The 115343-nt window shown below is 34.4% G+C and carries 65 protein-coding genes and 1 CRISPR repeat array (1 of these 66 only partly in view); of the genes, 31 read left to right on the forward strand and 34 right to left on the reverse strand.

Annotated features, from left to right (window positions below):
• Nucleotides 1-120: 120 nt before the first annotated feature.
• From gap to K8B81_RS07485, 3 genes are all read right to left on the reverse strand, one after another.
• Nucleotides 121-1125: a type I glyceraldehyde-3-phosphate dehydrogenase gene (gene gap / locus K8B81_RS07475; RefSeq protein WP_078226710.1), complete on the reverse strand. Its 1005-nt coding sequence runs from the start codon at nt 1123-1125 to the stop codon at nt 121-123.
• 72 nt (nt 1126-1197) lie between these two features.
• Entirely contained in the window at nt 1198-2184 is a 987-nt protein-coding gene (pfkA, locus tag K8B81_RS07480; RefSeq protein ID WP_223680476.1) for a 6-phosphofructokinase, read from the reverse strand.
• A 248-nt stretch (nt 2185-2432) separates the two neighbouring features.
• Complete coding sequence (locus tag K8B81_RS07485) at nt 2433-6929, reverse strand: translocation/assembly module TamB domain-containing protein (RefSeq protein WP_223680478.1); 4497 nt, start codon at nt 6927-6929, stop codon at nt 2433-2435.
• 191 nt (nt 6930-7120) lie between these two features.
• Between K8B81_RS07485 and tsaD the strand changes: the two genes are divergently transcribed.
• From tsaD to K8B81_RS07525, 8 genes are all read left to right on the forward strand, one after another.
• Nucleotides 7121-8143, forward strand: a complete 1023-nt coding sequence (gene tsaD, locus K8B81_RS07490; RefSeq protein WP_223680480.1) for a tRNA (adenosine(37)-N6)-threonylcarbamoyltransferase complex transferase subunit TsaD — start codon at nt 7121-7123, stop codon at nt 8141-8143.
• A gap of 2 nt (nt 8144-8145) precedes the next feature.
• Nucleotides 8146-8859 (forward strand): 16S rRNA (uracil(1498)-N(3))-methyltransferase, encoded by a 714-nt coding sequence (locus K8B81_RS07495; RefSeq protein ID WP_223680482.1) that lies wholly within the window; start codon nt 8146-8148, stop codon nt 8857-8859.
• 17 nt (nt 8860-8876) lie between these two features.
• Complete coding sequence (locus tag K8B81_RS07500; protein WP_223680484.1) at nt 8877-9515, forward strand: DUF4159 domain-containing protein; 639 nt, start codon at nt 8877-8879, stop codon at nt 9513-9515.
• Between the two features lie 10 nt (nt 9516-9525).
• Nucleotides 9526-10020 (forward strand): TrmH family RNA methyltransferase, encoded by a 495-nt coding sequence (locus K8B81_RS07505; RefSeq protein ID WP_223680486.1) that lies wholly within the window; start codon nt 9526-9528, stop codon nt 10018-10020.
• Nucleotides 10021-10176: 156 nt separating this feature from the next.
• Nucleotides 10177-11136, forward strand: a complete 960-nt coding sequence (locus K8B81_RS07510; protein ID WP_223680488.1) for a zinc metalloprotease — start codon at nt 10177-10179, stop codon at nt 11134-11136.
• 107 nt (nt 11137-11243) lie between these two features.
• Nucleotides 11244-12335: an AI-2E family transporter gene (locus tag K8B81_RS07515; protein ID WP_223680490.1), complete on the forward strand. Its 1092-nt coding sequence runs from the start codon at nt 11244-11246 to the stop codon at nt 12333-12335.
• A 2-nt stretch (nt 12336-12337) separates the two neighbouring features.
• Complete coding sequence (locus tag K8B81_RS07520; protein ID WP_223680493.1) at nt 12338-13516, forward strand: class I SAM-dependent methyltransferase; 1179 nt, start codon at nt 12338-12340, stop codon at nt 13514-13516.
• A gap of 3 nt (nt 13517-13519) precedes the next feature.
• Nucleotides 13520-14083, forward strand: a complete 564-nt coding sequence (locus K8B81_RS07525) for a hypothetical protein (RefSeq protein ID WP_223680495.1) — start codon at nt 13520-13522, stop codon at nt 14081-14083.
• On the opposite strand, the gene K8B81_RS07530 is transcribed toward K8B81_RS07525, so the two are convergent.
• The 9 genes from K8B81_RS07530 to K8B81_RS07570 form a co-directional block, all read right to left on the reverse strand.
• The gene (locus tag K8B81_RS07530; RefSeq protein WP_223680497.1) at nt 14084-14746 is read right to left on the reverse strand and encodes a M15 family metallopeptidase; all 663 of its coding nucleotides are present in this window, start codon (nt 14744-14746) and stop codon (nt 14084-14086) included.
• 46 nt (nt 14747-14792) lie between these two features.
• Nucleotides 14793-15896, reverse strand: coding sequence for a fatty acid desaturase family protein (locus K8B81_RS07535; protein ID WP_223680499.1), 1104 nt, complete (start codon nt 15894-15896; stop codon nt 14793-14795).
• Nucleotides 15897-16103: 207 nt separating this feature from the next.
• Complete coding sequence (locus K8B81_RS07540; protein ID WP_223680502.1) at nt 16104-18287, reverse strand: TonB-dependent receptor family protein; 2184 nt, start codon at nt 18285-18287, stop codon at nt 16104-16106.
• 63 nt (nt 18288-18350) lie between these two features.
• Nucleotides 18351-19514: an alpha/beta hydrolase-fold protein gene (locus K8B81_RS07545; protein ID WP_223680504.1), complete on the reverse strand. Its 1164-nt coding sequence runs from the start codon at nt 19512-19514 to the stop codon at nt 18351-18353.
• A 190-nt stretch (nt 19515-19704) separates the two neighbouring features.
• Nucleotides 19705-20826 (reverse strand): alpha/beta hydrolase-fold protein, encoded by a 1122-nt coding sequence (locus tag K8B81_RS07550; protein ID WP_223680506.1) that lies wholly within the window; start codon nt 20824-20826, stop codon nt 19705-19707.
• Between the two features lie 25 nt (nt 20827-20851).
• Nucleotides 20852-22144 (reverse strand): glycosyl hydrolase family 8, encoded by a 1293-nt coding sequence (locus K8B81_RS07555; RefSeq protein WP_223680509.1) that lies wholly within the window; start codon nt 22142-22144, stop codon nt 20852-20854.
• A 111-nt stretch (nt 22145-22255) separates the two neighbouring features.
• Complete coding sequence (locus K8B81_RS07560) at nt 22256-23215, reverse strand: glycoside hydrolase family 43 protein (RefSeq protein ID WP_223680511.1); 960 nt, start codon at nt 23213-23215, stop codon at nt 22256-22258.
• A 54-nt stretch (nt 23216-23269) separates the two neighbouring features.
• A complete protein-coding gene (locus K8B81_RS07565; protein WP_223680513.1) occupies nt 23270-25864 on the reverse strand; it encodes a glycoside hydrolase family 31 protein in 2595 nt (864 codons plus the stop codon).
• A 623-nt stretch (nt 25865-26487) separates the two neighbouring features.
• On the reverse strand, nt 26488-28602 hold the full coding sequence (locus K8B81_RS07570) for a thioredoxin domain-containing protein (protein ID WP_223680515.1): 2115 nt from the start codon (nt 28600-28602) through the stop codon (nt 26488-26490).
• A gap of 282 nt (nt 28603-28884) precedes the next feature.
• Here K8B81_RS07570 and K8B81_RS07575 point away from each other — a divergent pair, with 282 nt between their 5' ends.
• From K8B81_RS07575 to K8B81_RS07650, 16 genes are all read left to right on the forward strand, one after another.
• Complete coding sequence (locus tag K8B81_RS07575; RefSeq protein WP_223680517.1) at nt 28885-30351, forward strand: MFS transporter; 1467 nt, start codon at nt 28885-28887, stop codon at nt 30349-30351.
• A gap of 181 nt (nt 30352-30532) precedes the next feature.
• On the forward strand, nt 30533-34669 hold the full coding sequence (locus K8B81_RS07580; protein WP_223680520.1) for a hybrid sensor histidine kinase/response regulator transcription factor: 4137 nt from the start codon (nt 30533-30535) through the stop codon (nt 34667-34669).
• A 622-nt stretch (nt 34670-35291) separates the two neighbouring features.
• Nucleotides 35292-38342 carry a SusC/RagA family TonB-linked outer membrane protein gene (locus tag K8B81_RS07585; protein ID WP_223680627.1) on the forward strand — a complete coding sequence of 1017 codons (3051 nt, stop codon included), beginning with the start codon at nt 35292-35294 and terminating at the stop codon, nt 38340-38342.
• Between the two features lie 10 nt (nt 38343-38352).
• The gene (locus tag K8B81_RS07590; protein ID WP_223680522.1) at nt 38353-39840 is read left to right on the forward strand and encodes a RagB/SusD family nutrient uptake outer membrane protein; all 1488 of its coding nucleotides are present in this window, start codon (nt 38353-38355) and stop codon (nt 39838-39840) included.
• Nucleotides 39841-40089: 249 nt separating this feature from the next.
• Nucleotides 40090-40632, forward strand: coding sequence for a hypothetical protein (locus tag K8B81_RS07595; RefSeq protein ID WP_223680524.1), 543 nt, complete (start codon nt 40090-40092; stop codon nt 40630-40632).
• A 169-nt stretch (nt 40633-40801) separates the two neighbouring features.
• The gene (locus K8B81_RS07600) at nt 40802-42277 is read left to right on the forward strand and encodes a vanadium-dependent haloperoxidase (protein WP_223680526.1); all 1476 of its coding nucleotides are present in this window, start codon (nt 40802-40804) and stop codon (nt 42275-42277) included.
• Nucleotides 42278-42301: 24 nt separating this feature from the next.
• On the forward strand, nt 42302-44512 hold the full coding sequence (locus tag K8B81_RS07605; protein WP_223680528.1) for an FG-GAP-like repeat-containing protein: 2211 nt from the start codon (nt 42302-42304) through the stop codon (nt 44510-44512).
• Nucleotides 44513-44567: 55 nt separating this feature from the next.
• Entirely contained in the window at nt 44568-47864 is a 3297-nt protein-coding gene (locus K8B81_RS07610; RefSeq protein ID WP_223680530.1) for a VCBS repeat-containing protein, read from the forward strand.
• 479 nt (nt 47865-48343) lie between these two features.
• Nucleotides 48344-49549 carry a hypothetical protein gene (locus K8B81_RS07615; protein WP_223680532.1) on the forward strand — a complete coding sequence of 402 codons (1206 nt, stop codon included), beginning with the start codon at nt 48344-48346 and terminating at the stop codon, nt 49547-49549.
• A gap of 9 nt (nt 49550-49558) precedes the next feature.
• The gene (locus K8B81_RS07620) at nt 49559-50098 is read left to right on the forward strand and encodes a hypothetical protein (protein WP_223680534.1); all 540 of its coding nucleotides are present in this window, start codon (nt 49559-49561) and stop codon (nt 50096-50098) included.
• Nucleotides 50099-50161: 63 nt separating this feature from the next.
• Nucleotides 50162-53311, forward strand: a complete 3150-nt coding sequence (locus K8B81_RS07625; RefSeq protein ID WP_223680536.1) for a SusC/RagA family TonB-linked outer membrane protein — start codon at nt 50162-50164, stop codon at nt 53309-53311.
• A 15-nt stretch (nt 53312-53326) separates the two neighbouring features.
• A complete protein-coding gene (locus K8B81_RS07630) occupies nt 53327-54775 on the forward strand; it encodes a RagB/SusD family nutrient uptake outer membrane protein (RefSeq protein WP_223680538.1) in 1449 nt (482 codons plus the stop codon).
• A 44-nt stretch (nt 54776-54819) separates the two neighbouring features.
• Complete coding sequence (locus tag K8B81_RS07635; RefSeq protein ID WP_223680540.1) at nt 54820-55725, forward strand: hypothetical protein; 906 nt, start codon at nt 54820-54822, stop codon at nt 55723-55725.
• A gap of 1 nt (nt 55726) precedes the next feature.
• Complete coding sequence (locus K8B81_RS07640; RefSeq protein ID WP_223680542.1) at nt 55727-56215, forward strand: hypothetical protein; 489 nt, start codon at nt 55727-55729, stop codon at nt 56213-56215.
• A gap of 6 nt (nt 56216-56221) precedes the next feature.
• The gene (locus K8B81_RS07645; RefSeq protein WP_223680544.1) at nt 56222-57280 is read left to right on the forward strand and encodes a phosphatase PAP2 family protein; all 1059 of its coding nucleotides are present in this window, start codon (nt 56222-56224) and stop codon (nt 57278-57280) included.
• A 344-nt stretch (nt 57281-57624) separates the two neighbouring features.
• A complete protein-coding gene (locus tag K8B81_RS07650; RefSeq protein WP_223680546.1) occupies nt 57625-59787 on the forward strand; it encodes a beta-glucosidase in 2163 nt (720 codons plus the stop codon).
• A gap of 284 nt (nt 59788-60071) precedes the next feature.
• Here K8B81_RS07650 and K8B81_RS07655 read toward each other — a convergent pair whose 3' ends face one another.
• The 10 genes from K8B81_RS07655 to K8B81_RS07700 all read right to left on the reverse strand — a co-directional run bounded on the left by K8B81_RS07655 (nt 60072) and on the right by K8B81_RS07700 (nt 80385).
• Entirely contained in the window at nt 60072-62783 is a 2712-nt protein-coding gene (locus K8B81_RS07655; protein ID WP_223680548.1) for a T9SS type A sorting domain-containing protein, read from the reverse strand.
• 51 nt (nt 62784-62834) lie between these two features.
• Entirely contained in the window at nt 62835-65360 is a 2526-nt protein-coding gene (locus K8B81_RS07660) for a glycosyl hydrolase 115 family protein (protein ID WP_223680550.1), read from the reverse strand.
• Between the two features lie 37 nt (nt 65361-65397).
• Complete coding sequence (locus K8B81_RS07665; protein WP_223680552.1) at nt 65398-68106, reverse strand: alpha/beta hydrolase-fold protein; 2709 nt, start codon at nt 68104-68106, stop codon at nt 65398-65400.
• Between the two features lie 31 nt (nt 68107-68137).
• Nucleotides 68138-69364: an SGNH/GDSL hydrolase family protein gene (locus K8B81_RS07670; RefSeq protein WP_223680554.1), complete on the reverse strand. Its 1227-nt coding sequence runs from the start codon at nt 69362-69364 to the stop codon at nt 68138-68140.
• Nucleotides 69365-69596: 232 nt separating this feature from the next.
• Complete coding sequence (locus K8B81_RS07675; protein WP_223680556.1) at nt 69597-71543, reverse strand: RagB/SusD family nutrient uptake outer membrane protein; 1947 nt, start codon at nt 71541-71543, stop codon at nt 69597-69599.
• Between the two features lie 12 nt (nt 71544-71555).
• Nucleotides 71556-74648: a SusC/RagA family TonB-linked outer membrane protein gene (locus K8B81_RS07680; RefSeq protein WP_223680558.1), complete on the reverse strand. Its 3093-nt coding sequence runs from the start codon at nt 74646-74648 to the stop codon at nt 71556-71558.
• 576 nt (nt 74649-75224) lie between these two features.
• Nucleotides 75225-75656 carry a glycoside hydrolase family protein gene (locus tag K8B81_RS07685; RefSeq protein WP_223680560.1) on the reverse strand — a complete coding sequence of 144 codons (432 nt, stop codon included), beginning with the start codon at nt 75654-75656 and terminating at the stop codon, nt 75225-75227.
• Between the two features lie 17 nt (nt 75657-75673).
• Nucleotides 75674-76792 (reverse strand): endo-1,4-beta-xylanase, encoded by a 1119-nt coding sequence (locus K8B81_RS07690; RefSeq protein ID WP_223680562.1) that lies wholly within the window; start codon nt 76790-76792, stop codon nt 75674-75676.
• Nucleotides 76793-76904: 112 nt separating this feature from the next.
• Nucleotides 76905-79070 (reverse strand): alpha-glucuronidase family glycosyl hydrolase, encoded by a 2166-nt coding sequence (locus K8B81_RS07695; RefSeq protein ID WP_223680563.1) that lies wholly within the window; start codon nt 79068-79070, stop codon nt 76905-76907.
• Nucleotides 79071-79353: 283 nt separating this feature from the next.
• Complete coding sequence (locus K8B81_RS07700; protein ID WP_223680565.1) at nt 79354-80385, reverse strand: LacI family DNA-binding transcriptional regulator; 1032 nt, start codon at nt 80383-80385, stop codon at nt 79354-79356.
• A 246-nt stretch (nt 80386-80631) separates the two neighbouring features.
• Here K8B81_RS07700 and K8B81_RS07705 point away from each other — a divergent pair, with 246 nt between their 5' ends.
• The 5 genes from K8B81_RS07705 (at nt 80632) to K8B81_RS07725 (ending at nt 89864) form a co-directional block, all read left to right on the forward strand.
• Nucleotides 80632-83253 carry a glycoside hydrolase family 3 protein gene (locus tag K8B81_RS07705; RefSeq protein WP_223680567.1) on the forward strand — a complete coding sequence of 874 codons (2622 nt, stop codon included), beginning with the start codon at nt 80632-80634 and terminating at the stop codon, nt 83251-83253.
• 50 nt (nt 83254-83303) lie between these two features.
• Nucleotides 83304-85349 carry a transketolase family protein gene (locus tag K8B81_RS07710; RefSeq protein ID WP_223680569.1) on the forward strand — a complete coding sequence of 682 codons (2046 nt, stop codon included), beginning with the start codon at nt 83304-83306 and terminating at the stop codon, nt 85347-85349.
• Nucleotides 85350-85619: 270 nt separating this feature from the next.
• The gene (locus K8B81_RS07715) at nt 85620-86195 is read left to right on the forward strand and encodes a hypothetical protein (RefSeq protein ID WP_223680571.1); all 576 of its coding nucleotides are present in this window, start codon (nt 85620-85622) and stop codon (nt 86193-86195) included.
• A 3-nt stretch (nt 86196-86198) separates the two neighbouring features.
• Nucleotides 86199-88316, forward strand: coding sequence for a cation:proton antiporter (locus tag K8B81_RS07720; RefSeq protein WP_223680573.1), 2118 nt, complete (start codon nt 86199-86201; stop codon nt 88314-88316).
• Between the two features lie 96 nt (nt 88317-88412).
• Nucleotides 88413-89864: an FAD-dependent oxidoreductase gene (locus tag K8B81_RS07725; protein ID WP_223680575.1), complete on the forward strand. Its 1452-nt coding sequence runs from the start codon at nt 88413-88415 to the stop codon at nt 89862-89864.
• A gap of 52 nt (nt 89865-89916) precedes the next feature.
• Here K8B81_RS07725 and K8B81_RS07730 read toward each other — a convergent pair whose 3' ends face one another.
• Nucleotides 89917-93174, reverse strand: coding sequence for a PAS domain-containing sensor histidine kinase (locus K8B81_RS07730; protein WP_223680577.1), 3258 nt, complete (start codon nt 93172-93174; stop codon nt 89917-89919).
• A gap of 273 nt (nt 93175-93447) precedes the next feature.
• On the opposite strand from K8B81_RS07730, the gene cas1 reads away from it, so the two are divergent.
• Nucleotides 93448-94362 (forward strand): type II CRISPR-associated endonuclease Cas1, encoded by a 915-nt coding sequence (cas1, locus tag K8B81_RS07735; protein WP_025572662.1) that lies wholly within the window; start codon nt 93448-93450, stop codon nt 94360-94362.
• Nucleotides 94338-94667 (forward strand): CRISPR-associated endonuclease Cas2, encoded by a 330-nt coding sequence (gene cas2, locus K8B81_RS07740; protein ID WP_029762953.1) that lies wholly within the window; start codon nt 94338-94340, stop codon nt 94665-94667. Before cas1 ends, cas2 begins: the two co-directional genes overlap by 25 nt.
• Here cas2 and K8B81_RS07745 read toward each other — a convergent pair.
• The 11 genes from K8B81_RS07745 to K8B81_RS07795 form a co-directional block, all read right to left on the reverse strand.
• Nucleotides 94645-95238: a transposase gene (locus K8B81_RS07745; protein ID WP_223680579.1), complete on the reverse strand. Its 594-nt coding sequence runs from the start codon at nt 95236-95238 to the stop codon at nt 94645-94647. The genes cas2 and K8B81_RS07745 overlap by 23 nt on opposite strands.
• Before the next feature lie 227 nt (nt 95239-95465).
• Nucleotides 95466-97017: a CRISPR direct-repeat array (repeat unit 36 nt; unit sequence AATATCGTGTTTTCTAATCTTTAATCAAACCACAAC).
• Nucleotides 97018-97109: 92 nt separating this feature from the next.
• Nucleotides 97110-97388 carry a type II toxin-antitoxin system RelE/ParE family toxin gene (locus K8B81_RS07750; RefSeq protein ID WP_223680581.1) on the reverse strand — a complete coding sequence of 93 codons (279 nt, stop codon included), beginning with the start codon at nt 97386-97388 and terminating at the stop codon, nt 97110-97112.
• Entirely contained in the window at nt 97381-97623 is a 243-nt protein-coding gene (locus K8B81_RS07755) for a ribbon-helix-helix domain-containing protein (RefSeq protein WP_223680583.1), read from the reverse strand. The genes K8B81_RS07750 and K8B81_RS07755 overlap by 8 nt, the downstream gene beginning before the upstream one ends.
• Before the next feature lie 49 nt (nt 97624-97672).
• Entirely contained in the window at nt 97673-101056 is a 3384-nt protein-coding gene (gene cas9 / locus K8B81_RS07760; RefSeq protein ID WP_223680586.1) for a type II CRISPR RNA-guided endonuclease Cas9, read from the reverse strand.
• Between the two features lie 237 nt (nt 101057-101293).
• Nucleotides 101294-102271 (reverse strand): M20/M25/M40 family metallo-hydrolase, encoded by a 978-nt coding sequence (locus tag K8B81_RS07765; RefSeq protein WP_223680588.1) that lies wholly within the window; start codon nt 102269-102271, stop codon nt 101294-101296.
• A 63-nt stretch (nt 102272-102334) separates the two neighbouring features.
• Entirely contained in the window at nt 102335-103429 is a 1095-nt protein-coding gene (locus tag K8B81_RS07770) for a sialidase family protein (RefSeq protein ID WP_223680590.1), read from the reverse strand.
• 7 nt (nt 103430-103436) lie between these two features.
• Nucleotides 103437-105122: a PNGase F N-terminal domain-containing protein gene (locus K8B81_RS07775; protein WP_223680592.1), complete on the reverse strand. Its 1686-nt coding sequence runs from the start codon at nt 105120-105122 to the stop codon at nt 103437-103439.
• Between the two features lie 138 nt (nt 105123-105260).
• A complete protein-coding gene (locus tag K8B81_RS07780; RefSeq protein WP_223680595.1) occupies nt 105261-106850 on the reverse strand; it encodes a SusD/RagB family nutrient-binding outer membrane lipoprotein in 1590 nt (529 codons plus the stop codon).
• A 30-nt stretch (nt 106851-106880) separates the two neighbouring features.
• Nucleotides 106881-110210: a SusC/RagA family TonB-linked outer membrane protein gene (locus K8B81_RS07785; RefSeq protein ID WP_223680597.1), complete on the reverse strand. Its 3330-nt coding sequence runs from the start codon at nt 110208-110210 to the stop codon at nt 106881-106883.
• A gap of 256 nt (nt 110211-110466) precedes the next feature.
• Complete coding sequence (locus K8B81_RS07790) at nt 110467-113112, reverse strand: glycoside hydrolase family 3 N-terminal domain-containing protein (protein ID WP_223680599.1); 2646 nt, start codon at nt 113110-113112, stop codon at nt 110467-110469.
• A gap of 29 nt (nt 113113-113141) precedes the next feature.
• Nucleotides 113142-115343, reverse strand: the 3' portion of a protein-coding gene (locus K8B81_RS07795) for a GH92 family glycosyl hydrolase (protein WP_223680601.1). The gene runs 42 nt beyond the window's last position; the window shows 2202 of its 2244 coding nt (coding positions 43-2244); its start codon lies beyond the right edge, outside the window; it ends in the stop codon at nt 113142-113144.

The following is a 115343-nucleotide window of genomic DNA, read 5'->3' on the forward strand; positions in this document are numbered from 1 at the left end:
GTTTAGTTTTTTAGTTTAGTTTCTTCAATTAAAAGTGTGTTTTTCACATTAATTAAAGACCTTACAAAATAAGAAATCCCGTTATTTAAAAATAACGGGATTTTCTCACTTCATAAAATATTATTTTAAACCTGCGATATGCACAGATAAATCAATTAATTTACTAGAATATCCGTACTCATTATCGTACCATGATACTAATTTGAAAAAAGTTGAATTTAAACCAATTCCTGCAGTAGCATCGATAATAGAAGTTCTTTTGTCAGAAATAAAATCCTGAGAAACAACAGCATCTTCAGTATATCCTAAGATACCTTTCAATTCATTTTCAGAAGCTTTTTTCAAAACTGCCATAATTTCTTCATAAGAAGTTTCTTTAGCAACTTTTACCGTTAAATCTACTGTAGAAACGTCAGCAGTAGGTACACGGAAAGCCATACCAGTTAATTTTCCGTTTAATTCCGGAATAACTTTTCCAACCGCTTTAGCAGCACCTGTTGAAGAAGGAATGATATTGATTGCAGCAGCACGTCCACCTCTCCAGTCTTTTCTAGAAGGTCCGTCAGCAGTCATTTGAGTTGAAGTTGTAGCGTGAACAGTAGTCATTAAAGCTTCAACGATTCCGAAGTTATCGTGAATAACTTTAGCTAAAGGCGCTAAACAGTTTGTAGTACAAGAAGCATTAGAAACAACTAAATCAGAAGCTTTTGCCGTTTCGTGGTTAACTCCCATTACAAACATTGGAGCATCTGCAGAAGGAGCAGAAATAATTACTTTTTTAGCACCACCTTTAATGTGCTCATTTGCAGTTTCGATAGTCGTGAAGATACCAGTACATTCTGCTACTACATCAACATCAACTTCGTTCCATTTTAAGTCAGCTGGATTTCTTTCTGCAGTAATACGGATATTTCTTCCGTTTACGTACAATTTTCCTTCTTTAACTTCTACAGTTCCGTCGAAACGACCGTGAACTGAATCATATTTTAATAAATAAGCTAAGTGATCTACGTCTAACAAGTCATTGATTGCAACAACTTCTACATTATCTCTATTAAAAGACTCTCTAAAAACGATTCTTCCAATACGTCCAAATCCGTTTATTCCTAATTTTACTTTTGACATTTTACTCGATTTTGTTTTGTTTTTATTTAACTGATTTAAAGTTTAATTTCTCACTATAAACTTCGTTTCTTTTTATGTTGACATGATATCAGATACTCTTAATAACTCCATATCAATTTCAGATTTTCCTTTAATTGCCTGTTCAAGTGGTGTTAAAGTCACTTTATCTTGCTGTAGTCCCACCATATAATTTGATTTACCATCTAATAGTGATTCTACTGCTTTTACTCCTAAACGGCTTGCAAGAACACGATCAAAACATGATGGAGAACCACCGCGCTGCATGTGCCCAAGAACTGAAACACGTACATCATATTCTGGTAAATTAGCTTCTACGTAATCTTTTAATTCAAATACGTTTTTACCAATTTTATCACCTTCGGCAATAACTACGATACTTGATGATTTTCCTGAAGCTTTACTTTTTTGTAGAGAGTCTAAAAGCCTGTCAAGCCCTAAATCTTCTTCAGGAATAAGAATTTCCTCTGCTCCTGCACCAATACCGGCATTAAGAGCAATATGACCTGCATCCCTACCCATAACTTCTACAAAAAACAGACGGTTATGTGAACTGGCGGTATCCCTAATTTTATCTATACAATCTACAACGGTATTTAAAGCAGTATCATAACCTAAAGTATGACTTGTCCCAAAAATGTCATTATCAATTGTACCTGGAATTCCCATTACAGGAAAACCATATTCAGAATTAAAAATTAACCCTCCGGTGAAGCTTCCGTCTCCTCCAATAACAACCAAAGCATCCACTCCGGCTTTTACTAGATTATCGTGTGCTTTTTTTCTACCCTCAGGTGTTCTGAATTCAAGTGAGCGCGCCGATTTTAAAATCGTGCCTCCTTTGTTTACAATGTTATTTACACTTCGGGGTCCCATTTCTTTGAAGTCTCCTTCAATCATTCCCTGATACCCTCTATAAATTCCTAAACATTCTATATTATGATAAGCGCACGTTCGAACTACTGATCGAATAGCGGCATTCATTCCTGGTGAATCTCCTCCTGAAGTAAGAACACCTACTTTTTTTATTGTTTTTGGCATTATTTAAGTATTAAAGTGTAAAATTAGCAAACATTGATCACTTTTCAGTTGATGATTATAATAAATTAGTAAAAAAACTTAATTCAAACGTTTTCGGTTAATAAGTTTTTCTATACTTAAAAATTCATTTAAAATAATAAAAGTGCCATTTTTTAATTAAAAATGCAAAATTAACAATCCGCAAATGAAGTGTTATAAAAATCCATTTTATGCTAATTATAAACAAATCTATAAAATTTAAATTCTGTTTAATAATCATTATCCGGAATTAATCCTTCATTGTTATTCTTTTGCTCTTGTTTTTCATCCTTTTTTTCAGGCTTCCTTTTGTCCTTTTCCACTTCTTTTTTAGCGTTTGTAAAATTGATGTAATCAGGGTTCAGATTAGAATCCTGTATATCATTTGAACCTTTACTTGTTTTTCCTAATTTATTCTTCTTGAAGATCTTATTAACTAACTCGCTGAAAGTATCAAAATCTACTTCATAACTAATACCTACCCCCTGCGTGTAGCCAATACCCTGACCTACGTAGCTAAGGTCATTTTCCTTATTGAACAAACGCAAATTAGCTGTACCGTCTTCATTAATACGATATTGTACTTCAATATCTCCTACTATTGCCGATTCATTTATACCTCCTACAGGCACACCAACTTTTCCATTAATAGTAATGCGTTCATTAATTTGTGATGATACTGTTGCTACTACCTGACCATCAGCTTCCTGTCCTATACGCCTGTCCGCAGAAACATAATTAAAGCCAACATTAATTTTATCATTGTCTGATTTAATTATATCCCCTAATAAACTGGAAGCAGTTTCAGCAAATGTTCCTGATAAATCTCCCTGGCTAAAACCATCCGTGCTCATAAAAGAACCCGTTGATAATAAATATAAAGCCTGGGTCTGACGAATGTCTTTATCATCCAGTTTATATTGTATTTCTGACTTTAAAACACTACTTACAGAAGGAAACTGAATATCAAAATTAGGTTCCGGACTGGCTAAATCGCCTCTTAAACCAATAACTACTTCAACAGGAACCTTTTTATTAAATGAAGAGTTTTCCAATAATACTGCAGGATTAGCTATTGTTCTGTATACAGCTTCTAAATTTAATTGTGCTCTCATAGGGTTTCCTTCCCAAATAATTGAACCACCTTTTCTAACGGCAAATTTTTTATCAATTAATCCGCCGTATTTAAAATTATAAGTTCCTTCATAAGCCTGAAAATCCCCCCACATATTAAACTTACCGAGCGTATTAATTTTAAACAGTAAGGATCCATATCCTTTCCCTTTCATCCCATGTCCGGAATCCCTGTCTAAAATCACTTCAATTTCCGCATCTGGTGTAATATCAAAATCAAATTCTAATTCGAGACCATTATAGTTTTTTGTCTTTTCGACAATACCATTTGCTAAATTATACTTTTCCTTAGCTGTTATAAAATGTATAAAACTTTTTTCTCCAACACTTTGAACATTGCTGATTGGAATTTTTATCTCAGTTCCTTTCTCAGATTTTGCATCTACTTTAATAAACAATGCCTCAGTTGGCCCTTTTATACTTGCAGTACCATTTATAAAAGCTGTTCCAAAATAGGCAGCATCATCACTATCTTTTGTGTCTAATGCCAGTAGTCGCTTTGAAGTTATAGTTAAATCTAATTTCCAGTCTCCAAAATTCTTATGCTCTATACTTCCGTTTAACAGACCTTTTGTGCCAAATTTGGTGTCTGTCAGCTGATTATTCCTAAACAGGAACTTTTCATCAGTTAAATCTACTACAGTTCTATTGTTTAATTCATAATCTGTATTAAGATAAGTAACTGTCATCCCTGCTTTTTCAACATAAAGTCTTCCATTAATTTCAGGCTTTTTCAGATTCCCTGCAATTGCAGCATTTCCGGATACTGTACCTCGTATATTAGACAAAACATCTCCCCCAATTGTACTCAAAGCAGCCAGATTAAATTTATCAAGCTTTAACTTTAAATCTAATAACGTTTCTTTGTTTTGAATGGAAAAATTCCCTTCAGCTTTGAAGGATTCGGCAAAATTATTCTGGATAGAAGAATTTATAGTGAATTTTTTAAATGTTTCATCTCCCGAGATATCAAACTTTAAAGTCCCTAAATCGATCTTATTCAAATTTAGATTATCAATTTCAATGCTAGCAGTAGGCTGATAAATATTTTTATTTTGCTTAAAATTTATATTTCCGTTTAATTTACCGTTAACAACAAATTTTTTATTTAAAGGAGTAATTTTATTGATATCTACATCTTCAAAATTCAGAACAAGGTCTTTATAATCTGTTCCTTTTATAACTCCGTTTAAATCTATTTTTTGATTTTCATGCGACAATATAATGTTGTCAATGTTGAAATTTTTAAATTTTTTATCAAAAACTACCTGATTATCATCTTCCTCATCTTCATTCAAATACCATAAATAGTCCTTAAATTTCATTTCTGACTTATGAATCCCAACTACGTTGTTTTTATTTTTATCTATTGTATGATAAAGATTCAGATTAAAATAATCCTCACCTTTGCTTCCACCTTTAAATTCAGAACGAACAAACAAAGTATCTTTTGATGTTACATTAATTAAATTAAAATCGCGAACCTTATAATAAGGAGTTTTAATACTATCCAGTTCGATAAAGGCATTATAGAGCGGATTCTTATTATCAATATTAATGCGAATATTATCGAATGTATTTTTTGAAGCTGTAATTTTTTGTGAATTGAACCTGAACTTAAATTCTTGTTTATCAGAATCGATTTTACCGCGCATTACAGTACTCGAATCAATTTCAATATCCGGGTACAACATTTCAACCACTTTATTGTACACATGGAAATTAAAACGCAGAAACTGCCCTTTTTTAACTTTGTAAGGTTTATAATTCGTGTAAAGACTTCCGACAGAATTCATAACCAGTTTATCTAACTGGTCAAATTGAAATTTACCTACAATTTTTCCATTTACAACATCATTTGAATTAACAGTTATAGTACGCAAATTGTCTGAATCGAAACTTGAATTTACCGTTATTTCATCAAAAGCATATGTTGATTTTGGATTTTGGTAAACAGCATCTTTTATAAAAATATTTCCATGTAAACTTTGCAGAGAATTCCCACTAACCTGTACAATTGCATCACCAGTAAAACTGGAAATGGAATCATTAACGAATTTCAGTTTTCTCAAATCTGAATTTTCGATATTAATATGAAAATCATATTTATTTTCCCGTTTGCTCAAATCAACCAAACCATCAAATGTCAGGTTTAAATTAGGATCGTTAATAGAAATCTGACCTTTATAATATGGTAGTTTAAAATTGCCATTTACAACAATATTATTGTAAGTGTACTTATTATAATCCAGTTTTGCGATATCCCCTTTTACAATTGTATTTAAATATTTCTTAGAAAACCCTATACCATCAACATTTAGGTTTAGAGTCGTTTTACCTATATCTTTCCTTTGCAATAAGGTTCCGAGGTCAAAATCATTAAGAACAATATTTCCTGAGTAAGAAGCTTTATCTATAAAATCAATATTATTCATATGCAGGTCGATTTCTCCATTACCGAGATCGCTGGCCATTTTGAATTTTGATTCTAAATCTGTGGTTGATACTCTTATAGCTCCAACTATATTAACTTTTCCAATTCTTTTTAATTCTTTAGGAAGTTTTTTTCCTAAAACATCTGGAAGCAAAACGACCAAATTATCATAGCTGGTAATGAGTTTATCAAATTTACCATCCATCGAAAATTTTTGGGATTTGCTTCCTAAAAGATTTTTAAAATTGATATTTCCAATAATTCTTGTCCCGTTCGTATCACTTAATCTTAGCTTTTTTAAATTAAGGTTATTCAGTGGCCCCTGTATTTTAGTTTTTACTTTAAAATGCTGATTTTTACCTAATCCCCCGTAAAAATAACGAATATCATTTGAAGCCAATGAAGCTGAGTCTAACACTACATCAAACCTAACTTTATCAGTAAATTCTAAGAAATCTTTTACCTGATAATTTAAAATAGCTTTACCATGAATAGTCGATCTTTTGGTAGTAATGGCTAAATTTTCAAGCTTTATTTGTTTTTTGCTGTAACTGAATTTTGAACTTAAATTTGAAACATAAAGACCTCTGTGGTCCAGAAAAGAAAATCTGTGGATATTTGTATTTATTTCAGATCCATATATTTTAAATTCACTGATATAAGTATTCAGGTTTTTAAAATCTATAATCTTTGGAGTCTTTTTGTTTTCGTCAACTGCAGAAAATGAACCTTGCGATATGTAAGCATTTTTTGCTGTTAAAAGAAAATGTTTGCTTGATTTTGTAGGTTTTCCTGATTCAAATAATCGTATAAAAACATTAATATTATTTTCATCTTCGTTTTTATATGTTTTCAGGTTAAAAATTAATCCTGTCAAACGAACATCGCCAAAAATTAAATCACCATCAATTAGTCTGGTTACGCTTAACACATCTGTGGTAATAATATCCGAGTAGATTAACGTTTTTTTGTGATGGTCTAAAATTAGTACTTTTTTAAGTTTAACGCCTCCAAAAGCATTAATTGCCACCTTTTCGATACTGATATTCGTTTTAAAATCAGTATTAAGCGTATCCGCAATGTAATGGGCAATTTTTGTTTGCACAAATGGCAAAGACAAAGTAATAGCAATTACCAAAACGAGTAAAACTAACCCCATAAGGGTTCTGGATATTATTTTCTTTACTTTTTTAATAGCTGCTTTTATTTTTAGTTTTCTTTAAATTTATTTTTGAACAGACAAACAACGGCTGTTTTGATAAAAATTCTTTAATTTTGGCTCCTCCTTTTACGATTAAACAAAGTTAAAAATTTGATTTGTCAAATATAATTCAAAATTTGTGCCTTTATATGCAAAATTCAGAGGTTTTTATTCTTGCCATCGAAAGTTCCTGCGATGATACTGCTGCCGCGGTTTTACATAACGACAAAGTACTCTCAAATGTTGTGGCAAATCAGTTAATTCACAATCAATATGGGGGTGTTGTTCCTGAACTGGCTTCGAGGGCACATCAACAAAATATTGTACCTGTAATTGATGCCGCATTACGCAAAGCTAATATACAAAAAGAACAATTAACAGGTATTGCTTTTACACAAGGTCCGGGTTTAATGGGTTCTTTATTGGTTGGAAGCTCTTTTAGCAAGTCATTGTCGCTGGCTTTAAAAATCCCATTGATTGCTGTAAATCACATGCATGCTCATATTTTAGCGCATTTTATTGATGAAGAAGGATTCGACAAACCGGAGTTTCCATTTTTAGCGCTAACCATTAGTGGAGGACATACCCAAATTGTAAAAGTGAATGGCTTTTTTGATATGGAAATCATTGGTGAAACTACGGATGATGCTGTTGGGGAAGCTTTTGATAAAAGTGCCAAAATTCTTGGACTTCCTTATCCTGGCGGTCCTTTGATTGATAAATATGCCAAAGAAGGCAACCCAAAAGCTTTTCAGTTTACAAAACCAAAAGTTCCCGGTTTAGATTTTAGTTTCTCTGGTCTAAAAACAGCCATTCTATATTTTATCCAGAAGAATAAGCAGGAAAATCCAACTTTTATTGAAGAAAACCTAAATGATATTTGTGCCTCCATTCAATATACAATTATTGAAATTTTGATGGATAAATTAAAATTAGCGGTAAAAGAAACCGGGATTAAACAAATTGCTATCGGCGGAGGTGTTTCTGCCAATTCAGGAATCAGAACCCGTTTGAAAGAAAGTGAAGGCAAATATGGCTGGAAAACGTTTATTCCTAAATTTGAATATACTACAGATAATGCTGCAATGATAGGAATTGTAGGGTATCAAAAATATTTATCAGGCCGTTTTGAAACCTCAGCTGTTGTTTCTAAAGCACGAATTCAATTTTAATTATGCAGTTATTTTACAATCCGAATATAGACGAGGCAACTGAAACTTTTTCTTTCGACAAAGAAGAAAGCCGTCATATCATTAAAGTTTTACGAAAAAAAGATTCAGATATCCTTCACGTTACAAATGGCTTGGGATTATTGTTTGAAACCGAAATTACGCTTGCATCAGATAACAAATGCATTGTAGAAGTTCGCTCCATACAAAAATCACCTCAACCAAAATTTTATTTACATCTTGCGGTGGCACCAACCAAAATGAATGACCGATTTGAATGGTTTTTAGAAAAAGCAACTGAAATAGGAATTCAGGAAATCACACCAATTATCTGCGATCGATCTGAAAGAAAGGTTATTAATAAGGAACGATTTGAGAAAATCATTCTTTCAGCAATGAAACAATCCAATGAAACTTTTTTGCCAAAATTAAACGAAGCAATTTCTTTTAAAGAATTCATCAAACAAAAAAAAGATGGATTACAGTTCATCGCACATTGTGAGGAAACAGATAAAAAGTCGCTGAAGCAATCATTAAAGCAAAACGAAAACATAACACTTTTGATTGGTCCCGAGGGCGATTTTTCTGAAAAAGAAATTACCTTGGCGATTGAAAACAAGTTCCAGCCTGTTACTTTAGGAAATACCCGTTTACGCACTGAAACCGCTGCAGTTGTCGCATGCCATAGTGTTGTGTTTTTCAATGAAAACTCAAATTAACCGACTTTAAAATTGATATGAAAAAAATATTGTTTCTGTTTTTATTGGCTTCTATTTCTTCTTTTGCACAAGAAATTGCCTTATTAAAATATAGCGGTGGCGGAGACTGGTACGCAAATCCTACTTCACTGCCAAACTTAATTCGGTTTTGTAATTCCACTATTCAAACCCAGATAAAAGCAAAACCTTCAACAGTTGAGCCAGGAAATCCAGACTTACTCTCTTACCCTTTTGTACACATGACGGGGCATGGAAATGTTGTTTTTAGTGATGCTGATATAACAAATCTTAGAAACTACCTAAACGGAGGCGGTTTCCTGCATATTGATGATAATTACGGGATGGATCAATATATTAGAAAAGAAATAAAAAAAATATTTCCAAATAATAGTTTAGTTGAGATTCCGGCTAATCATGCTATTTTTCAAAAACCTTTTCCTTTTCCGAACGGGCTGCCAAAAATTCATGAACACGATGCTAAAAGACCTCAGGCTTTTGGGATTTTTGTAGAAAACAAGCTGGTTTTACTATATACCTACGAATGTGATCTTGGTGACGGCTGGGAAGATCCGGAAGTAAATAATGATCCGGCCGAAGTACGCCAGAAGGCATTAAAAATGGGTGCCAATATCATCAATTATATTTTCACCAATTAATCTATACACAGTGCAGCTTACCCACGAAGAAAATCAATTTGAAAGTAAAACATTTCCCATAACCCTGGTTTGCGATCACATCTACTTTCAGCAAAACATTGGTTCTCTTTTTAGAATTAGTGAAGCTTTTGGTATTGAAAAAATCATTTTTTTAGGAAAAGATATTCCGTTAAATCCCAGAAAAATAAATAAAACTTCAAGAAGTACTCATCTTAATGTTTCTCATACTGTTATTGAAGAAACAGATGAATTAATTCATTATCTACTTGAAAATCAATTTGAAATCATTGCTTTAGAAATTACTCATAACAGCAAGCCTTTAAAAGAAATCATAATTCCTGATGATAAAAAAATAGCACTCTTGATAGGAAGTGAAATTGATGGAATTTCTAGCAATCTCTTAAAAATTTCAAATCAAATTGTCCATATTACGATGTTTGGAAAAAACAGCAGCATGAATGTTGTTCAGGCAACAAGCATAGCTTTGTACGAATTAACTTCTTAAAATAATATTTAACACTTTTATAAGAACTAGACTACATAAGGGTTTGTAAGATTCTGATCAACAAATTGTTATAAAAATTTTGACAATTACATTTTTTGTTATAAAATTGTGTAAGAATTTAACTAATTAAACATTTTATAACAAAACCCCTTTATTATGAAAAAAATTCTTTTTTCCGCCGTTACAGCTCTTATGCTGTTTTCTTGTCAAAATGATAAGACAGAATCTTCAGATCCTGATTTAAATGTAGCTTCAAGACGTGGTTGTGCATCCCAAGAAGTTTTAGAAGAACAATTAAAAGCGAACCCGGCATTAGCTCTTAAAATGAATGAGATCGAAGCTTTTACAGCTAAACATTCCTTGGATAAATTTACAGGTCGATTAGTAAACGGTAAAATCGAAATTCCTGTAGTAGTAAATGTATTATACAGAACTACTGCACAGAACATTTCTGATGCACAGATTCAATCGCAAATTGATGTCCTGAACAAAGACTTTAATGCGCTAAATTCAGATTATAATAATGTCCCGGCACTCTTTTCGGGTGTAAAAGCGAATATCGGGATTACATTTGTTTTAGATCAGGTCATTAGAAAATCTACAACAAAAACTTCCTGGGGTACAAATGACGCCATGAAAAAAACTGCACAGGGCGGTCTAGCACCAACGTCACCTACAACCAAGCTTAATTTATGGTCATGTGTGATTGGTAATGATATTTTGGGATACGCACAATTTCCGGGAGGACCATCATCAACAGACGGAGTCGTAATTGATTACCGCTATTTTGGTTTATCTGGTGCAGCTAATGCTCCATTTAATTTAGGAAGAACAGGTACTCACGAAGTAGGTCACTGGATGAATTTACGTCACATTTGGGGAGATGCAACTTGCGGAAGCGATTTAGTAGCTGACACACCAACCCATAATGAAGAAAATTATGGTGTACCGGCTTATCCTCATTATAGCACATGTGCCGGAAATCCTGTAGAAATGACAATGAATTACATGGATTACACCAATGATAATGCTATGTATATGTTTACAAATGGACAGAAAACCCGAATATCAGCCATATTTACAACGGGAGGAGCAAGAGCTTCATTTGCCCAATAATTATTGGCAAAAACAACACTTAAAGCGGGATTAATAATCCCGCTTTTTTGATTTAAGGACTAAATTTTAAAAATGGTTTTACTACATTTATAGTCTAAATATTAAACATGGTAACATCAAAAACTATTTCGAACGGTATTTTAAGAGCCTTAGCCACAATCTTAATAATTGGTCTTGTTTTATACTTTTTATACGAAATACAAACCGTAATTGTCTACTTATGCATTTCTTTACTATTGTGTTTAATTGCAAATCCTTTAGTTTTATTTTTAAAAAATAAACTGAAGTTTAGTAATTCGATGGCGGCAACAACAACTATCGTCTTTTTTATATTTCTGATTGTGGGTTTTATACTTCTGTTTGTTCCTTTAATTATTTCACAGGCAAATAATTTGGCGCTATTAGATACAGCTCAACTTCAAACAAAATTCATAGAAACTGAGAAACATCTTGAAGATTACTTTAATATTCAGCATATTGACTTAAATAAAATTATAAAAGACTCTAAACTTACTTCGGTATTAGATTTTAGTTATTTTACCGGATTTATCAATTCAATTATTAATTTCATGGCCGATATGGGAATGGGATTGGTTTCTGTTTTCTTTATCACTTTCTTTTTTATTAAAGATCAGGATATTTTTAAAAATCAGGCCAGAAGAGTAATTCCTGATTCAAATGAAGATAAAATTCTGAATTCAATCACAAAAATAAACCACTTATTAACACGCTATTTTATTGGTTTGCTGTTACAATTAATTGTGGTATTTGTCCTGTATTTAATTGTATTGCTAATATTTGGAAATGAAAACGCTTTTGTCATTGCTTTTTTATGCGCAATTCTAAACATAATTCCATATTTAGGGCCAATTATCGGGACAACATTGGCGGGGATTTTAACGATGATCAGTATGATTGGTCAGGATTTTCAATCTGAAATAGTACCAAAAACAATCTATGTAATTATAGGCTTTTTGATAGTACAAGCGATTGACAATAATATTAGTCAGCCCATAATTTCATCAAAAAGCGTAAATTCGCACCCGTTAGAAATATTCTTGATAATCCTGATCAGCGGAATCACATTTGGAATTGTGGGTATGATAATCGCAGTTCCGGCATTTACAATGATTAAAGTAATTTTAAAAGAATTTTTTCCTGACAATAAAATTGTGTCCGTATTAACCGAAAGAATTTAGCTTTGAATACTTCTATTTTGCATCCAGATATACAGAAATTTATAATTCAAAATACTGGAGCAGATGTAACAAAATTGGCGCTGCAGAAAAATCCGTTTCTACAAGTGGATTGGATTTTAATTTTAAATCAAATTGAAGCGCGAACAAAAGCCAAAGAAAAACTTCCGACTTGGTTTGTGGAAGAAAATATAATTTATCCAAGCAAAATCTCAATTGAACAAACTTCTTCAGAAAAAACAGCTGCTCACAAATCTTCTTTGATTTCCGGAGAATCTTTAATTGATTTAACCGGTGGTTTTGGAGTAGATGACTATTATTTTTCTAAGAAGTTCAAAACAATAGCACACTGTGAAATAAATAAAGAGTTATCGTCAATTGTAAAACATAATTTTGAGCAGCTAAAAGTTGGGAACTGCACTTTTTATGAAGATGACTCAATGAATATTTTAAGTAATTTTAATCAAAAATGGGACTGGATTTATATTGATCCATCCCGTAGAAATGATGCTAAAGGCAAAGTTTTCATGCTGAAAGACTGCTTGCCAAATGTTTCGGAATCGTTAGATTTTTACTTCGAAAAAACAGATTCAATTTTAATTAAAACTGCACCATTATTAGATATTTCTGCAGGGTTATCTGAATTAAAATTTGTAAAGAATATCCATATCATAGCTTTGGAAAACGAAGTAAAAGAATTGCTTTTTGAAATACACCATCACTATTCTGGTGACATTACTATAAAAACAGCTAATCTTTTAAAGGATAAAACTGAAACTTTCGAATTTGTTATGGGTGAATTTGAGTATCCATCCTACCATTTACCTCAAAAGTTTCTGTATGAGCCTAATTCAGCCATTATGAAGTCAGGAGGATTTGATGAAGTTAGCAATTCATTCAAAATAAATAAACTCCACAAAAATTCCCATTTATATACTTCAGATGAATTAATTGATTTTCCGGGACGAACTTTTGAGATCGAGAAAGTAATTTCATATAGCAAAAATGATATGAAAACAACACTTTTAAATCAACAGGCAAATGTTACAACACGTAATTTTCCTGACACAGTAGAAAACATTCGAAAAAAATGGAAAATAAAAAATGGAGGGAATTTGTATTGTTTTTTTACAACTGATAAAAATAATAGTAAAATAGTTTTAATTTGCAGAAAAATAACTTAAAAAATGAAATATTTAATTACACTAGCTTTTTTTCTGTTAACTTATAGCACATTTGCCCAAAAACCTTGTGAATACAGTACAAACGTAACAGATTCAATTGGTACTTATAAAGTTACAAATGAATATCTGGTAAGTGAAAAAAACTTTGGAAACACTTTTGATTATATCTTTTTTTCTTTGGCGCAAACTGACGGTTTGCCAACATTAAACTTACAATTGATCCAAAAAAGCAAGGATTTTATAAAAGCCAATTGTTTTGATAAAAACTCAAAAGTATTTTTACAATTACAGAATGGTAAAGTTGTTACCTTACTACATGTCAATCAGGAAAACTGCGGAACCCTACTTCATGATAAAGATTTTAATAACCGGATCAATACCGGTATTTTTATGTTTATGAAAGATAATTATGAAGAACTGAAGAAATCGCCTGTAACCATTATGCGAATTAAATATTTAACGGCAACCGAAGATTATATCATAAGGGGTGAAATTACATCAGAGATGAACGGAAAAACATACAAGCCTGCTACTTATTTTATGGAAAATATCAGATGTGTGGAATAATTATTCGCAATCCCATTTTTGATTAGAAACCTTATCTTTTAAACCTGTTTTTAAATTATAATGCCACCATTCTGAATCAAAAGAATTAAAGCCGTTTTTAATCATTACTTTTTTAAGGAATTTTCTATTCGATAATACTTCTTTAGAAAGTTTAGTATAATTATGACTTGCCTGAATCCCAAAAAAATCAAAGGGAGTTCCCATATCAACTTCTTTACCTTTAGAATCAACCAAAGAAATATCAACGGCTCCTCCTCTGTTATGGATGGAGCCTTTTTTTGGATCTGCCACATACTCCGGATTTGAAACTATCTGCCACATTTTGTTCTGAATAGATAATGGTCTGTAGCAGTCATAAAGTTTAATTTTATAGCCTTTCTTTATAAAATCCTTGTTGGCTTCTATCAGAGCCTGAACAGTCTTTAAACGCAAAAAACATTCGGCACAATCATACACTTTTGCTTTTAAAAAATTATCCTCAGTAGCATATTTCATATCGTAGATAAAATCTTTACTGTAATCCTTTAAATTGACGAAAGTAGTATCAGTCAGAGAGACATCTTCATATACCTCATTCTGAGCGCTTGAAGAAATTATCCAAAAAAAAGAAACTAAAAAAAACAAAAAGTTTGAATATGAAATTACCTGTACTGTTGACTTCATTGTAAAAATTCACTGTGTTTAGGTAAATATAAACAAAACATTTTTTTTATATCTCTCCTGCCATCATAATATTTTCTTTTATTCCTTTATTCTTAAGCATTCGGAAATGGGACCTTACAGCATGATAAAATGGATAAGAAGTATAAGGAAGATTATATTCTTTAGCATATCGCTTTATTATAGGGGTTATATAAGGATAGTAAGTATGTCCAACACCAGGAAAAAGATGATGTGCCACATGATGCGTAAAACCTCCATACAAAAAGTTAGCTAATTTGCTGTTGGTACTAAAATCTTTAGTCACGATCATCTGATGCAAAGCCCAGGTAGCAGAAAGATTCCCCTCAACATCTGCAACAGGAAACTGTGCATCTTCATCAACATGAGTCGAAACGAGTGCCACAACACCAAGAGCACTTCCGCACATATGCATTGCAATCCATGCAAGTAAAACCATGTACCAGGGTTGATCTAACAAAAACATCGGAAGGAAAAGCAAATAAAAAAGATTAACCAATTTTGCTGCAAATAACAAGTAAACCTCTGTTACTGGAATTTTATCTACTACTTTTTTTACGTAATTATCTTTTTTACCAAAAAAATCTTTAAAGTCCCTTATATAAATCCAATTGAGACTGTACAATGGATAAATAAGCCACATATAGATATACTGATATTTATGATAATTAAATAAAGGGCTGTTAGGAAATATTCTGATGATATCACTTTGCCTTATATCAACATCCCAATCAGGAATGTTGGGATAAGCATGATGAAGATTAATATGACGGCGGGTCCAAAGCCAGTGATTACTTCCAAAAAGCTCCAAAACATACATAAACCACTGATTATGTTTTTGCTTTTTAAACAATGCTCCGTGTGCAGCATCGTGAAATGCATTGATGAACAGTACAATCATCGTAATTCCACATAAAATGTAAAATAAAAATAATAAAAGAGTACTGTTCCCAAAGCAGAGAATGCAGGCATAAAATAAAAAGAAGGCAATAATAAGTCCCAGAGACTTTATAATATTCAAGAGGTATAAGGATGAATTCTGCAAAACAGTTTCATTAACTTCTTTTCTAATCTTTTTAAAAAAATCATCAGTATCAGATTTTAGATAAACCGGGCGTTTTAACTTTTCCATAATGATTATCGACCTAAATTCTTATATCAAATTTAATAAAAAAAAAGCTAAAATACACACAAACAACACTTTAAATAAATAAAATTTACCTGAAAATTAATTTACTTTAAAGAAGAGATGAAAACTGGTAAAGGCATTTCTGTACAGATAAAACAACAAATGGACTTAGAGTCAGTTCGCAATGATGTAGGCCATTTTGGGGGTTTGTCATATTTTTATCGATAGAGTTCCGGAAAAAGTTCTTCCCTCTGATGGCCATATACCCGACCCAGGATAAAATTGTGGTCGCTTGGTAAAATAGTGTTCATCTAAGACATTGTTAATGTTAAATTGAAACTTTATTTTTTCTGTAATTCGGACTGCAAAATTTAAATCAAGCAGCTGATATGCTGGTACTAATCCCACTGCGCCACTTGCAGACGGGACACTAGTATTAAGTGCATCCGCAAAACTCTCAGAAGTATAACTGTATAATACCGATAAACTAACTAAATCATAATTCACAGTAATCCCGTTTCTTGAAATCCATTTAGGAACACTTTCAACCTTGTTCCCTCTAATGCTTACATTACTATTGCCTGATCGTATTGTAGCATCCTGATAGCGCGCATCCATGAAAGAAGTAGATGTAAAAAGCGATAAACTGGTTTTCTTACCTAAAGAAAAGTCTCCTTCTAAAAAGAATTCAATCCCTTTAGTTCGTGAGTCACCAATGTTGGTCCTGAAAATAATCAGATTGTCATCTTTATCAGTTTGAGCAAGCATTCCCATACGGTTGTTATATGGCACGCAGAATGCCGTAACATCCCATTTAAGAAATTTATATTTTCCCCTAAAACCAAATTCTGTATTATATCCATAAGCATCTTTTAAGTTTTTGTCACTTACTTCATAAACAGATTGTGGAATGATGTCTTTGAAAATAACAGGGCGGTAAGCTTGTGACCACCCTGCATAAATATTGATATCGTCTGTTATGTCATATTGTGTAATTACACCAAACAAAGGAAAGCTATGCCGTATTTTATTAGGCAGTTCCGTGTCTGAATAATCATTAATAATACCAGTCATATTGGTTTCACCGTTTTCTATTCTAACTCCTGTGTTTAAGGAGAATCGTTTGGTAAATAGCCATCGATTCTCTGCAAAAAATGCAATATTGCTCGTTTTAAAATGCAGGTCTCTGCCCCAGCCTGGTGATACAAGGGATAAATCAAAATCAGTTCCAGTTGTTCCTTTGCCTTGCTGCTGTCGGTGCAAATCATTATTCATATATCGTAATCCAGCCGCAATTGAATTGGTTTGATTTAGAAATTTATAAGACTGGAGAACCCTCAACTCTGTTGTATAACTATTAAAATGGTCAATATCAACTTGTCTGTTATTATATTCAAGGGTAGCAGGCACAATCTCGTCAGGAATGTTGGCGGGTTTATCAAACATCACACTATTTCTTTCTCCCAGAACAGCCGAAGTTGTGAATCGCAGTTTTGTTGAAGAAGCGATGTTCCAATCAGCTGTTAAAGAAGGAACGTGAATATTTGGCTGATAATAATTCCTTGAGCGTGTTGACATTTTTGGATTGTCCTTAAACATGTTATCAGTCAACGGTCCCGGTATGTGCGTAATATAATTTGAATGTGTCCATTCTAATTTAAGACTTAGCTCTTTTGTAGCGTCATAAAAAAGAGATACGCCCTGAGCATCAAAACCCGAATCACTGTTTTCCCTATAACCTGTTATCCATTTACCATTTATCCATGCGGAGTACCTAAACTTGCCTATTTTACCAGATATACTGTTGTATGTGCTTATCAAACCGTATGATCCCAATGTATTTATCGTTTCAAAAGTATTTTTTTTTATCGTGTCCGGCTGTTTGCTTACATAGTTAATCATACCACCAAACTGTGCACCATATTGAAGCGACCCTGTCCCTCTGACTAATTCAATACGTTCTATCCCTTCCATAGGAATATTGTAATGACTGGCCGGATAGCCGTACATATCAGAGTTAGTAATAATCCCATCTTTACGTATATTGAATTCCCAACTCCGATGAGGGTCAAGTCCGCGGGTAGAAATGTTTAACTGATTACCTGTCCCGTCCATATCATAAACAAATACTCCGGGAATTTTCGCAAAAATCTGTCGGCCATATTTTTCCGTTATGGCAGCATTTTTTTGTGTCATATCAATCACTTCCGTTTTTTTTCCCGAAAAAATATAAGTTCCTTCTATAGGTTCGAGTCGCTGAATATCTTGTGCTGTTTTATTAGCTTCAATTGTCACAGGAGCAAGATGGTGAGTTTTTACTGTGTCATTTGCTGTTTGTCCAAACGCAACAGTTACATTAACCAAAATTCCCGTGATGAATAAAAAACTCTTCATAATTATAATCCTGATTTTTTCAGTAACACAAAACTAAAATTGCGTAATTATTTGATATAAATTTTACCTAAACAATTTTGAAGCAAACTGGTATAAACATCTTCGCCATGTAAGCCATTCATGAGCTGTTTCAGGAGATTCATAATATACATATTTAATTTTTTGCTGATCTAACATCGCTCGGAATGCGCCAACAGATTTTGGGAAAGGAACAGGTTCTTTAGTACCTAAGCCTAACCAAAAAAGTTTTATTTTTTTATTGAGAGCATCGCCGTCTTTATATTTTCCTTCTAAAAATGTAGAAACATCAATTGCATCTGTATTGGGGTAATTTGACGTACCGCTAAATCCGCCGTATTGAGAAAAAGTATCCAGATGGTTCATCATAATTCTCATCGTTTGATTTGCACCCATAGAAAGTCCGGCAATTGCCCTGTTCTCGCGATTTGAGATAGTTCGAAACTTTGCATCAATCATTGGAATTACTTCAGTGATGAATACCTCTTCAAAAACAGATGCTGATTGCTCTTTTTTGTCTCCCTGATTATTTTGTGGTTTATAAGCATATCCGTTATCCATTACAATAATCATAGGAGTTGCTTGCTTTGCAGCAATCAGATTGTCTAAAATCAAATTTGCTTTGCCCTGGGAAGACCAGCCTGTTTCATCCTCAAAACTTCCGTGTTGTAGGTAAAGAACCGGATAACGTGTTTTAATGTTTTCATTATAACCAGGTGGTGTATAGATAAAACAACGTCTAAATGAATTTGTTAGTTTTGAGAAGTAAATATTTTCACTAACAAGACCATGAGCTACATTTTTAAGCGAAAAAAAATCCTGATCTTTAGCAGGAATCTCTATTCCGCTTCCTAATCGGCCGGCACCATAGAAATATAAAGTTCCCGGATCCGGAACAGAAGCCCCATCTATATTTAGCTGATAATAATGAAATCCTTCATCCTGCGGATTAGAATCCCCTGTCCATACCCCATTGGCATCTTTTACCAGATCATACTTAACACCGCCCAGATCAAGCTGGACTTTATTGGCATTTGGCGCAGCAATACTGGCACGAACCCTACCCTGAGAATTAACCTGAGGGAATTTCTTTTCAGGCTGATTGACTGATGATGGCTTAAAATCTTCCGTTATTTTTGTTTCCTGCCCCGAAACTAATTGAAAATATAGGCAGAAAATTAAAAGGACTATAAAAAGATTATTTTTCATTTTTAGTTTTTTAAAGTTTAATTTATTTTTTACAGACAAATCAGTAAAGCTAAAAAGTATTGCCACTTTCGATAAAATTCTTTTTTGAATTAAAAAGAATAGTGCTGATGAAATATTAGCTATTCTCTAAATAATTCATCAGCAAATTTGTATTTACTCAGATCAATAGATTCATCCAATTAAAAATCTATTATTTAAATAAAAGTGGAGCTAATTCTTTAAAGCTTCGGCGCCAGGTCTGAAATTCATGTCCTGTGTTATCAGAAATGTAGGAAACAGCATTAAAACCTGCACTTTTAAGACTTGATACTGCACTTTTAACACCATCAGGACGTTCTTTACTTCCACAACTTAAAAAGATAAGTTTTACTTTTGATTTATCCTTAATATCTTCTGGTTTATAAGTTCCTCCACTAAGAAGTGCATAATGAGAGAAAACTTCAGGTTTATTAAGTGTTATACTTTTTGTTTCCATGCCTCCCATTGATAAGCCTGCCATTGCACGATTCGCATGATTGGCAACTGTACGAAAATTGGAATCAACATACGGAATTAATTCATCTACAAGAACCGTTTGAAAAGGTTCTATTTTGAAACTTGACAAACTACCAAATTTCACTTCATTCGTCATTCCGTAAGTCATTACAATGATAAAGGGTTTAATTTTTCCTTCTGCAATCAAATTATCCATGATTAAATTTACACGTCCCTGATTGCTCCACGCGGTTTCATCTTCTCCCCAGCCATGCTGCAAATACAAAACCGGATATTGTTTAGCTTTGTCTTTATGGTAACCAGGTGGTGTATAAACAAATGCCCTGCGGGATGTATTAGTGCTTTTTGAAGGGAAAAGGATTTGCTGTACATTTCCGTGCGGAACATCTTTTAGTGCATAAAAATCCTGATCATGTGCCGGAATTTCAATACCGCTTTCCCAACGGGTAGAGCCATAAAAATTGAGTGCACCCGGATCGTTAAAAACACCTCCATCGACAGTTACATGATAATAATGAAAACCTTCATCCATGATATTGGCTGTGGTGCCTCTCCAATAGCCATCTTCACTTTTTGTGAGAGCAGTTCCTCCTTTTGCACCACCTAAACCAAGACTTACAACAACAGATTTAGCTTCAGGAGCCAAAATTTGAAAACGCGCATAACCCTGAGAATTAACCTGAGGATATTCCTGGCCTGGCTGATTAAGGGTTGAAGGTTTAAAATCCTCAGCAATGGAAGCCTGACTTGTTTGCGAAAAACCTGCAAAACCTGATAAAATAAATGCGTATAGCATTACGACTGCATATTGTTTCATATTTTTATTTTTTTAGATTAAAAATTTATTTAACTGTCGGAGGTATGATTTGGTACTTCCCGCTAAGGTGCATTAAGCTGAAGAGATACATTAACCCATCATAATAGGGATCAAAATAACCATCTTCATAAGGTTCAAGCTTGGCCTTCCAAAGCGCGTGAACAAAATCAATGCTTTTTTTATCTGGATTAACTAATGATGCTGTTGCTGAAGTCCCTACTAATCCTATTGAGTGTCTGAGTTTTTTGACTGGTCCGGCCTGCAGAATAAAATCTGGTGTGGAACCATCAAGATTGTATTGATCTACAAATGTTTCTATCCCTTTAGACCTAAGGAAGTTTTGAAATTTCACAGCATATTCTTCCTGCCATTTTTTATCTTTTCCGTACCAGGTATAATCCATCGCAATATTCATAGGAACACGCCAGGAATCATAACGAAATCCTGCTGGCATCCATGGTGTAGGATGTGGTTCTCCGCTAAACTCTGTATAATCTGAATTTAGACCTGTTACGGGATGACATGCCTTATGCAGAAAATTACGGGAAACTTCAGCACATTCTTTGTAAAACTCTTCATGTCCGTCTTTGGCATACAAAGCCCATATTTCATAGAATGCCGGAACATGATAGGATGGGTCTGTCCATTCGTATCCTCGCCCTTCTGGCACAAATGATATTTGTTTGTGTTCTGTATTAATGATATTATGGATATTACCAGTACCATCTTTTTTCCACATGGCATCTAATATTCTTCGTGCTTCATTGTAATAATGAATCCCGGTATCATTTCCCCACTTGTTCGAAGCAAAAAGCAAACTGGTTACGTAATACAATTCTCCGTCTGATGCAGAGCCAGGTGAATTTTGTTTTTTAGTTTCAGGATTTACACTCCATGCAAAATAGCCTTCTCTTGGTCCATCCTGATGCTGCATGTATTTTACTGACCATCTCCAGAGACGATCAAAAACCTTTTTTTTATCGAGCTGAACTGCAACCATCATTCCGTATGACATTCCTTCAGTACGTGCATCTTTATTTTTTACATCAGAAACATATCCTAAAGAATCACCTTCTTCAAAATAAACCTTATTTGGTCCTTCAAAAACATCATAATAAGCTTTGGCTACTTTTTTATCTATTTCGTCCTGGCTATACCCTGCTTCTTTAAACAGATTGCGATAATGCGGAATTTCAGCCTTTGATTTTTCTGCTTTCTTTTTATTCTGGCAAATCGCTAAAACCGGCACAAACAATCCGAAAATAAGTATTAAAATAAGGATTTTAGCATGCGAGTCTCTTTTAAATTTTGTATTCATTTTATATTTTTTATTTTAATTTTAATCTGGAATGAACTTCAAGTTCAAAGTTTTTCATTCAAATAGAAATGAGAATGATTATTTTCGTTAAATTAAATAATAAGTATTATTTTATTTTATTTTATCTACCCCTTTGGTAGTCTGTATTATTTTTTGAATAGTTCCATCTGGATTATAATACATGTAGTCTACACAAACAGAACGCCTGTAACTTCCTCCAGTAGGTAAACTTCCATTATGATAAAAAAAGTATGATTTGCCTTTGTAATCTATAATTCCAGGGTGTGTTGTAAAACTATTGGTTACATTTTCTTGTATTAAACCCTGATGTTTCCAAGGTCCGGTTGGACTATCTGATGTACAATATTCTATTGTTTCTGCCTTTTCTCCTTTACTGGCATATACTAAATAATACATTTTTTTTCTTTTGTATATCCAGGGTCCTTCTATAAAGTTTTTTGGTTTTAAATAGTTAATTTGACCATCAATCTCAATCATATTTTCTTTAAGCTTCACCCATTTACAGCTTGCATTTCCCCAATACATATAGGCCTGTCCATCGTCATCAATCATTACTGTAGGATCGATATCATCCCAGGAATGTTTCATGTCTGTTGTCATTTCATTAATTACAAGGGCTTTGCCTATCGCATCTTTAAAAGGTCCGGTAGGCTTATCTGAAACTGCAACACCTATAGCTGCTCCGCCTCCACTCACATCATCTTTTTTATGAAATGTGGAAACAAACCAATAAAATTTACCATTTCTTTCAATGCACTGAGCTGCATACGCATCCCCTGTAGCCCATGAAAAAGTACCTGGCGAAAGTGGTGCGCCATGATCTTTCCATGTTGCCATATCAGTGGTGGAAAACACATGCCAGTCGGCCATTTTATAATTAGTATCGGCTTCGGTTGCTACATCGTGTCCTGTGTATAAATACAAAGTACCTTTGTGGACAATAGGTGAAGGATCAGCAGTAAAAATATGCTTAATGATAGGGTTCTGTGCTGTTATTTCAAATGTTGAAATACAACAAAACACCAATAAAATCCTGATATTTAATTTCATGGTCATAGTTTTTTTGGTTATAAATAATTATATGGTTTTCTTATTTTAGTTTAATTACATTTTTATCAAAATTTCCTTGCCGGTATATTTTACTTTTTTAGGAATATCACTCTTTTGTTTTGCAGATATCCATACAATATTCATTGTATATGTTTTCGTCTCGCCATTATAACTACCAATTTGTTTTCCTATAGTTAAACTTTGATTCTTTTCATTCCAAGTGATTGGAATTTCGATATATTTTCCTTTTTCATAATTGTAGTTATCTCCTTCATCATTATAAAAAGTAAAACTTGCATCCTTACCTGCATAGATTCGAATTTCGAGTTCATCCTGTTTAGCTTTTGTATTCTGAATTACATTTCCGATAGGCACAATCGAGCCTTCTTTTACAAAAACTGGTATTTTGTCTAATGTTACGGGAAATTGAATTGTTTGTCCCCCTTCGAATCTTTTGCCGGTCCAGAAATCGTACCATCCGTTTTGTTTTGGTAAATAAACATTCCATTTCGTTACTTCAGGAGCCGTGACCGGTGCGATTAACAATGATTTTCCAAACATATACTGATATGCCTGACTTACAGCAGCTGCATCATAATTAAAATCCATTATTAATGGTCTCATTAAAGTTGAGTTATACTTAGATATTTGCCAGGCTTCAGAATAGATATAGGGCATTAGCTGATATCTAAGATTCAGCATAGAACGCATGTTATTTTCTACCTTTTCTCCATATTTCCAAGGTTCAGTTTCTGTTTGATAACCATGCATACGGAATATTGGATTAAAAACTGCCCATTGAAACCAGCGAATCAGGATTTCATGATACTTTTCATCTTTATACTGTCCTGATCCCGGACGGAAAAATCCACCGATATCGGTAGTCCAATAAGGCATGCCTGTTACATTGTAATTTAAACCCGCAACAATTTGACGTTTGTAAGCATCCCAGTCCCATCCTATATCGCCTGACCAATTAATTGTTCCATATCGCTGCTGTCCTAAAAATGCTGAACGTGTTAGAATCGTTACCCTTTTTTCAGGATTTGTTTTTTTTTGACCTTCATAAACAGCTTTGCTAACAAATAATGGATAGGTCAGCCTATAAAAATCGCCTAATCCAAAATAAGTTTGCTTGCCTCTTAACGCATCATTTTCGGGCTCAGTGGCATCCATCCACCACGAGTCAACACCAAGCGTAAATAAATTTTTGTTAAGTACGTTCCAATGTGTTTTTTGCGTTTCCGGATTATAAATGTCAATCCATGGACTATTGGGAATAAATAAGTTTTTTGACACATATTCTTTACCAATTTCCGATTCTTTATTTAAATTCTCCCAAACAGAAATAGAAAAGTGAGCATTTAAATCATGAATTTCTTTTATAAATTTTTCAGGCTCCGGATAATGTGTTTCATCAAATTTAGGAACACCCCAGCCATACTTTCCCCAATATTGCCAGTCTTGTACAATTACATCTACAGGCAGGTTACGTTTTCTGAATTCTCTGATTGTTGAAACCAAATGTTCTCCCGAGGTATATCGTTCGCGACACTGCCAAAATCCAAATGCCCATTTAGGCAGCATTGGTACATTTCCCGTAAGGTTACGATAATTCGCTATGATTTCGTCTGTATTCTTTCCTGCAAAAACAATATAATCTAGCGATTTGGCATTGGGCGAATTGAAAACAGTTTCATCATTAGTTAGTTTTAAACTAAGAGATGGCGTATTGCTAGATTTGCAAACCACTTTTACAGTGTGCTCACCTGCTTTTAATTCGACTAATTTACTCACTGCTGGCGGCAGCCATAAATTAGATTGATTGATCACATCTATGCCGTCAATCAAAACTAAATGGCGGCTATCCATATCTCCAAGATCCAGCATTAGCGAATATTTGCCTTCTTTAGCGATCGAAAAAGTTCCGGAATAAACGGATTGCTGTTGTGAAACTTTTTGTGTGCCTGAAGTTGTAGTTACTTCAACTTCACGTTTTTCACCTTCATTTATTGTATTTCTAATTAAGTCGATATTTTGATTGGTTGGATTAAAATAAGTCAGGCCATACTGATGCCACAATAAACCATATCCCTTATTGGATACCAAAAACGGAATAGCAATCTGTGTATTGACCTGAATTAACTTTCTGGTTACATCTTTCAGATTGTAAAAACCATCCTGAAACTGTCCTAATCCAAATAAATATTCATCTTTAGGAGATTCAAAACCCTGTTCGGCTATAAAACAGGATTCGCCCATAATAATAGTGGGTTTTAATATTCGTGAATTTGCTTTTTCAGTTAAAAAAACTTTGCCTGATGCATCACTATATTTAATGACTCCTGTTTTTTTATTAAACCAAACAGACATTCCTTTTGTACTAAGCTGTAAATTTTCTAAAGACTCTTTTAATTTAAAATTAGGAATGTTTGATTTGTTTATCAGAACGAAATCTTGCTCTTCTTTTAACTTTCCTATTTCATATTGTATTCGGATTGATTTTTCGGTAAGAGGAATTATGTTTAGCACACCGTCAGATAATTCAATAGCCAATTTATCTTTACTTAGAATATGCTTTTTATATTGTTGTGCACTAATTGAAGTGAATAAAAAGCCTAAAATTAAAATGTAAACTGTTTTTTGCATTTTTATTTTATATATTAATTTATCATTTATTCGATTGGTATTAATGAAACTAAAGAACCCCACCTAAGAAGTAATGAGTTTTGTATCATTCCATACAATTGAAAACTCCTGGCTTCGTTTGGTAATTCATTTATAATTTTGGAATAAAAAAGCCGAAAGGGATTTGAACTTCCGGCTTTAATTTAAAAAACTAACACTAACTAACATTAGTTATAAACTATCTATACAACTAGGAATATAACCAAATATTAAACTTTTAAATCCTGCTCAAAATAATTTTACTTATTTCTCGCAATCAATTATATTAATTAGAGACTACTAATAAAAGATGTATTCTCTTTAAACTACATGCAAATTCTTATCAATGACACACAAATTTCCTTTATCATGCTATTCTGAGCAACTTAAAAAAAATAATCTCTGTAGAGTAAAAAATAAATCACCGTAGACAATAAGTGTATTTATTACAAATATATAAAAATATTTAATAAAACAATCGGTTGTTTTTTATTTTTATTGTTAATTTTAAATAAATAAAACAGGTAAAAAACATTGTGTGTATTTATATAGTTAAAAAAACACAATATTCATTATCAACATTGTTCATTATAGATACTAAATCCTTATAAACTATTTTTTATTTTAGAAACAGCTGTACTGACCTCTTTTTCGGGTTTTTTGCAAGCTTTATTTACACAAACGTAGATATAGGTTTCATTATTTACAAAACGATCCTTTAAAATTGGGAGAGTACTTTCTTTTGTTGAGCCAGCTATAAGAATGTTAGGCAAATAGTAACTTTGAAGTTGAATTGTTTTAGCAATTGCCTCTTTTCCAGAAATGGCAACTTCAAAATAATTATCAGTATAATTCAGCATTAAATTTAACCAGTTATAATATTCTCCTGGTGACTGCAATACATCATCTTTTATATTATTTAGCATTCTTTCAGCTGTTTTGGCATATACATCATTAGAATAATAAAGCCCCAGGCGAAATAGATTATTTGCAAAAATTGAATTTGATCCTGGAATCACATTGTCAGCAATTTCCATCTTCCTGGCAATTAGATTTGCCGAACTGCCAGATGTAAAATAAAACATATTTGATTTTTCATCCCAAAAGTGTTTCATCGCATAATCTGTTAATTGCCTGGCTTTGCGTAACCATTGTTCATCTAATGTAATCTGATAAATTGCAATAAATGCATCTGCAACTGTGGCATAATCTTCAGAAAAACCAGCGATAGTACTTTTTCCCTCTTTATAACTGTGATTTAAACTTCCATCTTTTTTAAGCTGGTTATTTACAATAAAACTGGCGTTTTTTAATGCGATTTGCTTGTAGTGCGGATTTTTGAATGCACGATAAGCACTAACATAACCTTTTATCATTAAAGCATTCCAGGAAGTAAGGGTTTTATTGTCTAAATGAGGCCGGGATCTTTTGTTTCTGGCTGTTAATACTATTTGCTTCCAGTTTTTTACTTTGGCTTCCAGTTCTTTCAGATTCAATTTATTGCTTATCGCAAAATCTTTATCTGATTGATTTTTAAACAAAACATATTGCTGATTTTCCCATAATCCGTTTTCATTAATATTAAAATATTTTTGAAAAAGAGCATAATCCGATTTTAATAAAGACTGTAACTCCTCTTTGGTCCAGATATAATACGCCCCTTCTTCTAATTTTCCTTCCTTATTTTTACTGTCTGCATCTAAAGAAGAATAAAAAGCGCCGTTAGAAGCCATAAGCTCCCTCTCTACAAAATCCAGTGTTTCATGAACTGCTTTTTTATATGACTCCTTTTTGGTAACCAGATATGCATCAGAGTATAAACTTACTAACTGTGCATTATCATACAGCATTTTTTCAAAATGAGGAATATGCCATTTTGTATCTACTGAATATCTTGAAAAGCCTCCACCAATCGCATCATAAATTCCTCCGTCAGCCATTTTGGTAAGTGTCGTTTCTACATATTTTTGAATCGATTTATCAGTATTCTGAATACTGTACCGAAGCAAAAAATTTAATGTACCCGGCATTGGAAATTTCGTTTCACCAACTAATCCTCCCTCTTTATAATCCAAATCCTTCTGCCATGATTTTACAGTTGTAAAAACATCTAATTTTTTAAAATTGGCTTCATCGTTATTGACTTTAATTAATTGTAATTCCTTAATTCCCTTTACTAATTTATCTGCGTATTCAATAGTTTTTTGGGGATTGTTTCTATATAAATCAGAGATTTCAGTCAGCGCTTTAGTCCACTCCTCTTTTGTAAAATAGGTACCTCCAAAAATAGGACGACCATCAGGAAGTGCAATACAGTTTAATGGCCAACCACCTTTTCCTGTCATCAATTGTACTGCATTCATGTAGATTTGGTCAATATCAGGACGCTCCTCCCTGTCTACTTTTATACTGATAAAATTATCGTTCATTAATTTCGCTACAGCTTCGTTTTCAAAACTCTCTTCTTCCATCACATGACACCAATGACATGCCGAATAACCTACAGAAATAATAATGAGTTTGTTTTCTTTCTTTGCTTTTTCAAGGGTTTCATTATTCCATGCTTTCCAATCTACCGGATTATGTGCATGCTGTAAAAGATACGGACTCGTTTCATCAACCAGGTCATTGGTATATTTATGATTTTCCTGATTATTCTGTTTGTTATTACAGCTTATAATAAGACATGAAATGATTAATAAAAGGGATAAAAAACGCATATAAATTGAATAAAACAAGTGATTAATTATATGAAAATGAGGGTATGTTTTTAACTAAGAAGCTAAAATAACAATTTATATTTAATAGATTCAATGTTATCAAATTATGCTTCAAATATGCTATTAAACGCTTCAAAATTGACAATCATATTTCAACTTTCAAGCTATTTTTACCGATTCGTTTTCATCAAAAATGAATAAAAAACATGTTCATTCTGATAAAATTTATTTAAATAATATTTTTCAAATTGGTATAGATCCCAATAAAAAACAGCATCTTATATGAATAACACATCACAAAAACTTTCAGTAATAGAAAAAATAGGTTATGGTTTAGGTGATTTTGCAGCAAATTTAATTTTTCAGACATTATTGACCTTTCTGGCTTTCTTTTACACAGATGTTTATAAAATTCCAGCCGGTACAGCAAGTGTTATTATTTTTATTGGTGGTTTTATAGGTGCTTTTTTCAATATCATTATGGGAATTATTGCTGACCGTACTAAAACGAAATGGGGGAAATTCAGGCCCTGGATATTATGGACTGCATTCCCTTTTGGCATTGCTTCAGTCCTGTCTTTTCTAACTCCTGATTTTGGGCTCAGAGGCAAAATAGCCTATACATTCCTTACTTACTTTTTTTTAGTGTTAATTTATGCCGCAAACAATTTACCGTATGTTGCTTTAAGCGGTGTGTTGACAGGCGATATGAAAGAAAGAAACAGTCTCTCTTCCTATCGTTTTGTAGCTGTAATGATCGCTCAATTTATAATTCAGTCGCTTTTATTACCACTGGTTTTAATTCTTGGGCACGGTGATAAAGCTGTTGGTTTTAAAAATACAATGCTATTATTTGCTATTGTGGGGGTAATTTGTTTACTGATTACTTTCTTCACCACGAAAGAAAGAATCGTTCCTAAAAAAAATCAGGAATCTTCTGTTAAGCAGGATTTTATAGATTTATCTAAAAACGGTCCCTGGATTGTTATGGTATTAGTTACTATTTTGGTTTTTATAACCTTGTCCTTAAAGGGCGGAATGTATGTTTTTTACTTTAAATATTATTTAGATCCTGCTGCACAAACTCTTTTTTTAAAGGATATTGGCTTTACTTCATTTATTGGTTCGGTGAATAACTTGCTAACTGGAATTGGATTAACAGATCTTCAGTGGCCAAAAGATGTTCCTACTACTGCCTTTAGTCTTTTTAATGCTGGTGGAATTCTTTTTATGATTTTTGGAATTATGTTTTCAAAATCCCTTGCAAATGCATTTGGAAAAAGAAATATTTACATCACCTTCATATTTTTATCAGCTATAAGCTTATTGCTTTTTAATTTTTACAGCAAAACAGCTATTACAATGGTTTTTGTTACGCAATTAATACATGGATTTATTTATGGCATAACCATTCCGTTATTATGGGCAATGATCGCTGATGTAGCGGATTATAGCGAATGGAAAAATAACCGAAGAGCAACAGCAACAATTTTTTCGGCAATGATTTTCGGATTAAAGATAGGAATAAGTATTGGAGGTGCTTTGGGAGCCGCTTTTTTATCCAAATATGGTTATGTAGCAGAAGAAGTTCATCAGGTATCAGCAGCGCTTGAAGGAATTAAATTATCAATAAGTATCTATCCTGGTTTTATATTTATTATAAGTGCTGTTTTATTATGCTTTTATGTAATTGATAAAGACATGGAAATTGAAATTGAAAATGATTTAAGAGAAAGAAGAGAGAAGTAATATGGTTTTGGATAACATAAAAAATTCAGGTTATTTAGACTGATTCTTATTCATTATGATAAAAAACACACCTAAAAATATCTTTAAAATAGTACTAAAATTGAATCCTAAAAAAAACAAATAGTTGGTTTTCAATTAAAATAGTATATATTTAATTCTAATTTCATTAATCATAATATAAATGCTTCCACAAAAATGTTTTAGAATCTGTGTCATCTTATTCTTTACAATTCATTGTTTGTTTTCTCAAAATACATTTGAAAACTACCAGTTTAGACTCGTAAGTAAAGAAACTTCCAAGAGCGGCATTTACACCATTGCACAGGATCAGTCTGGAGTTATCTGGATTGGCACAAACGGAGCTGGTCTATACAAATTCGATGGGGTTAACTATGTAGCTTACGAGCAAAACTCTAAAATAACCAATTCTATTAATAGCAATTTAATTTATGTTGTTTACGTAGATAAACACAACCGATTGTGGGCAGGTACAGACGAAGGTTTATGCCTGTATAACAGAAATTTGAATACTTTTGAAAATATTGAAATTCAAAAGAAAACCAGAAACAAAACGGTAATTTCTGTTAAAAGTATTGTAGAAGATAATAATGGAAATCTTTTTTTGGGAACATTTAATGGCGGCCTATTAAAACTAAATACAAATACCCGAAAAATTACTTCAATAAAACTGGACATCCCAAATTCAGAAAATTGCCTTATTAATTGTCTTGCAAAAGATAAAAATGGTACAATCTATTTAGGAACTAATTTTGGTCTGAAAGTAGTTGATCCAATAAGAAATAAAATCAAAAAAGTTAAAATCAACTATGCCGATCAACTGCTTAAAGGGACTTTAGTATCGATGTGCATTGACAGTAAACAAAATTTATGGATTGGTAATGGTTATAAAGGGCTGGTAAAAGTAGACTTAAATCAGAAGACCAAACAAGCTATATTGTATCCCATAACCACGAAAAGAATTATGTCTATACTGGCAACAGACCCTAAAACTATTTTGTGTGCCACAGAAAACGATGGGCTAATTATTGTAGATGATAAGGGCGATATCCAGAAAAAATATGTCAACAGCAAATTCAATAGCCGCAGTTTAAGCTCAAACTCAGTCTGGTCATTATTTTTGGATAAAGAAAAAAGAATTTGGCTGGGTTATTACAACAAAGGCCTTGGCGTTTTTGATAAGATAAACAGCAAAGTAAATATTATAGAAAGTCTCCCGGGAAATCCTCAATCATTACAAACCAGTTGTGTGACCGGTATCGCAAAGGATAGTGAAGGCCAGTTATGGATTTCTATGGAAGGCGGCGGTGTTGATGTTTATAATCCGAAAACTAAACTTTTTAGACATATTACAAAATCTGATACCAGCCTGTATTCCGGATTAACCAATGACAATATCACAAATGTATTTATAGATAAAAATCAGGACATTTGGTTATCAAGCTGGAATGAGGGCATTTTTGTTTTAAAGAAAGGCAGCCGAAATTTTATTAATTACAATACAAAAAATACTCCTGGTTTGACTTCAGACAATATTATGAGTATTGCTCAGGATTCCAGAGGTGTTATCTGGATAGGTACTTTTGCGAAAGGGCTCCATTATTATACGCCATCAGATGGCAAATTTCACCATTGTGACTCTAAACCATTTTACACAAATGGGCTGACTAATTTAGATATCAGAAAAGTGATTGCTGATTCTGACAATGCTGTTTGGGTGGGTTCAACAACAGGTCTCTACAAAGTTAATACGGATGATTTTGTCACTTTTTCAGTAACTTCTTTTCGGAATAAAATGTCTGAAAAGCTTAAAAATCATAAAAGTACACATACCATCAACACCTTATATCAAGCCAGCAACAAAGAAATCTGGATTGGTACTGATGGTGCCGGACTATTTAGCTACAATAAAAAAACAGATGTATTAAAATGGTATATTAATTTCAAGGGGCTACATGAAAAATCTATTTCATCCATTTCTGAATCGAATGACGGATCTATTTGGATAAGTGGGAAAAAAGGAATTACCAAACTTGATTTAAAAAACAAAATTTCACTCAATTATTCTACATATGATGGATTGCTTGGAAACGACTTTAATAATAATTCTGTACTAAAAGATAAAAATGGACTGCTTTATTTTGGAAGCTACGAAGGCGTAAATTACTTTGACCCTGAAAGTTTAGTCAGAAGCAAAAAACAGCTTCCAATTTACCTGACTGATTTAAAACTTTTTAACAAGTCAGTAGCGCCACTCGAAAAAAATTCACCTCTGATTAAAGTATTATCAGAAACAAAAAAAATAATCCTTAAGCATGATCAGTCTGTATTTACAATTGATTTCATTGCAATTAATTATTCTTTTCCTGCCAGAAATGAATTTGCTTATTATTTAGAAGGATTTGAAGATTCATGGAATTATGTTGGCAGTAAACGTTCTGCCACTTACACTAACTTAGCACCGGGCAATTATGTTTTTAAGGTTAAAGCATCAGAAAAAAATGGAGTTTGGAATACCAAACCATTAGAATTAAAAATCGAAATTTTACCACCATGGTGGAAAACATCTTTTGCTTACCTTTTTTATTCCTTATTATTATTCGCTGCAGTCCATTTTGCAAATCAATACTATCAAAATCGTTTTAAACAAAAACAAATGATAGAGTTTGAACAGAAAAAAGCGATTCAAATTGAAAAATTAAATAATAAAAAATTACAATTCTTTACCAATATATCACATGAGTTCAGGACTCCGCTTACTTTAATTTTAAATCCATTAGGAGATATAATAAAAAATAACAGTACAGAATTACCTGAAGGAGTGGTCAGTAAATTGAAAACTATTCAGAAAAGTTCAGACAGGCTTTCCAGATTAATTAATGAGTTAATGGATTTCAACCAATTGCAGTTTAACCAAATGACCATTAAACTACAGTTTATTGAGGTTATAAGTTTTACAAAAGAAATCGTCAGTTACTTTGATGAAGAAGCATCCAGCAGGGGTATTCATCTGCAGTTTGAGTCAAACAAAACATCTTTAAAAGACTGGATAGACCCTAAAATGTTCGAGAAAATTATTTTTAATGTAGTCTCAAATGCTTTTAAAGTTACTCCCGATAATGGAAAAATAAAGGTAAAAATAGTGGTGAATGAGAAATTTATAAATTTTCCGATGATCAATTCCACCGACGCTTATCCTTCATTTGAAATTATTGTGGAAGATAACGGCGCGGGACTTGACAAAAAAGATATTAAGAAAATATTTGACCGTTTTTATCAGGTCAACAACTTAAACAAGGCTTATTATGGAAGTACCGGAATAGGATTAGAAGTTGTACGCGGATTTGTAGAACTACATAAAGGAATAATTGAAGTCGAAAGTGAATTGGGAGTTGGCACAACTTTCAAGCTAATATTTCCTGTTGGAAAAGATTTTTTTAATGAGAACGAAATATCATTAGAGGAATATAAAAAAGAAAAAAGAATAAGCTATACACCAGTAATTGAAAAAACAGAGGAGGAACTACAAGATGATCAGGAAAAACAAGATCGAATTTACACGATTTTGATTGTTGAAGACAATGTAGAACTTCGAAATTATTTAAAAAACGAACTCAAAAAAGAATATAAAGTTTTAGTCGCTGAAAATGGTCAGGTTGGTTTGGACTTAGCTTTGCAAAAATTGCCCGACTTAATTTTAACAGATGTAATTATGCCTGTAATGAGCGGCTTGGAATTATGCAAAAATATTAAGTCCAATTTAAAAATCAGTCATATTCCATTAATGATGCTATCTGCTAAAGCCTTGATTAAAGACAAATTAGAAGGTATTGATTCTGGCGCAGATATGTACCTGAGTAAACCCTTTGACATGGACATTTTGAGGTCAAGTCTGGTACAGTTAATCAACAGCAGGCAGATTATGTTTAACAAATTCTACAATGGAATTACGCCAAAAGCAAAAGAAAAAACAACCACCTTAGATAATGAATTTATAAAAAATACCCTGAATTACATTAATGAAAACATTAGTGAACCCGAGCTAAGCGTTGAAGTTTTGGCTTCGAAAGTATTTTTGAGCAGAAGTCAGTTGTATCGAAAAATTAAAACGCTAACGGGTGTATCCGTAAATGAATTTATACGAAACGTTCGTTTAGAAAAAGCAAAAGAACTAATAGAACTGGGCAATGATAATATAACTGAGATTAGTTACAAGGTTGGCTTTAGTTCTCCTTCCTATTTCACAAAATGCTATAAAGAAAAATACGGATATCTACCAACACATAATAACAAACAATAAAAATTAAAACATTTAAAAAGTGGCTGTCTCAAAAGGACAGCTTTTTTGTGTAGAGTATTCTATTATCTAATTTTTTTAACTAAATCATTCTAGTCATTCCTACCTAATATAAATTCATTCTTTTTCTAATTTTTCTCTTACATTTTAATTTTTCAGCATTATCAAATACAAAAAAAATATCTTTTATTTTTTCTGATACTAAAAAAATAATATAAAAATATTAATAATTTCTAAGTTACATTTCTTTACCTGAAACTATCTCTAAATGTTGATTTTACTGGTTTTGTACATCTTATGCTACAAATTTGATAGTTTTTGCATCATTTGTGATATGTGAAATTTATGTTAACGTGATATTTTTGGGTTTAACAATTATCAAATAACTAAAAATAATTACTAACAATTAAAAACAAACTTAAAGCATGAAATGAAAACCAATTATTTATTGAATACCATTTTAAATAAAAAATCGAACAATAAAAATATGATTTGAAAATATAAATTGAGAAAACATATTATTTACTATTTCTAAAATTTTAAAGAACAGAAAATAGAATTCAATAGAATAACAAATTTTACAACCGAACAATTATTTAACTAAACAAAAAACCAATTAACTATGATGTTAAAATTGAAATTTGCAATAATCGCATTGCTTATAGTTAGCACTCAGAATGTGATGGCACAAACTAAAACGATAAAAGGTGTCGTTACGGATCCTTCCGGGGTTCCATTGCCTGGTGCCAGTATTAATGTACAAGGATCCAAAAATAGTGCATCAACTGATTTTGATGGTAACTACGCATTACAAGGAGTTAGTGCGACAGACAAAATAACATTTTCCTACGTTGGATTAACTTCTCAAACAGTGACTGTTGGAGAGCAGACTATTATTAATATCAAATTAGCAGAAGCTGCACAAACCTTAAATGAAGTTGTTGTGGCCTATGGTACTCAAAAGAGAACTAAAGTTACCGGAGCTGTTTCAACGGTTAACTCAAAAGATATTGTGGCAGTACCCATTACTAATGCTGAGTCTGCTTTGCAAGGTAGAGCAGCCGGTGTTACTGTCGTAAATGGTGCTCCAGGTTCAAGCCCAACTGTTAACATTCGTGGTATTGCAACAATGAATAATGATTCTCCTTTATATGTAGTTGATGGAGTTTTAGTGGGTAACTTATCAGGATTAAATCCAAGTGATATTGAATCCATGTCTGTACTAAAAGATGCTTCTACTACTGCTTTATATGGTTCAAAAGCTTTTAATGGAGTAATTATGGTAACTACTAAAAAAGGGAAAAAAGGTCCAGGTCAGCTGAATTTTAGTTCGTATGTAGGTTTTCAAGCAGTTACCAAGCGATATGATGTTCTAAATACGCAACAATATCTTAAGTATGCTAAAGAAGCTTTTAATCAGGATCTAGCGGCAAGGGCTGCTCAATTTGGTAATGTAAATACAAATTGGCAGGACGAAATTTTTCAGACCGGTCTGATGCAGGATTACAATTTGAGTTTTTCAAATGGAACAGAAAATTCTACAAGCCGTTATTCTGCAGGATATTTAAAGCAAGAAGGATCTATTATTGGAACAGGATTTGAACGTTATTCATTCAGGTCAAATAACACCCAAAACATTGGTAAATTAACTATAGGAAGCAGTATTGGGGTGTCTTTTAACAAAACAAATCCAGAACGTGCTTCAGGAGGTAGAACATTATTAGAGCATGCAATCAAAATGGCTCCCTATATCCCTGTATACAATGCTAATAATACAGGTGGATATGAGGGTGTAATTAAAGATATCGACGGAACAAATGATGCAGAAAACCCTGTACGTGTTGCAAATAACGGATATCAGGAAATCATTGGAACTTCTATAATAGGAAACATATTTGCAGAATTAGAAATTTACAAAGGCCTGAAGTTCAGATCTCAAGTTTCTTTAGATTATTATCAAAATAGAGATCATACGTTTATACCAGGTTTTTATGAAGGTACAAATTTTCAAAACTATTCTTCAACTGCAGAAATTAATACTCAAGGTCAAACCATAGTTTTTGATAATAGTTTAACTTATAAAACTACTATTGCAGAGAAACATAATTTTGAAGTATTAGGTGTTATAACTAAAATTGAGAGTAAGAATCGCAATGTTACAGCTGGCAGCCGTAATTATATTTCTAACGACATTGACCAATTGAGCATTACCGATCCAACTTTAACATCGGCTAATTATGAAACTAATAACTTAGGATATGTTGCTCGTATCAACTATGACTATAATGAAAAGTATTTATTTGCTGTTTCTGGACGACGAGATGGTTCTTCTCGTTTTGGAGCCAATAAGCGCTTCGGTAATTTTTATTCTGTAGCTGTAGGTTGGAATATAGCAAAAGAAAGTTTTATGGCAGAATCTATTTTTAGTACTTTAAAGCTTAGAGGAACTGTTGGTACGACGGGTAATGATAAAATTGAAGATTACAGATATGCCTCAGCACTAAATACAAATTACACATACCCAATTGCTGGATCTGCTGCTTTAGGAACAACTGCAGGTGCTGCTCCTAATCCAAATTTACAATGGGAATCCAAAAACGACAGAAATATAGGTTTGGATTTTGGTTTATTTGATGAAAAATTTACGGGATCAGTCGAATATTTCAACAACAAAAGTAGTGATATTCTTTTTGCCGTACCATTAGCTACTTCTCTTGGTGCTCAAGGCGGAACTCAAATACAAAATATTGCCGATGTAAAAGTATCAGGTTTTGAAGTTTCATTAGGTTACAATGACAGACAAGGTGATTTTACCTGGTCAGCAATAGCAAATCTTGGGACTAGTAAAAATGAAGTAACGGCTTTAGCTCCGGGAGTTACAAGTGTTTTAGGCGGCCCTGTACCTCGCGCTGGTTTAGAGAATTTTTCAAGATTGGAAGTAGGTAAACCATTATTCTATTTTTATGGGTATCAAACTAATGGAATTTATCAAAACCAGGCAGAAGTAACTGCTGCTCTTGGTAGCACTCAGACTGCTGTACAACCGGGTGACATTCGATTTGTTGATCGTAATGGTGATAAAGTAATTAACTCAAGTGATAAAACAGATATTGGAAATCCGTATCCAGACTTCACATACGGTTTGAATCTTACTGCTGCTTATAAAAATTTTGATTTCAACTGTTTCATATCAGGAGTTCACGGAAATGATATTTTTAATGCAAATAAATTTGACTTAGAGAGTATGGATCGTCTGTTTGGAGCAAGTACTGATGTTTTAAATAGATCAATTATTACCGGCGGTACTGTTAATAGTAGTGGAGGTCCCGGAGCCCTTACAGGTGGAGTAGTATCAAATCCATCAGCAACACTTCCAAAAGCTGTGGGTGTAAGTCAAAATGCAGGGTCATCAAGTACGAGATATATTGAAGATGGTTCATATACACGATTAAAAAACGTAACTATAGGATATACATTCTCCGGAGATGCATTTAGTAAGTATTTTTCAAAAATACGATTTTATGTAAGTGGACAAAATTTGGTTACTATTACGAATTATTCTGGTTTAGATCCTGAAATAACACGTACTGATGGCAATGCAAATTCTGCCGGGATAGATTTAGGAAGATATCCACAACCTAAATCAGTAATTTTTGGCTTTGATGTTTCATTTTAATATTAAAATAATGAGAAAAATAAAATATACAGTTGTAGTATTATCTGCAATTTTTGCAATAAATTCATGCGACACTAAAGATTTGGAATTATCTAATCCAAATGCACTACTACCTGAAACTTTCTTTAAAACAGAAGGCCAGATACAGTCTTCTGTAAATGCAGCATATGCTAATTTACAAACGAGAGGACTTTACGCAAGACATATCTTCTTTGCTTTAGACCTTATGTCCGGAGAAAATCAAGGAAATGGTGGACTGGAAGGTAATAAAAAACCATTTGGAAATTTTAGTTTTGATGCAAGTAGTGATATTATTCAATACTATTGGGATACCTGCTATTTAGGAATAGCGAAAGCCAATTTTGTGTTGGATAATGAAGAAAAAATTAATGCTTTACAAACTTCAATTATATCTGAAGAAAAAAAGAAAAAATTTTTAGCAGAAGCTCATTTCTTGAGAGCCTATTATTATTTTTTACTAGTACCTCGTTTTGGTGATTTACCAATTTATACAGAACAAACCCTTGTTCCTAAAGCAAGAAGTCCGAAAGCTGAAGTTTATAAATTAATTGAAGAAGATCTTGACTTTGCTTCAAAAAACTTATTAAGTAAAGACGTTGAAGAAAAAGGGAGAGCTACTAAAGAAGCAGCCTATGCTTATTTAGGAAAAGTACTTTTGTATCAAAAGAAATATGATGAGGCTTTAGCAGCTTTTAATAAAGTTACTGGATTTACACTAGAACCAAAAGGTCAGTTCTATAATAATTTTATGGATGAAACAGAGCATGGCCCAGAATCTATTTTTGAGATTGAATATGATGAAGCTTTAGGAGTAGGTGACAAATGGGGTAGTGATACTTCTGGGGAAGGAAAAGCTGAATCGACACTTAGAGGTCAGGAATATGGAAATTTAGATTGGTACAATGTCTGCCCAACGGATGATTTGTTAGATGAATACGAACCTGGCGATCTTCGTTTCGGGGATACTTTTTATGTTCCTGGATCAAAATATAATAAGGGGAATAGTACTATGACAGCTGCAAATTTTGGTAATGGTAGTAGAAGAGCAGGCTGGAAAAAATACCAAAATTACTACAAGAGAACATCCGAATTACAACAATCAAGTATTAATTTTAAAGTTATGCGTTATTCAGATGTATTGCTTATGAAAGCAGAATGTGAAAACCAAAGAACAGGAGGTTCACAAACTGCTGCAATAGCTTATATAAAAGAAGTTAGGGACAGAGCTGGTTTAACAACTAATATCCCAGCAACTAAGGATGATGTTTTTAAAGCCATTATTCACGAACGTAAGGTAGAATTGGCTGGAGAGCAAGTTCGTTTTGATGATCTTATAAGATGGGGTATTGCAGGTACTGATCCTCTATTAAAAAGTAAAGGTTTTCAGGTTGGTAAAAGTGAATTATGGCCAATACCAAACAGAGAAACATCTTCTAATCCGAATATAAAACCAAGTGATAATAATCCTGGTTACTAAATGATTTAAGTTAGTTAGGTTGAGTTAGTGTTTTTATAAACAGCGCATGCTAAATGCGCTGTTTATTTACTAAACTGATAATAATTATCTGCCTAAATACATTTTTAAACTTACACACCAAATTTAATTTTTAATTCCATTAGAAAATAGCCCTACAATATCTATTCTCCCAATTACTATGGTTAATCATTGCAAAAAACAGAATACCAATTATTAAATAATATAAGGACACTGACGTTTTTATTTCATATGAAAAAAATTGCATCGCTTTTTTTAATCGTAACGTTGTTTTACAATGTTTTGGGATTTTATATCATGTTTGCTGAACAACAACAGCAAGTGTGGGTGAATGCTATGAAGAAAACTGATAACTCCAATTTTGAAGTAATTGAAATTAAAATTAATCCTTATGCCTATATTGTAGATTCTGGCTTTGAGGAAGCTAATGAAGATTTTGTGATAGAAAATAAAACCTATCATGTCTTTAAAAAAAGAATTATAAACAACGTTTTAAAATTATATTGTCTAAAGAATTCTCATCGTCAGATGTTGAATAATGATTTAAAAAAAATTGTAGACAGTCAAATATTTGATACCGATTCAAACAAAGAAAATCCAAGTAAAAAATTAATGAAATCCTTTATACAGGATTATATCCCTAATGACAGAATTAATTTAACGACCAATAGTACTAAATTAGTTTACCCTATTACTTTAAACTCTTACAATCCAAAAGGAAAACTCCTTTCAGGGTATTTTACTACGAACTACCCTCCTCCTGATATGGTATAGCATTTCAGATGTTAAAAACATAAAAACAGACCTGATTATAATCATGTTCTGAAATTCCATCTTAGTCCTCTACTCAAGATTGAAACGTTTATTTGAAGTTTAACATCAATTCTCAATTATTAATACTAATTGAAAAGAAAACTATCAAAAACCATATAAAACCACCAAAATGAAAATTCATAAACTAGTATATAAAATACTATTATTTAGTATTTTAACCATTCCTCTATTGGCTCAAACTAAAGATGAAATTAAAGAACCTACCGGAGAAAACAATATGGCCTATAAATGGTCGCAGATTGCAATCACTGCCACAGGTAATGATACTGACAGATTTAAACCAAGACCAACAGTTACTTCCCGCTACTTAGGGCTCACATTTGTTGCGGTTTTTGACGCCTGGAGCCGTTACGATCAAAAAGCAATTCCAGTCTATTTAAAAGATACCAAAAGAAGACCCGCTAATGAACAGACTTTAAAAAATAAAGAGATTGCCATTAGCTACGCTGCTTATAATGCGTTATGCGAATATTATTTTTCAGACAAACAATTGTTTATCGACTTTATGGTTAAACTAGGGCTGGATCCAAATGATAAATCATTAGATCCTAAAACTCCAGTGGGAATAGGGAATTTAGCTGCAAAAGCTGTAATTGAAGCCAGAAAACATGATGGATCAAATCAATATGGAGAAGAAGATGGTTCGAACGGTACTCCCTATTTTAATTATGTAAATTACAATCCAGTCAATTCTCCAGACGAAATGATCGATGTTATTCATTGGCAGCCTAAATATTTTTCAGATGGAAAAGGTGGTAAGTTCGCACCAGGCTGTGCCACTCCATTCTGGAACAAAGTTAAGCCTGTCGGATTAAAATCAGGAGATCAGTTTCGTGCTGTGCCCCCACCTTCATTAGATTCAGAACAACTTAAAAATGAAGTTAAAGAACTACTTGATTTACAATATAATTTAACCAACGAACAAAAAGCACTGGTAGAATTTATGCGTGATGGACCAAAATCTGTACAACAGGCCGGACACTGGCTAAAATTTGCCCAGGATGTTTCGAGACGTGATCATCATACTTTAGATCAGGATGTAAAAATGTTTTTTTACAATCAGGTGACTGCTATGGATTGTTTTATAGCCTGTTGGGACACGAAAATGTTTTATGATTTTGCACGTCCTTATGCCTTAGTTCATTACTATTATAAAGATAAAAATATAAAAGCCTGGGGTGGTCCTGGTTTTGGAAATATAGAAATGAAAGGACAAGACTGGAGGCCTTATTCACCGGATATATTTTTATGCCCTGCTTTTCCGGGTTATGTTTCAGGACACAGTACAATTAGCGGTGGTTGTGGTGAAGCATTAAAATTATGGACCGGAAGTGATACTTTCGGAGAATCTGCAACATGGGAAACTCCAGGCTCGATGACAGAACCAAATAACATTGGAAAATCTGTAGTATTAAAATTTCCAACATTCACAGAAACAGCCAATATGGCTGGGATTTCAAGATTGATGGGAGGTTATCACATTCAGGCAGATAATGTTGAAGGACTTAAACTGGGCAGAAATGTGGCTCATGAAGTCTGGAAATTTTACAATTTTCATATAGGAAATAAAAAATTCGACAAGTAGCAACCCAATCTAAATATTTTAATTATGAAAATTAAACATTTCATATTGCTACTTACAACTGTTATTTTAGCAGAATCTTGTGACTATTTTTCTAATCCTAACGACAAGATGATTAAGATTTTGGAGGCTAGAAACAGAATGTATGATGTCAAGAAAAATCCATTTGCTACAAATGCAGAAATCCTCTATCTTGATTCAATAATAAAAAATTCCTATGAAGGACATTTAAAATTATATTATGAATTAAATAAAGGAAATGCATTATTAAAACTCGGTAAAGAATCAGAAGCAGTTTCAATTATGGAAAACGCTATCAAAAGACAAAAAGCAATTGATGGCAGAGATAACGCCCAGTCATTAAATTTTTTAGCAATTGCTTACATGAGACTGGCAGAAAAACAAAATTGCGTCAATTACCATAATCCGGAATCGTGTATTATCCCAATACAAAAAAATGGAATTCATACGATACGACAAGGCTCTCAAAAAGCAATTGAAATTTATAAAAAATTACTGGATATAAATCCTACTGATTATGAATCGAGATGGCTGCTGAATATTGCTTATATGACCATAGACGGGTATCCTTCTGATGTTCCTAAAAAATGGCTGATACCTGATCTGGATAAAAATAATTCAGAATATAGTATAAAACCATTTGTAGATGTTGCCGCAAATGTAGGCATAAATAGCAGGAATATGTCTGGTGGAGTCATTATCGATGATTTCAATAATGATAATTATTTAGATATAGTAACTTCTGACTGGAGTCTGGATGGAGTAATGCATTATTATCAAAATGATCAAAAAGGAAAATATATTGATCATTCCAAAGTATCAGAAATAGGGCGTTTCAAAGGAGGGCTTAATATGATACAAGCTGATTATGACAATGATGGCGATACCGATATTTTTGTTTTAAGAGGTGCCTGGATGCGTAAATTCGGAAGACAGCCTAACTCATTGTTACGGAACAATGGTGACGGAACTTTTACTGATGTAACGATTAAAAGCGGGTTGTATTCTGAATTTCCTACTCAGGCAGGCACCTGGAATGATTTTAACAATGACGGCTATCTGGACCTATTTATTGGTAACGAGTCATCAGATGATGACGTTTTCCCTTCTGAGCTGTATTTGAATAATCAGGACGGAACATTTACTAATGTTGCCAAAGCGGCAAAATGTGATGTTATTAGTTATATAAAAGGCGTAACATCTGCTGATTACGATAATGATGGTGACATAGATTTATTTCTTTCCGGAATGAATAAAAGAAAAATATTATTGAAAAATACAGGATTAAAAAATGGTATCCCACAATTTATCGACGTTACAGATAAAGCAGGATTAGCAGGAATTAATGTAATGACTTTTCCAACATGGTTTTGGGATTATGATAATGATGGCTGGCAGGATATTTTTGTTTGTGGCTATCAATACGAAGGTTCTGTGGGTGGAGAAGTTGCAATGGAAGCATTAAATATTCCTAATAATAGCAGCAAAATGTATTTATATCGTAATAATCATGATGGAACGTTTTCTGATGTTTCAAAAGTATCAGGAGTAAATAAAACTGTGCTTGCAATGGGCTCCAATTTTGGGGATATTGATAATGATGGTTTTTTGGACATGTACCTTGGAACAGGAAATCCAGACTATAAATCTCTGATTCCTAATAAATTATTTAGAAATATGGGTGATGGGAAATTTGCTGATGTAACTGTTTCTGCCCGTGTAGGAAATTTGCAAAAAGGTCATGGTGTCGCCCTTAATGATCTTGATAATGATGGAGATACAGATATTTTTATAGAAGTTGGAGGTGCTTATGCGGGAGATGCTTTCAGTAATTCTTTATACCTCAATCCTGGTCAAAATACCAATCGATGGATAAAATTGAAATTAGAAGGTACCGCAAGCAATCGTTCTGCTATTGGAACAAAGATAAAAGTCAGTTTCAAAGAAAACGATGTATCAAGATCTGTTTACAGAGTTGTAAATTCTGGTGGAAGTTTTGGGGCATCTGCATTAAGAATGGAAATTGGCGTGGGAAAGGCAACAATTATTGACCAAATCGAAATCACATGGCCAAAAAACCAAAAGAAAGAAGTATTTAGGAACATCAAACCAAATCAATACATTAAAATTATAGAAGGAGAAAAAAACTTTTCAAAAATAAATATTAAAAAAACAGTTTTTCCTACTGCTGGAGCGAAATCCCCAATTTGTATCTGATTCATTAAAATATAAAGTCTCAGAAATTCCAGAGACAATAATAAAATTTATTATTATGAAAAATAAAAAAATAAAAATAGTTCTTTTTAGCCTGTTAAGCTTATTAATGTTGGTAAGATGTTCTACTAAGGATTCAGATGAAAAAATATTTTCTACGCTTGATCGTGCTGATACAGGAATTAATTTCAGCAATAATCTAACAGAAAACGATTCCCTAAATTATTTTACATACACTTATATTTATATGGGAGGAGGAGTTGCCACAGGAGATATTAATAATGATGGTCTTATGGACATTTACTTTACAGGAAACCAGGTACCCAATAAACTGTATTTAAACAAAGGAAATCTGAAATTTGAAGATATTACTAAAAAAGCCGGTGTTGAAGGTGACAGCCGTTGGTACACAGGAGTTACGATGGCAGATGTAAATGCTGATGGGTTTCTGGATATCTACTGCAGTGTGGGTGGAAAATTTGGACCAAAAAACAATCAATTATACATCAATAATGGTAATGGCACATTTACAGAAAAAGCCAAAGAATACGGCATTGATGACATAGGAAACAGTGTCCAGGGGACGTTTTTTGACTATGACAAAGATGGGGATTTAGATTTATTTGTAGCCAACTACCCTCCTACTAAATTCAATTCTGCAACAGGTGATTATGTGCAGATGATGCTTCATGTCAAAGACAATGAATCAGGGCATTTATATCGAAATGACGGCAATCATTTTGCTAATGTTACACAGGAAGCCGGAGTAAAAAACTATGGTTTATCATTAAGTGCAACTATTGGTGATTTGAATAATGATAGCTGGCCTGATATCTACGTTTCAAATGACTTCAACTCGCCTGATTTTATGTATATCAATAATCAGGATGGTACTTTTAAAGAAGTTGTAAAACAAGCAATGGCACACAATTCTTTTTATGGAATGGGAGTTGATATTTCTGATTTTAACAACGATGGAAATTTAGATGTTTTTCAGGTTGACATGGATGCCAAAGACAATCGCCGTAAAAAAGCAAATATGTCCAGCATGAATCCAAAACTTTTTTGGGATGTAATTGATGCCGGTTTCAATTACCAATACATGCACAACTGCATGCAGCTGAATACAGGAGTTAATGAAAACGGAATACCACATTTTGGAAATATATCGCGTATTACAGGAACTTCATCTACTGACTGGAGCTGGGGACCTTTATTTGCTGATTTTGACAATGATGGAAATAAGGACTTATTTGTAAGTAATGGAACCCGAAGAGAAATTAATAATAATGATTTCTTTAATAGTTTAGAAGCTTTGGATTTACAGCCTAAGGACCTGCTTAAAAAATCGCAGGAAATTCCATCTGAGAAAATCGATAATTTTATGTTTCAGAATAAAGGAAACTTAAATTTCGAACAGGTTAATAAAAAATGGGGAATTGAATACAAAGGCTTTTCAAATGGTGTAGCTTACACCGATTTAGATAACGATGGTGATTTAGACTTAGTGGTAAACAATATCGATGATTATGCTTCGGTTTTTGAAAATTCAAGTTCTAAAATCAATAATTACATCAAAATTAATTTCAAAGGAAATTCAAAAAACACTTATGGTTTGGGGAACCGTGTCTACATCAAAACACAAAAAGGAACCCAGATGCAGGAACTTACTTTAACCAGGGGTTTTCAGTCATCAGTAGCACCTGAATTGCATTTTGGATTAGCAAAAGACAAAACGATCGACGAGGTAAAAGTAGTCTGGACTAATGGTAAAGTGCAAAAGTTATATAATGTAAAGGCAAATCAAACGCTAAACTTTAAAGAGCAGGATGCTAAAGAAGAAACAACTGCAAAACCAATTGCAATAAACACTCTTTTTAAAACAGAAAATGGTGTATTCCCAGTTTTTAAACATGAAGAAAACAAATACGATGATTTTAAAGATCAGGTATTGCTCCCTCATAAAATGTCTACCTTCGGACCCACTATCTGTGTTGGTGATCTAAATAAGGATGGTCTTGACGATTATTTCATCGGAGGTTCTGCAGGTTATACCGGAAAAATATTTTTGCAAACTCAAAATGGATTTACAGAAAAAAAATCTCACGCACTTGAGGAAGATAAATTCAGTGAAGATACAGGATCATTGATTTTTGATGCAGACAATGACGGTGATAATGACTTGTATGTAGTAAGCGGCGGTTACGAATTTTTGATAAACGATTCAAAACTACAAGACAGATTATACCTCAACAACGGAAAAGGCGATTTTACCAAAGCGCCAAAAGGAGTGTTGCCAACAATGCTCACCAGCGGTTCAAGAGTATATCAAATTGATTATGATAAAGACGGAAAAAAAGATCTTTTAGTATTAGGAAGACAGGTTCCCGGCCAATATCCGTCACCAACCACAACGTATTTACTGCATAACACGAGTAGCTCAACTCAGCCTAAATTTGAACTTTCTAAAAAAGCACCAAAAGAGTTTGTTAATCTGGGAATGGCAACAAGTGCTGTAATTACTGATTTTAATAATGACAAATCAGAAGACATCATTATTGTTGGTGAATGGATGCCAATCCGTGTTTTTCAAAATACCCAATCAGGTTTCAGAGAAGTTACCAAAAACATGGGACTTACTGATGATTCTACCGGCTGGTGGTGGAGCATTCAGCAAGGTGATTTTGACAAAGATGGCGACATGGATTATATCGTTGGAAACAACGGTTTGAATTATAAATACCAGGCTACTCCTAATGAAACTTTTGACATTTTTGTAAAAGATTTTGATAATGACAAACACAAAGATATTGTGTTAAGTTATTACAATGACGGTAAGCAATATCCGGTGCGTGGACGTGGCTGTTCGTCTCAACAAATTCCAAATATCAAGAAAAAATTCAAAGACTACGAAAGTTTTTCACAGGCTACTCTGGTGGATGTTTATACCGAAAAATCACTTAAAGAAGCTTTACATTATAAAGTTAAATCTTTTGCAAGTATCTATCTGGAAAACAGAAACGGAAAATTTGTCATTCATAAACTACCTGTTCAGGCACAAATTAGCTGTATCAATCAAATAGCGGTTGAAGACTTTGATAAGGATGGCAACCTTGATGCTTTAATTACAGGCAATATGTTCAATTCTGAAGTGGAAACACCAAGAAATGATGCAGGTCATGGTTTGTTTTTAAAAGGGAACGGCAAAGGTGCATTTACTCCGGTTTCAGCAGTTAAAAGCGGATTCTTTACTCCCGGAGATGTAAAAAACATGGAAAAAATTAAATTAAAAGACAAAAATTACTTTCTGGTAACCAATAACAACTCGTTTTTACAAACTATCAGAATTAATTAGAATCTTTTATACAAAACATTTACAGACGATAGTTATTTGTACGAAAATTTTAGGACAATTGATTTACAGATTTAATATGAATTGAAATTCTTCTAGCAGGATATTTCACTTTCAAATATTAAATAAAACAACACTTACAAGGTCTCTTTTTGATCTTGTAAGGGATTGTTTTTCTAAAATTCGAAATAGAAACATCTCAAAGGTTGTGATTGACCAATTGTTAAATAATTCAAGTCTGTTCTATTAATTGATACGGACTCTATCTCCCATCTATCATGTTTTCGAATTAAATAAATCTGCTTTTCTAAAATCAACAGCTAAATATTCAATCATTTAATCTTCTTTTAGGAACAGACGAGGTTAGGTAATACTTCATTGAGATTAATAAATCCCATCATGTTTGTTTTTTATGTTCAGTCAGATTTGTAAATCTGATGGTCAATCCTAATGCTTATTAACTGTATTAAAGCAATCAAACCATGAAAAAAATACCATCATTATATCCTGCATTTGTTTTTATAACATTTGTTTTAATTAATTTTACTGTGCAAAAAATCTCTGCTCAGGGCTGTGTCGCTGTTCGTCAAATGGGCGGACTTTATATGAATTCTGCCAGTTCTTATAATTTAAACGAAGGCGAATTTCAGGTAGGTACAAATTACCGTTACTTTCATTCCTGGCGGCATTTTGTTGGCAAGGAAGAACAATTAGAGCGTCAGACTTCAGGCGGTGGTCACGATGAAAACGGCGTGGAGAGAGGAAATGCCGTAAACATTTATTCGCATGCAGTAGATTTAAATTTTTCGTACGGAATAACCAACAGAATCCAGATTAATGCTACTCTGCCCTATGTTCATAATGAGCGTTCTCAGGTGCTAAGGCAAACATCGCCAGTAAAAGACACGCTTAGATACAGCGTATATGCGCAGGGTTTTGCAGATGCAAGACTAAGCGTAAATTACTGGTTTTTTGACCCGAAAACAGCTCATAAAGGAAATGTAATGCTGGGCCTTGGGTTAAAATTAAACACTGGAAGCCATGACAGAATGGATGATGCGCCACAAGCAGATGGCACAACAAAAAGCGTGGTAATGGACCAGGCCATTCAGCCCGGTGATGGCGGAGTTGGTATTGCAGTAGAGGCACAAGTATTCAGACAATTAACGGGACGTTTGTACGGATTTGCCAATGGCTATTATTTATTTAATCCAAAAGAATCAAATGGCACATTCAAATCGGCTCCAAAAGCAGGTTTAGAAGGGTATGAAATTTATGCCAGTCCAGATCAATATTTTGCAAGGGCCGGTGTATCTGCAGGAATAGACAAAAAAGAAAATTTTAATGTCTCACTGGCCGGAAGAATTGAAGGTATTCCTGCCTATGATGCTTTTGGAGGACAGGTCGCTTACCGTCGCCCGGGATACGTCATAGCGATAGAATATGGTCTTTCTTATCATGTCGGAAAACATAATTTCAGCTTATTTATTCCCTATAATATCGTAAAAAACCGTATTCAGAGTGCTGCAGATATTGCCAGCCAGGATCTGCAGAATTCGGTTATTACTGATCCTTCCAAATATGTTCATGTACAGGGTGATGCAGCTTTCGCAGATTATTCTGTCAATGTAGGATATTCTTATCGCTTTAGCCTAGGAAAAAAAACGAAAGTAACGATGCTTAATTAATATATCAGGATGAAAACTACCTTTAACTTTTTCTATTTCTTATTAAGTGATAAAATAGGAAAGCATAGCGTCAATCTGATGCGCATCGCACTGGCTACCATTTACATTTGGTTTGGCATTTTGAAAATCTTCGGAGTCAGTCCTGCCGGTGATTTAGTAGAGCAAACCGTTTTTTGGTTTAAACCGGAATTTTTCATTCCAATACTTGGAGTTTGTGAAGTCTTTATTGGATTAGGATTGCTTATCAGAAAATGGATTCCTGAAACGATTCTCTTGCTTTTACTGCACATGATAGCCACCCTCACTCCTATTTTTATCCTGCAGTCGAGCTGTTTTGAGATTTTCCCTTTCGAGCCTACGCTGGCAGGTCAGTACATTATCAAAAATCTTGTTCTGGTTGCGGGAGCGCTTGTCATTTCCGGAAAATATAATGAGGATTATTACACCGCAATCCAGTTGAAAAAAGTACAGGACAAATTTGAAGCAACTACACAAACAGGCAATGCTCAAATCTTAAACCAACAACATGATGTTCCGCAAAATGTATGAGCATAGGCTATAGAAGAGCTACTGCCTAATTTAAGTTTTAAAATTAAAATCAATACTTATAATATGTTATTAGAAAAATATTCAAAATTACTGCTATTTTTTTTCTTTTTGCTTACTGGACAGAGTTATGCGCAGAAGCAAAACCTGAAAGGAAGAATTGTAGATTCCAAAGACAATATGCCCTTAATTGGTGTAACGGTTCAGTCGGAAACTGAAGAAGTTATAACCAATGAAGATGGGGATTTTATTATTGAAAATCAAAAATTACCAGTAACATTGAAACTGAGTTATATCGGATATACGACACAGGAAATTGTCGTACGCTCTTTTGATTTAGTAACAATAAAACTGCTTAAGGATTCAAATCAATTAGATGAAGTACTGATTTCGAGTGGTTATTTGTCTCAAAAAAAATCCGAGTTTTCAGGTTCGGTTTCCACAATTTCAGCAAAGCAATTACAGAACCGGCCTACTACCAGCTTCGATCAGTTATTAGGTGGTCAGGGAACTGGAATCGATGTAATTCAGTCTACAAGTGTACTGAATAATACACCCATTATTAGGATTCGTGGCTTAAACACCATTACATCCGGACTTTTCCCTTTAATTGTGGTCGATGGTGTCGCCGTTTTTACCGGATCATTAGGTGGATTCATCGGCAACAATCCGCTATCCGGAATCAATCCCAATGATATCGCCTCTGTCGACGTACTGAAAGATGCCTCTGCTTCTGCCATTTACGGATCAAGAGCTGCAAACGGAGTTATGGTTATTACTACCAAAAGAGGAAAAAACGGAAAAACCAAATTCAATTATAATACTTGGTTCAGTCGAAGCACTCCTTATAATCTGCCTAAATTATTAAATGCAGAAGATTATACCATGATAAAAAACGAAGCTCTCGTTAATGCAGGTAAAGCACCCGGTTTTTTCCTTTCTAAAAATCCTGACGGAAGTACTGTAGATACAAATTGGTATGATGTGGCTTATGAACCGGGTTATTCAAGCAATCACAACATTAACGTTTCCGGAGGTAACGAAACGACTCAATATTATTTTTCATTAGACTATACCAATCAAAATAGTTTTATAAAAAATAACACCTTTCAAAATTACATGACGCGCTTAAACATCAGTCACGAACTCAATAAGTTTATAAGGGCCGGTGTAAATCTTTCTTACAGCAACGCAAAAAATGTCGGGCCAAACACAGGTGCTGTAGCAGGAAACACTTTGTCTTCATCAACCTATAATACAGAGTATATTACAAATGAGCCTTTAGGCAGGATGACGTATGTTTTGCCTCCGAACGTACCCGTTTATAATGCTGACGGGGCTTATAGTATTCAGAATGGGATAAGTGTGGGTTATGGAGCCAATATCCCGTCTATTATTGGTACAATCAATGCCTATAATTTAGCGATGGTCCAGGAACTTGACCTGACTACTTCAATTAGTAAATCGCTCTTAGGCAATGTATATGGAGAGTTTGATATCACCAAAAAGCTAATTTTCAGAACGAGTTTTGGTTTGAATAGTATCGGTGTCGAAAACAAGTTGTTTTTAAATCCACTTCACGGAGGAGGTGCTGCTTACAATGGTGTGGCAACCAATATCGCTACTGATTTATCAAGAACCGACTGGGCAAATACCATAACCTATAAAGATTCTTTTAATGAGGATCATAATTTGATGATTTTGGCTGGTTATGAAAGAATTAAAACCACTTTCGAAAGCTGGGGCGCAACACAAAGCAATGCAACCGACACTTATTATAAAAATTACCAAGGAAGTTATGCCAATATTTCACCAATTGGCAACGAACTTTCAGAAAATGCCTTAGTATCTTATTTTACCAACTTAAACTACAATTATAAAAACAAATACTTCCTGACTTTAAACTATAGAATCGATGGCTTATCAGCATTATCAGAAGGAAATAAATACGGGAATTTTGGAGGAGGCTCTGTAAGCTGGAATCTGCTCGAAGAATCTTTTTTTAATGATTCAAAATTAAAGGGCTTCCTTGATAATTTAAAACTTAGGGCCAGTTATGGAATTGTAGGAAATAGCGAAATAGGAAATTACCCTTCTATTGGCACCTATAATTCATCTACTTATGGCGGTTCGCCAACGTTGGGTTATTCGCAAACCTCCAATCCAAATCTAAAATGGGAAACCAGTTCAAAACTTGATTTGGGATTGAATTTCGCTATGCTAAACAATCGTATTTCAGTAGAATTCGATTATTACAACAATAAAATCAGGGATTTAATCCTGAAAACCCCACAGTCACTTTCTGCAGGAATTCCGAATAATTATATCAACGAAAATGTGGGCGGAATGTACAATACCGGCTATGAAATAGGTATAAATGCACTTGCTGTTACTGCCAGAAACTTCAATTGGAATATTAATTTAAATCTTTCCACACTTAAAAATAAAGTAACATCATTAGCAAGCGATGTATTTGTTCCGAGTGTATTTGGGGTACAAAATATGACCAGAGTAGGTTATTCAATTGGGTCTGTTTTTGCTGTACCAAATAAAGGTGTAAATCCCGAAAACGGACAAATGATCTTCATAAACAGCGAAGGGAAAGAAGTGCAGTACAATCATATTGGTTCACCAAAATGGACGTACCTCGATGGCAGCGCTGCTCCGGCAATAGACAATTACAAAGATGGTGTCATACAAGGACCTTCATTGCCAAAACTGTTTGGAGGATTAAACAATACTTTCAACTACAAAAATTTTGTTTTAGCTGTAAATCTAACTTTCTCACAAGGAAACAAACTGTATAACGGAACACGTGCTACGAATTCTGATCAGCGTTATTTTAATAATGGGGAGTTTATAAAAAACAGATGGACAACTCCGGGACAGATTACAGATATCCAAAAGTTGTATTATGGCGATAATGTTTCGGCTGGTTTTTCATTTTCAAGTACTTCAAAAGTAGAAGATGGTTCTTTTGTAAAACTGAAGAATCTTTCTTTAGGATACAATGTACCTGTGGAAGCTTCTTTTCTAAAAAATACATTCAGCTCTCTATATGTGTATCTGCAGGGAAATAACCTGTACACCATTACCAAATACAGGGGTTCTGACCCAGAAGTTTCTATTAATGGAAACTCAATCAATTCAGGAAAAGATCAGAATGTCCCACCAAATGCCCAGGTGTATACTTTGGGGTTGAATATTGGATTTTAATTAAAAGCAAAGACAATGAAAAAATATATTTTAATCAGTTGGGTTGTTTTACTATTCACCTCAGCCTGCAATGACGATTTATTAGACACGGAGCCTGAAACCAGTATTCCCGAATCAATTGCATTCAGCACTCCTTCTAAAATTTTAGCCCAGACTAATAATTTATACAAGCAGCTGCAAAATCAAAGTTTTTATGGTGGCCGATTTATTGTTTTTAATGAACAACGTGCCGATCAGTTTGGGCAGAATGACGGAAATGCAGCAACCGGATCTGCTGTATGGAATCAAAACGTGGCATCCACAAATGATTTTGTAAACAATGTATGGTCCATCGGATATACTGCTATTAATGCTTCCAATATTTTAATCAGTAAAATGAATGAAACTACGGTAATTTCTAAAGAGCTGGCGAAAAACTACATCGCCGAAGCTAAATTTGTCCGTGCATTATGTTATTTCAATTTGGTTCAGACGTATGCTAAACCTTATAATCAGGATAAAAATTCTTTAGGTCTTCCTTTGCGATTAACACCGATTACTACTTCCGGTAATAATGATTTGGCCAGAAGCTCTGTAGAAATGGTTTATTCTCAAATTCTAAAAGATTTAAATGAAGCCGAAACAGATTTACCGGTTAGTTACTCTACACCATTACTGAATACTTCCAGAGCAAAAAAATGCACGGCAATTGCCTTAAAAACAAGAGTTTTATTAGTACAGAATGATTTTGAAAAGGTTATTACAGAATCTAAAAAAATTGTTTCTCCTACTCTGCCCTTTCAATATACTGAAGGAAATTTAACCCAAAAATTAGAAGCTAATTATACTGCTATTTTTGGAGGGAGCTATACTGGAACTGAAGCTATTTTTTCTATTCCATTCGCGAACTCGACCACCGAAACACCTTCTGCACAATACTCTTTGGCATATAATTATTTGGCACAGCCTATTATCTTTTTAACAGCAGAAGGCATTGTGAATGATCCGGTATTCAGTTCAGCTGCTGATGCACGTTCCAGCCTTATTGGGAAAAGTGCTGCCAATCAAAAAGTACTAAAGAAATTTAGTATCACTACAGCGCCTTTTAGGGACTATGTGCCTGTAATCCGCTATGCAGAAGTATTATTAAATTATGCCGAAGCAGCTGCCCAAACAAACGATTTAGAAACATCTAAGGCATTGTTAAAAGCGGTACGAAATCGTGCAGACCCGGGTTATGTTTTTCCGGAAAATGAGATTGCAACCAAAGAAGCGCTGATTGCGACCATACAAAAAGAAAGAGATATTGAACTTTTAGGAGAAGGTTTCCGATTAATGGATTTACAAAGAAAAGTACAAACCCTGCCTGCAAAAAAAGGGGCTATCGGTACAGCTCCATTGGTACTGCCAACCAGCAGTAATTATATCTGGCCAATCCCAAGCGGGGAAATATCGACCAATCATTTGATGGAGCCTAATCCTTAAAATATAACTATTCAGTAAACTACCAATTAACCAAAAAAATAAAAATGAGAAAATTATACTTGTGCGGACTCTTCCTGATCCCAATTCTGATGAGCGCACAAACCGATATCGATGCCATTATGATGGGCAAACATAATTTTTGCTTCGGCGCAGTTTATCAGTATAGTAGCTGGAAAGAGTACTGGGAAGGCACTTTCAAAAGAGAGAATCTTAATCTGGGAACGGTGTCCACTCAGGGCATCTCTGTTATGGGAAACTATGGCATAACAAATAAACTGAATTTTCTTTTCAGTGTTCCGTATCTGGAAACTAAAGCTACAGCAGGAACGATGAAAGGTCAAAAAGGATTGCAGGATTTGGTATTAACTTTAAAATACATGCCTTTTGAAAAGACTGTAAACAATACTACTTATTCTTTATTTGTTCTGGGAAGTTATTCCATGCCTGTAAGCGATTATACCGCTGATTATTTACCGTTAAGTATCGGTCTTCAGAGCAAAACCGGAACTCTAAGACTGATGGGAGATGTACAGGTCAGCAATTTTTTCACCACTTTATCAGGTGCCTACATTAAAAGATCGAATATCAAAATTGACCGAAATTCATATTTAACAGATGAGATTCATTATACGAATGAAGTAAATATGCCTGATGTTATAAACTTCAATTTAAGATTGGGTTACCGATCTGAATGGCTAATTGCTGAGGCCACTGTTGATCATACCATTACACAGTCCGGAGGCTTTGATATTACAAAAAATAACATGCCCTTTCCGAGTAATACAATGAATGCTTTCAGATTGGGCTTAATTACAAAATATACGCTGAAAAGAATTCCAGAATTAGCAATTGTGGGTGGTTATAATGTAGTTACAGAAGGCAGAAATGTTGGAGAAGCGGCATCCTTTTACGGAGGGTTATTCTATCTGGTTAATTTTAAAAACAAATAAGATGAAAAATAATATTCAGAAAATTATCTTTAAGAACCTTATACTTTTATTAATTGCACTTACCTATTCGTGTAATGATGATATATCGGAGCGTAATGAGTTCCCTAAATTAAATCCAGCAGATACAGATGCTTCAGCAGGCAACTGGAAACCTTTTCTTTTAACAGCGCCCGACGAATTTTCAATAGACGCTCCCATTACTACCAATAACCCAGCTTATACCAGGGAAATTAACGAGATCAAAAGTTTTCAGGCTGAGATTACTAATGAACAAAAAAAAATCATCAATTACTGGAGTGCCGGGAGTGTTTTACGCTGGAATGAAATTTTGAGAACATTAGTAGCCAGACACAATCGTCCGCCTTATCAAAATGAAGACGGAACCTATCCGGCACCTTCCGGAGCAAATCCGTTTGCATATCCTCAATTTCCATTTTCTAATCCACCTTATGCAGCGAGAGCTTATGCATATGTTTGTGCTGCTCAATAGGATGCTTTGATTGCAGCATGGCATTATAAAAAACTGTACAACAGACCCGCACCATATGTAGTTGATCCAACACTGCAGGTTCTAATTCCAAAAAGCACTTTACCATCCTATCCTTCAGAAGATGCTGTCGTCACGGGAGTTACTGTCGAATTATTAAAATTATTATTTCCAACTGAAATCGCTTATGTAAATAAAAAAGCAGAAGAAGAAAAACTATACCGTTTAATCAGTGGTGCCAATGTACGTTCTGATATTGATGCCGGAATAATTCTAGGAAGAAAAGTTGCTACAAAATTCATAACTCGCGCTTCATCAGATGGTGCCGGAGCGGCAATTGGAACACCTGAAATATGGGCTTCATTAGAATCTCAAACAGCTGCAAAAGGAGAAACGCCATGGAAATCATTAGAAGTTCCTGCCAGACCGCCTATGCTTCCATTATTCGGAAAAGTGAAGTCGTTTTTAATGACCGAAGCTGATGTTGTAGCAAATCGTCCTCCAGCTCCTCCTTCTACCAAATCTGATGCTTTTGCAAAAGAACTGGCTGAAATAAAAAAATACAGTCAGGACAACTCCAGAAAACATTTGGAAATTGTCAGTTTTTGGGCTGACGGAGTAGATACTTCGACCCCACCCGGACACTGGAATGCTATTGCTGCCGAATCTTTTGTAAAGCAACAATACAGCGAAGTTCGATGGGCAAGAAATATGGCGCTGTTAAACATTGCGATGATGGATGCTGCTATTAGCTGCTGGGATGCTAAATACGCTTATTGTAACCCACGCCCTTGCCAAATGGATCCTTCTATTAAAACAACGACAGGAGTTCCTAATTTCCCGGCATATGTTTCCGGCCACTCTACTTTTAGTGCTGCCGCCTGTGCAGTTTTGTCACATTTTATTCCGTCTAAAAAAGAGGAATATGAAGCAATGGCATTAGAAGCATCAAACTCAAGGATGTATGGTGCTATCCATTACCGAAGTGATTGCGAAAAAGGATTGGAATTAGGCAAAAAAGTTGGCGGTTTTGCCGTTGCCAGGGCTGCTACTGACGGGGCAGAATAGAAGTACTGACTTAATATTCATCATAATCCAAATTAAACCTGGCAGTCGTTACATCTGCCAGGTTTTTATATTTATAAAACAAACCGTTTTTTAATCAATTGCCAAGGTAAATACTGTAAAGTTTCATACTGCATAACAGACATGATGCATTTTTTATCCAGCTTTAAAAATTTAGCTTTTTTTCATTTAAGTCTGCTTCATTTATTATATAAAATGCTCGATTTGTATGATTCCAATACCTGTCATTCGGCTACTTTTGAAAACTTTAATCGGGTTTATTTCCGAATTTATCATTAAATCAAATTATTTAATTTAACCAATTAAGGGTTTCTAAAACATATAAAATGAGATTACGATTTATGGCTATTGTTTTGTTTTCAGCATTTCAAAGTTCTTTTTCACAAACAGATAATGCTGTTGAAAAAAGAATTGAGGATTTAATTAAGAAAATGACTTTGAAAGAAAAGGTCGGTATGCTGCATGGAAATTCAAAATTTTACACTGAACAAATAAAACATCTTGGTATTCCGGAATGGGCTCTATCTGACGGTCCGCACGGAGTCAGGGCAGAAATGAATCGTCATAACTGGAAATACACCGGACAAACTGATGATTTCTCTACCTCATTTCCTCCCGGAACAGCTATGGCGGCAAGCTGGAACTTAAATCTGGCTAAACAGCGTGGATTTGTTTTAGGCGAAGAAGCACGTTTCCGTAAAAAAGACGTTTTACTAGGACCGGGAATCAATATTATCCGTTCTCCGCTCTGTGGTCGAAACTTTGAATATTTGAGCGAAGATCCTTTTCTTATTTCTCAACTTTCAATAAATTATATCAAAGCTTTACAAACAAAAGATGTTGCAGCTTGTGTAAAACATTTCGTAGCCAATAATCAGGAAGAAAATCGTTTTGTAGTAGATGTAACAATGAGTGAAAGGGCTTTACGAGAAATTTATTTACCGGGTTTTAAAGCTTCCGTTGTTGATGCCGGAACATTAGGAGTTATGGGTGCTTATAATAAATTCAGAGGTGAATATTGTACCGAAAACACTTATTTGGGGAGAACAATTTTACGAAATGAATTTAATTTCAAAGGTGTTTACATGTCGGATTGGGATGCTGTGCACAGTACAGAAAAAGCAGCTTTGGCTGGTTTGGACTTAGAAATGGGAACCGAAAAAGAAAACTACAACGACTGGTACTTTGCTGATCCTTTGATTAAAGCGGTAAAAGAAGGACGTGTAAAAGAAAGCGTGGTTAATGAAAAAGTGGCCAATATTCTAAGAGTCATGATTAAAACCAAAGTTTTAGATCCTGAAACGCGTGTAAAAGGTACTATAAATACAAAAGAGCATCAGGAGGCAGCCTATCGTTCTGCTGTAGAAGCTATTGTTTTATTAAAAAACGAAAAGGAAACACTGCCTTTGAACATGAGTGCCATAAAATCAATCGCTATTATTGGTGATAATGCGACCCGCACGCATTGCGAAGGCGGCTTTAGTTCAGAAATCAAAGCTTTATACGAAGTAACACCACTTAAGGCTATAACCGATAAATATGGAAAGTCGATGCAGATCAATTTTGCACAAGGCTATGAAAAACAGTCTCATGTTGTCGAAAGAAGCAATGCAGGTCAATTAAATACCGATAAAGTAGATTGGAAATTAATTGATGAAGCAGTGGCGCAAGCCAAAAAATCTGATGTAGCAATCGTTTTTGCAGGTTTAAACCATGATTTTGATTCAGAATCATTTGACAGACTGCACATGAGACTGCCATACGGACAAGAGACTTTGATTCAGGAAGTAGCTAAAGCAAATCCTAAAACGATTGTCGTAATTGTTGCAGGTTCTCCAGTTGAACTGGCAGGTATTGAATCCCGTGTTCCAGCCTTAGTGTGGGGATGGTATGGCGGAATGGAAGCCGGAAACGCTGTTATTGATGTATTAAGTGGAAAAGAATTTCCTTCAGGAAAACTGCCATTTACTCTTCCGGTTACTTTAAGTCAGTCTCCTGCTCATGCATTGGGAGCCTACCCGGGACACGATTTGAAAGTAAATTATGATGAAGATATTCTGGTAGGGTATCGTTGGTTCGACACTAAAGGAATTGAGCCTCAACATCCTTTTGGTTATGGCTTATCTTATACTTCTTTTGAAATTTCTAATGTTACATCTGACAAGAAAGTTTATAACGTTAATGACGAAATAACAGTCAAATTCAATATTAAAAACACAGGAAAATCAAACGGTGCTGAAGTTGTTCAATTGTATGTTGGACAAACTAATGCATCTGTTCTAAGACCTAAAAAGGAATTAAAAGCTTTTGATAAAATATTCCTTGCTCCTGGAGAACAAAAAACTGTGGACTTAAAAGTAAAAGTAAAAGATCTGGCTTTCTATGATGAAAAAACTTCCGGATGGAAAATCGAACCTGGTGAATTTACGCTTTATACTGCAACATCTGCCAAAAATATTGTGAGTAGTTTTTCTGTAAATGTAAAATAACACAATACACTGCCTGATATTAAAAATATTTTCCTTAGTAAGAAAAAAAGTTGTCTTTCGGCAACTTTTTTATTTTAATTCAAATACACTTTAATTTTTCATGATGCTCTAAAACTACACGAAAACAAACTGAAATTAATGAATTAACATATTTATTTTCCTTCAATAGTTTTAAAAAATTACCCCTGCAATAAGTAAATTATCGCAGGGGTAAAATATTTTAAGGTTCCAATTTTAATTTTTTTATTAACCTAAAACATTCATTTTTTTCCCGGACAATAAATTTATCTTTTTATAAACTTCTTCACTATTTTAGACTGACCGTTTGTTCCATTAATAAAATAAACTCCGGCAGGCAATGATTCTATTGTTATTTTGGTATTGCCGTTTTTCAAAGTCCCTGAGTTCACTAAACTTCCCTGAATATCGAAAATTTTATAATCAAAATCAGAAGACAGCATATCAACAAAAATCTCCTCTACTGCAGGATTTGGATATAACGTGAAATCCTCCTTGCTTAATTCTTTCTTATTTGTACTTAATGTATTAAATTCAAAAGGAAGAACCGCAGCATTATATCCGCTTTTTTCACTTAAGTAAAAACGAAATGATGAAATTAAGGGCTCACTTCCAACAGTTACAGGATAAAATGCCGTAACATTATTTACCGTCTTCAATGTGTAACTTCCGGCAGGAGCTTTAATACCAATGTAAACCGGATTCATCTGATTAACAGTTAAAGCCTTTGGTGTTGAAACATTTCCGGTACCATTAAAAACAAATGTACCTGAACCACTTAATAAAACAGGAGTATTAGCCGGAATTGTACCTTCAATTTGATTACATACTATTTTAGCAGATGATGGATTCATTGTATAAACTGTAACACCTTGAGGTATAGCTGCCTCAAATGGAAGAACTAAAATGTCATAATCTGTAATCGTTTTGGTAAAAGATGCAGCTGTAGCTGAAAAACCAAAAGGAACATTAAAATCACCATCCAGATCCATAAGGTTTAAATTATTGCTCACAGTTCCGGATACAACATTCATAGCAGTATTATTCGTCGTTACATAAAAAATACTATTTTTATTGGCTGATTTGGCATGCCAGTCCTGAGATGAACTTATACCTGCGGCATTTCTAAAATCTAATGACACATATTTGGTGCTTTCCAGTGCATCCATCAAAAGACTGTCATCTTCTGAATATGTACCTCCAAATTCGGCTGCTTTTTCATCAGCAATATTAAAATATACATCACCTAAGTTTAAAGTAAGTACTGAACTGTAATTAGAATTTCTCAGGCCAATAATTCCGGTACATCCATCTGTTAAAACGGCTTTAGATATATCAAATGTCAAATCAAATTCAACTCCGGTAGGGAAATTGAATTTTCCATAGTTTTTAGACTTTACCTGCCCATTATCATTGATATAATAAAGCGTTGTATTGTCAGTATTAGCCTGGTTTGCAGTAGTAAAGCTTTTAACATGCATTATAAGTTTATTATAACGATTGTCTAATTTCAAATATCCATTAGAATCGGTCATATTAGCACTTATGAGCGGATTTGCGTTTGCAAATGTCACAGTTTTGCCACTAATCTGGTATGTTGTTCCAAACGCAGGATTTGTAACAGACTGGTTTTCGATCTTAGCGTAATGAACTTCTTTACTTGTCATTTGTGAAGCGATTCTGTCTTTGCTCTTTTCAAAAATTAAAGTAATAAAACTAGAAGGATCAATACTCACTACGGGACGGAATGTTTCTGCAAAATTAACCCCAGTATTCTGCAAATCAATAGTCTGAGTGGTTATTGTTTTAGTACCTTTTACAGCATAAAATGGCAAATCTACAGTTAGATTATAGGTATTCTGTGATGGATTAATTATGGTGAGGACAACTTTATCACCTGCATCATTGATGTACGAAGAGCCTTTAAGCTGTGCAGTAGCGTCGCTCCATGTTGCTTCTATACGTGTTGTACCTGTGGTGAATTTTGCATATTGCGAAAGTATGTGCCCTCTTTTGGTAATTTCTCCGGCAGTTGTTCCGTTTGATCCATCACCCATCAGAGCGTAATATCGTTTAGTAGCATAGTGAATCCAGGCATTAACGTTTCCTAACATTGCATCATTGACACTATTTGCGAAACTAAAAGCGTCAATTCCCCAATTGAAATCACGAACCGTACCTCCCGAATTCCAGTTAATAAGATACTCTGTCATCCATATCTGCTTATTGTAATTCTGAAATTGTTTGTATTTGGACTGGATACCACCATACTGATGAACGCCGTAAACTTCAAAATTCTGCATGACATCAGCATCAAGAAAAGCATTTGCATAAGAGTCTGAATAACCGACACTTTCAGGCGCAATAACTTTACAATTAATAAGATGACCGAAATTTTTAACGAAAGCAGCTATTTGTGCAGGTGTCCAAATACAGCCCTGATAAGTTGCCCTTTCATCTGGTTCGTTTTGAATTGAAATATAATCAAGTTCTACCCCATTGTCTCGAAGATAGGTTACATACCGATTCAGATATAAGGCATAATCCTCATAATGTTCTTCTTTAAGGTAGCCAATTTGCTGAACCCCATTTTCATCAGTATAAACAGCGACTTCGCTATTGTTCGTCTTCCATTCGGCTGGCATTGTCCAGGGACTTGCAAAAATCGTTAATCCCAGCTCATTCTTGGCTAATTTAGCAGTGGCAAGAGTTGAAGGCCAGTTACTTTCTCCCGGAATATAAAGACGCATAATGTTATAACCTGCATCACTATTTGTTCCCCACATTTTTTTGATTTCGTCAGTTGACATGTAATTATATCCAAACTGGGGACTGCATACAAAACCTCCAAAACCGGTAACTTTCTGGTATGTCTTATTTTTATCAATTTGAACTTTTGCATTCTGTGCATACAAACTGGAAGATAACGCAAATAAAACTGCAAACAATATTGAACTTAATTGGTATAATTTTTTCATATATTTTACTTTTATTAGTTATTAAAATTGAATCACCTGAAAAATTAGAATTTACTCATACACAATATCACTCTCGGGAGCGCCAAGGTAAGCCGGCTTTAAACCTCCAGAATCGATAAGGATTTTTTGCAGTACAATTCCTGGATCTAATGCTCGAATACGCAATGTGTGTTTGCCTGAATTCAAAATATTATGTTTCGTTATGGATTTAATAATATGTTCTGCCTGCCATTTTCCTAACTCACCTTTGTAGTGTCCATTAAAATTTATAATTTGAGGCTCATTGCTATCAAAAGAAATTTCGTATTTGAGTCCTTTATTACTATTAAAATTGAGGGTTGGGGCTAACCAGAGCTGAACACTAATTTCACCTTTAGATTCAAAATTGATCTGATATTCCAGAAAAACATTTTCATCTTTTTTTGGATACGCATTTTGAGGAAAAGTCGTTATACCTGATTTTGTTTTCCCAAAGTCAGGAATGACTTCCCAATGAATATTTTTAGAATTGTTTAAAGCCGAATAATTTTCAGCCTCTATAGAGATATAGCCATTTTTTTCCTGGAAAACAGGTTTTTTAGAAACTTTTTCTTCAGCGACATAGTTAACTTCAGGAAGGATATTTTTAGGAGCATCGTGCCAGGCTTTGTATCCAATTCTCATCTGATCCATGATATGAGTCCATTTTCCACCTGAAATTTCATTATTGTATTTGTTTTGAAGAATAGAATCTCTTGCAAAAGTGCTTTTTACCTGATCTGCAAAAGTATTGGCTAAAATGTTTTTTTCTGAAGCCAGTTTTCTGTTTTTTGCCTGAGCAAAATACATTTCGTAAAGGTTACTGCAGGCATCTATAGGATATAAAACAAGTTGAAAATAGGCATCTTTGTATTGCTGTGGAATATCAGTATAAATTCGATAAGCATCAAGTGACAGATTTTTATAATCAGTAACGACGTTTTGAAATTCATTGTAATTTTCAAGACTGTATGTCCTGCTGTCCAGCATTTCAGGAGTAACTCTTCTGTTGAATTTTGGATACGTATTTAATAGTCTTGCAATTTCTTTAGCATGCTTTTTTCCGAACTGATCAGCTGCCCATTTTTCGGTAAATTCAAAAAGATTTTGAGAATTGAACTTTTTAGGATTCCATGCCATCTCTAAAAAGAAACTGATCGGAAATTCCATTGGTTTAAGATCCCCTACATTGACAATCCATATTTTATCAACCCCGTGTTCATAGCTAAGATTCATTTGTTCCCAGACTCTTTGTATCGGGTTTATGTTGATCCATTTCGAATTTCTTGGTGCTCCAACATAATCAAAGTGGTAATACATTCCGTAACCGCCTTTGTGCAAAGGTTTCGTAAGGTCCGGGAGTTTTCGGACATTTCCCCAGTTATCATCACAAAACAACAGAATAACATCGTCAGGAACCCGCATTCCCTGATCATAATAGTCCTGTACTTCTTTATATAATGCCCATACCTGAGGCGTTTGTTCCGCTTTTTTCTGAGTAACGGCTGCAATAATATTACGCTGTTCTTTTACAATATTCTCCAGAAGACTTATATTGGTTCCTTCGCTCATCGCTTCATCCCCGTCCCCGCGCATTCCAACTGTTACTAATTTCTCCCAATTCTTACTGCGCTCAATTCCGCCTTTCCAGAATTCGTCTAAAACAGTTTTATTTTTAGCATAATCCCAAACATTTGGAAGATTGTTTTTTTTAATATATCGACGCCAGTCGGTCTGAGCCAAAGCCATAGGTTCATGATGCGAAGTACCTACAATAATTCCCATCTCATTAGCAAGAGGCCCGCTGGCGACATCATCATCATAAAAAGCATTTCCCCACATCGCCGGCCATATATAATTGCCTTTTAGACGAAGCAGTAATTCAAAAACTTTTTCATAAAACTTACTATTAAAGCCCCCAAATGTTGCTTTAGACCAACCGCTTAATGCAGGTGCTTCATCGTTGATAAAAATACCCCTGTATTTTACGGCAGGTTCACCATCACTGTATACTCCTTTCAGAAAATAGATATTTTCTTTTGGCGCAACAGGTACATCAGCCCAGTAATACCATGGAGACACACCAATTTGTCGGGACAATTCATATATTCCGTAAATTGTTCCTCGTTTGTCACTGCCTGCAATTACAAGAGCTTCTTCTACTCCTTTGAACGGATTTTTAACGCTTTGTATAACAAATTTTTCATTTTTTCCTTTAAGGAGCTTTCCGTCAATTTTTTTCTGTTTTACTAAATCATCAATGACAGAATTGGTACCCATTACCCCAATTATGATTAGTGGCGAAAACGAATTGGGATTCTGATTAAAAATCGTTGGCTTCTGACCTGTTACTTTTTCAAAATCTGACTGAAGATTGCTTATCGCGCGCCCAATACCAGGATCTGTTCCTGTATTGACAAAAAAAGAAAGAGAGGTTGATTTCTCTTTCAGAATAATAACATCACTGCCTTTTTTATCTGTTATAAAAGACTGAGCCTTTGATTTGCCCGATATACAGATGGTAAACAGTGTTATGATAAATATTGAAAATCTTTTCATTGTATTTTATTAAAATCAATTATAAAAATTACTTTTTCTATTTGAACAACAGAGGCGCAAACATAAATAAGTCGTGCCTCCATACCGGCCAGCTATGCCCTCCAGGATATTCACTGTATTTATATTTGATTCCAATCTGGTCAAACCTGCTTAGCATTATTTTACAATTTTCAAAAGCAATATCTTCTTTGCCTCCCATCGACACCCAAAATTCTTTAATATTGGAATTAATAGCGGCGGTATTGCTTTTCATAAATTCATACTGAGGTTCTGACAATGTTTGGTTATTAAACCACCAGCCAGAACTAAATACACCTATATAGGAAAACATATCTGAGTTTTTAACACCAGTATAAAGAGTCTGTAATCCACCCATTGATAATCCGGCCAAAGCTCTGTTTTTAGCATCAGCTGCTACTTTAAAATTACTTTCTACAAATGGTATTACTCCAGATTTCAATTCATTTTCAAAAGCTTTTAGTGAATTTTCATTAAAACCTTCAGTTCCTCCCATATTGCCATCAATCATAGCTATTACCATTGGTTTTGCTTTATTCTCAGCTATCAGATTGTCTAAAATCAAATTAGCTTTGCCCTGATTAGCCCATCCTCTCTGATCTTCACCTCCGCCGTGCAATAAATATAAAACAGGAAATTTTTCTGGAGCATTTTCATAACCCGGCGGTGTATAAACATACATTTCACGCCATGAATTATTACCTTTTGAAAAATATTTCTTAATCCTGATATCACCATGTGGAATATCTTTTAAAGCATAAAACTCCCCTTCTTTATTCGGTATTTCAATTCCGCTGGCCATACGTCCCATACCATAAAAACTTTCGCTTGACGGATCAGCAACAGCAACACCATCAATAAGCAGTGAATAATAATTAAATCCCTTATTAACGACATCAGTAGTTACATTCCATGTTCCTTCTTCATCTTTTATCAAGTCATATTTTTTTCCTAAATCAATTTGCACTTTTGTAGCTTGTGGTGCTTTGACTTTAAAAACGACCCGGTTATCCGGCAGTATTTGAGGATATTTAGCAGTACGGATATTCGTTTCTGCCTGTGTTCCTAAAACAGTATATTTCGCAAAACTTGAAGCATCTACGGGCTTGAATAAAAACTGTGAGAACATGTACAAACCGTTTTTCCATACCTTAAAATCATGAACTCCCGGTTCAATATAATAGACATGCGGAATATCATTTTGATATAAATAATCGTGGGTACGTTTACTATTACTGATAAGCCAGTCGTTATCGCCACAGGAAATCCAAAGCAGTTTTAATTTCTTTTTTGCTTCCTCAGGATTAGGAAGTAATTCTTTGGGCATTTTAGTATTTGGAGCTGCAGAAAATGCGCCAACCCATGCAAATTTATCTAAATTGCCAAGTCCGAAATTCAGAGATTGTCCACCTCCCATTGACAATCCTGCAATAGCGCGATGTTCTCTATCTTTGAGAACCGGGTATTTTTTTTCTATAAAAGGAATTAGGTCATTTAATAAATCTTTTTCGAAAGTTGCAAATGCCTGTACTTTATCCGGAGCCATTATATTACCTGTAGCACTATCGTCTTTCATTGCCCTGCCATTTGGCATCACCACAATCATAGGTTCAATTGTTCCCTCTGCGTAAAGGTTATCGAGAATAATCTGCGGACTACCTCCGTTGAGCCATTCTTTTTCATCGCCTCCTATTCCATGCAAAAGATATAAAACAGGATATTTTTTCTTTTTATTGAATCCCGGAGGTATATAAACAGTCGCTTTTCGAATTGAACCTACAGTTTTAGATTCATAAGTAATGGTCTCTATTTTTTCGGATGGTATGTCTGCATTTAACTGATCAAAGCCAATAGGGGCCTGTATTCTTAAAGAAATACCTTTATCAGAAAATTGATATCCCAACAAAGAAAGCATTTTCTGAGCATAACGTTTTCCTAATTCTCTGTAACCTGAAGCATTAAAATGTAAAAAATCAGGTTCAACTGTGCATCCTTTAGATGAAATTACATAAGAATTGAATATTGTTTTTGGCAGTGTCGCAATAATTTTATTCATGCTTCCACATTTACCATTTTGCTCTTCATGTACTGTCTCACCAGAAAGAAGCGGCACTTTTTTCGGATCCAGATTCAGATCTTTCATTAAATTATCATAGACAATTTTAACTTTTTTAGGCCAAAGTGTATCACCGGTGTTAGATTCTCCCTGATGCAGTAAAATACCTTTAATAACTCCTTTTTTTTGTGCAATTTTTGCCATCTCAACTAGCCTCGCATACGGATTTCCATCGTATTCCTTAATCATGCCCTTCATCCATTCAGGCGCAGTTGCTATATATTCTGCCGATTTATCTTTATCAAAAAGCTCAATTTTGCAACCTCCAACTGCTACATTGATAACGCCTACTTTTACTTTTTTAGGAAGATTAGCAATCAGGTTTCTTCCAAAATAATCAACAGGCGTTAGTCCGGTATTACATCTGCATAAAGGTGGAACTGCGGTATACCAGTTCCCTATTTTGCGTCCTGTCTCCGTGCAGTTTACCGCTGCCAGAACCTGAAACCTGTCGTCAACTCCTACTTTGTCCTGAGCTTCTATTTTAGCATATCCTTCCATATTAGACTGGCCAAAACTTAAATAAACATGAAAATCAGGATCCTGAGAGTATCCTTTTTGTGCTATTGAAAAAAGGATAGCAAATGCGAAAAATTTAGTTATTAATTTCATACAGCTATTTATATTATCAAAAATTAAAGTCTTATTTAAATAAATCCAGATCGACTGCTTCTCCCATCCTGAGGTAACCTGATTCGTTTGGGTGTAAAAAGTCGCCGTCATGCATATCTGATAAAATAGTTTTGGAGCCAATTTCTGAAGCCATTGCTTTATCAAAATCAATTACAGCATCAAATGCATTACTATTTCGAATCCATTCGTTTACAATATCTCTTGCTTCTTGCCTGTAGGCTGCGTCATAAAATGATTTCTGAAAAGGTAAAATGGTACAGCCATATACTTTTATTCCTTTGGCATGTGCTTTATCAATCATGACTTTATAAGCTGAAATCAGTTCCTGAGCTTTAAGAGGAGCATCTTCAGGATTTTTAATTCCTCCAATATCATTTACGCCTTCAAGAATCATTAACCATTTTGTGCCTTTTTGAGATAATACATCCCTGTCAAAACGATTCAGTGCTGTTGGGCCTAATCCGCCTTTAACCACACAATTCCCTCCTATTCCTAAATTCAAAACTCCTATGTGATCTGTTTTTTTATTGGCAAGTAATCTGGCAGATAAGATGTCCGTCCATCTGTTTTGTTTGTTTGTTCCTGATCCGCGCCCATCAGTAATAGAATTTCCAAGGCATACAATATTGGCAGAACTCTCATTATTGACATCTATTCCCATAATAGAGTACCAGTGATCCGTTTTTATCGCACCTGAAAAAGCTGCATTGGTAATGTTATCACCCTGTAAAATATAAGAAGTTGTTCTGGAGCCCGGGTGTCCTGATGTTTTATGGGATGCAGCTCCATAATGAATGGTAATGGCTAAAAGCTGTCCCGGTTTTAAATCAAAATCAAAGGCATCTGAAAAAACTTCCTGTTCGGGATTCATTGTTATTTCAGGATTTCCATTGAAACTTAATATTTTTTGCGTTCTCGGATCAATTTCAGGAGCAGTAACCACGTTTGCAACACTTACCGATTTTAAAACAGTTGGCTGATCACTAAATATATTAGAGAAACGCATACGCAGCTGCTTTCCTCCTATTGAAACCCTGATAATCTGTCGAATCGTATTTTCTGCGAGACCAGGTTCCGGGGGCATATTATTAGGCTCTACCAGCATTTGCGCTGTTGCCCAGGTTCCTACCCAATTTTTATCTGTTCTTTCTAGTGTGACTTGACTAGATTTACAACTAACAATAAAAATGAGCAGATTTACTAAGGCCAGAATCGATATTATTTGTCTTTTTTTCATGGGTTCACTTATTTGCATTATACTATTTGGTAGAGTTTTAAATAGACCGGACTGCTATCGGATTGATTTTTTTGAATTACTATTACATACTTATTATATGAATTGTATTAGAATTCAAAAGCCGAGAGATTTACCCTCGGCTTATTGTATATAAAACTTAGAACCAATTATGAGAAGGTATTTAGTAGATTCACACTCAAATAATTATCTCTATATCCATATATTGAAAACATTAATTGTAACCTGGATTCTGGTATTCTGCTTTTTCTTCAGCTGTCATCTCCATACCATCTAATTGACCTTGCGGAATTGGTCGTAAATAATGATACTTTTCTATTGTTCTGGTAACAACTACCGGAGTATGATCACCAACAGCTATTCCACCTATTGTATATTTACCTGCAAGCTCATTCCATTTTTGAGTTCTTACCAAATCATACCAACGATATCCTTCACCAAAATATTCACGGGAACGTTCTGCTAAAATATAATTGATATCAATTACGGCAGGTGTTGCACTTGTTAACAAAGCACTATTGTCTGCAGTTTTTGCAACGCTTCCGTTATTGTTCCAACGCCATTTACCAGCACGGGCACGAATTACATTTATAAGATCCCTTGCTGTCATACTACCTGTTGCTCCTTTTACTGCAGCTTCTGCAGCAACAAAATAGAATTCTGAAAATTTAGCAATTGGAAATGGTCTTGTACTACCTGCATTTGGCTGTCCCAATCCTCCATTATTATCAGTACGGTATGGTCCTAATTTCCAAAAGCCAGGGTATGTTCTTCGACTTATTCCTTGTGGAGAAATTACATAATCTGCTCTTCCTGGTAAAACTCCAGCGCCAACATTGCTTGCAGATGTTGCAGAATAAGTAATTGGTGTTGCAGGCTCATCATTAAGGAAAGTTAAAATTGCCTCACCTGGATGCACAGGTAAACCATTAGCATTGTTAAGTGTCGCTACAGTTGTTAATCCTGTTCCTGCCAGATTCCAGTTTCCACGGTATACTGTAGTAAATGTTCCATCATATCTTGAATCATTTGTTTTATCAGCAAAAGTATTAGTAAATACTTCAATAGGAGGCGCCATCCTCACCCAAGGGCGGCCTAAAAATTGGTCAGCTGCACGTTGTACACTAGATACTGATTTTCCATCTGCTGGATTTGTACTTCTGATAGAGGTATAATCCCATGTTGACATCCAGCCTGCGAAATTATCAGGCGCAGCTCCGCTACCGCTTGTAAGACTTCCTCCATTATAGTATTCGCTCGCCTGAGTATGGTCAGCATATAACATCATCTCTTTATTACGATCATTAGATCCTAAGTTTACATCGTAATAATATGGCAATAAACCATATGGTCCTGGATCATTAATACCTTCTAAGGATAAATTGTAGGCCTGTTGAAAATACCATTGTGCATTATGCCCATCAGGATCAGTTCTTGGTGTATCAGGATAAGTTGGTATATTATTTGGGTTTTCTAACCACCATCCGTAGGTTAAATAGGCTTTTGCCAATATTAAACGTGCTAAATTCTTTGTTGCTGTTCCTGTTAATCTTGGACTAACCGGTAATTCATTTATAGACGCTATCAGATCAGGAAAAATAGATTTTGTGTAAACTTCAGTTACAGTATTTCTTTTGGAATATCTCGAAGGCTTAAGATTAAATTTTAGTTCTCCCTGACCTAAATCTAAGGGAACTCCTCCAAATGTCTGAACTAATAAAAAATAATCAAAAGCTCTAAAAAATTTAGACTCAGCAATAACGCTGGTTGCAACACCAACTGATGGACCATATTCAATAATTCCATTGGCGGTATTGATATCACTAAATGAGTTATTCCATAAAACATCAGATCTGCTTGAACTAGGAGTTATAACACCTACGCCTGATAAATCATGATCTTTAAAGTTACCGTCTGCCTGTTGTGCGTACGTATGCTCATCTGTACCGGTTTGAGTAGCATTATAAAAATATGCCTGTCCATATATCCATCTTAAATGTGCATAGTGTGATGTTATTCCCTGGTTTATCCCTTGCTGTGTTTTAAAATATTCCGGTTCGTAAAAATCATGCGGTTTTTCTTCAAGGATATCAGAACAGCCTGCAAAGGAGAACAAAATTACTGATCCTATAATTATTTTTTTTAAAATATATCGTTTCATAGCTCTTCTTGATTAAAATGTTAAATTAAGTCCAAATAAATAATTTCTGGTAGTAGGTGTATTGGTTCCAATAACCAAAAATCTACGTTGGTAAGAAGCTACAGCCTGATTTTCGTCTCCAAATGAATTGGTTTCAGGATCCATACCAGACATTTTATGATAAGGAGAGAAAAATACAAAAGGATTCTGAGCAGTAACATAAAGTCTAAGTCTTTCAATACCTAAATCTCTCATAAATTGCTGATCCAATGTATAACCAAGTGTTAATGCCCTGATTTTTACATACGATGCATCAAAATAACTCATTGTTGACATGTATTTTGGGTTATCACCACTTCTTACACCTTTTGGATTAGGGAATTCTGCATCTCTGTTATCTGGTGTCCAGTAATCCACATCTACGTTACTTCTTCTTCCATTAAGAAGGTTAAGATAACTAGCCCCTCCATATAAAGTACTCACTAATACACCACCACTTTTAAATGCGCCAACAGCTGAAAAATCAAAACCTTTATAGCTTAAGTTAGTATTGAATCCTCCCTGGAAATCAGGGTCAGTTTCGATTATCTGTCTGTCGCTTGCATTAATTGCACGAGTTGGAGAACCATCTGGATTGAAAGTCCCATTATACTTAACTCTAATAGACCCTACAACAGATCCTGTATCGTTAACTCCGTATTTCTGGTTTGGTTCATATATTGACATATATGGGTCTCCTTCCTGCCAAAGACCAACTTTCTCATAATCATAGATTGAATTGATGTTATATCCAACAAACCATGAATTTGCCTCATCTCTTGTAGCTCCTGATGCAAGCTTAACAAGCTTATTATCATTAGCATATAAATTAAAACCAACTGACCAGCTAAGGCCTTTAGGATTATCAAGGATTACTCCATTCAAAGAGATCTCATAACCTTTATTTTCACTTTCCCCAACATTAGCTACATAGCTACTAACTCCTGACGTTACTGGTAGATTTACCCTCTGTAAAAGATCTTTTGTATTCGTTTTATAATACTCAATTGTACCTGATAAACGGTTGTTAAAGAATCCGAAATCTAATCCATAGTTCCATGTTTTAGAATACTCCCATCCTAAATCTTCATTAGTCAATTCTGTAAGATATACTCCCGTTGCATTTGTATTTCCAAAATTATACGGTCGGGTACTCAAAGATCCTAAAGTAGAATATGGATTTACTGCCTGATTAGACGTTTCACCGTAACCAGCACGTAATTTCAATAGATTTAACCATGAAAGGTTTTTCATGAAAGATTCATTAGAAACTGTCCAACCTAAAGAAACTGCAGGATAAGTTACCCATCTATTATCTTTAGAAAGTCTTGAAGAACCATCCGAACGAACTGTTCCTGAAATAAAGTACTTATTATCATAAGAATACATTGCTCTTGCCATGTAAGAACTTAGACCCCATTGAGTATAATCCTGCTCTTCAGGTTTAATAATGATTGGCTCTTCACTCTGAGCCATGTTATAAAACTGAAATGCATCAGAAGTAATTCCTCTTCTTGTTATTCTTGAGGTATTTCCTGTGTATTGCTCATTTGAATACAATGCAACAAAATTTATAGTATGCTTATCTGCAAAAGTCTTGTCATATGTAAGTAAGTTTTCTACAAGCCATTGTGTTGACAATTCATTTCTTATTGCTGCTTCTGATAACGTAGTAGGATTCACATCAAATACACCCTGACCTTCATAATATCCGCCGTTAGATACACGAAAATTTAATCCGGTATTCATACGGTATTTTAACCCCTCTACTCCAGGAATTTTCAATTCAGCAAAAATATTATTGTAAGAACTAAAAGCTTTGGTTAAGTTTACATAAGATTCTCCCAGATTGTTAATTGATTCTCTTGTATATACCCAGTATTCATCAGCAGCCATTCTAACAGTTCTTTTTAATGAGCCATCAGCATTATATGGACTTGCCAAAGGTGAAGTCCCCAAAGCCGTACCAGTACCAATATTATCACCGTTTGTAATAGAATAATTACTATTAGTATTAAACCCTAAACGAAGTACTTTTCCTACTTGTTGATCTAAACCTGCTCTAAGCGTATAACGTTCAAAACTTTGACCTGGCAATACAGCATCCTCTTTGTAATAACCTAAACCAGCATTATAAGCTCCACCTTCACTTCCTCCGGCAACGCTTATGTCATGACTAACCATTTCACCAGCCCCGTAAAGGCTATCCTGCCAGTTGGTATTGTTATTATTTGATTCATCTAATCCATTAGTATACAAACCAGCAGCGGTACGAAGTGCGCTGAATTTTGCACCATCCATCATATCATATTGACCAAAAACTTGTTTGATACCTGTAAATCCATTGTAATTAAAAGTCGCTTTTTGATTTTTACGCCCTTTATTACTTGTAATTAATATAACACCATTCGCCCCACGTGAACCATAAATAGCAGTAGCAGAAGCATCTTTCAAAATATCTACAGACTTAATATCAACTGGATTTATATCACCTATTTGACCAGCAAAAGGTACTCCATCAAGAACAATTAATGGATCATTACTTCCTGTAAGAGATCTTGTACCACGTATACGAATCTGCATAGCAGCTCCTGGTTTTGAAGATGTTTGCAACAATTCAACACCTGCTAATCTACCTTGCAAAGCCTGTGTTATATTGGCAGATTGTACTTCGTTTAATTCCTTACCTCCAATTGAAGCTACAGATCCGGTTACTGCTTCTTTTCTTTGCGTTCCGTATCCAATAACCACAACTTCTTTTAAAACGCCTGATTCTTCTTCAAGCTTTACGTTGATTTGGTTTTGTCCATTTACAGCTACTTCTTTGCTTTTTAAACCGATAAAACTAAAAACAAGTACTCCGTTTGAAGGAACATCGATAGAGTAAGTACCATCAAAACCTGTACTTACGCCAGTTTTAGTGCCCTTTAAATTTACATTAGCCCCAGGGATAGGACCATTTGCATCCGATACAGTCCCTTTGACTTTCGTTTGCGCACCCGCATGGAGTGATAAGCCAAACATTAAGATCAAAAAACAAAAGCATTTTAAATGCTTCGATTTAATTGTAACAAAATAGTTAGTCATAAAAATTGATTTAAATTAAAATTCATTTTTGGTTTAGTCATAAGTGTATTTAAAACAAATGTAGAAAAAAACAATCAATACACAATCGGTTGTTTAATTTTTTTTTAAATTATTAATAATAATATTCAAATAAAAAACATTGTACGTAATATAATAACCTGAAAAATAAATTATATCTATTTTTAAATCGATTTTGAGTTTAAAAATAACAATTTAGAAGTAAATACTTTAATTAGATAAATAAATCATAAATATTAGAATTTGTTAATAATACTGAAATTAAAAAGTAAAGTATTGTTAAAATAAACTGCAAAAAAAGCAATATAATTGATTTCTTAATAAATAGGCAAAATGATATGCTTAATTCTCAAGAAAGAACATAAAAAAAAATACAATCGGTTGCTCATTTAATTAAAAAAAGCTCCTGTTTAAAGGAGCTTTTAAAAGTCATGATTTTTTCTGCTGTTATTATATAAATTTATGGAAATAAATTATCTAATTATATTTTTTAGCTATTCAATGATAAACGTTTCGTAGCTATCAATATATGTCAATAATTTTTTTCGAAACTATAAGCTATTCAGCTACTCGTCTTATGCCAAAAGAATCTATTGTAACAATTTTGCCATTTTTCATATAATCTATTTTAATAAACTTTATATTTCTCAAATCCTGTGTAGAAGTTAAAAATGTGGGATCATGATAAAACAAACACCATTCATTATCTAACTGACATATAGAATGATTTAAATTCCTGCCTGCAAATGGATTAAATATTCTTCCCTTATATGTAAAAGATCCATAAGGATTATCACCAATTGCATAGAAAATAAAATTACTGTCTTGCATTGAATAAGAAAAGTAAAATTTACCATTATATTTATGAATCCATGAAGCTTCGAAAAAATGCTGGTAATTATTTGAAGATAGCATAATTGATCCTTTTTCGTCCAGAATTTTAATTTCTTTGAGATCTTCAGCAACTTCTAAAATATCATCTGCAACCATTTCTTCTATAGTATTAATTATTTTTTTATTTCTTTTAACTTCAGGACGCTATCATACGCTTTCTTAGGTTTTAAATCTTTATCAAATAATAATGGGTAATTTGTCCTTCCTTTTATTGGCCAGTCATTTAACCACGACTGTCCGTCATGAACACCCCAAAATGTTACCCTGCTGATTTTATCTTTATGCTTTAAAAACAATTTAAAGATTGACGCATAACGCTCAGCTAGTTTCACCTGAACTGAATCGGGAAGTTTTTCCGGATACGGATTCATTTTTTCACTTCCTTCAAAATTTTGATTAACATCTGCGCCTTTTAAATCCCAGGGATTTGGCAGAACGGTGATATCTAATTCTGTAAAAGCAACTTTTAAGCCCAAAGCAGAATACGCTAAAATACTTTCTTCGATCATTTCTATAGAAGGACTTTCTAATCGCCAGTGAGCCTGTATTCCTACTCCATCAATTTTTCCTCCCCCGGCTTTGATTTTTTTGATCAGATCAATATTGCCTTTTCTTTTTGCAGGCTCTTCATTATTGTAATCATTATAATATAAATCTACTTTTGGATCTGCAGCAGCTGCCAGTTTAAATGCATCAACAAGATATTGCTCTCCAAGTGCCTTCAGAAAAACTGATTTTCTTAATGTTCCATCTTCGTTCAAAGCTTCATTGACAACATCCCAGGAATCAATTCGTCCTTTATATTTAGAAACAATTGTCGTAATATGATCTTTCATAAAAGCTTTCATTTCTGTACTATCTTTTATTTCTGCCATCCATGAAGCCAATTGACTGTGCCAGATTAGAGTATGCCCATGGATGAACATTTTATTCTTCTCTCCATAGGCAACAAATTTATCAGACAATGCAAAATCATACTTGCCCTTGGAAGGATGCAAAAACATCGATTTCATGATATTCTCTGCTGTAATAGCATTAAATTCTTTTTTGATTAAAGAATCTTCTTTTGCATTTTTTTCTTCAATCTGATTTAAATCCAGAGCAGTTCCAATATAAAAATCTTTTTTATAACTGTCTTTTAATGAAACACCATTTTTTTCTTTTTTTTGTGCATTACAGCTGGTGAAAATGATTAGAGGTAAAAGCAGTAAATAATGATTAATTAATTTCATTTTATGGTTTTTAAGGTTGATAGTTTTTTATTTTGATTTCTGGTACAGTTTTTATTTTGTGTCTTAATACAATCTGTAAATAATAATGATTATGATTTTAGCTAAATATCTTTTAATTTCCTGGCGCAAAAGGAAATTTCAATGATTTAAAATATTCTAAAGATTGTGTTGGTTTCTCTACTCCAACAGGCAATTCCTTACCCGAATATTGCTGAAAATAAAGCAGACATGCATCTCTCCACCATTTTGCTTCTTTATACTGAATTTCTAATAACATCTGAACTTCTTTGAAACGTTCGTTATCAATATATTTTTCAGCTTTATTCCATGTATTTTGCATATTTTTCACCTGATCGACACCTTCCTGATACTTCAAAGCCATACCATTCCAAAGCGTTTGACCGTTTTTTAATTTATAATCCCAGGAAAGATGATGAAACCATAGCAAATCTTTTTCAGGACAAGTCTTTACATTATCAAACATCTTTTCTACTTCAGGAGCATATTGTGATGTTGCATTTGTTCCTGTTTTAGACCGGTCAAAACCTATTCCATTTTTATCTGCTTTATGATAATACACCGGATTCCATTCTGGCCTTGATAAATTAGAAACCCATGGTCCCGGGCCGTAATGATGCGCTGTATCCATAATATGATGTAATCCGAGTGGCGTCATATAATTAACAACTACTTCACGCGATTCAATCATCATTTTTTTTATTGGGGTTATGAAATTTTCATCGTTCGAAAACGTACATCTCAGCCATTCATCGGCAATAACTTCAGAATCTAAATTTGGGTTCCAGGCCAGCCTTCCAAAGCCATACCAGTTTGCCTGAGCAAAAGGGTGACCGGTCCAGTTTAAATCATTTCCAATATTGGAAACTCCTGCAATACCTGTTAATTTCGTTTTTGTATAAGAACCGTCAACTACTTTAGCAACTGTTGTTCCTTTTCCTTTTTGATAAGTATCTGCTTCTAAAACTTCCTGAAATAATTTAGGCAGAAAAACCAAATGCGTGCTAAAACCTAAGTATTCCTGAGTAATTTGAAATTCCATCATTAATGGCGTTTTTGGCATAGCCCCAAACATAGGATGAAAAGGCTCCCGGGGCTGAAAATCGATTGCTCCGTTTTTTACCTGAACGATTACATTCTCTTTGAATTTTCCGTCGTAAGGGACAAATTCAGCATAAGCTTGTTTTGCCCTGTCATTGGCATCATGTTCAGAATAAACAAAAGCTCTCCACATAATCACCCCGCCAAATGGCGCAACGGCATCGGCAAGCATATTGGCACCGTCAACATGATCCCTTCCATAATTTTGTGGTCCTGGCTGACCTTCTGAATTCGCTTTTACCAGAAAGCCCCCAAAATCCGGAATTCTTTTATAAATTTCTTTGGCTTTATCTTTCCACCAATTTACAACCCCAGCATCTTTTGGATCTGCAGTTTTTAATCCACCGATCTCAATTGGTGCTGAAAAACGCGCTGTTAAATATACTTTTATTCCGTACGGCCTAAATACGTTGGCCAAAGCTTCAACCTTCTCTAAATATTGAGCCGTTAAGATTAAAGCGTTTGCATTTACATTGGTCAAAACGGTTCCGTTTATTCCAATTGATGCATTTGCTCTGGCATAATCAACATATCGCTGATCAATAAAACCAGGAAGTTTTTGCCAGTTCCATAATGAAAAACCGGCGTAGCCACGCTCTACAGTGCGGTCTAAATTATCCCAGTGATTTAAAATTCTGATATTTGTTTTTGGACTATCAGCAATATTTAAATTTTGTATTGGTTTATTTGTCTGGATTAATCGCAAAAAATGATAAACACCGTATAAAACTCCAATATCTTTTTTACCAGTAATAACAATGTGGTTTCTATTACTTACAGAAATCGATTTGATAATAAAACCTTCATCATTTATAAGAGCGAAACCAGATCCAATTGCTTTTTGAATTTCAGGACTTAATGCCAATTTTGAGCCTAAAATTATAGTATTGTTCCCTTCTAATTTTGAAACGTCCTGAATATCATTTCCAAGCATATCATTCAAAGCATTGTGTAATTCATTTTCAGCAATTTTTAAAGTTTCTGTATTTTCTAATACTACTATCCCTTTAATATTTGATAAGTAATCTGAAGTTAGTTTTGAAATCGTTTTTTTTTCATATTGCAACCATAATTTATAATCTTTTTGTGCCAATGCCGGACAACAAAATACAAAAAACAATACGCTCAATTTGAAAAAAGTCTTCTTTATAGGTTTCATTATTCTTTTGTTTACTGCTTAATCAGACACAAACAATATCATAATTTAAACTGATTATTTAGCAATATAAATACTAAAAAAATGCAGTATTAAAAATACCACCATGTTCGCAATCGGTTGTGCTAAAATACAAAAATAAAGCAATTAAAAAATAAAAAATCTACTTTATGCCTTATTTTAAAACATTAACAAAACAAATCCTATATTACAGCAGAAGCTATATTAAACTATAAAATCGTTCATACAAAAAATAGATTTTTCCATAACTATGGCTTATAAAAATTTAAATCTTTTTGGATGACTCACGTATAAGCACCTGAGTATTTAAGAATGTAATTTCTTTGGCATCCTCTTCTTTAACAGATTTAAGATTTTTAATAATTAATTCGGCGGCAGCTTTACCCATTTTCTCAGCTGGATGTGTGATAGTAGAAATGTTAGGCTCAATTATTTCAGAGATAGGGTCATTATTGAATCCAATTACCGCAAATTGGTCAGGTACCTTAATTCCTCTTTTTTTTGCGGTTTGAACTGCGCTTACTGCAAGAATATCTCCTGGAGCAAAAAGTCCGTCTGGTGGTGATTTCAAGTCAAACAACTGATTACAGGCTTTTACACCATCCTCGTAAGTCATTTCCTTTAAACTAATAATAAGATTTTCTTCAACGGGAATGCCATGCTCAGATAAAGCATCGATATACCCTCTTTTACGTTCATTGTAAAGTGTCCCGAATTCTGATCCGGCAGTTAAATGAGCAATTCTTTTGCATCCTTGTTCTACAAGATGTTTTGTCGCCTTATAGCCTGCTAAATAATTATTGATTACAACACGAAAAGTATCATAATCTTTAGGTACCCTGTCAACAAAAACTAAAGGAATGTTGTTATTTGAAAATTGTTTAAAATGTGAAGTATCTTTAGTTTCCATTGCAAGCGAACAAATGACGCCGCTTACCCGATTACTGTACAAAGACTTGGCCATATCGACCTCCATCTGGTATGAATCGTGCGATTGCATAATAATGACAGAATAATTAGATTTTTGAGCAGCAATCTCAATACCACTAATTAATGATGATAAAAATGGCTGTGTAACCGTTGGTATCAAAATTCCAATGGTTTTCGTTACATTACCACGAAGTCCAGCTGCTAAAGTATTAGGTACAAAACCCATTTCTTTAGCTGTCTGTTTTACTTTTTTAATTGTTTTTTCACTTATGCTGTGATGGTCTTTTAAAGCCCGAGAAATTGTTGATGCTGCAAGATTCAGTTTTTCTGCAATATCATAAATTGTTACATGCCTGTGTTCTTCCATGAATTAAAGTACTAAATCGATGTAAATGTACTTATTTTAATGTTATAATAATCAATTATGCATTTATTTAGGATATAATAAGAGTTTTTACAAAAATAATAGTATTGAAAATGTTAATTTATCATATTTTTAAATATCTCTTTGAACATAATTTTTTTATTATAAAAAAAAGTTATTCCTTTACACAATCGGTTGTTTAAAATTGTATTATTTAATTAAGTTACGTATCTCTATAAAATATAGTTTATGAAAACAAAAAAAATCACAATTGTAATTGCACTGATCATTTCATGCTATTGCTTAGCGCAAGAAAAGGATAAATTCCGGTTTCAAAATACCAAATTAAGTTTTGAAGAAAGAGTAAATGATCTCGTAAGTCAGTTAACACTAGAAGAAAAAGTATCTCAGATGTTAAATTCGTCTCCGGCAATCCCAAGACTTGCAATACCTGCATACGACTGGTGGAACGAGACTTTACACGGAGTGGCAAGAACTCCTTTTAAAACGACTGTTTATCCTCAGGCAATAGCAATGGCAGCCACATTTGATAAAAATTCACTTTTTAAAATGGCCGACTATTCAGCACTTGAAGGAAGAGCCATATATAATAAAGCCGTAGCATTAGGCCGCACCAATGAACGCTATTTAGGACTCACCTATTGGACACCCAATATTAATATTTTTCGTGATCCACGCTGGGGACGTGGACAGGAAACGTATGGTGAAGATCCGTATCTGACAAGTGTTCTGGGCGATTCGTTTGTAAAAGGCCTTCAGGGAGATGATCCTAAATACCTAAAAGCTGCTGCATGCGCCAAGCATTATGCCGTGCATAGCGGACCTGAATCTTTACGCCATACTTTTAATGTTGATGTAACACCATATGAACTTTGGGACACCTATCTCCCTGCTTTTAAAAAATTAATAACAGAGTCTAAAGTAGCTGGTGTAATGTGTGCTTATAATGCCTTCAGGACACAGCCATGTTGTGCTAGTGATATATTAATGACAGATATTTTAAGAAATCAATGGAAATTTGATGGATATGTGACCTCGGACTGCTGGGCAATCGATGATTTTTTCAAAAATCATAAAACACATCCGGATGCTGAGTCCGCCTCGGCAGATGCTGTTTTTCACGGAACAGATATTGACTGTGGCACTGATGCCTACAAAGCTTTAGTCCAGGCTGTAAAAAATGGAAAAATTAGTGAAAAACAAATTGATATTTCTGTAAAACGTCTTTTTATGATCCGTTTCAGACTAGGAATGTTTGATCCTGTTGAAATGGTAAAGTATGCACAGACACCAGCCTCGGTTTTAGAAAGTACAGAACATCAGCAGCACGCCTTAAAAATGGCAAGACAATCCATGGTTTTGCTTCGAAATGAGAAAAACGTATTACCTCTGAATAAAAACCTCAAAAAGATTGTGGTACTTGGTCCTAATGCAGATAATTCCATATCCATTTTAGGAAATTACAACGGAACTCCCAGCAAGCTAACAACAGTTTTAAAAGGAATTAAAGAAAAAGCAGGTGCCAATACGGAAGTTGTATATGAAAAAGCAGTCAACTTTACCAATGATACTTTGCTAGTATACCAGAATCTTAAAAATCAATACGCTTACGAAGGAAAACAGGGCTTTAAAGCCGAATATTTTAATAACAAAAATCTTTCAGGTGAACCTGAAGCTATAAGAACCGAACCTGAAATCAATAACTTTTGGCAGGAAGGAGAAGTTGTTATAAAAAACATTAAAGCAAACCAATTCTCTGCACGCTATACTACAAACTTTACGGCAGAAAAGGATGGTTCTGTTACTTTTGAACTTAGTGCAGATGATGGATATCGTTTTTTAATAGATGGAAAACAAGTTATAAATGCATGGGACAGAAACAGATGGGGAGAAAAAACGTTTAAATTAATTACGAAAAAAAATACCGTTTATAAATTGGTTTTAGAATATTGGCAAGGTGAAGGAAAAGCCAACGTTGCATTAAATACCGGTAATTTTGAAAAAACGGATTTCAAAAAGATCGTTGATAACAATAAAGACGCCGATGCGTTTATTTTCGTTGGGGGAATATCCCCACAACTGGAAGGTGAAGAAATGCCTGTAAACTTTCCAGGATTTGCCGGTGGTGACCGTACCTCTATCCTACTTCCAAAAGTTCAGACCGAGTTAATGAAAGCTTTGAAAACCTCTGGAAAACCAGTCGTTTTTGTCATGATGACAGGCAGCGCTATAGCCATCCCTTGGGAGGCAGAAAATATTCCGGCAATACTCAACGCATGGTATGCAGGCCAAGCGACTGGAAATGCTGTATCAGATATCCTTTTCGGAGATTATAATCCAGCAGGAAGACTACCTGTTACATTTTACAAAAGCGATTCAGACCTGCCTGCTTTTGTTGATTACAGCATGGATAACAAAACGTATCGGTATTTTAAAGGTGATCCACTATATGGTTTCGGATATGGACTTAGTTATACTTCATTTAAATACGATCAGTTAAAAGTAACTTCCAAAATAAAAAAAGGACAGCCTGTTTCAGTTTCTGTGAAAATAACCAATACCGGAAAATCGGAAGGAGAAGAAGTTGCCCAACTGTATATTATCAATCAAAATCCATCTGTAAAAGCACCTTTAAAAAGCCTCAAAGGATTTGAAAGGCTTAATTTAAAATCAGGTGAAAGCAAAATAATCAGTTTTACACTTTCTCCTGAAGACCTTTCTTCAATTACTGCAGAAGGTAACCTGAAACAATTTTCCGGAAAAATAAAACTTGCTATCGGGGGCTGTCAGCCAGATGAAAAAAATGAAATAAAAAACAATATTGTAACCCAGATTATTCAAATAGACTAGTAATAAATCTAAGTTTAATAACAACACAAGATTACATTAATTAACAAAAAATGAACAAGACAATAGACCAGTTATCTGCGGATAATATTAGAGCATTAGCCATTTCAATGGTAGAAAAAGCAAATTCAGGGCACCCGGGCGGATCTATGGGTGGAGCCGATTTTATGCATATCCTTTATACAGAATATTTAAAATATGATCCATCAGACATGCAGTGGATTTTCAGGGATCGTTTTTTTATGGATGCCGGTCACCTTTCTGCTTTAATGTATGCCCAATATCATTTGTTAGGCAATTATGAAAAAACAGATTTAGAGAATTTTAGACAATGGGGATCTGTTACACCAGGACATCCTGAAATTGACGTAAAAAGAGGTATCGAAAATACCTCAGGTCCTTTGGGACAAGGACACGTTATGGGTGTAGGTGCCGCCATTGCAGCAAAGTTTTTATCGGCCAGGTTTGATAATTTATTCGATCATAAAATTTACGGATTCATAACAGACGGAGGCATTCAGGAAGAGATTTCTCAGGGCGCAGGACGTATTGCCGGACATTTGGGACTGAATAATTTTATTATGTTTTATGATTCAAATGATGTACAGCTATCGTCAATGACTGATGAAGTTACAACCGAAGATACTGCTATGAAATACGAATCCTGGGGATGGAAAGTTATTACGATCGATGGTCATAGCCATACGCATATCCGTTCTGCGCTCAATGCCGCTCATGCAGAATTAGAAAGACCTACACTGATTATTGGAAGAACTATTATGGGTAAAGGATGTGTAACCGCTGATGGGGCAATGTATGAAGGACAATGCGAACTGCACGGAAAACCGATTGGCGGGACAAAAGCATGTTTTAAATCAACATTACTCAATTTAGGAGCAAATCCGGACGATTCATTTGCTGTTTACGAAGACGTTGCTGCGCATTACAAAAACGTGTTAGCCAGAAAAACAGCAGAAGCAGCAGAGAGAAAAACAAAAATTGCTGCATGGGAAAAGCAAAATCCTGAACTGGCAAAAAAAATCCAGCAGTTTTTTAATGGTGACCTGCCGGAACTCGATTTCAGTTCGATAGCACAAAAAGCCAATTCGGCTACACGTGATGCTTCGGCAGCAGTTTTGGGATATCTGGCTGAAAATGTAGAAAATATGATTGTTTCTTCTGCCGATTTATCCAATAGTGACAAAACTGATGGTTTCTTAAAAAAATCTTCGGTTCTGAAAAAGGATGATTTTAGCGGTGGATTCCTTCAGGCTGGAGTTGCAGAACTTACCATGGCAGCAATTGCAAACGGAATCGCCCTTCACGGGGGAGTTATTCCGGTTGTAGCTACCTTTTTTGTGTTTTCTGATTATATGAAACCTGCCATTCGACTTGCAGCAATTCAGGAACTTCCAGTAAAATATGTGTGGACCCATGATTCCTTCCGCGTAGGCGAAGACGGACCAACGCATCAGCCAATTGAACAGGAAGCTCAGATTAGATTATTGGAAAAAATCAAAAATCACTCAGGAGATCAAAGTTTATTAGCCCTGAGACCTGCAGATGCTGTTGAAACTTCGGTAGCATGGCAAATGGCATTGGAAAACAAAAAAACACCAACGGGATTAATTCTTTCGAGGCAAAACATTACCGACATTCCAACTTCAGGGAATTCAAGATTTGAAGAAGCTTCTAAAGCAAAAAAAGGAGGCTACCTTGTAAAAGCTGTTCAAAATCCTGATATCACTTTAATAGCAAATGGATCTGAAGTAGCGACTCTTATTGAAGCAGCAGTTGAATTAGAAAGCAGCATTAAACTAAAAATAAACGTGGCCTCTGTAATTTCTGAAGGACTTTTCAGGTCACAGCCAAAAGAATATCAGGAAAGTGTTATTCCAACAAACGGATTGGTCTTTGGGCTGACAGCAGGGCTTCCGGTCAATCTGGAAAATCTTGCGGGAAGCCGTGGAATAGTTTTCGGACTGGATCATTTTGGTTACTCTGCTCCTGCCCATATTTTGGATGAAAAATTTGGCTTTACCAGTAAAAATGCCTGCGATGAAATCATTAAATATTTAGATGCAAATAAGTCTAACTAAATAAAATAAAAAATGATTTAATAGAAAATACAATTATTCTATTTTATTAATGAGCCTCCAAGTCGATGAATTTGGAGGCTTTTTTATTTCGTTTTTTGGTGTAAAGCACACTCATTTTTTATACGACTTTTTGAAATTAAATTAATCTTAAAAAAACAAAAAACTGGCGTCTTCGCAATTAATTTAGTAACTTGTAGTAGTTAAGTTATATTTTGCACTCTTACTGTGTAATTTTTTATTTGAATAAATATAAATCACAAAACCTGTTTCATGAAAAAAAATCTTCTGCTATTATTTTTTACATGTGTGTTTATTTCTTGTGAAAACAAAAAAGAACTAGAACTTCAAAACAGAGAAAAAGCTTTAATCTTAAGGGAAGAACAATTAGCTGACAAGGAAGCAGATTACCAGGCCCTGCTCATATTCCGCGACAGCATAATAGCCTTAAAAGATACTGTTAATAATCCTGTTGAACCAATAAAAGAATGGCCAAAAAACATTCAGGGCATCTGGAACAGTAAAATGCTTTGCAGGGAGTCCAATTGTAATCAATATGTTATTGGTGATCAACGAAATGAGACCTGGCAGTTTTTATCTGATTCTAGCGGGATTTATATGAATGTTTTGAACAACAAAAAACTTATACGTGTATTTAAAGCCAGGTATATCGACGATAAGATACAGCTCGAATTTAACAGTGACAGTATTTCAAAAAACAGAATAAAAATGAATGTAGTTCTGGATGACATCAAAGAAAACGTCATTAAAGGAACACAGACAATAACGAGACAAGATAACTGCACAGCAAAATTTTCAGTAGAACTTACCCTTCCCCAAAAAAAATAATTTATGTTATTAAGTATTCAACACGTTAGTCTTCCTGTAGAAGATCCATTACTGAAATTCCTAATAGAACTTATCATAATTTTATGTATTCCGCTTTTATTGAATAAAATAAAAGTACCCCATCTTTTAGGTCTTATCATAGCTGGTGCCGTAATAGGCCCAAACGGATTTAATGTCCTTGCCCGCGACAGCAGTGTTGTCGTAACAGGAACAACCGGATTGCTTTATATTATGTTTTTAGCGGGACTTGAGATTGACATGGGCGATTTTAAAAAGAATAAATGGAAGAGCATTACTTTTTCACTTTACACTTTCATATTCCCGTTTATTCTTGGACTTATTGGCGGTTATTATATACTACATTTTTCCTTGTTAACATCAGTTCTTTTTGCCAGCCTTTTTTCATCTCATACACTCATTGTATATCCAATGGTAAGTAAACTGGGAATTGCAAAAAAACTGGCAGTGAATATTACGGTCGGCGGAACAATGATCACAGATGTGCTTTCACTTGTAGTTTTGGCTGTAGTGGTAGGCATGTCACAAGGAGAAGTTGGGACTTCTTTCTGGGTTAAATTATCGGTTTCGATGTTAGTCTTTGCCTTGATTGTTTTACTTGTATTTCCAATCATTGCACGATGGTTTTTTAAAAATGTAGAAGACAAAATCTCACAATATATTTTTGTCATTGTAATGATTTATCTGGCCTCTTTATTAGCAGAATTGGCTGGAATTGAAGCGATAATTGGTGCCTTTTTTGCCGGTCTTGCTTTAAACCGACTTATACCGATTACATCATCACTTATGAATCGGGTTGAATTTGTTGGAAATGCGATCTTTATTCCGTTTTTCCTGATTAGTGTAGGAATGTTGATTGATTTTAATGCTTTTATTCAGAGCTGGGAAACTTTGGGTGTAGCTTCGGTTATGCTGGTAGCTTCTATTGGAGGAAAATATGTGGCCGCTTTTTTTACCAAAAAAACATTCCGCCTTACCAATGATGAAGGGACGCTCATTTTTGGGATGAGCTCTGCTTCTGCCGCTGCAACACTGGCTTCTGTAATGGTAGGCTACAATATCATTTTATCTGAAAATGAAGCAGGAGAACCTATTCGTTTGTTGAATGAGCATGTCCTTAACGGAAGTATTTTACTGATCCTGGTTTCTTGTACCATTTCATCATTTGTTTCAATGGCAAGTGCCCAAAGAATCGCAGATTCTGACAAAGAAGAAACTGTTGCAGGAGCGAGTCATGAAAAAGAAAACATCCTGATGGCTGTAAATCAAGAAAATACCGTGGAGAAATTAGTCAACCTGGGACTTCTTATTAAAACACAAACTAACAAAGACGGACTTTTTGCACTAAATATTATCAACGAAGAAAAAAGCGAATCCTCCACTAAAAATGCAGAGAAATTATTAGGAGAAGCGGTAGAAATAGCTGCTGGTGCAGATATAAAACTAAATCCGATTACAAGGCATGACAATGATGTAGTATCCGGAATAAATAATGTAGTCAAAGAACAAAACATTACAGATTTAATCATTGGTCTGGAAGAAAAAGGTTTTTCATCTTCCTTTCTTTACAATCTCTACAATGGTTATTTACGCAATAAGCAAATCAACATCATTATTTATCATGCCATACAGCCCGTAGCAACGATAAAAAAATATATCGTTCTTATTCCTGCGAATGCAGAGCGTGAGCCGGGTTTTTTCCTTTCTCTTCTAAAAGTCTGGAACATTGGCAAAAATTCAGGAGCAAAAATAAGTTTCTATGCCAATGAAAAAACAAACCAGATTTTAAAAAGTATTATTAAAAAAGCTAATATTGAAGCCGTTTTTAATACAATTACAACATGGGAAGAAGGTCAGCAGGCAGCTTTTAGTTTAGAAGATGACGAAGGTTTGATAATGCTAATGGCAGAGAGAGGAATGGAGTCTTATTTTTCGCAAATGCAAAAAGTCCCGGAAATATTAAACAAAAACCTCAATAACAATAATTACATCCTTATTTATCCTTTTTCAAAAATTGATAGTACAGTAACCGAAAAAAGAGCTGTGAGTAATCTGGATGATTTTGCTGATATTGGAAAAATTATTGGAAGGATTTTCAAATAAACCAATAAGATTTATACCCTCTGCTAACTAATAATCCCTTTCATTTTATCTTAACTTTGCATTTTTAAATACCGATAATAATTATCAAGTAAAAAATTGAAAGTAGAAAAAGTGGAAAATGAACCTGTAAGCTGGACGATATGCCGGGAATGCCAGGGACGCGGAAAAAAAAGCCGAAGAATAAGCAAAAAAACACGGCTTCTTTACCAGATTGCATTGGAGGAATTTCAAAAAATGCAAAGCAAAGGTACAGAACCGCTTCCGCCAAAAGGGAACCTGTATTCATGTCCAGACTGTTCCGGATCTGGGTTAATTACTGCTGCCAACACTCCTGTCGCAGACAAACAATATCCACATATTGCTATTATCGGTGGCGGAATAGGTGGAATTGCTCTTTCGGTGGCGTGTTTGCATCGCGGAATTCCTTTTACACTGTACGAACGTGACACAGACTTTAATGCGCGATCTCAGGGCTACGGACTCACCTTACAACAAGCCAGCAAAGCAATTCAGGGATTAGGGATTTTCTCTTTAAAAGATGGGGTGATTTCAACAAGGCATCTGGTTCATACTCCGGATGGGAAAGTAATTGCAGAATGGGGAACCAGAAAATGGCTTCAGTCTGATATAAAAACGTCTTCGAAACGTACCAATGTGCATATCGCACGTCAATCTTTACGATTGGCTTTACTGGAGCAGCTTGGAGGAAATAATCAAATACAATGGGGACATCAGTTAATCGATTTTAGGGAATCTGGAAAAGGCGTTGACCTCAGTTTTCAGGTTGATGGAAAAATTAAGCAAGCCCAGGCAGATCTTGTAGTTGGAGCCGATGGTATTCGAAGTTCTGTCCGAAGGCTGCTTATTGGAGAAACCACTACGCCTTTGCGTTATTTGAGATGTATAGTGATTTTAGGTATCTGTCCATTAAGTGCTCTTCAACATCTTAACAATCCTTTATTAGATTCTGCTACTATATTTCAGACTGCCAATGGCCACGAACGAATCTACATTATGCCTTATTCATCAGATTCAGTAATGTGGCAGCTTAGCTTTCCTATTTCTGAAGAAGAGGCGAAATCATTAAGTAATAAAGGACCTAAGGCTCTCAAAGAAGAATCATGCAGAAGAACCCAATGGCACGATCCTGTTCCTCAAATTGTATCAGCAACTGAGGAAAACTACATTTCCGGATATCCTGTTTATGATCGTGAATTGCTTAAACCCGAATTACTGGAAAAATCAGGATCAGTAACACTGATTGGAGATGCTGCACACCCAATGAGCCCGTTTAAAGGGCAGGGTGCCAATCAGGCAATTCTGGACGCACTTACATTGGCACGAAGTATTTTTAAAGGATGCAGACCTTCATCTGACTGGAGAAAAGCAGGAATACGAAAAAGTGCACTAATGGAATTTGAATTAGAAATGTTAGAACGCAGTGCAGTTAAAGTACAAGATTCAGCAGACGCTGCACAGTTCCTGCATTCTGAAATTGTACTTCATGAAAATGATGCGCCGAGGAGATGGTTTAAGAATGATGAATAATATTATCTTTTGAAATATCTGTAAATTAAAAAGAGGATGTTATGTTCTCACTTTAAACAGGCAGGAAAATATGAAATTTTGTCCCTTTATTCAGTTCTGATTCTGCATACATTACACCCTGATGATTCATCACAATTCTTTTGCACAGCGCCAACCCGATACCGCTTCCTGGAAAAATATGCTGTTCATGGAGGCGTTTAAAGATTTCAAAAATCTGATTTTCATAATCTTTTTCAAAACCTATTCCGTTATCCGTAAAAGTAATATGATGGTAATGATCTGAAACAATTGTAGCGTTCGTAATGTTCTCCAGATAAGTATGGGGTACAGTTTCAACATTTATTTTAATTTCCGCGTGAGTATCAGCTTTTGTAAATTTAAGAGCATTACTAATCAGATTATAAAACAACTGATTCATCTGGAGTTTTGAAGCGTTTACTACCGGAAGATCTTCTACAATTAATGTTGCATTTTTTTCCTGGGCAGCAATTTCAAAGTCGTTCCACAAATCTTTAATTACCAGATTTAAATTAACCGGCTTAAATGATTTTTCAGGATTAAGAAGACGTGAAAAAGCAAGCAGATCTGAAATCAGGAGGCTCATTCGTGCACTTGAGGATGCAATTTTGCTGACAATTGTTTCAGAATCCATGCTTGATTTCCCCTCCTTAAGCAGTCCTGCAAAAATTTGAATCTTGCGAAGTGGTTCCTGAAGGTCATGACTTGCAACATACGCAAATTGCGCAAGTTCATGATTAGAGTGTTTAAGGGCATCGTTAGATTTTTCAAGTTCCAAATTTGAAATTTGCAGCTTTTTCAAAGTTGTCTCTAATTCAGATGTTCGTTGTTCTACCTCATTTTCTAATGCAAGCTGTAACTGCCTTTGAATGGTAATATCCTGGGCTGTGCCGTTTATTAGTATTGGCTTACCCTCATCATCAAAAAAAGTCTGGCCAATTGAATGTATAATTTTTTCCCTGCCGTTAATCCCATGAATTATTTTATATTCGGCTTCATATTTTCCGGAAGACCCCATTTTTTGAGCAGCGAAAAAAGCTTCTTCTACTCTGCTTTGATCCGCGGGTATTATGACTGACCTTGCTTTTTCTGATGTCATTACGGTATCTTTAAAACCAAACATGTCAGCATGTCGTTGCGATATTGTGGTAATGCCTGATTGTACATCCATAGTCCAGGTACCCAATTCGGCAAGTTCAACAGCAGAACGCATTACTGCTTCTGCCTGCTCTACTTTTCTTATAGAGTCCAGTTCAGAGGTCACATCTGAACCAACATACAATACAGCATAAATATTTCCTTCTCCATCTAATAACGGAGTAAGGCTGACTTTATAAAAATGTGTTTCTTTTTTTTTTGTATTCAAGCCCGGAATCCCGCTGGCAGAAAAACTTCTGCCTGTTTGATAAACTTCTTTAACTGTTTTGAGAAAAGTTTGCGAGCCATCATCTTTCAGGACATCAGAAAGCATTTTACCTTCAGGGTTGGCAGTTGTTCCGGCGTACTTAACAAAAGACTGGTTAGCATTTTTTATAATTAAATTTTCCCCCACAAATAAACTAACTGCTACTGGTGCTGCCGCAATTACCGCACGAAGATTAGATTCACTTTCACGAAGAGCCATTTCAGTTTTTTTACTCTGCGTTATATCTGTAGCATGAACAATGAGTCCAGCTACATTTCCGTTACTAATTATGTGTGGTGTGTAAACAATACTAAGCCATCTGTCGGTCCCCATTCTTGAAGGTGCAAACATTTCATATTTTTCCTGCTGGCCCGAATAGGCAGTTTTAAGATGGGGCAGTACTTTCTCATAGCCTGCTTTTCCTATAAACTCCCGTACTGTTTTACCAATGGCTTCCTTTTCGCCAACCGAAAACCAATCCATAAAAACAGAATTATACGACTGATAACGCTGTTCTCCATCAAGATAAAAGATCATGGCGGGCACCGTATCCCTTAATAATTCCAGATGTGCCTCACTTTCTTCTAATGCTTTTTGCGCGTGAACTTGTGCTGTTACATCAATAGCAATATCTAATATGGCATCAATTTCTCCTGATTTATTTTTTATTGGCGTATAAGAAATATTATAATAATTGTCTTTTAGGATTCCGTTTTGAACAATTTTGACAAGAGATGCAGGGGAAATAAAAGGAATACCTGTTGTAAAAACATCATCCAGTATTTTAAGATATGCCTGGCCCTCAGTAATAAGTTCAGGCATCACCTCACGCAGAGGCAGACCTTCAATATTCGGGCCTTTTCCAACAATATCTATAAAAGTCTGATTAGGATTTTCAACGATTAAATCACGACCTACAAATAAACCAATTCCGGCCGGAGCAGCAGCAATTAGGCTTTTTAGCCGTGCTTCACTTTCTTCAACTGCACGGCGACTCAAAACCTGCTTTGTTACATCAGTTGCTACAACAAGAAGATTATTTGTTTTTTGAAATCCGTTTTTATTAACCTGATAGGTAAGATCTACATAAATATTTTCCAATGCTCCACTACGAAAAAGCTCAACCTCGACTTCTTTAGCCATATAAGGATTTCCTGTAATAATCACTTCTCTCAGAAGATCGTCAAAACCCTGTCCTTCAAGTTCCGGCAGTGCCTTTAGCAAAGGTTTCCCAATTAAATCTTCCCGGTTTCGTCCAACCAATTCACAGTAGAAAATATTCGCACTTTGAAAAACCATCTCATCATCCACACTTAATGTCGCAATACCCACAGGTGAATCCTCAAAAACAGATGCGAACTCGCTTTTATTTATTTCGATAGTATCTACTAAGTTACATGATGGATTTTCTGTACAGGTTACAAAAATTCCTTCTATGTTATTAAATGAATTATACAATGGGCTATATCCTAAAGAAAGCTTGAGACTCAATATGTCATTATTTCTAATTAATGTTAAGTCTAAAACATCTTTTGATTTAAAAATACTATCATCAAATATTGCATTTATAGTTTGAGAGATAGTATGCCATTGAGAAGTTAATACTTTATCCATAGGCTGGCCCAATAAATCAGAAAATTTATCTCCAACTGTTAGATAGTTCTTAAATGAATCATTAAAAAAGAAGTGTTTCTCATTGCCCCAGACAATAAACATAGCAACAGGAGAAGTGACCATAATTCCTACCGCAGTCCTAAGACTTTCAGGCCAATCTGAAACATGTCCTAAATCAATTATATTTAAGCTACTTAGAAGAACACCAGTCTCTCCTCCGTTTTTCAAAAATGCATATTCCAAACCACTATTCTCTTCCAGTACTTCCTTCATTTATTTCACTCTAATTTCTAATGTGAAGGTAGTATAAATTTAGGTTTTAAGTCATTGCTTTTTACTATTATTTATATCTGATTTTTCTCGGAAGGATAAAAATAATTTGCCGTTTGTATGTTTCAAGGTAATTCATAAATATATTCGAAACTAAAAATCTGCAAATTATGGAAAACCGTAACCACCGTATTTCTTTTACGTCGAACTTTAGGTCACTAATAAAAGAATCAACTTAAAGTTGAATGTAAGATTATTTAATTTCAAATTGAATTTATGTTAAAAAGAACTATTCTAATTGAAAACAAATTTTCGATTACCACAAAAAACAATCAGCTGGTACTGAAATCAGAAATACGGGAGAGTACAATTCCTATTGAAGATATCGGATTTCTTGTTCTCGATCATAATGAAATCTACCTCAGTATTCCTGCGATGAATTTACTTATTGAAAACAATACCTCTATTGTAATCTGCGGGAAAAATCATCTTCCTAATGGCATGGTTTTAAACCTCAACAGTCATCATATTCAGCAGGAAATATTCAAAAATCAAATTGAAGCTTCCATACCATTAAAAAAACAATTATGGCAGCAAACTATAATTGAAAAGATTAAAAATCAGGGACTTTTACTTGAAAAAATAACAAAATCCAAAAATAGTTTTCCTTTTCTTGCCAGTAAAGTGTTGAGTGGCGATTCAACAAACATGGAAGGAGTTGCAGCACAACAATATTGGAAATACTTTCCACAGCCTCATTTAGAATTCGACGGAATCAAAAGAGAACGTTATGGTGACTATCCTAACAATTTTCTGAATTACGGTTACGCCATTTTAAGAGCCGCAACTGCCCGGGCACTTTCCGGAAGCGGATTACTGAATACATTAGGAATTCACCATAAAAGTAAGTACAATGCTTTTGCACTTGCCGATGACATTATGGAGCCGTTCCGCCCGATTGTCGATGAAAAAGTATTTGAAATTATGCAGTGTTTTGATGAACAGGAACTAAACACTGCTATCAAATCTGAATTATTACAAATATTAACCCGGACAGTTTATTTTAAAGAGGAGAAAAGTCCTTTAATGATCGCTTTGCAAAAAACAGCAAGTTCGCTTCAACAATGTTTCACAGGAAATCGAAAAAAAATTAAATATCCTGCATTATGGAACTTAACGGATATCGAATAATGTGGCTTTTTGTTTTTTTTGATCTCCCGACAGAAACAAAAAAAGACAGGCGAAATGCATCCGGATTTAGAAATAATTTACTGAAAGATGGATTTTCGATGATGCAGTATTCCGTATATGTTCGCCATTGTGCCAGCGGCGAAAGTGCCGATGTCCATGAAAAAAGAATTCACAAATTGCTCCCACCTTTAGGAAAAGTAAGCATACTTCGAATAACTGACAAACAGTTTGGCAATATTTTGAATTTCTGGGGTAAAGCAGCTGTACCGTCTGCACCTCATCCTACGCAACTAGAATTGTTCTAATGATTAGCAAAAAAAGTATCTGACCCCATTTTTCAGGATTCAAATCAATGTAATTACTAATGTTGTGATATGATTTATCGTTTCGAATGATATGATCGTGAAAAGAACGCTGCCAGGAAAAATCTTCAAAACCAGCCCTATGAATCAATTTTGATGATGTGGTTTTAAACGCCCCCATTAAACCTGATAATGATTTTATTTTGATTTCTTGTACGGACAGCTCGCGAGCTGTCCCTTCTGTCCCTATCAATAATTTATTCCTATCAATTTCTATAATCATATGAACATGATTGGGCATTACAACATAATTATGAATTTCAACGTATTTATATTGTCCGGCCAGCCATTCAATTTGCCGCTTTACGATTTTTCCAAATTCATTCAAATCCATTTTAAGATCTGCACAATTATTTTCAAAATGATTTTCATTGGAATGATGTACGGACAGGTCGCGACCTGTCCCCACAGATCCAAAACAACAAATTCTATCCTGAACACATATCGTGACGAAATATAAATTATCGCTGGAATAATTAAATCCCTGCATTCTATTTCTTTTTCTATTTTTCATTATCCTTCAATTTATAATTCCATCTGCTCAGCACAGCATATCAGTACGGACAGCTCGCGGGCTGTCCCTTCGCAAACCAATCATGATTTCATGATAAAAATATTGAAATTCAAATTATTACAAACAAAAAAATGCTTCAATCCTGGGTTATCAATCCAAAAAAGAAGCATTTTTTTATACGATATTTCAATTTAAACCCATGATTATCAGAAGGAAACAGCCCAACTAATATCGTGTTTTCTAATCTTTAATCAAACCACAACGCATCCGTTCCAATATATATGTTGTTTACGAATATCGTGTTTTCTAATCTTTAATCAAACCACAACGTTTGGAGGTATCGGGAACATACTCAAAAGAATATCGTGTTTTCTAATCTTTAATCAAACCACAACGTAGTTCCTATATTTTACGAACTTAATAAAAATATCGTGTTTTCTAATCTTTAATCAAACCACAACGCAGTCGAAGACCCAAATGTGGATAAACTAAATATCGTGTTTTCTAATCTTTAATCAAACCACAACAAAAACTTTCAACTCAGGATGCAACGCTTTAATATCGTGTTTTCTAATCTTTAATCAAACCACAACGTATCTATAAACATACATACGTTTTTATTAAATATCGTGTTTTCTAATCTTTAATCAAACCACAACCAACGGTATTAAACTTGGAAAGTTAAAGAAAATATCGTGTTTTCTAATCTTTAATCAAACCACAACCATTATCAATTACCATTTCGGGTCCTTTCTAATATCGTGTTTTCTAATCTTTAATCAAACCACAACCTGAAGATGATGCAAAATCTGAAGGTGTAAAATATCGTGTTTTCTAATCTTTAATCAAACCACAACAAATAGCCCACAACACCGACTGCGAAAACCAATATCGTGTTTTCTAATCTTTAATCAAACCACAACGCTGATTATCGTTTAGGAATCCGAATCAAAATATCGTGTTTTCTAATCTTTAATCAAACCACAACCTAATTGTCATTTTGCTTTTATCCTGTAAGAATATCGTGTTTTCTAATCTTTAATCAAACCACAACCGGCCATCTTCTTAATGCTCTTAGAAGATGAATATCGTGTTTTCTAATCTTTAATCAAACCACAACGACCTCGTACTGCGGGAAGCTTCAATAAATAATATCGTGTTTTCTAATCTTTAATCAAACCACAACCGGTTTGTAAATAGTTTTTAAGCGCATAGAAATATCGTGTTTTCTAATCTTTAATCAAACCACAACGTTAACGGACGAAATCGAAGAAAGCAGTCTAATATCGTGTTTTCTAATCTTTAATCAAACCACAACGCAATTGAAGAAGGTAAATTGACAGCTACAAATATCGTGTTTTCTAATCTTTAATCAAACCACAACCGCTCAAATAACAGATGTTGTGCGTGTTTAATATCGTGTTTTCTAATCTTTAATCAAACCACAACTAGATAACGTCGATTCTTTGCGAGGTTTTTAATATCGTGTTTTCTAATCTTTAATCAAACCACAACACATTAAAGATACAAGTGAATTTGGAATTGAATATCGTGTTTTCTAATCTTTAATCAAACCACAACAGGTTGCAATAAAGAATTGTGGTTTACTGAAATATCGTGTTTTCTAATCTTTAATCAAACCACAACCAACACAAGCAACAACATAATCTTCAAATGAATATCGTGTTTTCTAATCTTTAATCAAACCACAACGTAGAGTATTTTTTTTTCTTTAAAATTTAAAATATCGTGTTTTCTAATCTTTAATCAAACCACAACTGAAAGCTACTGCATCTCTTCTGGGTAGATGCCACATCTTTCAGTTGTGGTTTGAGAGGTTTAAGATTTTGAAAATTATGTCAATGAACTTTTTAATACTCTTGCCTTCCAACAATTGTTACAATTTCAACCATATCATCACTGATAATTCTGTAAAAAATAGTATCAACACCACAGACACAATAACGATACCCTTTCATTAAGTAATCCGAATTTGGAAACATAAAAGGATTAGATGCAATTTTGTCAAAAGATTGAAAAAACATTTCATAATATTTATCCGCCTGAAGCATTCCAAATTTAGCAACACCGTAGTCATGTATCCGCTCTAAATCATCTTCAGCATCTTTTGTCAGAACGTAACTATACATCCTTGTACTTGCTTTTTATCTTTGCTAAAAGCTCTTCTTTAGTCAAAGTACTATGACCGCTTTTTTCTGCTTTTTCAATCTTATTACGCACAAAATCATAATATTCCTCTTGCGAACGTGCTTTTTTAATGAGATAATTAATTGCTTCACTTTTGCTCGTAAATTCGTGTTCTGCAACCTGATTTTTTAACCATTCATCATTTTGTTTGGCTAAAGTGATACTTTGTCTTGGCATAACAATATTTTTAGTGGTGTAAATTTACACCAATTTTTTTAAATTTCAATTACATTCTTGAAATTATCCCAGAAACTGAAATTTTAACTTTAATAGGTTGAAATGTTTCCCATCCTGTTTTTCCTTCACCAAAACTTTGGATTCTAACATAAAAAGGTTGAAAATTTTTCTGTATAGATGATTCTGAACTTAATCTAAATTCATAGAATTTAGAAGATAGTTTTTGAACTCTATATAAATTTTCTTTTAAAAATTTATAATCTGGATTTTCCCAATTAATTTCCTCTTCATTTAATCCTAATAAAAACATATCATTAATATGTAAGGTTGTTACTATTTGTTTTCCATCTAATGGTAATTGATAAATTGGAAACCCTTTTCTTTTTCTTTCTACAACTGTCCAAAAAGTAACCACTTCTTCCTTTAAGTTTCCTTTCTCATCCTTGTAAATAAGCACGTGATGATTATTTCTTGGATTAACCCATTGATTTAAGTCATCTTTTAATTGTTCAGCTCCACCAATATTTTCCTTCATTCTAATTTTTAAAATTGGAACTGGGTTACCATTTTTATTAGGTAAGAAAATTTGGGGTTGTTTAAATCCGTTTTCATCAACTATAAAAAACGTATTCGCAGGAATAACTCCTTTTACAAATCCGCCTAATTCCTGAATTCTTTTATGTATTAATTTTTTAATGGTCTCATCTACGACTTTTTCTAGTTGTTTTTCCGTTGTTAAACTATCAATTGTCTTTCTAACGTGAAATGCTTCTTCTCCATTAAAGTTTCTTTTTCCAAAAACTGTTTCTTTATGTAGTTGCCCTCTTGCTGCCACTCCAATGTTTTTATGAATTATTCCGTTTTTTTCAACTTTATGTGTTCTAATAGTTACAATGTTATTTAGTCTTTTGTGTGAAATCAATATTTTTTCAACGGCTTTTTCTACATCATAACGAAATGTTTCCCATGGCATAGGGAAGTCTTTTAAATCATAATTTCTATTATAACGATTCCATTTTGATAATTCCTGCAAATAACTTGCCTTACCACAAGCCATTACCAAAGCATCTATTGCGTGATGACGATGGTCTTCACGGGTTTTGGCATTTTCATCATTCAAAACAGAATTTAAGCCCCATTTTTGACGCAAATTTGCAGTCATTTGTCCTGGTGAAACCGCTACTTTTTTGCAGACTTTACTCAAATAATTTTTAGCTTCTTTACTTATAAATCGCGTATCATTTAATTGTCGGGATGAAAAATCATCATCAAATTTTTGCTGAACAAATCTCTTGAATTTTTGATAGGCATTTGGGTATTCCTTTGTATCAGAAAATAGTTTTAAGGCACGTTCTTTTATAGCTGACCAGTTTGCTTCATCACCTCCATAATACTCAAACGGTGTTCTATTCCCTTTTAAAATATTTTCTTTTGCAAAACATAATGTTTTGTTTGAAAAGCTATCATTTAGAGAACGACTCCATGGATGAATATGCTCTATCTGAATTTCGCCTGAAAATAATTGAGTAACAGAAATTGCCTTACCCGAATAAGGACACGTTTTTTTACATTCTTCCCATAATTTATATAACAAAATAGAATCATGTGTTACTCTTGCATATTTTTCAACTTCAGTTTTAACCCTGTCATTTTCTCTTTCTAATCGTTTTTGATCTCTGCGAATTTTATTTCGTTGTGATTTTGAAATTTTTAAATCACGAGCCATTTCAACTTTTATTTCGTCAAATTGTCCGTGTTCATCAATCAATTCATTAACCAACTTACGCAATTCAAACAATGCAGTAATTACAATAGGATTTCTAATGGCTTGAATTTCCTTGTCGGCATCCTTTCCAACGGGCAATTTTTCAAGCAATGATGCTACATCAATTGTTGCAGAATGATGATAAAGTTTTTTTAATTGTTTGTCGTTAAATTGAAATTCTTTACGAAGTAAATCCTTAATGGTATCTATAAAACCGCCTGAAATTTTAGACCTGACAATTCCTTCAATGTTATCAATTAAATCTAATTGTTTCTGATTATTTTCTGATGTGTCATTTTGCCATTTCTCGCCAAAAGTATTTTTTATTCCCCCCATAACAACTGCAACATCATAGGTATATCCTTTTTGCATGAATGGCAAAATATTACCAATAGCTTTTCTACTTAAACTCGCATAACCATCTTTTACATTAAACTTTGATATTGCTATAGCTTGTTCTTCTGTGAAATTCCAGTTTTTAACAGCATATTCTTTAAGATTTGATTTACTGTCAAAAAAATATAAAACGTGCCAAATATCTTCTTGTTCTTTATCTGAAAATTCAAACCATTTTTTACCAAAGAATTTTTTATTTGACAGATTAGAAATAGTGTGCGTTCCAACTATTTTATCATCATCCTTATAATTGAATTTGAATTCTGCACTTTCTTTACCAATAGCTTTTCGCAGTTTTTTGAACTCAATTTTATCTGACAAAAGTAATTGCTCAATCAGTTTATCTTTTTCTTCCTGAGATATTTTCTTTCCATTATATTCAACAGTGTTTACCCATTGATAAATTCTGAACATTTCAACAGGAACAGCACTTACCGGGCATTTCGTTTTTGTAGGTTCAAAGGAACAGTTACCAACTAAATGCTTTTGTGAACGCAAAGGTCTTTGATGAAACAAAATACCATCTTCTTTGTAATTATCCTGCTTTCTTCCTCCAAAAATTGTTTTTAAATCATAATTTAAAACCGAATGAAATTCTGCTTGTTTGTCCCAAATCAATTCAAATTCATCAACATACATTTTACGTGTGGTGTACCTGTTTCTGATTCTTTCCAAACCATCCTGAAAAGGTTGATTCGCTTTTGGATATATTTCATATAAATAAGAACCTAATGTTTTACCTTCAATACTTTCTAATGTATCATCAATTCCTATTTTTCCTTCCTTTGCATTTCCTTTAAAAATAGCTCCATCGTCATTACCTCCTTTTCTACTGTTACTTAAAAATCCACGTCTTTGAATTAAATGGTAAAAAATTCTGCCAATTTCTTCTAATGATAGTTTTTCGTTTAAAGCTTTTTGTCTAAGCTCATATGGATTTAATGCAAACCACTTTGAGAGTTTATCTGTTGGGAATAATTTTGTTTTTTTCCAATCCTCAAAATCATCAGAATTCATTGGACACATATTATTTTCAGAAAGCTTTTGTAGTAAAATTTTCTTTCTTAAACGTCTTCTAAAAAATTGACGCCGAACTCCTCTTGCACCAGTTCTACTTGCATTTTTTGACATTTCGTTATCCCCATCCCCCAGATTTTCAACTCCCATGGGAAATATTCTGCTTCCTATTCCTAAAATTTTATTTAGCTTATCGTCAATCAATGCCCACCCAATCGAGTTTGTTCCTAAATCTAATCCTAAAATTTTTGCCATATCTCTTAAAATTTAAACCGAACGAAATATAGCACAAAATAAATTAAAGCAAATATGGTTTTCCTTATTCAAACCAATTTACTTTTTCTATATATTTGTGACTGATTAAAATTTCTAATCTTTAATCTTATCACAATAAGGCTATATGCCGTAGATGAAAATCTTTAGTCCTGCTTCGGTGGGACTTTTCATTTAGATAAAATAGTACGTTTTTCATAGAGTAATAAGCTTACTATTCTAATCCTGCTTAATAAAATACAGTTGTTGCGGATCATTTGCAATTGCCATTAGCGCATTATAAATATATTGAGCTACCAAAGCGCCTCCCTGACTATTTATGAAATCAATATCATCTTCGGGTGTATGATATTGCGGGTGTCCTCCGGTATGAAATCCCACAGCAGATATACCAGCTTTATAAAACGAGACATGATCAGAGCCTCCTACTTCACCAGCATGGACAACTGGATTAAGGTTACTGGTTTCTCCTAATTTCTTCATCAATTCTACTCCATCTGGAAAAGTTCCGGCACCTCCCATGTAAATTTGCTTTTCTTCATTTAGCCTTCCCACCATATCCATATTCAACATTACTTTTACAGCCTCTTTTTGAACGGGCAAATGAGATACGAAATATTTAGAACCTAACAGTCCTTCCTCTTCTCCGCTAAAAGATATAAAAATGATACTCCTTTTGGGCTTGACTTTAGCTTTTGATAATTCCTCAAGAATACAGAGTAAAGCCGAAACTCCTGAAGCATTGTCATCTGCTCCGTTATGAATGGCGAAAGCTTCTTTCTTTTTACTGCCTGAATTTTGTCCTCCCCATCCCCAATGATCATAATGAGCACCTATTACTATATATTCGTTCTTCAGTTTTTCATCGGAACCTTCAAGATATCCGACAACATTTTGAGTCGAAACACTATCTGATTTCATCTTGTTTATTCCTTCTTTCACAAAAAGGCTGAAAGGCTGATAATAGTTGCTATCAAACGTTTTTAAACCGTATTTTTTAAAATATTTTTTGATGTAAGCAGCCGCTTCATTATTGCCTTTGGTTCCCGGAAAACGACCTTCTAACTTATCTGAAGAAAGGTATTTATCATGTTTGTAGAATGTATCTGCCAGATTGTTTTTTTGGGCATTTACAGTGATGTGGAAAAGTAACAAACTGAAAACAATTCTAAAACTTATATTTTGCAAAAATTCCATAATTCTATTTTGATTATCAAAACATTACTAACTTCGTTAAAAGTCGATTTGAGTTAAAAGATTTTATTCATTAGTTAAAAACAAGACATTTTTTTCATTCTTTTTTTTCAAATCAAAAGTGGTGTGTTTAATAGATTTACGATTGTAAGTATATAAAATATGTATTTTTTTATCTGTAGTCTGTATAATGGCAGGATAACTAAATTCGCCTTCTTTTTGATTTTCTAAATCAAATAATTTGCTCCAGTGAATTCCATCTTTTGAATACTCTACATCCAGGACATTTCTTCCGTTAAACCAGTCTTTTCCCATCTTTAATGGATTATTGACTAATAAAAATGATGTATTGGATAAAGTTAGTGCATCTATTCCCGAATTCGAATTAACAACATTTATACTATCTGTTTTCTGCCAGGTTTTGCCATTATCTTCTGACCAGCTTGATATTAATTTATTGTGCCTGCTTCGTGATAAAATCTGAATCTTTTTAGCCGAATGAACTAAAAAAGTGGGCTGGATGATATCGAAATTTTTCTTGTCATTAATATCCGTTATTGTCCAGCTATCCGTTGCCTCCGTATAAGTTTCTATGAATACTCTCCATTTATTATCATTGATATTTTCGGTACTGCTTCCGCATAAAATAACCCCGGGAGTAGTTTCCAGAGGTTTGTTTCGAATTGGCCCTAATATTCTTTTTGAAAGATATTTTGCCTCGCTCCAGGTGTTTCCGTTATCTTTAGAAACTATCATGGCTCCAAACCATTCTCTTGGGTTCTTGCCGATTTTATAAAACAAATATAAATTTTGAGCCTTACTTTTAAATAAAACCGGATTCCAGCAAGGCAGGGTATCGCCATCTTTAATTAATGGCTCAATAATTTTTTTAGGCGCTGACCATTTTTTTTCTTTATAAGAAGAAATATAAATACTTACATCTTTTGCACCTTCATATTTTCCGCCAAACCAGGCAGCAAGAAGGATATTAGGTTCTATTTCAACCAATGTTGAAGCGTGGCTCATTGTTGTAACAGGATTTTCGGTAATGTAATTTTGAGTGATAGTAACGGCTTCCGGAATAGTTTGTAATGACCTGCAGGAAAAAGCTGTGAGAAGGAATAACAGTACTACACAATTAAATTTTAAAGGCATTTTCATTTCGCAATTAATTTTTCAATTCACCCACCAAAACACCAGAAACATTCCAATGGTTTGTGCTGGGGCCTTCATTTGGACCTTGTTCAATAACAACTTCTATTACATGATTGCCCTTAGGAAGCCTCAGCGGAATAACATAAGGAGGTGTTAATGTTCCCGGACACCAATTTGAACGGCTTAAATCACTGGAAGATAATCCATCAGGAAAGTTTCCTGAAGCAGGATTAGATAATCGATATGTTGCACAATCCGTTCGCCAGGGGATAACTTTAAAAACTTCCTGACCATCAACCAATATTTTATTCATTCTTGGTACAAACTCATCTCCATTTTCCCAGCCACCATGGCCTGTTGTGGTATACAAAAGTTGTAAGTTTTCTACCTGATCCTTAATTTCGAAATTTACTTTTAAAGTATCATTCGCAAAAAGACCTCCATAATTTTGACCCGACATTTCCATCGTATTTACTGTTGAAAATAAAGGAGCTACATACTTCTTTTTAGCGGGTTTGCCTTCTTTATTGTTCATCGATGGATAAACATCTAACTCAAGACTTATGGTATGCCCTCCGGCATCATAATTGCCAATAAAAACGCCAATCCAGATTTCATCTTCATCTGTGGGAATAAGAGATGTAACGTCTTCTTTATAAACGACCTCTTTTGCCCAGTTATAATTATTTATTTTTCGTTTGTCATTAAAATAATTAACTCCAAATGGTGTAAAAAACCTCATTATTTCAATTGCCGGCAAATAGCCATCTTCTTTTTTAATACCCTGATATTTGTTTTTTTGATTGTCTGTATAAATTGGTAATCTGTCTAATCCATTTAAATAGGCATCTAATAATGTAATTGTGTTTCCATTACTTTTTGGAATAATGAATACTGAACCAGTCCTGTCATACGCATCCCCATTAGACTTACAGGTCAATTTTGCAAAAATCGAACTGCTGTTTCTAAGTTCTGGAGTAATTTTTATCTTTTTCAAAACCACACTTCCTTTAGAAAAATGAAAAACCTTGTCTGTAATAAAATCTTTCTCATTTGGAATTACTGACTTAGGGTCATAATTTATGTTTTCATTTTCAAAAACATACAATTTAGTATATCGGGAGTTAATTAGGATTTCTTCAAACTCCGACTTATCTACCACTACTGTCTTATCATCATAACTAAGAAGTGGCTCATAATTTTTAACTTTAGTAATAGCATTGGCTGTCAAAGTCTGATTGCCATTGTAAACCATTTGCAGTACAAGTGCATTTTTATCAGGCAAATAATTACTATTAGGAGTTCCTTTTGCAGTAGTCTTTTCAGTAAACCAGACATCAATTCTATTTGAAAAATAAGAAAAAGATACATGCTTACAATTATATCCCAGTATCACACGGGTATCGTTTTCTTTTTTAGGAACAGGCAAGCTGTCATGTGGAGTTATTTTTTTGAAAACGGTATTTCCATTCTTAATGGTGCTAACATTATAATTGTTTTTTAAATCAATGTATTGCTGTATTTTATCAGTAGGTTTTGATAAAAAAACGATTTGATTGTGTAGATAGATTTCGGTATTCCCGTCTGTTTTTTTTCCATTTTCGAATTTATCATACGTAATTTTATATACCTCTGATTTTGTTTGTGAAAAGAGTACTAAAGAAAAAAACAACGATATGGCACTAAAAAATTTTATCATGTATGTAGAAATAATGTATTATCTGATTTTCGCCAAATTTAAACTGGATAAAACCTTAAAAACAGAGGCAAGAACAACATTCTCACCTCTGTTTAATAATTGTTACAGGTGCTTTAATTGCACATTATTATTGAAATTTTACTTTACATCCCAGAATATTTTGGTACTTAGATTATCATTTGCTTTAACAGCATTATAATTATCCGGATTGTAAACACTCTCCGAAGTTGGATATGTCCAACGTGTTGGAGGTGTTTTTCTGATACTGCTTGTTTCATCTTCACGGAATGGTAATGCCGGAAGTTTTAATCTTCTTTGTTCAGCCCAGGATTCATCAGCCTGCATGATGTTGTAATGAATGTACTTTTGAAAAGCAATTAGTTCCAATTGAGCTGCTGGTGTTGCAGCCCCGGCAAAATTTATAGTAGTGATGTAATCCTCAATTTCTGCCGATGTTGGCTCTACAGTTGGTTTCCATGTCAGGACATCCGCTTTATCTCCTAATCTTACATAATACTCTACAGATTGTCTGATGGCTTTTTCGAAATGAGTTTTTGCTGTTGCAGCGTTTCCATTTCTTGAATAGTATTCTGCAAGAATCAGGTTTATTTCTGGCGCATTTATTAATGTACCTGGTAACCATTTATTTCTGCTTAGAACGGAACGATTGTAAACAGCAATCTTACCATCAGTTATTAGTTGTGTCTGAGCACCGGATACCAATGTTGGATCTAGTCCTTCATAAGTAGGAGCCACTATCGTCACGTTGTTTACTACACGTGATCCCTTTTCAAACAACCAGGGTTTACGAGGATCATTATTGGCATTCATGTGATCAATCATTGGTTTTGGGGCAAGATTATTTAAATCATCTTCTAAAGCATTAATAAAACCTGAAGTATCTAAATCACCATCCTGAGTATAAACCCTAAAAGCAATATTTTCAGAATTTTCATCAACAATTTGTCCGTTTGCAATGATTTCAGCCATTTCAGTATTTGCTCTTGTTGCAAAAGCAGGAACTGCCGAAACTCTGTTCAACATTCTTAAACGTAAAGAATTGCAATAGTTTTTCCAGCTTACCAGGTTTCCTTTATTGATTAGATCCTGATTTTTGAAATCTAGTTCCACATCAGAAGACAAAGTGATAGAATTCAATTCAGCAGAAAAGGCTTTCAATTGATCCAACATCATAGTATATAGTTCGGTTTGATTATCATACTTAGCCAATGCAGCCGCATAATTAGTTCCAACAACACTAATAAAACCGGATTTAGAGAAAGGAATATCTCCAAAATTATCAATCATTTTTTGAGTATGATCGTATAAATAAATCGTTGAAGTAATTGTATAGATTCTGTTTTCAGTCTGTTTAGCAGCTGGCAAAGCAGCCATTACTTTTTCCAGTTCTCTATATTGCACAAGGAATTTATAAAAACGATCCCATCTATTAACTGATGCAGCTCCTGAAACATAGCGCCCGGATGAATTTATAAATCCATGTGCCTGAGTGTACGTAAGAGAAGTAGATTTTAGAACCGTATAATAATTCCAATAAGAAGGAATCACATCCTCATAATTAATTTTCATAAATCCGGCAAACTGTTTCGATACATTAGTTGTTTCAACCGTAGACGGATTTGAATACGCATCTGCAAAATCATCTTTTGAACAAGAGCTAAAAAAGACAGCTGCAGTTGTTAGCGATATATATAATAATTTTTTCATGTTATATTTTTTAAATTATGAAATATCAAATTAAAAAGAAGCTCTCAACATAACTCCAATGCTTCTCGTTGCCGGATTTGTTCCTGCATTGTTTATATTTTGAGACCATTTAGAACCTGCAGTAGTTGCTTCAGGGTCCATGTCCTTAATTGATCTGTAGATGAAGAATAAATTACGACCATAAGCAGAAAAATTAACTTTAGAAGCACCCATTTTACTGGCCCATGCAGTTGGCAGACTATAAGACAAGGATATCTCTCTCATTTTTATATAGTTGTTTTCCTGAATATACAACTCATAACGAGAGCTACTGTATTGAGGACCTCCCCAGTTATAAGTCATATTATAATAACCAGCCTGAGAGATTACATTTGTATTTGGTGCACCATCTGCTGTCACACCAGTCATCAACATACCATCACGATATAAGGTTTGACCGCTTGGTCCACTAGTAGCACTATTAGGAACCTGAACCCCCTTACCATTAGCATCAACAAAATAAGTCAGACCACCACGCTCATTAGTACTATAGTTCAAACTCTCCTCAGTTAACCCTCTAGAAGTCATCCAGTTAATACCTGTAGGCATCAAAGAACCTCCATAAGAATAATCAATATTAACATCTAAAGTGAAATTTTTATAAGTAAATGAGTTCAACAGACCTCCTACTCCCTGTGGCATAGCAGTACCATATTTTTCCCATTTATCCCCATCAATCATATAAAACCCATCAGAATCAACCATTTTATTACCATTAGCATCTGTCTTTACAGGATGTGCATAAATACCTCCCATAGGATCACCTACTACTGATTTTAATTGAGCTGCTGAACCATCATAGTCTGCATGCAATAATTCAGATGCGCCGTTAGCCAGTTTCACCACCTTGTTTACATTTTTCGCCCAGTTTAAAGTAACATCCCATGAAAAAGATGCCGTTTTTATTGGAGTACCGGTCAAAGAAATTTCAACTCCCTGATTACTCAATTCTCCAACATTCGCTAAAACTGATGATGCGCCTGTTGTTTGTGCCAATGTCAAATCTAGAATTTGATCCTTAACTTGTGCATTATAGTAAGAAACATCCAGTCCCAATCTTCTGTCAAAGAATTTGGTTTCAAAACCAAACTCATATTCATTTTTCATCTCAGGTTTTATTAGTTCATTACCATATTTATCCATAGAATTGGTAATCAGTACCGGAATTTGTGTACCCTGATTACCTAGTGTACTTTGATTATAAGCTACATTTGCTTTATATAACTCCGGGTAATTACCTACGATACCCCATGAAGCACGTAGTTTTGCATAACTGATTACTTCTGGTAATTTAACCGCTTCAGACAATACAAAAGATGAATTTACAGAAGGATATGTAAATGCATTATTATTAGGATTCATGGTTGAAGTACGATCTCTTCTTAATGTTCCTTCAAGAAACAAATAGTTTTTGTAACTACCGTTTATAGTTCCAAATACAGCGTCTTTTACAACTTTATATTTTGTATCCGTACTCTTTGCTATATTCACTGAAGCATTCATATCATACCAGCCTTCCACACTCAAACCACCATCTGTAAATCGTGCTAAAGTAGAGCCAGTTTCCCTTGTTGCTGTATAACCTGCCGAAGCACCGATTTCAAAAGCTTCATTAATTTTTTTGTTGTATGTCAGCATCACATCTCCATAAAGAATATTATAGTCTTTGGCATCCTTTTGATAAGAACCTGTACCAAATCCGTAAACCAAAGGCTTTTCAACCGGGTTTTTAGTCTCAACATTTACTGAAGTTAAATCTGTAGAAACACGACCACGTAATTTCAAATCCTGATTAATCGTATAGGTTTCAGTAACACTGGCAATCAAACGATTTGTAATTTCGTCTTGTTGATTGGCATCTGTATTCCAAAAATAATCAGCAACATCTGCCTTGAAGCCATTACGTATGATATTTTCCTCTGGAGTCAAACTTTGATTTGAACCCGTTACATATTTGTATCCTAAACTGGTTCTGTATTTAGCTTTATACCAATCACCATTATCAAACGGGCTTATCATACCAGTAAAGTTATTGATCAATCGATCCATACCAATAGCACGGTTATGAATATTTTGATTCATATAACTCACAATTACATCCGTTTTCAAATTTTCACCAGTTTTGAATGATGCATTCAGGTTAAGCGTATTCTTTTTATTCATGTTCCCCATACTGAGACCTTTCGATTCATTGTGGGTGTAAGAAAAACGAATACTACTATTATCTGTATTATTAGAAAGTGCAATGTTTGTTACGCCATCCCATGAATTTTGAAACATATTTTTATAGCCGTCTTTTTGAGCTGAATAAGGGCGGACAACTCCATCCCATGACATAATTGGCTGACCATCAAACCAAGGCCCAAAGTTATTAGTACTGGCTGAAACACCTCTTGTATCATTGATTCCATCATTATTTGTATCATAATGAGCGAAACCATCAGGTGCAAGGTATCCGGAAGAATAATTTGCATTTGTCCAGCCCGGACCTCTTTCATATTGAAATCTTGGCAAGTATGCAATTTGGTTTTGTGCGTAACTGGTACTGAAATCTACGCCAAGCCCTTTTTTGCCTTTACCGGATTTCGATGTAATCAATACCACCCCGTTTACAGCTTCAGAACCATACAATGCAGCTGCCGAAGCGCCTTTTAGAATAGAGATACTCTCAATATCTTCAGGATTTATATCTGCTAAACCATTGCTTCTAATTCGCTGATCTGCCCAATAATCATTATTTTTAGCCTCTCCATCGCGAATTGGAACACCATCCAAAACAATAAGCGGTTGGTTTTTCCCTGTGATAGAGTTGATACCACGAATCTGAATATTGATATTTCCGGCTCCTCCCGGAGTAGAAGTGATACGAACACCTGGTGCTTTACCATACAGAGCATTAGCCACAGTAGCCGAACCTGTCTTAACGAGTGCATCAGACTTAATCACACTAGTAGCATATCCTAAAGCCTTTTTCTCTTTAGACTGGCCAAGTGCTGTTACAACAACTTCTCCTAATTGTTCACTGCCTGCGCCTAAAACTACATTAACAGTAGTCAGCCCAGCTACAGAAACTTCTTTTGTAGCAGAACCTACGTAAGAAAATATCAAAATCGCTGATTGATTAGGAACAGTGATAGTATATTTCCCATCAAAATCTGACGATGTATTTGTTTTAGTTCCTTTAACATTCACATTTGCCCCTGGAATTGGCATCCCTTGAGAATCAGTGACTGTTCCTGTTACTGTAGCTGTTTGAGCCTGAAGATTTTGAACCCCGAACAGGAAAAACAAAAACAGTAATTTTAATACTTTTTGATTCATAGTTTAATTGTCTTTTGAGTTAATAACATGTTAAATTTATGAATCTGATTTGTTAACTAAATCATTATTTCGACAAATGACATCTTTGAAAAGGTGTTGGGCATTTTTTTGCCAAAAAAGTTCTATTTCACTATTAAAATCCTTACGTTTTACTATTCAGTATTTAATTAATCTTTGTGATTTATCAAATTCACAAAATTATTCTAAGCAAAACAACCAAAACATTAAATATTTTATTTTGACTTGCATTAAAGCATTACTCTATAACAGTAAAATTCAGCTTCTGTAATTCTATAGCATTTCCTCCCACCATCACTTCAAAATTTCCAGGTTCTACAACCCGTTTCATTTCTCTGTTACAAAGAGATAATTCATCTGGTGTAAGGGTAAATTCAACTGTTTTAGTTTCCCCTTTTTTGATGTTAAGTCTTTTGAATCCTTTTAATGTTTTTTCAGGTGTCGTTACAGAGCTATAGACATCGTTTATATACAATTGTACCACTTCATCACCGTCGCGATCTCCTGTGTTTTTAACATCAACAGAAACTTTCAACTCGCCATCTGCTTTTATCGACGAAGAGCTGATTTTAAGGTTTGAATATTCAAACTTCGTATAACTCAATCCGTAGCCAAATGTGTATAACGGATGCTCGCTCTCTGCTACATATCTGTGAATTGCAGATGGTTTTTGATTGTAATATATAGGTAACTGCCCAACTGATTTCGGAACTGTAATTGGTAATCTTCCTCCTGGGTTGTAATCTCCAAATAAAACATCAGCTACAGCTCTTCCTCCTAATTCTCCCGGAAACCAGCCTTCGATAACTGCCGGAATGTTTTCAGCAATCCAATTTGTAGAAAGCGGACGACCGTTTAACAACACACAAACTACTGGAGTTCCTGTTTTCTGAATGGCTTCAATTAATTCTTGCTGCATTCCGTGTAAATTCAAATCAGCAACATCTCGGTTTTCTTCCACCAATTCGTTTGATTCTCCTAAAACCACAATCGCAACATCGGCTTTTTTAGCGGCATCGATTGCCGGCTGCATGTTTACTTTTTCTAAGTTCCAACGCAAGTGCGCTCTGGCTCCCCAGCCTCCTTCCCACATTTCTATGCGGACTTTGTATTTTTTGCCTGCTTCAATATTTTTAGGAGTTGTAACAATACTTGTCGCTCCTTTTGTCCAGTTGTCGATAACCAATTGATCATCAACCCACATTCTAATTCCATCATCAGAACTTAAACCTAACCAGCCGTCAAATGATTTGTCTGATTGAATGTAACCTGTCCAGCGAATAGAGAAATCATCCACATTGACACCATCTCCAGGCGCCCAAGGCCAGTCAAATTCTAATTGGCTGTCGATACGCGTTAAAGCTGGAGTTCCTTCTAAATTTCTGTTATTGAAATATTCTCCTTTTAATCCGTTTTGAGATCCGTCTGAAGTAAATAAATATTTTGATGGAATAGCCTGACCTTTTACAATCAGCGGCACACCTTCTTCATAAACCACATTCGCTGTTTTTCCCACTAATTGCTCAACGCCTTCAAAAACGGTCACTCCAACACTATTTTTAGGAGCATAACCTCCCATTCTTGAAGCATTTGCATTTGGTCCGATAACGGCAATATTTTTAAGGTTTTTGCTTAATGGTAAAATGTTATTTTCATTTTTCAATAAAACCATTGATTTTTGAGCTGCTTCTAAAGCAACCGCCTGATTTTCTTTGGTATGAAAACGTTCTTTAATTAAGTTTTTATCGGTATATGGATTTTCAAATAAGCCCAATAAGAATTTCAAACGCAAAACGTCTCCCGCTGCACGATCAATATTTTCTTGAGTTAATTTTTTCTCATTAACCAATTCAATAATAGTATTCTGCCAGAATTCGTTTGAAAAATCATAAAACTGCATATCAACTCCTGCAGAAACCGCTTCTCTAATACTTTCTTTTGGAGAATCAGCAACTTTATGAGTCGTTTGAATGTATTTAATAGCGCCTAAGTCTGAAACCACAAGTCCTTTAAAACCCCATTCTTTTCGTAACACATCTGTTAATAACCAATGATTTGCAGCACAAGGAATTCCGTCTAACTCAGAATACGCACACATGGTTCCTAAAGCACCGCCTTTTCTGAAGGCTTTTTCGAATGAAGGCAAATGATCTTCACGGGCAGAACGTTCTCCCACTAAAATGGGCGAAGAATTTCCTCCCGCCTGCGGAATACCGTGAACTGCAAAGTGTTTAGGTTCTGCAATAATAGAACGATCTGATTTTAAATCGTCTCCCTGCAATCCTTTGATGAATGCCAAACCGATTTCACTGTTTAAGTAAGCGTCTTCTCCGAAAGTTTCAGCAACACGTCCCCATCTTGGTTCGCGTCCTAAATCTAAGTTTGGTCCAAAGCCAAAATGAACTCCGTGTGCTCTGGCTTCCATACCAATAACTTTTCCGACTTTGTCGATAACAGCTGTATCCCAGGTTGCTCCAAGTCCAATATTCATTGGGAATGCAGTACTTCCTTCGTCTAAATAGCCGTGAAGCATTTCACACATAATCAGCGCCGGAATTCCCCAGCGATTTCCTTTGATTACATTCGTTTGCAGATCATTAATCATTTTCGCTGAACGCGGATACAAATCATGAATCGCTCCAATTCCTAATTTCCCAATTTTTTCAGCCGATTTACCTTTAGCAAAATCTTCTTTTTCTTTAAAGAAATCTCCTCTGTACATATCCATCTGGCGTACTTTTTCTTCAAGTGTCATACGGCTTAACAAGTCTTTTACTCTGTCTTCAACAGGCGCTTTGGCATCCTGATACAGATACTTTTTCTGGGCGTGGCTTGGGTAAAAAAAACCTACAGCCATTACAAAAATAATGGCTGTTTTTTTCATTCTTAATTGTAACATAGTGCTGTGTGTGTTTAGTTTTGAATCACTTTAAGTTTTGTACCATTCACAAAATCATCGTGCGAAATAAAAAAGCTGTTCAGTGTTTTTCCGTTTAGCTCTATCGAATTGATTTTCCCATCATTATTGATTTGTCTTTCAATTACAATGCTTTCTTTTTTATAATACCTCGGATCTAATTTGATTGTTACTCTATGAAACATTGGCGCTGTAATCGTATAAATTGGATCTCCGGGAGAAATTGGGTAAATTCCCATCATCGAATATACCAGCCAGGCCGACATTGTTCCTGTATCATCATTTCCGGGTAACCCTTTTGGTTCATTTTTAAAATATTCTCTCACTAATTTTTTCACCATTTCCTGACTTTTCCATTCTTCTCCTTTTATATAATTGAATAAATAAGGATACGCAATATCCGGCTCGTTTGCCATATCAAATTGTTTGCTGTCAAAAACCTTTTGCAGCTGATCTGAAAAAGGCTTATCACCGCCCATAAGTTTGATTAATCCTCTAATATCATGCGGTACCATAAAAGCGTATTGCCATGCATTTCCTTCAATGAAACCAACATTTTCCTGAAAATTAGCTCCTGATTCAGGATCAAAAGGTTCATACCATTTTCCGTTAGCTGTTCTTGGCCGAAGTAATTTTAAATCCTTGTCATATAATTTCCTGTACGATAATGAACGTTTTGTAAAACGCTTATAATCTTCTTTTTCGCCTAAAGCTTTCGCTAAAAGTGAAATCGCATAATCTGAAGTATTGTATTCCAGCGTTGTAGAAACGGGACCGCGATAATTTGTTGATACATATCCTTTTTCGACATATTCTTTAAGTCCCGGACGCAGTGGATTATTTTCAATTTGATCAGCACCTTTTAGTATGGCATAGTAGGCTTTGTGAAAATCAAAATCCTGAATTCCTTTTAAACTGGCATCAACTATCACGATACTTGCGGGATCTCCTACCATGGTAAAAGTTTCAGTTGAATTTAATTCCCATTTTGGCAGCCAGCCGTTTTCATCATACATTTCCAACATACTTTTTATCATATCCGATTGTTGCTTAGGATAAACCAAAGATGTTAACGGATGCATATTTCGATAGGTATCCCACAATGAAAAAGTGGTATAACGAGTACCTTCTGTTTTTGCAATCTTGCTTCTTTTTATCACCGGATATTCTCCATTGACATCGTTTAAAGTATTTGGGTGAATTAAAGTGTGGTACAATGCCGTATAAAAAATCGTATTGTCGTCATTTGATCCTCCTTCAACCAAAATTTTTGAAAGTTCTTCATTCCATTCGTTGTAAGTATTTTTATAAACCGCTTCAAACGATTTGTTTCGGGTTTCTTTTTCTAAATTTTCTCTTGCATTTGCAATACTTACATACGAAATTCCAATTTTAACCTCAACGGTTTCCTGCTTATCAAATTTATACGTAAAATAAGTTCCAATACTATCACCAACAACCGTTTTGATGCTGTTATCCATCATTCTGGTTTTGCCGTTGTAGGTCATCCACTGCGCTTCTGTGCCATCATATTTTGAAGGCTTTTTCCAAACTCCGAATTTCTGTGCTGGTTTGGAAAATTTAGCTACAAAATAAACCGGGTAAGCATCTTCCGGGCTGTTGTAACAAAATGATCCAACAGAACGCATTCCCTCAATTTCTGTTGGGGAAACCACTTTTACCATTGCCCCTTCTTCATTGGTTAAACCTAAGCCAAGATTCAGTAAAATGTTTGATTGCCCTTTCGGGAAAGTAAATTTGCTTACGCCCACTCTTTTAGATGCTGTAAACTCTGCTTTTATATTGTATTTGTCAATATCAACACTGTAATACGCTGCTTTTGCCACTTCATTTTTATAAGTTGAACCGTATTTTAAATGATTGGTTTCTACTGCTCCCGTTGTTGGCATCAATATTAAAATGCCTAATTCAGGACAGCCAACACCGCTTATATTGACCTGACTGAATCCGGTTAAAAAAGTATTTTCGTTTACATACGGATTCGAAAGCCACTGACTGTCTTTTTCTAATTTATTTTGTTTCCCGGCAACATTAAACGGACTTACACTCGCCATTCCTCTTGGTGCAACTGGTCCAGGAAAAGTGGCTCCGTAGTTGGAAGTTCCAATAAACGGATTGACATAATCGGCAGGCTCCTGCGCAAAAATAAGGATGCTAAAAAACAGCATATACAAAAT

Origin of the sequence: Flavobacterium hibisci, assembly GCF_020026925.1 — a bacterium.
GTDB classification, from domain to species: domain Bacteria; phylum Bacteroidota; class Bacteroidia; order Flavobacteriales; family Flavobacteriaceae; genus Flavobacterium; species Flavobacterium hibisci.

Coding starts and splice junctions, on each gene's coding strand:
- gap (WP_078226710.1), bottom strand. CDS start 1,125: ATGTCAAAAGTAAAATTAGGAATAAACGGATTTGGACGTATTGGAAGA.
- pfkA (WP_223680476.1), bottom strand. CDS start 2,184: ATGCCAAAAACAATAAAAAAAGTAGGTGTTCTTACTTCAGGAGGAGAT.
- K8B81_RS07485 (WP_223680478.1), bottom strand. CDS start 6,929: ATGGGGTTAGTTTTACTCGTTTTGGTAATTGCTATTACTTTGTCTTTG.
- tsaD (WP_223680480.1), top strand. CDS start 7,121: ATGCAAAATTCAGAGGTTTTTATTCTTGCCATCGAAAGTTCCTGCGAT.
- K8B81_RS07495 (WP_223680482.1), top strand. CDS start 8,146: ATGCAGTTATTTTACAATCCGAATATAGACGAGGCAACTGAAACTTTT.
- K8B81_RS07500 (WP_223680484.1), top strand. CDS start 8,877: ATGAAAAAAATATTGTTTCTGTTTTTATTGGCTTCTATTTCTTCTTTT.
- K8B81_RS07510 (WP_223680488.1), top strand. CDS start 10,177: ATGAAAAAAATTCTTTTTTCCGCCGTTACAGCTCTTATGCTGTTTTCT.
- K8B81_RS07515 (WP_223680490.1), top strand. CDS start 11,244: ATGGTAACATCAAAAACTATTTCGAACGGTATTTTAAGAGCCTTAGCC.
- K8B81_RS07525 (WP_223680495.1), top strand. CDS start 13,520: ATGAAATATTTAATTACACTAGCTTTTTTTCTGTTAACTTATAGCACA.
- K8B81_RS07530 (WP_223680497.1), bottom strand. CDS start 14,746: ATGAAGTCAACAGTACAGGTAATTTCATATTCAAACTTTTTGTTTTTT.
- K8B81_RS07535 (WP_223680499.1), bottom strand. CDS start 15,896: ATGGAAAAGTTAAAACGCCCGGTTTATCTAAAATCTGATACTGATGAT.
- K8B81_RS07540 (WP_223680502.1), bottom strand. CDS start 18,287: ATGAAGAGTTTTTTATTCATCACGGGAATTTTGGTTAATGTAACTGTT.
- K8B81_RS07545 (WP_223680504.1), bottom strand. CDS start 19,514: ATGAAAAATAATCTTTTTATAGTCCTTTTAATTTTCTGCCTATATTTT.
- K8B81_RS07550 (WP_223680506.1), bottom strand. CDS start 20,826: ATGAAACAATATGCAGTCGTAATGCTATACGCATTTATTTTATCAGGT.
- K8B81_RS07555 (WP_223680509.1), bottom strand. CDS start 22,144: ATGAATACAAAATTTAAAAGAGACTCGCATGCTAAAATCCTTATTTTA.
- K8B81_RS07560 (WP_223680511.1), bottom strand. CDS start 23,215: ATGAAATTAAATATCAGGATTTTATTGGTGTTTTGTTGTATTTCAACA.
- K8B81_RS07565 (WP_223680513.1), bottom strand. CDS start 25,864: ATGCAAAAAACAGTTTACATTTTAATTTTAGGCTTTTTATTCACTTCA.
- K8B81_RS07570 (WP_223680515.1), bottom strand. CDS start 28,602: ATGCGTTTTTTATCCCTTTTATTAATCATTTCATGTCTTATTATAAGC.
- K8B81_RS07575 (WP_223680517.1), top strand. CDS start 28,885: ATGAATAACACATCACAAAAACTTTCAGTAATAGAAAAAATAGGTTAT.
- K8B81_RS07580 (WP_223680520.1), top strand. CDS start 30,533: ATGCTTCCACAAAAATGTTTTAGAATCTGTGTCATCTTATTCTTTACA.
- K8B81_RS07585 (WP_223680627.1), top strand. CDS start 35,292: ATGTTAAAATTGAAATTTGCAATAATCGCATTGCTTATAGTTAGCACT.
- K8B81_RS07590 (WP_223680522.1), top strand. CDS start 38,353: ATGAGAAAAATAAAATATACAGTTGTAGTATTATCTGCAATTTTTGCA.
- K8B81_RS07595 (WP_223680524.1), top strand. CDS start 40,090: ATGAAAAAAATTGCATCGCTTTTTTTAATCGTAACGTTGTTTTACAAT.
- K8B81_RS07600 (WP_223680526.1), top strand. CDS start 40,802: ATGAAAATTCATAAACTAGTATATAAAATACTATTATTTAGTATTTTA.
- K8B81_RS07605 (WP_223680528.1), top strand. CDS start 42,302: ATGAAAATTAAACATTTCATATTGCTACTTACAACTGTTATTTTAGCA.
- K8B81_RS07610 (WP_223680530.1), top strand. CDS start 44,568: ATGAAAAATAAAAAAATAAAAATAGTTCTTTTTAGCCTGTTAAGCTTA.
- K8B81_RS07615 (WP_223680532.1), top strand. CDS start 48,344: ATGAAAAAAATACCATCATTATATCCTGCATTTGTTTTTATAACATTT.
- K8B81_RS07620 (WP_223680534.1), top strand. CDS start 49,559: ATGAAAACTACCTTTAACTTTTTCTATTTCTTATTAAGTGATAAAATA.
- K8B81_RS07625 (WP_223680536.1), top strand. CDS start 50,162: ATGTTATTAGAAAAATATTCAAAATTACTGCTATTTTTTTTCTTTTTG.
- K8B81_RS07630 (WP_223680538.1), top strand. CDS start 53,327: ATGAAAAAATATATTTTAATCAGTTGGGTTGTTTTACTATTCACCTCA.
- K8B81_RS07635 (WP_223680540.1), top strand. CDS start 54,820: ATGAGAAAATTATACTTGTGCGGACTCTTCCTGATCCCAATTCTGATG.
- K8B81_RS07640 (WP_223680542.1), top strand. CDS start 55,727: ATGAAAAATAATATTCAGAAAATTATCTTTAAGAACCTTATACTTTTA.
- K8B81_RS07650 (WP_223680546.1), top strand. CDS start 57,625: ATGAGATTACGATTTATGGCTATTGTTTTGTTTTCAGCATTTCAAAGT.
- K8B81_RS07655 (WP_223680548.1), bottom strand. CDS start 62,783: ATGAAAAAATTATACCAATTAAGTTCAATATTGTTTGCAGTTTTATTT.
- K8B81_RS07660 (WP_223680550.1), bottom strand. CDS start 65,360: ATGAAAAGATTTTCAATATTTATCATAACACTGTTTACCATCTGTATA.
- K8B81_RS07665 (WP_223680552.1), bottom strand. CDS start 68,106: ATGAAATTAATAACTAAATTTTTCGCATTTGCTATCCTTTTTTCAATA.
- K8B81_RS07670 (WP_223680554.1), bottom strand. CDS start 69,364: ATGAAAAAAAGACAAATAATATCGATTCTGGCCTTAGTAAATCTGCTC.
- K8B81_RS07675 (WP_223680556.1), bottom strand. CDS start 71,543: ATGAAACGATATATTTTAAAAAAAATAATTATAGGATCAGTAATTTTG.
- K8B81_RS07680 (WP_223680558.1), bottom strand. CDS start 74,648: ATGACTAACTATTTTGTTACAATTAAATCGAAGCATTTAAAATGCTTT.
- K8B81_RS07685 (WP_223680560.1), bottom strand. CDS start 75,656: ATGGTTGCAGATGATATTTTAGAAGTTGCTGAAGATCTCAAAGAAATT.
- K8B81_RS07690 (WP_223680562.1), bottom strand. CDS start 76,792: ATGAAATTAATTAATCATTATTTACTGCTTTTACCTCTAATCATTTTC.
- K8B81_RS07695 (WP_223680563.1), bottom strand. CDS start 79,070: ATGAAACCTATAAAGAAGACTTTTTTCAAATTGAGCGTATTGTTTTTT.
- K8B81_RS07700 (WP_223680565.1), bottom strand. CDS start 80,385: ATGGAAGAACACAGGCATGTAACAATTTATGATATTGCAGAAAAACTG.
- K8B81_RS07705 (WP_223680567.1), top strand. CDS start 80,632: ATGAAAACAAAAAAAATCACAATTGTAATTGCACTGATCATTTCATGC.
- K8B81_RS07710 (WP_223680569.1), top strand. CDS start 83,304: ATGAACAAGACAATAGACCAGTTATCTGCGGATAATATTAGAGCATTA.
- K8B81_RS07715 (WP_223680571.1), top strand. CDS start 85,620: ATGAAAAAAAATCTTCTGCTATTATTTTTTACATGTGTGTTTATTTCT.
- K8B81_RS07720 (WP_223680573.1), top strand. CDS start 86,199: ATGTTATTAAGTATTCAACACGTTAGTCTTCCTGTAGAAGATCCATTA.
- K8B81_RS07730 (WP_223680577.1), bottom strand. CDS start 93,174: ATGAAGGAAGTACTGGAAGAGAATAGTGGTTTGGAATATGCATTTTTG.
- cas1 (WP_025572662.1), top strand. CDS start 93,448: ATGTTAAAAAGAACTATTCTAATTGAAAACAAATTTTCGATTACCACA.
- cas2 (WP_029762953.1), top strand. CDS start 94,338: ATGGAACTTAACGGATATCGAATAATGTGGCTTTTTGTTTTTTTTGAT.
- K8B81_RS07745 (WP_223680579.1), bottom strand. CDS start 95,238: ATGAAAAATAGAAAAAGAAATAGAATGCAGGGATTTAATTATTCCAGC.
- K8B81_RS07750 (WP_223680581.1), bottom strand. CDS start 97,388: ATGTATAGTTACGTTCTGACAAAAGATGCTGAAGATGATTTAGAGCGG.
- K8B81_RS07755 (WP_223680583.1), bottom strand. CDS start 97,623: ATGCCAAGACAAAGTATCACTTTAGCCAAACAAAATGATGAATGGTTA.
- cas9 (WP_223680586.1), bottom strand. CDS start 101,056: ATGGCAAAAATTTTAGGATTAGATTTAGGAACAAACTCGATTGGGTGG.
- K8B81_RS07765 (WP_223680588.1), bottom strand. CDS start 102,271: ATGGAATTTTTGCAAAATATAAGTTTTAGAATTGTTTTCAGTTTGTTA.
- K8B81_RS07770 (WP_223680590.1), bottom strand. CDS start 103,429: ATGAAAATGCCTTTAAAATTTAATTGTGTAGTACTGTTATTCCTTCTC.
- K8B81_RS07775 (WP_223680592.1), bottom strand. CDS start 105,122: ATGATAAAATTTTTTAGTGCCATATCGTTGTTTTTTTCTTTAGTACTC.
- K8B81_RS07780 (WP_223680595.1), bottom strand. CDS start 106,850: ATGAAAAAATTATTATATATATCGCTAACAACTGCAGCTGTCTTTTTT.
- K8B81_RS07785 (WP_223680597.1), bottom strand. CDS start 110,210: ATGAATCAAAAAGTATTAAAATTACTGTTTTTGTTTTTCCTGTTCGGG.
- K8B81_RS07790 (WP_223680599.1), bottom strand. CDS start 113,112: ATGAAAAAAACAGCCATTATTTTTGTAATGGCTGTAGGTTTTTTTTAC.